Source organism: Algibacter aquimarinus, from assembly GCF_039543265.1.
In the GTDB taxonomy this organism is placed as follows: domain Bacteria; phylum Bacteroidota; class Bacteroidia; order Flavobacteriales; family Flavobacteriaceae; genus Algibacter_B; species Algibacter_B aquimarinus.
On the sequence record NZ_BAABJK010000004.1, the window covers coordinates 1 to 115,343 of the forward strand.

General features: G+C 31.7%; 113 protein-coding genes, 2 tRNA genes and 1 riboswitch (1 of these 116 running past the window's edge). Of the genes, 61 read left to right on the top strand and 54 right to left on the bottom strand.

Translation table 11 applies throughout. From position 1 onward, the window contains the following. The first annotated feature begins 78 nt into the window (after nucleotides 1-78). Together ABD939_RS02765 and ABD939_RS02770 are read left to right on the top strand one after the other, a co-directional pair. The gene (locus tag ABD939_RS02765) at nucleotides 79-435 is read left to right on the top strand and encodes a transposase (RefSeq protein WP_345164279.1); all 357 of its coding nucleotides are present in this window, start codon (nucleotides 79-81) and stop codon (nucleotides 433-435) included. After that, nucleotides 416-1,276: an IS3 family transposase gene (locus ABD939_RS02770; protein ID WP_345164281.1), complete on the top strand. Its 861-nt coding sequence runs from the start codon at nucleotides 416-418 to the stop codon at nucleotides 1,274-1,276. Before ABD939_RS02765 ends, ABD939_RS02770 begins: the two co-directional genes overlap by 20 nt. 42 nt (nucleotides 1,277-1,318) lie before the next feature. Here ABD939_RS02770 and rimO read toward each other — a convergent pair whose 3' ends face one another. Continuing rightward, a complete protein-coding gene (gene rimO / locus ABD939_RS02775) occupies nucleotides 1,319-2,623 on the bottom strand; it encodes a 30S ribosomal protein S12 methylthiotransferase RimO (protein ID WP_345164283.1) in 1,305 nt (434 codons plus the stop codon). Nucleotides 2,624-2,706: 83 nt separating this feature from the next. Between rimO and ABD939_RS02780 the strand changes: the two genes are divergently transcribed. After that, entirely contained in the window at nucleotides 2,707-3,780 is a 1,074-nt protein-coding gene (locus tag ABD939_RS02780; protein WP_345164286.1) for a serine hydrolase domain-containing protein, read from the top strand. A 53-nt stretch (nucleotides 3,781-3,833) separates the two neighbouring features. On the opposite strand, the gene ABD939_RS02785 is transcribed toward ABD939_RS02780, so the two are convergent. The 13 genes from ABD939_RS02785 to recR all read right to left on the bottom strand — a co-directional run bounded on the left by ABD939_RS02785 (nucleotide 3,834) and on the right by recR (nucleotide 16,903). Then, a complete protein-coding gene (locus ABD939_RS02785; protein ID WP_345164288.1) occupies nucleotides 3,834-7,082 on the bottom strand; it encodes a S41 family peptidase in 3,249 nt (1,082 codons plus the stop codon). Between the two features lie 16 nt (nucleotides 7,083-7,098). Next, on the bottom strand, nucleotides 7,099-8,736 hold the full coding sequence (locus tag ABD939_RS02790) for an amidase family protein (RefSeq protein ID WP_345164290.1): 1,638 nt from the start codon (nucleotides 8,734-8,736) through the stop codon (nucleotides 7,099-7,101). An 84-nt stretch (nucleotides 8,737-8,820) separates the two neighbouring features. Beyond that, nucleotides 8,821-9,795, bottom strand: coding sequence for a signal recognition particle-docking protein FtsY (gene ftsY / locus ABD939_RS02795; protein WP_345164292.1), 975 nt, complete (start codon nucleotides 9,793-9,795; stop codon nucleotides 8,821-8,823). 166 nt (nucleotides 9,796-9,961) lie between these two features. Then, nucleotides 9,962-10,114 carry a DUF4295 domain-containing protein gene (locus ABD939_RS02800; protein ID WP_345164294.1) on the bottom strand — a complete coding sequence of 51 codons (153 nt, stop codon included), beginning with the start codon at nucleotides 10,112-10,114 and terminating at the stop codon, nucleotides 9,962-9,964. Between the two features lie 12 nt (nucleotides 10,115-10,126). Continuing rightward, nucleotides 10,127-10,309 carry a 50S ribosomal protein L33 gene (rpmG, locus tag ABD939_RS02805; RefSeq protein ID WP_007648529.1) on the bottom strand — a complete coding sequence of 61 codons (183 nt, stop codon included), beginning with the start codon at nucleotides 10,307-10,309 and terminating at the stop codon, nucleotides 10,127-10,129. A 26-nt stretch (nucleotides 10,310-10,335) separates the two neighbouring features. Then, the gene (rpmB, locus tag ABD939_RS02810) at nucleotides 10,336-10,572 is read right to left on the bottom strand and encodes a 50S ribosomal protein L28 (protein WP_345164296.1); all 237 of its coding nucleotides are present in this window, start codon (nucleotides 10,570-10,572) and stop codon (nucleotides 10,336-10,338) included. 79 nt (nucleotides 10,573-10,651) lie between these two features. Beyond that, the gene (locus ABD939_RS02815) at nucleotides 10,652-11,905 is read right to left on the bottom strand and encodes a competence/damage-inducible protein A (protein ID WP_345164298.1); all 1,254 of its coding nucleotides are present in this window, start codon (nucleotides 11,903-11,905) and stop codon (nucleotides 10,652-10,654) included. After that, complete coding sequence (locus ABD939_RS02820) at nucleotides 11,905-12,246, bottom strand: Hpt domain-containing protein (protein ID WP_345164300.1); 342 nt, start codon at nucleotides 12,244-12,246, stop codon at nucleotides 11,905-11,907. Before ABD939_RS02820 ends, ABD939_RS02815 begins: the two co-directional genes overlap by 1 nt. Beyond that, nucleotides 12,247-12,858, bottom strand: coding sequence for a fumarylacetoacetate hydrolase family protein (locus ABD939_RS02825; protein WP_345164302.1), 612 nt, complete (start codon nucleotides 12,856-12,858; stop codon nucleotides 12,247-12,249). Nucleotides 12,859-12,900: 42 nt separating this feature from the next. After that, nucleotides 12,901-13,677 (bottom strand): 3'-5' exonuclease, encoded by a 777-nt coding sequence (locus tag ABD939_RS02830; protein ID WP_345164304.1) that lies wholly within the window; start codon nucleotides 13,675-13,677, stop codon nucleotides 12,901-12,903. A gap of 95 nt (nucleotides 13,678-13,772) precedes the next feature. Further along, entirely contained in the window at nucleotides 13,773-15,089 is a 1,317-nt protein-coding gene (locus ABD939_RS02835) for a dihydrolipoamide acetyltransferase family protein (protein WP_345164306.1), read from the bottom strand. Between the two features lie 86 nt (nucleotides 15,090-15,175). After that, entirely contained in the window at nucleotides 15,176-16,276 is a 1,101-nt protein-coding gene (locus ABD939_RS02840) for a glycosyltransferase family 2 protein (RefSeq protein ID WP_345164308.1), read from the bottom strand. A gap of 9 nt (nucleotides 16,277-16,285) precedes the next feature. After that, on the bottom strand, nucleotides 16,286-16,903 hold the full coding sequence (gene recR, locus ABD939_RS02845; protein WP_345164310.1) for a recombination mediator RecR: 618 nt from the start codon (nucleotides 16,901-16,903) through the stop codon (nucleotides 16,286-16,288). 130 nt (nucleotides 16,904-17,033) lie between these two features. Here recR and ABD939_RS02850 point away from each other — a divergent pair, with 130 nt between their 5' ends. Beyond that, a complete protein-coding gene (locus tag ABD939_RS02850) occupies nucleotides 17,034-18,488 on the top strand; it encodes a sodium:solute symporter (RefSeq protein WP_345164312.1) in 1,455 nt (484 codons plus the stop codon). Here ABD939_RS02850 and ABD939_RS02855 read toward each other — a convergent pair. Beyond that, nucleotides 18,465-18,827, bottom strand: a complete 363-nt coding sequence (locus ABD939_RS02855; protein ID WP_345164313.1) for a CoA-binding protein — start codon at nucleotides 18,825-18,827, stop codon at nucleotides 18,465-18,467. The two genes, ABD939_RS02850 and ABD939_RS02855, sit on opposite strands and share 24 nt — an antisense overlap. A gap of 101 nt (nucleotides 18,828-18,928) precedes the next feature. On the opposite strand from ABD939_RS02855, the gene ABD939_RS02860 reads away from it, so the two are divergent. Then, a complete protein-coding gene (locus ABD939_RS02860; protein WP_345164314.1) occupies nucleotides 18,929-21,406 on the top strand; it encodes a TonB-dependent receptor domain-containing protein in 2,478 nt (825 codons plus the stop codon). Between the two features lie 474 nt (nucleotides 21,407-21,880). On the opposite strand, the gene ABD939_RS02865 is transcribed toward ABD939_RS02860, so the two are convergent. Beyond that, the gene (locus tag ABD939_RS02865) at nucleotides 21,881-22,885 is read right to left on the bottom strand and encodes a 3-oxoacyl-ACP synthase III family protein (RefSeq protein WP_345164315.1); all 1,005 of its coding nucleotides are present in this window, start codon (nucleotides 22,883-22,885) and stop codon (nucleotides 21,881-21,883) included. Nucleotides 22,886-23,038: 153 nt separating this feature from the next. On the opposite strand from ABD939_RS02865, the gene ABD939_RS02870 reads away from it, so the two are divergent. Beyond that, nucleotides 23,039-25,480, top strand: coding sequence for a S9 family peptidase (locus tag ABD939_RS02870; RefSeq protein WP_345164317.1), 2,442 nt, complete (start codon nucleotides 23,039-23,041; stop codon nucleotides 25,478-25,480). A 140-nt stretch (nucleotides 25,481-25,620) separates the two neighbouring features. Beyond that, nucleotides 25,621-27,531, top strand: coding sequence for a molecular chaperone HtpG (gene htpG / locus ABD939_RS02875; RefSeq protein WP_345164319.1), 1,911 nt, complete (start codon nucleotides 25,621-25,623; stop codon nucleotides 27,529-27,531). 192 nt (nucleotides 27,532-27,723) lie between these two features. Here the strand turns inward: htpG and ABD939_RS02880 are convergent, their stop codons facing one another. Then, a complete protein-coding gene (locus tag ABD939_RS02880) occupies nucleotides 27,724-28,482 on the bottom strand; it encodes a DUF481 domain-containing protein (protein ID WP_345164321.1) in 759 nt (252 codons plus the stop codon). Nucleotides 28,483-28,523: 41 nt separating this feature from the next. Next, on the bottom strand, nucleotides 28,524-29,474 hold the full coding sequence (locus ABD939_RS02885) for a calcium/sodium antiporter (protein ID WP_345164323.1): 951 nt from the start codon (nucleotides 29,472-29,474) through the stop codon (nucleotides 28,524-28,526). A gap of 190 nt (nucleotides 29,475-29,664) precedes the next feature. Here ABD939_RS02885 and ABD939_RS02890 point away from each other — a divergent pair, with 190 nt between their 5' ends. The 3 genes from ABD939_RS02890 (at nucleotide 29,665) to ABD939_RS02900 (ending at nucleotide 32,765) form a co-directional block, all read left to right on the top strand. After that, entirely contained in the window at nucleotides 29,665-30,024 is a 360-nt protein-coding gene (locus ABD939_RS02890; RefSeq protein ID WP_345164325.1) for a BlaI/MecI/CopY family transcriptional regulator, read from the top strand. A 2-nt stretch (nucleotides 30,025-30,026) separates the two neighbouring features. Further along, nucleotides 30,027-32,099, top strand: coding sequence for a carboxypeptidase-like regulatory domain-containing protein (locus tag ABD939_RS02895; protein ID WP_345164327.1), 2,073 nt, complete (start codon nucleotides 30,027-30,029; stop codon nucleotides 32,097-32,099). Between the two features lie 513 nt (nucleotides 32,100-32,612). Continuing rightward, the gene (locus tag ABD939_RS02900; RefSeq protein ID WP_345164329.1) at nucleotides 32,613-32,765 is read left to right on the top strand and encodes an SsrA-binding protein; all 153 of its coding nucleotides are present in this window, start codon (nucleotides 32,613-32,615) and stop codon (nucleotides 32,763-32,765) included. A 46-nt stretch (nucleotides 32,766-32,811) separates the two neighbouring features. Here ABD939_RS02900 and ABD939_RS02905 read toward each other — a convergent pair. Next, nucleotides 32,812-32,885: transfer RNA gene (locus tag ABD939_RS02905), tRNA-Arg, on the bottom strand. An 84-nt stretch (nucleotides 32,886-32,969) separates the two neighbouring features. Between ABD939_RS02905 and ABD939_RS02910 the strand changes: the two genes are divergently transcribed. The 7 genes from ABD939_RS02910 (at nucleotide 32,970) to ABD939_RS02940 (ending at nucleotide 37,406) form a co-directional block, all read left to right on the top strand. After that, nucleotides 32,970-33,605, top strand: coding sequence for a Crp/Fnr family transcriptional regulator (locus ABD939_RS02910; protein WP_345164331.1), 636 nt, complete (start codon nucleotides 32,970-32,972; stop codon nucleotides 33,603-33,605). 61 nt (nucleotides 33,606-33,666) lie between these two features. Then, nucleotides 33,667-34,224, top strand: coding sequence for a YeeE/YedE family protein (locus ABD939_RS02915; RefSeq protein ID WP_345164333.1), 558 nt, complete (start codon nucleotides 33,667-33,669; stop codon nucleotides 34,222-34,224). A 4-nt stretch (nucleotides 34,225-34,228) separates the two neighbouring features. Next, nucleotides 34,229-34,642 (top strand): DUF6691 family protein, encoded by a 414-nt coding sequence (locus ABD939_RS02920; RefSeq protein WP_345164335.1) that lies wholly within the window; start codon nucleotides 34,229-34,231, stop codon nucleotides 34,640-34,642. Continuing rightward, nucleotides 34,643-35,434, top strand: a complete 792-nt coding sequence (locus ABD939_RS02925) for a sulfite exporter TauE/SafE family protein (protein WP_345164337.1) — start codon at nucleotides 34,643-34,645, stop codon at nucleotides 35,432-35,434. A 71-nt stretch (nucleotides 35,435-35,505) separates the two neighbouring features. After that, nucleotides 35,506-36,918 carry an MBL fold metallo-hydrolase gene (locus tag ABD939_RS02930; RefSeq protein ID WP_345164339.1) on the top strand — a complete coding sequence of 471 codons (1,413 nt, stop codon included), beginning with the start codon at nucleotides 35,506-35,508 and terminating at the stop codon, nucleotides 36,916-36,918. A gap of 22 nt (nucleotides 36,919-36,940) precedes the next feature. After that, nucleotides 36,941-37,159 carry a YgaP family membrane protein gene (locus ABD939_RS02935; RefSeq protein ID WP_345164342.1) on the top strand — a complete coding sequence of 73 codons (219 nt, stop codon included), beginning with the start codon at nucleotides 36,941-36,943 and terminating at the stop codon, nucleotides 37,157-37,159. Continuing rightward, nucleotides 37,143-37,406, top strand: a complete 264-nt coding sequence (locus tag ABD939_RS02940; RefSeq protein ID WP_345164344.1) for a heavy-metal-associated domain-containing protein — start codon at nucleotides 37,143-37,145, stop codon at nucleotides 37,404-37,406. The genes ABD939_RS02935 and ABD939_RS02940 overlap by 17 nt, the downstream gene beginning before the upstream one ends. Here the strand turns inward: ABD939_RS02940 and ABD939_RS02945 are convergent. From ABD939_RS02945 to ABD939_RS02975, 7 genes are all read right to left on the bottom strand, one after another. Further along, the gene (locus ABD939_RS02945) at nucleotides 37,403-37,678 is read right to left on the bottom strand and encodes an ATP-dependent Clp protease adaptor ClpS (RefSeq protein ID WP_345164346.1); all 276 of its coding nucleotides are present in this window, start codon (nucleotides 37,676-37,678) and stop codon (nucleotides 37,403-37,405) included. The genes ABD939_RS02940 and ABD939_RS02945 overlap by 4 nt on opposite strands. A 31-nt stretch (nucleotides 37,679-37,709) precedes the next feature. Next, nucleotides 37,710-38,543: a 50S ribosomal protein L11 methyltransferase gene (gene prmA, locus ABD939_RS02950; protein ID WP_345164348.1), complete on the bottom strand. Its 834-nt coding sequence runs from the start codon at nucleotides 38,541-38,543 to the stop codon at nucleotides 37,710-37,712. 69 nt (nucleotides 38,544-38,612) lie between these two features. Beyond that, nucleotides 38,613-39,362: a triose-phosphate isomerase gene (gene tpiA, locus ABD939_RS02955; RefSeq protein WP_345164350.1), complete on the bottom strand. Its 750-nt coding sequence runs from the start codon at nucleotides 39,360-39,362 to the stop codon at nucleotides 38,613-38,615. Between the two features lie 42 nt (nucleotides 39,363-39,404). Next, the gene (locus tag ABD939_RS02960; protein WP_345164352.1) at nucleotides 39,405-39,890 is read right to left on the bottom strand and encodes a TlpA family protein disulfide reductase; all 486 of its coding nucleotides are present in this window, start codon (nucleotides 39,888-39,890) and stop codon (nucleotides 39,405-39,407) included. A 6-nt stretch (nucleotides 39,891-39,896) separates the two neighbouring features. Beyond that, nucleotides 39,897-40,973: an ABC transporter permease gene (locus tag ABD939_RS02965; protein ID WP_345164354.1), complete on the bottom strand. Its 1,077-nt coding sequence runs from the start codon at nucleotides 40,971-40,973 to the stop codon at nucleotides 39,897-39,899. A gap of 21 nt (nucleotides 40,974-40,994) precedes the next feature. Beyond that, nucleotides 40,995-42,314 carry a BT_3928 family protein gene (locus ABD939_RS02970; RefSeq protein ID WP_345164356.1) on the bottom strand — a complete coding sequence of 440 codons (1,320 nt, stop codon included), beginning with the start codon at nucleotides 42,312-42,314 and terminating at the stop codon, nucleotides 40,995-40,997. A 1-nt stretch (nucleotide 42,315) separates the two neighbouring features. After that, nucleotides 42,316-42,852, bottom strand: a complete 537-nt coding sequence (locus ABD939_RS02975; protein ID WP_345167314.1) for a DUF1599 domain-containing protein — start codon at nucleotides 42,850-42,852, stop codon at nucleotides 42,316-42,318. A 105-nt stretch (nucleotides 42,853-42,957) separates the two neighbouring features. Here ABD939_RS02975 and folP point away from each other — a divergent pair, with 105 nt between their 5' ends. Genes folP through ABD939_RS03000 form a run of 5 tightly spaced genes read left to right on the top strand, consistent with a single transcriptional unit; the run spans nucleotide 42,958 to nucleotide 46,895 of the window. Next, nucleotides 42,958-43,782: a dihydropteroate synthase gene (gene folP / locus ABD939_RS02980; RefSeq protein ID WP_345164358.1), complete on the top strand. Its 825-nt coding sequence runs from the start codon at nucleotides 42,958-42,960 to the stop codon at nucleotides 43,780-43,782. 1 nt (nucleotide 43,783) lies between these two features. Continuing rightward, nucleotides 43,784-44,473, top strand: a complete 690-nt coding sequence (locus tag ABD939_RS02985; RefSeq protein WP_345164360.1) for a hypothetical protein — start codon at nucleotides 43,784-43,786, stop codon at nucleotides 44,471-44,473. Nucleotides 44,474-44,508: 35 nt separating this feature from the next. Next, a complete protein-coding gene (locus ABD939_RS02990) occupies nucleotides 44,509-45,294 on the top strand; it encodes a diadenylate cyclase (RefSeq protein ID WP_345164363.1) in 786 nt (261 codons plus the stop codon). After that, nucleotides 45,295-46,098 carry a DUF3667 domain-containing protein gene (locus ABD939_RS02995; protein ID WP_345164365.1) on the top strand — a complete coding sequence of 268 codons (804 nt, stop codon included), beginning with the start codon at nucleotides 45,295-45,297 and terminating at the stop codon, nucleotides 46,096-46,098. Then, on the top strand, nucleotides 46,095-46,895 hold the full coding sequence (locus tag ABD939_RS03000; RefSeq protein WP_345164366.1) for a DUF3667 domain-containing protein: 801 nt from the start codon (nucleotides 46,095-46,097) through the stop codon (nucleotides 46,893-46,895). The genes ABD939_RS02995 and ABD939_RS03000 overlap by 4 nt, the downstream gene beginning before the upstream one ends. Nucleotides 46,896-46,899: 4 nt before the next feature. Here the strand turns inward: ABD939_RS03000 and ABD939_RS03005 are convergent, their stop codons facing one another. Further along, entirely contained in the window at nucleotides 46,900-48,669 is a 1,770-nt protein-coding gene (locus ABD939_RS03005) for an ABC transporter ATP-binding protein (RefSeq protein WP_345164368.1), read from the bottom strand. Beyond that, nucleotides 48,662-49,411, bottom strand: a complete 750-nt coding sequence (gene truA / locus ABD939_RS03010; RefSeq protein WP_345164370.1) for a tRNA pseudouridine(38-40) synthase TruA — start codon at nucleotides 49,409-49,411, stop codon at nucleotides 48,662-48,664. Before truA ends, ABD939_RS03005 begins: the two co-directional genes overlap by 8 nt. A 90-nt stretch (nucleotides 49,412-49,501) precedes the next feature. On the opposite strand from truA, the gene ABD939_RS03015 reads away from it, so the two are divergent. Next, entirely contained in the window at nucleotides 49,502-49,999 is a 498-nt protein-coding gene (locus ABD939_RS03015; RefSeq protein ID WP_345164372.1) for a metallophosphoesterase family protein, read from the top strand. A gap of 58 nt (nucleotides 50,000-50,057) precedes the next feature. On the opposite strand, the gene ABD939_RS03020 is transcribed toward ABD939_RS03015, so the two are convergent. Next, nucleotides 50,058-50,468 (bottom strand): DUF4293 domain-containing protein, encoded by a 411-nt coding sequence (locus ABD939_RS03020; RefSeq protein WP_345164374.1) that lies wholly within the window; start codon nucleotides 50,466-50,468, stop codon nucleotides 50,058-50,060. Nucleotides 50,469-50,652: 184 nt separating this feature from the next. Here ABD939_RS03020 and rho point away from each other — a divergent pair, with 184 nt between their 5' ends. Continuing rightward, the gene (rho, locus tag ABD939_RS03025) at nucleotides 50,653-52,260 is read left to right on the top strand and encodes a transcription termination factor Rho (RefSeq protein WP_345164376.1); all 1,608 of its coding nucleotides are present in this window, start codon (nucleotides 50,653-50,655) and stop codon (nucleotides 52,258-52,260) included. A gap of 111 nt (nucleotides 52,261-52,371) precedes the next feature. Here rho and ABD939_RS03030 read toward each other — a convergent pair whose 3' ends face one another. From ABD939_RS03030 to proS, 4 genes are all read right to left on the bottom strand, one after another. Further along, entirely contained in the window at nucleotides 52,372-52,728 is a 357-nt protein-coding gene (locus tag ABD939_RS03030; protein WP_345164377.1) for a hypothetical protein, read from the bottom strand. A 130-nt stretch (nucleotides 52,729-52,858) separates the two neighbouring features. Further along, nucleotides 52,859-53,110, bottom strand: a complete 252-nt coding sequence (gene rpsT / locus ABD939_RS03035; RefSeq protein WP_345164379.1) for a 30S ribosomal protein S20 — start codon at nucleotides 53,108-53,110, stop codon at nucleotides 52,859-52,861. Nucleotides 53,111-53,136: 26 nt separating this feature from the next. Beyond that, nucleotides 53,137-53,208 (bottom strand) — tRNA-Glu (locus tag ABD939_RS03040). Between the two features lie 172 nt (nucleotides 53,209-53,380). Beyond that, nucleotides 53,381-54,859, bottom strand: a complete 1,479-nt coding sequence (gene proS / locus ABD939_RS03045) for a proline--tRNA ligase (protein WP_345164381.1) — start codon at nucleotides 54,857-54,859, stop codon at nucleotides 53,381-53,383. A 73-nt stretch (nucleotides 54,860-54,932) separates the two neighbouring features. Here proS and ABD939_RS03050 point away from each other — a divergent pair, with 73 nt between their 5' ends. From ABD939_RS03050 to ABD939_RS03080, 7 genes are all read left to right on the top strand, one after another. Then, nucleotides 54,933-56,210, top strand: a complete 1,278-nt coding sequence (locus tag ABD939_RS03050) for a hypothetical protein (RefSeq protein WP_345164383.1) — start codon at nucleotides 54,933-54,935, stop codon at nucleotides 56,208-56,210. Between the two features lie 30 nt (nucleotides 56,211-56,240). Further along, nucleotides 56,241-57,764, top strand: coding sequence for an OmpP1/FadL family transporter (locus ABD939_RS03055; protein WP_345164385.1), 1,524 nt, complete (start codon nucleotides 56,241-56,243; stop codon nucleotides 57,762-57,764). Nucleotides 57,765-57,942: 178 nt separating this feature from the next. Then, nucleotides 57,943-58,620, top strand: a complete 678-nt coding sequence (gene folE, locus ABD939_RS03060; RefSeq protein ID WP_345164387.1) for a GTP cyclohydrolase I FolE — start codon at nucleotides 57,943-57,945, stop codon at nucleotides 58,618-58,620. Between the two features lie 28 nt (nucleotides 58,621-58,648). Further along, nucleotides 58,649-60,130 carry a cysteine--tRNA ligase gene (gene cysS / locus ABD939_RS03065; RefSeq protein ID WP_345164389.1) on the top strand — a complete coding sequence of 494 codons (1,482 nt, stop codon included), beginning with the start codon at nucleotides 58,649-58,651 and terminating at the stop codon, nucleotides 60,128-60,130. Between the two features lie 34 nt (nucleotides 60,131-60,164). After that, on the top strand, nucleotides 60,165-60,386 hold the full coding sequence (gene yidD, locus ABD939_RS03070) for a membrane protein insertion efficiency factor YidD (RefSeq protein ID WP_345164392.1): 222 nt from the start codon (nucleotides 60,165-60,167) through the stop codon (nucleotides 60,384-60,386). A gap of 63 nt (nucleotides 60,387-60,449) precedes the next feature. Next, a complete protein-coding gene (locus ABD939_RS03075) occupies nucleotides 60,450-62,174 on the top strand; it encodes an amidohydrolase (protein ID WP_345164394.1) in 1,725 nt (574 codons plus the stop codon). A gap of 91 nt (nucleotides 62,175-62,265) precedes the next feature. After that, a complete protein-coding gene (locus tag ABD939_RS03080; RefSeq protein WP_345164396.1) occupies nucleotides 62,266-63,480 on the top strand; it encodes an acyltransferase family protein in 1,215 nt (404 codons plus the stop codon). Between the two features lie 50 nt (nucleotides 63,481-63,530). On the opposite strand, the gene ABD939_RS03085 is transcribed toward ABD939_RS03080, so the two are convergent. Continuing rightward, entirely contained in the window at nucleotides 63,531-64,991 is a 1,461-nt protein-coding gene (locus ABD939_RS03085; RefSeq protein ID WP_345164399.1) for an aminoacyl-histidine dipeptidase, read from the bottom strand. A gap of 74 nt (nucleotides 64,992-65,065) precedes the next feature. Between ABD939_RS03085 and ABD939_RS03090 the strand changes: the two genes are divergently transcribed. The 3 genes from ABD939_RS03090 to ABD939_RS03100 all read left to right on the top strand — a co-directional run bounded on the left by ABD939_RS03090 (nucleotide 65,066) and on the right by ABD939_RS03100 (nucleotide 70,536). Further along, a complete protein-coding gene (locus tag ABD939_RS03090; RefSeq protein ID WP_345164402.1) occupies nucleotides 65,066-66,127 on the top strand; it encodes a DUF3810 domain-containing protein in 1,062 nt (353 codons plus the stop codon). 95 nt (nucleotides 66,128-66,222) lie between these two features. Continuing rightward, a complete protein-coding gene (locus ABD939_RS03095) occupies nucleotides 66,223-69,210 on the top strand; it encodes an amidohydrolase family protein (protein WP_345164405.1) in 2,988 nt (995 codons plus the stop codon). Nucleotides 69,211-69,222: 12 nt separating this feature from the next. Beyond that, a complete protein-coding gene (locus tag ABD939_RS03100) occupies nucleotides 69,223-70,536 on the top strand; it encodes an amidohydrolase family protein (protein ID WP_345164407.1) in 1,314 nt (437 codons plus the stop codon). A 43-nt stretch (nucleotides 70,537-70,579) separates the two neighbouring features. Here ABD939_RS03100 and ABD939_RS03105 read toward each other — a convergent pair whose 3' ends face one another. Then, the gene (locus ABD939_RS03105) at nucleotides 70,580-71,371 is read right to left on the bottom strand and encodes a DUF6503 family protein (RefSeq protein WP_345164409.1); all 792 of its coding nucleotides are present in this window, start codon (nucleotides 71,369-71,371) and stop codon (nucleotides 70,580-70,582) included. Nucleotides 71,372-71,454: 83 nt separating this feature from the next. Between ABD939_RS03105 and ABD939_RS03110 the strand changes: the two genes are divergently transcribed. The 7 genes from ABD939_RS03110 (at nucleotide 71,455) to ABD939_RS03140 (ending at nucleotide 80,464) form a co-directional block, all read left to right on the top strand. Further along, on the top strand, nucleotides 71,455-72,249 hold the full coding sequence (locus ABD939_RS03110) for a TrmH family RNA methyltransferase (RefSeq protein ID WP_345164412.1): 795 nt from the start codon (nucleotides 71,455-71,457) through the stop codon (nucleotides 72,247-72,249). Nucleotides 72,250-72,254: 5 nt separating this feature from the next. Next, a complete protein-coding gene (locus tag ABD939_RS03115) occupies nucleotides 72,255-73,487 on the top strand; it encodes a M48 family metallopeptidase (protein ID WP_345164413.1) in 1,233 nt (410 codons plus the stop codon). A 363-nt stretch (nucleotides 73,488-73,850) separates the two neighbouring features. Beyond that, nucleotides 73,851-74,693, top strand: a complete 843-nt coding sequence (locus tag ABD939_RS03120; RefSeq protein WP_298550979.1) for a VOC family protein — start codon at nucleotides 73,851-73,853, stop codon at nucleotides 74,691-74,693. Beyond that, nucleotides 74,690-75,982 (top strand): alginate lyase family protein, encoded by a 1,293-nt coding sequence (locus ABD939_RS03125; protein ID WP_345164419.1) that lies wholly within the window; start codon nucleotides 74,690-74,692, stop codon nucleotides 75,980-75,982. Before ABD939_RS03120 ends, ABD939_RS03125 begins: the two co-directional genes overlap by 4 nt. Nucleotides 75,983-76,838: 856 nt before the next feature. Next, the gene (locus ABD939_RS03130; protein WP_345164421.1) at nucleotides 76,839-78,656 is read left to right on the top strand and encodes a DEAD/DEAH box helicase; all 1,818 of its coding nucleotides are present in this window, start codon (nucleotides 76,839-76,841) and stop codon (nucleotides 78,654-78,656) included. A gap of 104 nt (nucleotides 78,657-78,760) precedes the next feature. Beyond that, a complete protein-coding gene (locus ABD939_RS03135) occupies nucleotides 78,761-79,537 on the top strand; it encodes a carboxypeptidase-like regulatory domain-containing protein (protein WP_345164425.1) in 777 nt (258 codons plus the stop codon). A gap of 165 nt (nucleotides 79,538-79,702) precedes the next feature. After that, complete coding sequence (locus tag ABD939_RS03140; protein ID WP_345164427.1) at nucleotides 79,703-80,464, top strand: carboxypeptidase-like regulatory domain-containing protein; 762 nt, start codon at nucleotides 79,703-79,705, stop codon at nucleotides 80,462-80,464. A 21-nt stretch (nucleotides 80,465-80,485) separates the two neighbouring features. On the opposite strand, the gene ABD939_RS03145 is transcribed toward ABD939_RS03140, so the two are convergent. After that, complete coding sequence (locus tag ABD939_RS03145) at nucleotides 80,486-81,142, bottom strand: TrmH family RNA methyltransferase (protein ID WP_345164429.1); 657 nt, start codon at nucleotides 81,140-81,142, stop codon at nucleotides 80,486-80,488. A gap of 82 nt (nucleotides 81,143-81,224) precedes the next feature. On the opposite strand from ABD939_RS03145, the gene ABD939_RS03150 reads away from it, so the two are divergent. From ABD939_RS03150 to ABD939_RS03160, 3 genes are all read left to right on the top strand, one after another. Beyond that, entirely contained in the window at nucleotides 81,225-81,902 is a 678-nt protein-coding gene (locus tag ABD939_RS03150) for an SIR2 family NAD-dependent protein deacylase (protein ID WP_345164431.1), read from the top strand. 249 nt (nucleotides 81,903-82,151) lie between these two features. Beyond that, a complete protein-coding gene (locus ABD939_RS03155) occupies nucleotides 82,152-82,628 on the top strand; it encodes an Hsp20/alpha crystallin family protein (RefSeq protein ID WP_345164433.1) in 477 nt (158 codons plus the stop codon). A 112-nt stretch (nucleotides 82,629-82,740) separates the two neighbouring features. Further along, complete coding sequence (locus ABD939_RS03160) at nucleotides 82,741-83,220, top strand: hypothetical protein (protein WP_345164435.1); 480 nt, start codon at nucleotides 82,741-82,743, stop codon at nucleotides 83,218-83,220. A 19-nt stretch (nucleotides 83,221-83,239) separates the two neighbouring features. On the opposite strand, the gene ABD939_RS03165 is transcribed toward ABD939_RS03160, so the two are convergent. The 3 genes from ABD939_RS03165 to ABD939_RS03175 form a co-directional block, all read right to left on the bottom strand. Then, nucleotides 83,240-83,683: a GNAT family N-acetyltransferase gene (locus ABD939_RS03165; protein WP_345164438.1), complete on the bottom strand. Its 444-nt coding sequence runs from the start codon at nucleotides 83,681-83,683 to the stop codon at nucleotides 83,240-83,242. A 66-nt stretch (nucleotides 83,684-83,749) separates the two neighbouring features. Then, complete coding sequence (locus tag ABD939_RS03170) at nucleotides 83,750-84,991, bottom strand: glycosyltransferase family 4 protein (protein WP_345164440.1); 1,242 nt, start codon at nucleotides 84,989-84,991, stop codon at nucleotides 83,750-83,752. Nucleotides 84,992-85,001: 10 nt separating this feature from the next. Next, complete coding sequence (locus ABD939_RS03175) at nucleotides 85,002-85,475, bottom strand: heme-binding domain-containing protein (protein ID WP_345164443.1); 474 nt, start codon at nucleotides 85,473-85,475, stop codon at nucleotides 85,002-85,004. Nucleotides 85,476-85,534: 59 nt separating this feature from the next. Here ABD939_RS03175 and ABD939_RS03180 point away from each other — a divergent pair, with 59 nt between their 5' ends. The 3 genes from ABD939_RS03180 to ABD939_RS03190 all read left to right on the top strand — a co-directional run bounded on the left by ABD939_RS03180 (nucleotide 85,535) and on the right by ABD939_RS03190 (nucleotide 87,719). Beyond that, nucleotides 85,535-86,107, top strand: coding sequence for an adenylosuccinate lyase (locus tag ABD939_RS03180; protein ID WP_345164445.1), 573 nt, complete (start codon nucleotides 85,535-85,537; stop codon nucleotides 86,105-86,107). Between the two features lie 71 nt (nucleotides 86,108-86,178). Then, nucleotides 86,179-87,522 carry an adenylosuccinate lyase gene (gene purB / locus ABD939_RS03185; RefSeq protein ID WP_345164447.1) on the top strand — a complete coding sequence of 448 codons (1,344 nt, stop codon included), beginning with the start codon at nucleotides 86,179-86,181 and terminating at the stop codon, nucleotides 87,520-87,522. An 8-nt stretch (nucleotides 87,523-87,530) separates the two neighbouring features. Beyond that, entirely contained in the window at nucleotides 87,531-87,719 is a 189-nt protein-coding gene (locus ABD939_RS03190; RefSeq protein WP_345164449.1) for a hypothetical protein, read from the top strand. A gap of 63 nt (nucleotides 87,720-87,782) precedes the next feature. On the opposite strand, the gene ABD939_RS03195 is transcribed toward ABD939_RS03190, so the two are convergent. Genes ABD939_RS03195 through ABD939_RS03210 form a run of 4 tightly spaced genes read right to left on the bottom strand, consistent with a single transcriptional unit; the run spans nucleotide 87,783 to nucleotide 89,906 of the window. Then, on the bottom strand, nucleotides 87,783-88,325 hold the full coding sequence (locus tag ABD939_RS03195) for a DUF4252 domain-containing protein (RefSeq protein ID WP_345164451.1): 543 nt from the start codon (nucleotides 88,323-88,325) through the stop codon (nucleotides 87,783-87,785). A 16-nt stretch (nucleotides 88,326-88,341) separates the two neighbouring features. Continuing rightward, nucleotides 88,342-88,902, bottom strand: a complete 561-nt coding sequence (locus ABD939_RS03200) for a DUF4252 domain-containing protein (RefSeq protein WP_345164453.1) — start codon at nucleotides 88,900-88,902, stop codon at nucleotides 88,342-88,344. Nucleotides 88,903-88,933: 31 nt separating this feature from the next. Next, a complete protein-coding gene (locus tag ABD939_RS03205) occupies nucleotides 88,934-89,410 on the bottom strand; it encodes a hypothetical protein (RefSeq protein WP_345164455.1) in 477 nt (158 codons plus the stop codon). Further along, nucleotides 89,397-89,906: an RNA polymerase sigma factor gene (locus ABD939_RS03210; RefSeq protein ID WP_345164457.1), complete on the bottom strand. Its 510-nt coding sequence runs from the start codon at nucleotides 89,904-89,906 to the stop codon at nucleotides 89,397-89,399. The genes ABD939_RS03205 and ABD939_RS03210 overlap by 14 nt, the downstream gene beginning before the upstream one ends. Before the next feature lie 158 nt (nucleotides 89,907-90,064). Between ABD939_RS03210 and ABD939_RS03215 the strand changes: the two genes are divergently transcribed. Then, a complete protein-coding gene (locus tag ABD939_RS03215) occupies nucleotides 90,065-91,498 on the top strand; it encodes a S41 family peptidase (RefSeq protein ID WP_345164459.1) in 1,434 nt (477 codons plus the stop codon). Nucleotides 91,499-91,548: 50 nt separating this feature from the next. Here the strand turns inward: ABD939_RS03215 and ABD939_RS03220 are convergent, their stop codons facing one another. Next, entirely contained in the window at nucleotides 91,549-93,423 is a 1,875-nt protein-coding gene (locus ABD939_RS03220; RefSeq protein WP_345164462.1) for a TonB-dependent receptor plug domain-containing protein, read from the bottom strand. Nucleotides 93,424-93,491: 68 nt separating this feature from the next. Next, nucleotides 93,492-93,686: riboswitch (cobalamin riboswitch) on the bottom strand. Nucleotides 93,687-93,756: 70 nt separating this feature from the next. Here ABD939_RS03220 and ABD939_RS03225 point away from each other — a divergent pair. The 8 genes from ABD939_RS03225 to ABD939_RS03260 all read left to right on the top strand — a co-directional run bounded on the left by ABD939_RS03225 (nucleotide 93,757) and on the right by ABD939_RS03260 (nucleotide 101,093). Beyond that, on the top strand, nucleotides 93,757-94,899 hold the full coding sequence (locus tag ABD939_RS03225) for an ABC transporter substrate-binding protein (RefSeq protein WP_345164464.1): 1,143 nt from the start codon (nucleotides 93,757-93,759) through the stop codon (nucleotides 94,897-94,899). Then, nucleotides 94,900-95,931, top strand: coding sequence for a FecCD family ABC transporter permease (locus tag ABD939_RS03230; RefSeq protein ID WP_345164466.1), 1,032 nt, complete (start codon nucleotides 94,900-94,902; stop codon nucleotides 95,929-95,931). After that, nucleotides 95,931-96,725, top strand: a complete 795-nt coding sequence (locus ABD939_RS03235) for an ABC transporter ATP-binding protein (RefSeq protein WP_345164468.1) — start codon at nucleotides 95,931-95,933, stop codon at nucleotides 96,723-96,725. The genes ABD939_RS03230 and ABD939_RS03235 overlap by 1 nt, the downstream gene beginning before the upstream one ends. A gap of 95 nt (nucleotides 96,726-96,820) precedes the next feature. Continuing rightward, on the top strand, nucleotides 96,821-98,140 hold the full coding sequence (locus ABD939_RS03240; RefSeq protein WP_345164471.1) for a DNA recombination protein RmuC: 1,320 nt from the start codon (nucleotides 96,821-96,823) through the stop codon (nucleotides 98,138-98,140). A gap of 109 nt (nucleotides 98,141-98,249) precedes the next feature. Next, nucleotides 98,250-98,870 carry an HMG-box domain-containing protein gene (locus tag ABD939_RS03245; protein WP_345164473.1) on the top strand — a complete coding sequence of 207 codons (621 nt, stop codon included), beginning with the start codon at nucleotides 98,250-98,252 and terminating at the stop codon, nucleotides 98,868-98,870. Next, nucleotides 98,867-99,568 carry a DUF3307 domain-containing protein gene (locus tag ABD939_RS03250; RefSeq protein ID WP_345164475.1) on the top strand — a complete coding sequence of 234 codons (702 nt, stop codon included), beginning with the start codon at nucleotides 98,867-98,869 and terminating at the stop codon, nucleotides 99,566-99,568. Before ABD939_RS03245 ends, ABD939_RS03250 begins: the two co-directional genes overlap by 4 nt. A gap of 4 nt (nucleotides 99,569-99,572) precedes the next feature. Then, a complete protein-coding gene (locus tag ABD939_RS03255) occupies nucleotides 99,573-100,109 on the top strand; it encodes an acyl-CoA thioesterase (RefSeq protein ID WP_345164477.1) in 537 nt (178 codons plus the stop codon). 48 nt (nucleotides 100,110-100,157) lie between these two features. Continuing rightward, nucleotides 100,158-101,093, top strand: a complete 936-nt coding sequence (locus ABD939_RS03260) for a DNRLRE domain-containing protein (RefSeq protein WP_345164479.1) — start codon at nucleotides 100,158-100,160, stop codon at nucleotides 101,091-101,093. A gap of 60 nt (nucleotides 101,094-101,153) precedes the next feature. Here ABD939_RS03260 and carB read toward each other — a convergent pair whose 3' ends face one another. Further along, a complete protein-coding gene (carB, locus tag ABD939_RS03265) occupies nucleotides 101,154-104,009 on the bottom strand; it encodes a carbamoyl-phosphate synthase large subunit (RefSeq protein WP_345164481.1) in 2,856 nt (951 codons plus the stop codon). A gap of 113 nt (nucleotides 104,010-104,122) precedes the next feature. Further along, complete coding sequence (gene rpmH / locus ABD939_RS03270) at nucleotides 104,123-104,284, bottom strand: 50S ribosomal protein L34 (RefSeq protein WP_042244185.1); 162 nt, start codon at nucleotides 104,282-104,284, stop codon at nucleotides 104,123-104,125. A gap of 293 nt (nucleotides 104,285-104,577) precedes the next feature. Here rpmH and ABD939_RS03275 point away from each other — a divergent pair, with 293 nt between their 5' ends. Further along, nucleotides 104,578-105,156 carry a DUF2892 domain-containing protein gene (locus ABD939_RS03275; RefSeq protein WP_345164484.1) on the top strand — a complete coding sequence of 193 codons (579 nt, stop codon included), beginning with the start codon at nucleotides 104,578-104,580 and terminating at the stop codon, nucleotides 105,154-105,156. 17 nt (nucleotides 105,157-105,173) lie between these two features. On the opposite strand, the gene ABD939_RS03280 is transcribed toward ABD939_RS03275, so the two are convergent. Both ABD939_RS03280 and ABD939_RS03285 read right to left on the bottom strand, forming a co-directional pair. Continuing rightward, nucleotides 105,174-106,094 carry a lytic transglycosylase domain-containing protein gene (locus tag ABD939_RS03280; RefSeq protein WP_345164486.1) on the bottom strand — a complete coding sequence of 307 codons (921 nt, stop codon included), beginning with the start codon at nucleotides 106,092-106,094 and terminating at the stop codon, nucleotides 105,174-105,176. 51 nt (nucleotides 106,095-106,145) lie between these two features. Then, nucleotides 106,146-106,811, bottom strand: coding sequence for an alpha/beta hydrolase family protein (locus ABD939_RS03285; protein WP_345164489.1), 666 nt, complete (start codon nucleotides 106,809-106,811; stop codon nucleotides 106,146-106,148). Nucleotides 106,812-106,931: 120 nt separating this feature from the next. Here ABD939_RS03285 and ABD939_RS03290 point away from each other — a divergent pair, with 120 nt between their 5' ends. After that, nucleotides 106,932-107,228, top strand: a complete 297-nt coding sequence (locus ABD939_RS03290; RefSeq protein ID WP_345164491.1) for an N-acetyltransferase — start codon at nucleotides 106,932-106,934, stop codon at nucleotides 107,226-107,228. Nucleotides 107,229-107,294: 66 nt separating this feature from the next. On the opposite strand, the gene ABD939_RS03295 is transcribed toward ABD939_RS03290, so the two are convergent. Together ABD939_RS03295 and mtaB are read right to left on the bottom strand one after the other, a co-directional pair. Then, nucleotides 107,295-107,810, bottom strand: a complete 516-nt coding sequence (locus ABD939_RS03295) for a hypothetical protein (RefSeq protein WP_345164493.1) — start codon at nucleotides 107,808-107,810, stop codon at nucleotides 107,295-107,297. Nucleotides 107,811-107,918: 108 nt separating this feature from the next. After that, nucleotides 107,919-109,244 (bottom strand): tRNA (N(6)-L-threonylcarbamoyladenosine(37)-C(2))-methylthiotransferase MtaB, encoded by a 1,326-nt coding sequence (mtaB, locus tag ABD939_RS03300; RefSeq protein ID WP_345167317.1) that lies wholly within the window; start codon nucleotides 109,242-109,244, stop codon nucleotides 107,919-107,921. Nucleotides 109,245-109,334: 90 nt separating this feature from the next. Here mtaB and ABD939_RS03305 point away from each other — a divergent pair, with 90 nt between their 5' ends. After that, complete coding sequence (locus ABD939_RS03305) at nucleotides 109,335-110,954, top strand: ABC transporter substrate-binding protein (RefSeq protein ID WP_345164496.1); 1,620 nt, start codon at nucleotides 109,335-109,337, stop codon at nucleotides 110,952-110,954. Here ABD939_RS03305 and ABD939_RS03310 read toward each other — a convergent pair. The 4 genes from ABD939_RS03310 to ABD939_RS03325 all read right to left on the bottom strand — a co-directional run bounded on the left by ABD939_RS03310 (nucleotide 110,951) and on the right by ABD939_RS03325 (nucleotide 113,810). Then, on the bottom strand, nucleotides 110,951-111,283 hold the full coding sequence (locus ABD939_RS03310; RefSeq protein WP_345164498.1) for a hypothetical protein: 333 nt from the start codon (nucleotides 111,281-111,283) through the stop codon (nucleotides 110,951-110,953). The genes ABD939_RS03305 and ABD939_RS03310 overlap by 4 nt on opposite strands. A gap of 6 nt (nucleotides 111,284-111,289) precedes the next feature. Then, nucleotides 111,290-112,201, bottom strand: coding sequence for a TolB family protein (locus ABD939_RS03315; RefSeq protein WP_345164500.1), 912 nt, complete (start codon nucleotides 112,199-112,201; stop codon nucleotides 111,290-111,292). A 39-nt stretch (nucleotides 112,202-112,240) separates the two neighbouring features. Next, entirely contained in the window at nucleotides 112,241-113,416 is a 1,176-nt protein-coding gene (locus ABD939_RS03320) for a GlmU family protein (RefSeq protein WP_345164503.1), read from the bottom strand. A 142-nt stretch (nucleotides 113,417-113,558) separates the two neighbouring features. Continuing rightward, a complete protein-coding gene (locus ABD939_RS03325) occupies nucleotides 113,559-113,810 on the bottom strand; it encodes a type B 50S ribosomal protein L31 (protein WP_345164505.1) in 252 nt (83 codons plus the stop codon). 146 nt (nucleotides 113,811-113,956) lie between these two features. Between ABD939_RS03325 and ABD939_RS03330 the strand changes: the two genes are divergently transcribed. Further along, on the top strand, nucleotides 113,957-114,490 hold the full coding sequence (locus tag ABD939_RS03330; protein ID WP_345164508.1) for a DUF4199 domain-containing protein: 534 nt from the start codon (nucleotides 113,957-113,959) through the stop codon (nucleotides 114,488-114,490). Between the two features lie 46 nt (nucleotides 114,491-114,536). After that, nucleotides 114,537-115,343, top strand: partial view of a glycosyltransferase family 2 protein gene (locus ABD939_RS03335; protein ID WP_345164510.1) — the 5' portion only. The gene runs 144 nt beyond the window's last position; 807 of the gene's 951 nt are visible here — the first part of the coding sequence; the start codon lies at nucleotides 114,537-114,539; its stop codon lies off the right edge, out of view.

Consider the following 115,343-nt stretch of genomic DNA (forward strand, 5'->3'; position numbering starts at 1 on the left):
CCGCAACGAGCCATACACAAAACCGTTGTGCTTAATTTTGACCCGTCCTGAATAAAGGCTACATAATCTTAAACAATTATGTACAAAAATGACAAAGTAATTAGACGGTATTCAGAATCTTTTAAACTCAAAATTTTAGACGAACTTACCACCGGAAAACTAAACAAATATCAATTAGGTAAGGCCTATGGAATCAACTCCTCCACCATCAATGAATGGATCAAGAAGTATAACCGCAAAGACCTTATGAACACTAGAGTGACAGTGAAAACAAAAGACGAGATAACACGTATCAAACAGCTGCAAAAAGAGATTGAGCAACTAAAAAAACTGTTGCTCAAAAAGGATATGGACGCCCTTATTGATGAATCCTTTCTTGAGGTGGCCGCAGAACAACTGGGCTACAAATCAGTTCTTGAACTTAAAAAAAACTAGAGAAAAGTCTAAGGGATTTACTTCTCTTTCTGATATAACAGCCTGTTTCGGTCTTAAGCGTGATGCCTACTACAAATATAGACATAGAGCAAATCAACGTTTAGAGATTAAGAAAAAGGTTATTGCTATAGTCAAGAACAGACGTAAATCCCTGCCTAGAGAAGGCGTGAGAAAACTTTGTAAATCATTAGATAAAGAGTTTAAAAACACCAACATAAAAATAGGCAGGGACACCTTGTTCAACATTCTTAGAAAACACAATATGCTTACACTTAGAAAAAAATACAGCTCTAGAACTACAAACTCATTCCACAGGTTCTACAAGTACAAAAACATTATTAAAGACCTAAAAGTCAATAAACCAAATCAAGTATGGGTTAGCGATATTACCTACGTCAGAACGATAAAAGGGTTCTGCTATCTGGCCTTAATAACGGATATGTACAGTCGTAAAATTGTGGGTTATGATATTAGTGACAGCCTAGAACTGAAAGGTTGTGAGAGAGCTTTGAACAAGGCTTTGCACAAAGCTAAAAACACTGACGGCCTCATTCATCATTCTGACAGAGGAATACAGTATTGTAGCAATGCTTACACGCAAATTTTAAGGAGAAACAACATTGGGATCAGTATGACCGAGGACAACCACTGCTACGAAAACGCAATGGCTGAACGTGTAAATGGCATATTAAAGGACGAATTTTATCTCGACCAAACCTTTGATAGCCTACAACACGCTAAGCGTGCAGCAAAAAAAGCAATTAATCTATACAACGAAATAAGATTACATTTATCTTTAGACTATAAAACGCCGAATATGGTATATAAATTAACAGCGTAAATCAATTATTAACCTGTAGCCATATTTCAGGACAAGACAATCTTAATGAACAACTTTTCCATACAAATCAAAATCCTCAGCCTCAATAATATTTACCTTAGCAAATTCACCTGTTTTAAGATAAGTTTTTGTTGCATCAATAAGTACTTCATTATCTACATCTGGTGAATCAAATTCTGTACGTCCAATAAAATAATTACCTTCTTTTCTGTCTATAACCACATTAAACGCTTGCCCTATTTTTTGCTGATTCAATTCCCATGAAATCTGAGATTGTATCTCCATAATTTGATTTGCTCTTTCAATCTTTACCTCTTGTGGCACATCATCTTCTAAATTATAAGCATGCGTATTTTCTTCATGCGAATAGGTAAAACAACCCAAACGCTCAAAACGCATATCTTTAACCCATTGTTTTAATTCTTGGAAATTTTCTTCTGTTTCACCAGGGTAACCAACAATAAGAGTGGTTCTGATAGCCATTTTTGGAACTGTAGCCCTAAACGCTTTTATTAGTTTTGTGGTTTTCTCCTTTGTTGTACCACGACGCATGCTTTTCAATATATTATCTGAAATATGCTGTAAGGGAATATCTAAATAATTACAAATTTTTGGTTCACGATTCATAACATCCAACACATCCAAAGGAAATCCTGTAGGAAATGCATAATGCAAACGAATCCACTCTACACCTTCAACCTTTACTAGCACCTCAAGCAATTCTGCTAAGTTTCTCTTTTTATATAAATCTAGTCCGTAGTACGTTAAATCTTGTGCAATAAGAATCAATTCTTTAACCCCGTTTGCTGCTAGTTTTTCTGCCTCAATAACAATATCTTCAATAGGCGTACTTCTGTGCTTACCTCGCATTATTGGAATGGCACAGAACGAACACGGTCTGTCGCAACCTTCAGCAATTTTTAAATACGCATAATTTTTTGGTGTTGTTGTTAATCGTTCACCAATTAACTCATGCTTATAATCGGCTCCTAAAGCTTTTAATAATCCTGGCAATTCTGTAGTACCAAAATACTCATCTACATTAGGAATTTCTTTTACCAAATCTGGTTTATAGCGCTCACTTAAGCAGCCTGTTACAAAAACTTTATCAACATCACCTTCTTCTTTCTTCTGCACGTACTCTAAAATAGTATTAACACTTTCTTCTTTGGCATTATTTATAAAGCCGCAGGTGTTAATTACTACAATATTACCTTCCTCCTCGTGTGCAACATATTTACCACTAGCTTTTAATTGTCCCATTAGGACCTCGCTGTCGTAAACATTTTTGCTACAACCTAAAGTAACAACGTTAATCTTATTCTTTTTAAGCGTTTTTGTGCGCATATCTATTGTAAATCAGGGCGCAAAGATACAACTTAATTAAACCTTTTATATATTTGAATGTCCAAAATTAAAAACCTACTGTTATGAAATCTAGATTTTTCTATCTTTTTTTACTAATTACTATTTACACTAGTTGTTCATCAAGTGAGCCTGTTACTGAACCTGAGGAAATAACTATCGACATTTATTTTCCACCTGGAAACTCTGAAACTTGGGAAACAAAAACTATTTCTAGTTTAGGTTGGAATGAAAATGAACTACAACCTTTATTAGATTTTCTTGAAGAAAAAAATACCAAAAGTTTTATAATTCTAAATGAAGGAAAAATTGTAGTAGAAGCTTATATGAACGGACATGATGAAAGCAAACCATGGTATTGGGCAAGTGCTGGAAAAACGTTAACAACAACAGTTTCCGGAATTGCACAAGAAGAGGGCCTTATCAATTTAAACAATAAAGTGTCTGATTATATCGGAAATGGATGGACGAGCGCTCCTTTAGAAAAGGAAAATTTAATTACATGTATTAATTTACTATCCATGAATTCTGGTTTGGATGATAGTATTGGAGATAATGTTTCAAAAGAAAATCTTCAGTATGCTGCAGATGCAGGAACACGATGGGCGTATCATAATGTTTATGTTAAAATGCAAGATGTTATAGCCCAGGCTAGCAGTACAAACTGGAGTAATTATTTTAATACTAAATTAAAAGATAAAATAGGAATGAGTGGAGCTTGGATTCAAAACAATGATTTTAGTGTATATTGGAGTAACACTAGAAGCATGGCGCGTTTTGGGTTAATGATTTATGCTAAAGGTATGTGGAATGACAATCAAATTATTTCTGAAGCTTTTTTAAATGAAGCTACAAATACTTCACAAAATATTAATAAATCTTATGGGTATTTATGGTGGTTGAATGGAAAAGAAAGTTACCATCTGCCTGCCTCACAAGTTAAATTTCCTGGAAAACTAATTCCTAACGCACCAGATGATACATTTGCTGCTTTGGGTAAAAATGACCAAAAAATTTATGTTGTACCAAGTAAAAAAATAGTTGTTATACGCATGGGAGATTCTGCTAGTAATATAAATTTTGCACTTTCCTCTTTTGATAATGATTTATGGGAAAAACTAAACGCTGTAATAAAATAAAAAAAGCACCTAGCTATTTAAGCTTAGGTGCTTTTTTTTATTTAAGTAAAATATTACTTCTTAATATCTGAAAGTAATTCTTTTACAGCAGCTTGTATTTGCGGGTCTTTACCACCTAAAAACTCATTATATGGTAATTCTACCTTAATATCTGGATTTAGTTCTAAATTTTCAGTTGGTCTGCCTTCGGCACCAATAGTTGCTATCATCGGTATTCCAAAAACAATAGTTGGGTCTATTTGTCTTTCCCACCATACTGCTGTTCCTGTTCCTGGAACCGGCATTCCAACAAGTTTTCCAATGCCATTTTGTTTATACACATATGGAAAAATATGAGCATCGCTATAATTAGATTCACTCATTACAACAATACTAGGCTTTGTCCATCTAGTAAGAGATTCTCCACCTCTTAGCATATTACCTTGAGGTGCTAATTTTAAATATAAATTACCACTTAAAAAAGTATTTAAGTCATCATGAAGCCAGCCTCCACCGTTAAATCTAGTATCTACAACAAGAGCTTCCTTTTCAATATTTTTTCCCATAACGTTATCAAAAACTTCTCTAAAACTGCCATCATTCATTCCTCTTACATGAACATAACCTAATCTTCCACCACTTAAAGAATCGACTTTATGCTCCATTATTTTAACCCATCGTCTATACATTAACATAGCTTGATTTCGTTTTGATACTGGCTGAATTTTTTCTTCAAAAACAGTATTACCTTGTTTAATACTTAAAAGTATATTCTTTCCTGTTATATTATTTAAGTATTTATTCCAGTTGTCATTTGCGTTAATCTCTTGATTATTAATTTTTAAAATAACCGCTCCTTTTTTAATCTTACTACTAGCATTATCTAGTGGTCCTCCTGAAAGCACCTCACTTATTTTAATTCCATTTCCTGAATATTTTTCATCAAATAGAGCGCCCAAAGATGCTGTAACATCACCATTTTCTGCTCTATGTGAATATCTTCCTCCTGTGTGAGACGCATTCAACTCGCCCAGTAATTCGCTCAGTAAATTTTGGAAGTCGTAATTATTATTGATGTAAGGTAGAAATTTCGAATATTCGTCATAATACATTTCCCAATCGATACCATGAATATTGGGGTCATAAAATTTCTTTTTTACTTGGCGCCAAGCGTGTTCAAAAATATACTTACGCTCTCCTGAAGCATCTAGTAACATATCGCCATCAATTTTAACGTTAGTTATTTTTCCGCTATCGGTATCAACTTTAACAAGCCTTCCTCGATTACTTAAAAATAGTGTTTTATCGTCATCACTAATTTGAATACCACTTGGAGAGCCACCTAGTTTGGCTAAAATTTTAGTTTCTTTTGTTCTTGGTTCTGTAACCCAAACGTCATAACCTTTTTCAAATCTTGATAGATAATACAATTTACTAGCATCTTTATTAAGGGCATAACCAGCAATACTAGAGCTATTTATGGTAAGTTTTACTTTACGATAATCTAGATTATCTAAATTAATTTTTAAATCTTCATCCTTATCTTCTTTTTTATCTTTTTTATCTTTTTTAGATTTTTTGTCTTTCTTATCATCATCTTTTGAATCTTTCTTAGCTTCCTCTTCTCTCTCTTTATATAATTCGTATTCCTCTTTAGTTAAACTGTAAATATCGAAAGCTTTTTGATCAAAAAATACTGCGTAAATATCACTCTCACTACTTCCACTAGTGGCTAACGACTTTTCTCCATCACGAGAACTGGCGTAAACCATCATTTTTCCATCCATAGCCCAAGATGTACCATTTTCACCAAAACCGCTATTAACTGGATATATGAATTCTCCAGTTCCATCTGCTTTTAGCAATGCTGTATTACTTGTAAAGGCAAATCCTTTTTGATCAGATACGAAAAGCCATTTACTATCAGGACTCCACTCAAATCCCCAATCTCCATCTGCATAAGAATAGTTATGACCTTCTGGTAAAACTGTAACTTCTTTTTTGGTTGCTAAATCTAAAACCTTTAAAATATTTCTGTCTTTAATATATGCTACTTTTTTACCATCAGGCGAAAACTCAGATTGAAACTCTTCAGCATTTGTAGCTATTAAAGGTTCTACTTTCAACGTTGTACTTGCATAAAAATAAGTGTCATCAGAACGCTCCATTGTAGCTTTGTAAACATTCCAACTTCCATTATGCTCACCAGAAAATAATAGTGTTTTTCCGTCTGGAGACCAACTAACCATTCGCTCCTGTTCTGGGGTGTTTGTAACACGTTTAGTTCTAGAATCGTTAGTACCAGTTACAAAAACTTCTCCTCTGTTTACAAAAGCTATTTCTTTGCCATTTGGACTCACTTCAAATTCGCTTACATCACTTATATCAACATTTTTAATTGTTTCATAAGCTGAATCGTCACTAACTATTATATCTACTTTTTTAGGTTGTTCGCCTTCAGAAATCGAATAAACATCTCCTTTCCACGTAAAAGACATTTTGTTATTTTTTCCTATGCTTAAGTGCCTTACAGGAAAATCCTTAAATGATGTTAAGGCAATTTCATTATTAGAACTTAATGTTTTTTTGTAGATATTCTGAGTTCCATCTTTTTCATTCAGATAAAAAATAGCAGACCCATCATTGTTAAAAACAGGTTCTCTATCTTCTCCTTTAAAATCGGAAACTTTTGTGTAATTATTTTTATTTAAATCAAAAACCCAAATGTCTCTGGTTACAGAAGACACGTGGTGCTTTCTTAATGCATCTTCATACCCTTTTCTATCTTGAAACACAATTTTAGTTCCATCTTGATTATAATTTGCACTCTCAGCTCCTGCCGCAGATACTAAAATTGGTCTACCGCCTTCAACAGGAATTGTGTATAAATTTTGGAATAATCTAGGAGAAGGGAAACGAACACTAGATGCTGGTGCATCTCTATTGCTGCTTATTAAAACGTGTTTGTTATCTATGGTGAAATCGTTAGGGAAATCGTCAGCACTATTGAAAGTAAGCCTTATTGGCATACCTCCTTGAGCTGGAATTGTGTAAACGTCAAAATTACCATGTCTGTTACTGGAAAATGCAATTGTATTTCCATCATGACTCCAGACCGGATAACTGTCGTAAGCATCGCCAGTAGTTATCGCTGCTGCATTTCCCCCACTTGAACTTACGGAATATAAGTTACCATGATAACTGAATGCTATTTTAGATCCATCAGGAGAAATACTGGGATACAATATCCATTTAGCTTCGTTTTGACCATTAATACTTCCAAAATAGAAGCATAGTGCAATTACAATTAAAATTTTTTTCATTTTTTGATTGTTTGAATTAGTTATAATTTTTTGGTGATTTCCGTTTTTTGGATGTTTGCTCATAAGCATAAGCCCAACCTAATAATAGTTTTTCAGATAATGGTTTACCAATAAAGGTTAAACCTTCTGGCACACCTTCGTTTGTATATCCCATTGGAATTGTTAAAGCTGGATATTCAGCTACTGCTGCAAAACCAGCATGGTAGTTATTTATAGACAAAAACCCATCTAATTTATGAGCTTCCATAGGTATGTTAAAATAAGCTCTACCATTTGTTTTTAAAGTATTCTTTATTTTTAAAAACTCTTCTTCTGTAGCTATATCAGCTACAATACCATTAAATAATCTTTGTCCGTATGGCATTATTTTCAAAGAATCTTTTTTATTAAAATCAACGACATCTTCAACTGATTTAATTACTAAATCTTTATTTCCGTATTTAGAAAGATAAATTGGTAAATCTATTTTCATATCCAGATTAAGTAATCTCCTGAACTCTGGTAATTTCATCTCCTCTTCATCAATTTCAAAAATTATTGCGCCTTTTACTTTTAAATCTGCTATAGCTTTTACGTAAAGTGAATCTTCTAATAATCTTTTAAATGCACCAAAGCGTTTACCTTTTAAAGCATCTAAATTTAAATCAGAATACATATTACCGTTTAAATCCATTTCAATAGCTTTTGAATCTTTTTCATCATAACCTAACATAGCATCAAGCATTATGCTGTTATCAGTTACGTTTTTAGTCATTGGTCCTGGTGTATCTAATGTTGAAGAAATAGGCACAATTCCGCCTCTACTTAACAAGCCAATAGTTGGTTTTAAACCAACAATAGAATTTTTACTAGATGGTGATAAAATAGACCCTGACGTTTCACTACCAACGGCAGCAACAGAAAAGTTTGCAGCAACAGCAACACCGCTTCCTGAACTTGAACCTCCCGAATCAATAATACGCCTTCCATATGGGTTTAAAGTTTGTCCACCAATAGCGCTATAGCCACTTGGGCAATCACCACAGAAAAAATACGCCCATTCACTTAAGTTTGCTTTTCCTAAAATAAGTGCTCCTTTGTTTTTTAATCGCTCAACAATAAAGGCGTCATCTGTTTGATTATTTTTCAGTGCCACGGCTCCTGCTGTTGTTGGCATTCCGGAGGTATTAACATTATCTTTTAAAAGAATTGGCATTCCAAAAATAGGATGCTTTAACATTCTGTTTTTTAAATCAATATCCTTTTGTTTAGACTCCGATATCACATTAGGATTCAACGAAATCACTGAATTTAATGACAAAGAATTTTCTCTATCAAACTTTCTAATACGGTATAAATAAAACTTTGTGAGCATTTCATAAGACAAATCTCCATTTTTAATATGTTTTTGAAGACTAGGAATATCTTGCTCTAATATTAATGGCTTTAAATCGTTGTAAATGTCTTCTGTAAAACCTACTAAATCCTTATTTAAATTCTCCCAAATGGATGATTTAGTAATATATTTTGAATCTAAAACTTTAAACTCTCTAAAATCTTCTATAGAATCAGTAGCAATTTCAGGGGAATCATTTAAATTTTCAGTAGCGTTTTGTTGGGGATTTTTACAAGAAAAAAGAAAAGTAACAGAAAGGAAATAAATAAGGTTTTTCATAAATAGTATTTTTGATAAAAATACTAAATCATAATAGAAGAATATGTTACAAAAACGCTAAAGATTATAAGCTTTTTGGAAATTTTACTTAAAAAATGAATCTACAAACTCATATTTATTAAAAACCTGTAAATCTTCAATACCTTCTCCAACTCCAATATATTTAACAGGGATTTGAAACTGATCTGAAATACCAATAACCACACCACCTTTTGCTGTACCATCCAATTTAGTAACTGCTAACGAAGTAACTTCTGTTGCAGCTGTAAATTGCTTAGCTTGCTCAAATGCATTTTGCCCAGTAGAACCATCCAAAACCAGTAAAACATCATGCGGAGCATCACCAACCACTTTCTGCATTACGCGTTTTACTTTGGTAAGCTCATTCATTAAGTTTATTTTATTGTGCAATCTTCCTGCTGTATCTATAATAATTACATCAGCATCTTGATTAACTCCAGACTCTAAAGCATCAAACGCTACCGATGCGGGATCGCTTCCCATATCTTGTCTTACCATAGGTACATCTACTCTATCTGCCCAAACTTGAAGTTGATCTATTGCAGCTGCTCTAAAAGTATCGGCAGCACCAAGAACAACTTTAAGTCCTTTCTTTTTAAACTGATATGCTAACTTTCCTATAGTTGTGGTTTTACCAACACCATTTACACCAACTACCATTAATACATAAGGTGTTTTGTTTCCGTTTTCTTGTTTAGGTAATTCTGGAATTGTGTATTCAGTTTCTTCTCCAGAATTGGTTTCACTTAATAAACCAGCAATTTCTTCTCTTAGAATTTGGTTGAGTTCATCAGTTCCCAAGTATTTATCTTTTGAAACACGTTCTTCAATACGCTCAATAACTTTAAGAGTGGTATTCACACCTACATCACTGGTAACTAAAACTTCTTCAAGGTTATCTAAAACCTCATCATCAACCTTAGATTTACCTGCTACAGCTTTACTTAGTTTACCAAAAAAACTGGATTTAGATTTTTCCAATCCTTTATCTAAAGTTTCCTTTTTTTCTGAAGAAAATATTTTTTTAAAAAAACTCATTTTTTACTTTGTCTTGTTTATTGTTGAGTATAAATACTCAAATCACTAATGTCAATTATCTTACCAGAAATATTTACTGTAAAAGTGTCAGTAAAACAATCAAATATAAAATAAAAAAAGCCGCTTTCAGTAGAAAGCAGCTTATAATATTTTAGAACGAAACCTTTTATTTTTTATTTAAAAAGTCGTTTACTTGATCTGGACTCATAATAGATTCAACAAACATGTAAGCTCCAGTTTTTGGAGACTTAACCATTTTTATTGCTTTTGTTAATCTTTTAGATCCTGTTTGTAATGATGCTACTGATTTCTTTGCCATGACCTATATACCTTATTTAATTTCTTTATGAACTGTCATACGCTTTAGAATAGGATTAAATTTTTTAATCTCCATTCTATCTGGCGTATTCTTTTTGTTTTTTGTTGTAATATATCTTGAAGTTCCTGGTTGTCCAGACTCTTTGTGCTCTGTACACTCTAAGATTACTTGTATTCTGTTACCTTTCTTTGCCATGTCTTATACTTTATTAAATACAGCTATTATTTTAAAAATCCTTTAGATTTTGCTTCCTTAATTGCTGCAGTTATTCCTATTTTGTTAATAGTTTTTAAAGCAGATGTAGAAACTTTTAAAGTAATCCAGTTGTCTTCTTCTGGAATGTAAAAACGTTTCTTAACTAAATTCGCATGAAATTTGCGTTTAGTTTTGTTCATCGCATGAGACACGTTGTTTCCAACCATTGCCTTTTTCCCTGTAAGTTCACAAACTCTTGACATTCTATATAACTTTAAATTCTTTGTTGCTTAAAATCGAGGTGCAAATATACAAATTCTTTATATTATGCCAACCTAATTTTTATCTATTTTTAAAAATTTCTTTTAGGAGCATTTCTAAGGCTTTGTTAACGGCCTTATTTATCACTTTTAGTCGTGAATTTCCGAAGTTAAATTCTTGAGAATAAACTTCTTTTTTTGTAGCAATAGCGATAAATACTGTACCTACTTCAGCTTCAGAATCGCCTTTAGTAGGTCCTGCATTTCCTGTAGTTGCAATAGCATAATCAGACAGATGTAATTCTTGAACATTTTTAGCCATGGCTTCAGCAACTTGGGCACTTACAACAGAATGTGTTTCAATAATAGTTTTTGAAACTTTTAAAATATTAATTTTTGATTCCGTAGCGTAGGTTACTATACCTCCTTTAAAAAAAGCCGATGCGCCTGAATGTGAGGTAAAACGTTCTGCAACAGCACCTCCTGTACAACTTTCTGCAATAGCCAAAGTATTACCTAGTTTAGTAAGTTGTTTTGCAATTACAACTTCTACAGAACCATCTTCATCTTCCAAACCAGCATATTCATCTTTAATCAGAGGGATAACTTTATCAATTTGTTCCTGTACATCTATCTTTAACTGAGCCTCATCATAACCTTTCGTAGATAGCCGTAAACGCATTTTTCCTAAATTAGGTAAATAAGCAAGCTTTATGTGTTTTGGCAAAGCATCTTCCCAAGATTCGATTCTTTCAGCCAAAGCACTTTCACCAAGACCATATACTAACATCGTTTTATGAAGGATAAACGGACAGTTGTATTTATCTTTTAGTTTTGGAATTACTTGATAATCAATTAAAGCTTTCATTTCGTATGGTACCCCAGGAAGTGAAATAAACACTTTATTTTCTTTTTCAATCCACATACCAGGTGCAGTACCTAGCCTATTCATAAGTGGTTTAGACTTTGATGGAATTAATGCTTGATCTCTATTAACCTGAAGCATCTGCGTTCTTACATGTTGCTTCCAAATAGATTCAATGTTTTCTAGAACTGCTTCATTTTTTTCTAGTGTATCATTAAAATACTCTGCAATCGTTTTTTTAGTAATATCATCTTTAGTAGGCCCCAAACCACCTGTACATATAATAATATCTACACGATTTTCAGCATCTTCTAAAGCTTGAAGGATATGTTGTTTATCATCTTGAATAGATGTAATTTGATAAACGGAAACACCAATTTTGTTAAGCTGTTTTGCTATAAAGGCAGAGTTGGTATCTACAACTTGACCAATAAGAAGTTCGTCACCGATGGTGATAATTTCTGCTAACATTACAAATTAAAATCTGATTTTATCTCAGCGGTAGCTAAATTTACTGCCGAAATAACAATATCAAGTTTATCAGAAATATCTACATCTGTTTGCGTAAACTTTCCCCAATCTTGCACTTCAATTAAAACGTCAAGAACGCCTAACTCAAATAAATCTACTGTAGGTTTCATTTTATGAGCAGCCTGATAAGCTTCATGATAATCGGTTTCTGCAACTGCTTTTTTTAATCGCTCTGCATCAGCTGGTACTTCTTCTAAAAAAGCCTCAGCTAAGGTTGCGATAAAATCTTCATCGTTATCAGCCAATTCGCGTACTCTAAATAATTTGTAATGTTGTTCCATTTATTTAACTGTTATTGAAAACATGTCTTTGTCTTCTATAAATCCTTTTAGTTTATCGTTAGCAATTACTTTGCCAACTCCTGCTGGCGTACCTGTAAATATAATATCTCCTATCTTTAAAGTAAAATATTTCGATACATATTCTATAATTTCATCAATTTTCCAAAGCATATGGCTTGTATTGCCTTTTTGCACAATTTCTTCGTTCTTTTTTAAGGAAAATTCAATATTGTCTATATTATCAAACTCCTTTTTGTCAATCCATTTACCAATAACAGCTGCTCCATCAAACGCTTTTGCCTTTTCCCATGGGAGTCCTTTAGCTTTTAATTTACTTTGTAAATCTCTTGCGGTGAAGTCTATTCCTAAACCAATTTCCTTGTAATATTTATGTGCAAATTTTTTATCTATATGCTTCCCAACACGATTAATTTTTATCAAAATTTCAACCTCGTAATGCACATCATCTGAAAAATCTGGGATAAAAAAAGGTTGCTTTTTTAGAAGAATCGCCGTGTCTGGTTTTATAAATATAACAGGATCATCAGGCTTCTCATTTTGTAATTCTTCAATATGTTTTGTGTAATTTCTGCCTATACAAATAAGTTTCATAACCGAGCTGAATTGGATTTTAATATTATCAATTTTAGATTTTTAACCTAACTTATTATTAAAACTTCTTAATTTAATTGCTGTCAAAATCTTTTTAGTGTACAACGGGAAATCAGCATTTAATAACCAACCAAAGTAACCTGGTTCTTTCTCTAAAACCTCTGTTACAAGTTTTCCTTTGTGTTTACCAAACGAAAAACATTCATCTCCATTTTTATTGTAAGATATAAAACCTGCAAAGTCTGCAAACTTCTTTCGGGAACTAAATTCGGCTAAAAATTTTGTATTGTTTTCAAGTTCATCATACCTGCTAACTTGAGCTTTTAAAACCTCGTAAGTTGCATTAGTATCTGCCTCTGCACTATGAGCGCCTTCCAAATTCTTATTGCAATAAAACTTATAAGCAGCACTTAATGTACGTTGTTCCATTTTATGAAAAATAGTTTGCACATCTACAGATAATCTATTTTTCATATCAAAATCTATATCTGCTCTCAACATCTCTTCTGCAAGTAACGGGATATCAAATCTATTAGAATTAAAACCACCTAAGTCTGAATCCTTAATCATGTTATAAATATCCTTAGCTAATACTTTGAATGTGGGTTCATTTGCAACTTTCTCGTTAGAAATTCCGTGAATCTCTATAACTTCTTTTGGTATTTCCATTTCAGGGTTTACCAACCAAGTTTTGCTTTCTTGGGTACCGTTAGGAAAAACTTTTAGTATTGATATCTCTACAATACGGTCGTGAGTTATATTTATTCCTGTTGTTTCTAAATCGAAAAAACAAATAGGTTTTGTTAAGTTTAATTGCATTAAATTTTTGTTAGTTTTAAACTGATATCTGACAAAAATAAAAAAACCCAACCGTTTTATAGGTTAGGTTTAACTATTGTTTTCGTTTTGATTTTTTATATTTCTCTATTCACATCCCAAGCCTCAAGATAATCTGTTACTGCTTTAACAAATTGTCCGCCCAGAGCTCCATTTACAACTCTGTGGTCGTATGAATGCGATAAGAACATCTTATATCGAATACCTATAAAATCGCCATCTGGCGTTTCAATTACAGCTGGAACTTTTCTAATAGCACCAAGCGCTAAAATACCAACTTGTGGCTGATTGATTATTGGGGTTCCCATAATGCTTCCAAAAGTTCCTACGTTAGTTACGGTGTAAGTACCTCCTTGAGTATCGTCTGGTTTTAACTTCCCATTTCTAGCTCTATTTGCCAAATCGTTTACCTGCTTCGTCATACCAACTAAATTAAGTTGATCGGCATTTTTTATAACAGGAACTATCAAATTCCCATCTGGTAAAGCCGCAGCCATACCTAAATTAATATTTTTCTTTTTTATAATGGTATCTCCCTGTAATGAAATATTCATCATCGGATAATCGCGTAATGCTTTGGCTATAGCTTCCATAAAAATGGGAGTAAACGTTAAGTTTTCACCTTCTCGCTTCATAAAAGCATCTTTTACTTTCTTTCTCCAATTCCAAATATTAGTGACATCTGCTTCAATAAAACTTTGCACATGTGCAGACGTTTGAACAGATTCAACCATATGATGTGCAATAATTTTGCCCATCCTAGTCATTTCTATAATTTCATCTTCACCACTAGAAATTACTGGTGCTTTTTCAGGTTTAACAACCTCCGTAGGTTTAGCTGTAACTTGTGGTGTTTCAACCTTAGTTCGAGCTTCGTTTGGCGTATTATCTTTACTTTGAATATAGTCTAAAATATCATTTTTAGTAACACGCCCATCTTTACCAGTTCCCTTTAGAGCATCTAATTCATCTTGCGATATACCTTCTTGTTTGGCTATATTTTTAACCAATGGTGAATAAAATCGATTCCCAGATGACACTACTGGAGCAATAGTTTCCTTAGCAATGGTAATGGTATTTTCCACTTCTTCCACAGCGGGAGATTCTACTTGTGTAGATTCGTTTTCAATTTCACTTGAAACTTCTTCCCCACCTTCTGTCTCTATAACTGCGATTACTTCTCCTACTTGTACAACATCGTCTACATTAAAAAACTTCTCTACTAAAACACCGTCTACTTCACTAGGCACTTCACTATCAACTTTATCAGTTGCAATTTCTAAAACTGCTTCATCTAACTCAATGGTATCTCCAACTTCTTTTAACCAAGAGGTAATTGTTGCCTCTGCAACACTTTCTCCCATTTTTGGTAATTTAAGCTCAAACTTTGCCATATTAATAATGTAATAATGGTTTTTTAATTTTAAAATGCAAAATTAATTAAAAATCATCAATTTTTTTAAATTATATGTAAAAACTATTAATCGAAATTAATAATTCCTCCTCGTGTAATTGCATAATCACTTCCGATTACAAATTTAGAGTTTTTAGGTAATATTTTAAAGGTAACAGATTTATCTTTCTTTTTATTTTCCATAGCTGCTATAATGGCCTTGTAGTTTAATACGTTGGCATCAAAAATAACCTCACTATCTTTTTCTTGAAAATCTTGGTATACTTTTAAATACAATGGTTTTTTTAAAACTGATTTCAATTTAGAATTGATTTTATCTGAAACAAATATGTAATGGCTAATATTTTTAGGTTTTACAGTTGGTTTTGCTCTAATTAAATGAACTGTACGAATACCTAACCAAACCATAATATCGAAGAAAATATTTTTCTTAAAATGCTTCTTATAAAATATTTGCATAGCACCGTAAAAGCGTCGTGCGTAATTTTTATCCTTCAAAGTACTTTCTCCTTTAAAATGTATAATGGTTGTATCTGCAAAATAATAATTAACATACCCATTTTTTAATGCTTTAAACGAAATATCGATGTCTTCTCCGTACATGAAATAATCTTCATCAAAGCCTTTAATTTCATTATAAACATTTCGTTTTAAAAACATAAAAGCACCAACCAAAACATCTACTTCACCTGTTTCATTTTCATTTAAATGGTTTGCATAATAATCGTTCGTGTTTCCTAATATTTTTTTAAGTGATGCTTTTATATAAGGTATATTTCTCTTGCTTTCTGGTAAAAAATCACCCTTACCATCTATTAGTTTACAACCAACAATTCCTAATTTCTCTTTATTCTCAACGAAATTTAAAATATTATGAAATGTATCTTCAGCAAGAACCGTATCTGGATTTAAAATACACAAATACTCTCCTTTTGCCTCAGCTACTCCTATGTTATTTCCTTTTGAAAAGCCTAAATTCTCTTTGTTTTCTATCAGCTTTATTTCTGGAAACAACTCCTTAACCATTTTACAACTATCGTCTTCAGAATTATTATCTACAACAATAATTTCTGATTTTATTTCAGACGTAGCAGCTATTACACTTTTTAAACAGAGCTCTAAAAAGTAGCGCACATTATAGTTTAATATAACTATGGAGAGTTTCAAATTAATATCTTATAATTTCAAGGAAGATTCAAAAGGAATTCGATTAACAATACTTCTTCCCAAAGTAATTTCATCAGCATATTCAAGCTCATCACCAACCGAAATACCTCTTGCAATTGTTGATGTATAAACCTTATAATCTTGAATTTGTTTATAAATGTAAAAGTTAGTGGTATCGCCTTCCATTGTAGAACTTAGTGCAAAAATTAGCTCTTTCACTTTTCCTTCTTTTACTTTTGTAACCAGCGATTCTATATTTAAATCGTGCGGACCAATACCATCCATAGGCGATATTTTTCCTCCTAAAACATGATACAAACCTTTAAATGAACTCGTGTTTTCTATGGCCATAACATCTCTTATATCCTCAACCACACAAATTAACTCTGAATTTCTATTTAAACTCGAGCAAATTTCACATAAATCTACATCGCTTATATTATGGCACGATTTACAGAATTTAACATCGTTTCGCATCACTTTTAAAGCTTCAGATAAAGCTAATGTTTGCTCCTTAGGTTGCCGTAACATGTGTAAAACCAAACGCAATGCTGTTCGCTTACCAATTCCTGGCAATTGAGACATTTCATTAACAGCCCGCTCTAAAAGTTTAGATGAGAATTCCATAGTTTGCGAATTTACAATTTATTATGAAAACTGATTTTATAAATATGATTCTAACTAGGAATATTTTAAGCATATTTAGTTTACTTAAATTTACTTAATATTGTGAGTAATTACTAATTTCAGAAGTTTCATGTCGCCATCTACTATACTGTTACTAATTGCTGCTTATTTTGTTGTTTTAATTTTGATATCTTACTTTACCGGAAAAGAAGATTCAAATGAAGCTTTTTTTAAAGCTAACAAGTCTGCACCATGGTATTTAGTGGCTTTTGGAATGATTGGAGCATCGCTTTCTGGTGTAACTTTTATATCAGTACCAGGAATGATTGGCGGACAACAATTTGCTTACATGCAAGGTGTATTTGGCTTTTTTGTGGGATATTTATTTATTCTTTTTATACTTCTTCCTATTTATTACAAACTCAACGTTACTTCAATTTACCAATATTTAGAACAACGTTTTGGAGTTGTAAGCTACAAAACAGGTGCTTTTTTCTTTTTACTTTCAAGAGTTACTGGGGCTTCATTTAGACTTTTTCTGGTAGCATTGGCAATGCAATATATTGTTTTTGAAGAGATTGGTATTCCTTTTTGGGCTACAGTAATTATATCAATTCTTCTAATTTGGATTTATACAAACAGAGGTGGTATTAAAACTATTATTTGGACAGATACATTACAAACACTTGCTATGTTAATTTCGGTTGGTGTTGCTATTTATTTAATAAATCAGAAATTAGATTGGAGTTACATGGAGTTTTTAAACTCTCCAGAATTCTCAGCAAAAGGCAAAATTTTCTTTTTTGATGATCCAAACTCAGCAACGTATTTCTGGAAATATTTTATAGGCGGTATTTTTATAGCTATTGCTATGACAGGTTTAGACCAAGATATGATGCAAAAAAATCTAACTTGTAAAACTCCAAAAGAAGCTAAGAAAAACATGTTTACAATGGCAACTCTAATAATATTTGTAAACTTTTTCTTTTTATCCCTTGGTGCATTACTATTTATTTATGCAGATAAATTTGGATTACAAATACCTACTGTTGACGGCAGGACTAGAACCGATTTACTGTTTCCAGAAATTGCCATGAACCAAAACCTCGGAACAGCGCTTGGGGTTACTTTTATAATAGGATTAATAGCTGCAGCTTACTCTAGTGCAGATAGTGCTTTAACGTCGCTAACCACTTCTTTTTCAGTTGATTTTTTAAATATTGAAAAACTTCCAAAAGAGCAACAAAAACCACTTCGAAAAAAGGTGCATATTGGCGTTTCTATTTTACTAATTATAGTTGTAATTATTTTTAATAATCTTGAAGGAAACGTAGTTAGTAACCTCTTTAAATTTGCAACATTTACTTATGGCCCTTTATTAGGTTTATTTGCTTTCGGTATTTTAACTAAGCACCAAATTAAAGATAAATACGTATGGATTATTGGATTAATTTCAATAATTATAACCTTCGGAATAACATCATTACCAGAGAATATTATTGGTAGTTATAAGTTTCATTGGGAAATTTTACCACTTAACGGTTTAATTACTTTCCTTGGCTTAATACTGATTCGTAGAAAGTAAAACTAAAGTACAAGCGGCTTCAAAACCTATGTTATTTTCTTTTAAAATTTTGTAAAATTCAGAGTTTTCGGTTCCTGGATTAAAAATTACGCGCTTTGGGTTTAAAGAAACTACATAATCATAATAAGCCTCTTGTCTTTTTGGGTTTAAATACAATGTAACAGTATCAATATCTTTATAAGGCAACAAATCTGTATCTATTTCTACACCAGAAACAATTCCCTTTTTTAAACCAAAAGCTACTACATCATGTTTGTTAGCAACTAATCGTTGGATGACATAATTGGAATATCTGTTAGGCTTTAAAGAAGCTCCGAGAACTAAAGTTTTTTTGTTCATATGTTAAAAAAAAGTTAATACTAAAAAATATAGTAACATAAAATAAGACTAGTCGTCTAAAATGTACATCAATAAATCAATCAAAAAACGAATCAAATCAAATGAAAAGGCTACTCTTTTTGTGCTTTATTTTATTATCAATTTCTGTAAAAGCACACACAACAGACCCCGAAACCATCGCAGACAAAACTGGTACAATATCAGGTAAAGTATTAGACGCAAATTTAAAACAACCCTTACCGTATGTTAATGTACTTATTATTAATGACAAAGGAGAAACAATAACTGGAGGTATTACACTTGATGATGGCTCTTTTGAAATTGAAAAAGTATCTGAAGGCAAAATTACTGTAAGCGTTCAATACATTGGATATAAAACAATTAAGAAAAACATCACTATAGGTAAAGGAAATTACAAGGTTAGTTTAGGCAATATTTATCTAGAAGAAGATTTAGAAAGCTTAGATGAAGTTACGGTAATTGCTGAAGTATCAACCATTCAACAAAAAGTAGACAGAAAAGTTATTAATGTTGGAAAAGATTTAGCAGCGTTAGGTACTGCTTCTGAATTAATGACGGCAGTTCCATCGGTTTCTGTTGATTCTCAAACTGGAGATATTAGCTTACGCGGAAATCAAAATGTTCGTGTTATGCTTGATGGTAAATTTACTAACATTCCAACGGCTCAATTACTAAGACAAATTCCTTCCACTTCAATTAAACAAATTGAACTAATAACCAATCCTTCAGCAAAATACAATCCTGAAGGCATGAGTGGCATTATAAATATTGTACTTCATAAAAACACTTTAGTTGGTTTTAACGGTAATTTTAATACTGGTTTAAGATATCAGAAAGAAGCGAAATTCAACAGCTCACTCGATATGAACTACAGAAACGGAAAGTTTAACCTTTACGGAAGTTACGGTAATAATATTTCTAAAAACGTGAATAATGGAAGGTTATCGCAAATAGAAAACAACTCATTTCAGACCGTAAATTTACTAGATAATAACAAAACTCACTTATATAAAGTTGGGATTGATTTTTACTTAAATGATAAAAACACAATTTCTGTATTTACAAACCAAAATACTTTTGATGGGAAAACTTTAAATAATTCTGATTTTATTTTTAATGATAACATGCTTAATAATCAATTTCAAACAACAAATTTATTAAGCGAAAATAGTTCTGCTCAATATAATTTTGATTATAAATTAGATTTTGAGAAAGAAGGCCATAACATAGAGTTAGAAATTGACCATAATATTTTTGATAATTCTATTGACACAGATAATATTTTAAATGGAAATAATACAAGACCAAGCTTTTTAGAACTAACTGAGACTGATAGAAATAGAACTACGGTAAATCTTGATTATGTTAACCCTTTATCGGATAAAGCTAAACTAGAAATCGGATTACAAGCACGACTTTTTGAGAACCAAATTACATACGAATCTGATGGACGTGTAAGAAACCAAAATGGCGATTACATACCAACACTAACTGATTTTGATTATGAAAGAAATATTTACTCAGCATATATTTCTTATGGTAAAAAATTAGACAAATGGACATATCAACTTGGTTTAAGAGCTGAAAGCGTTAATGTTGATGCTATTGCTGATGAAACAGATTTATCAACAAATTTAGAAACTGTAATTCCTTTTGAAAATGATTATTTTCAATTATACCCATCAGCGTTTTTCACATACAGCCCTTCTGAAAAAAACTCATATCAATTAAGTTACAGTAGAAGAGTTGATAGACCCGGAATTGGCCAAGTAAACCCAATACCAGAATGGAATACACCGCTTATATCAAATTTTGGTAATCAAGAACTGGAACCACAATTCACAAATTCTGTTGAAGTTAATTATACCAGAAATCTCAAAAAGGGAAGCATTACTGGTGGCGTTTTTTACAGAATTATTGAAGATGAAATAAACAGAGCTGTATTTATAGACAGGTCTGATTTAAACTCCAACAGAGTTATTTTAACTTATGACAATTTTAGTAATACAAATGCATACGGATTTGAACTATCCAGTAATTACCGTCCAACAAAGTGGTGGAGTTTTAATGCAAGTTTCGATTTATACTCACAAACTCAAAAAGGCATAGCAGAACGTATAGACCCTACACTTGCTAATCCTACAGAAAATGATATTATATCTGAGACTGTACAAGTTGATAACCTAATTTGGAATTTTAGAGTATTTAATAACTTTAAAGCTAGCAAAAAACTCACATTTACAGCATTTGCCATGTACCGTGGTAAAAACACAGGGCTAAATTTTGAAATGGATCCTATGTATTTCGTAAATCTTGGAGTTAGATACTCTTTCTTAGAAAATAATAAAGCAACGTTTAGTTTGAATTTTAATGATGTTTTTGATACTCAAAAAATTCAAATTGTCAGTGAGAGACCTTATTTACAAACAGCAGAATTCATTCCGGAATTTAGAACAGTTTCGGCAAATTTATCATATAGATTTGGTGATGGAAAATACCGAGCTAAATCAAGAAAACGCCGTGATAATAATATAAAACAAAATAGTGGTGGATTATAAAAAACTTTAATAGCCTGCTTAATAGTTGATGGTTAGTGTTACAGTTAGGTTATTAAATAAAACCTCCAAAACAAATGTTTTGGAGGTTTGTTTTTTTATGAAAATCAAAAAAAAAGTAAAAAAAATATTTTTTTATACAATAAATACAAATATTGTACGTTAAACCTATATACTATCAAACCACACGAAAGATAATTATTTAGAGTTAGTCGTCTTATACAAATTAAAATTCGCAAAAAATGATATGTATAACATAATAAAACTCGAATGTAAATTTCGAGTTTTGTTTTTCAAGATTGTTAAAAACAAGTTAAATATTGCAAGTCATGCAATTTAATGGCTTTTTTTACGTCTTATAAAATAAGATTCTTCATATTAATAAAATAGTGTTAGTTGAAGTTGATTAATAGCTAGAAAAACCCGAAACTTTACAGTTTCGGGTTTTTTATTTTTTACATAAAATATATTAAAAACTTACCATTTTATTATTGCACTTGCCCAAGTAAAACCACTTCCAAATGCAGCCAAAACTACATTATCGCCTTCATTTATTTTACCTTCTTCCCAAGCTTCAGTTAAAGCTATTATTACAGATGCAGCTGTGGTATTACCATACTTCATAATATTATTGAAAACTTGATTGTCACTCAACCCAAATTTCTTCTGGATAAATTGTGCAATTCTTAAATTAGCTTGGTGCGGAATAAGCATATCAATATCTTCTTTTTTTAAACCATTCTTCATCAACCCTTCCATAATTACCTCACTAAAACGCACTACAGCATTTTTGAATACAAATTGACCATCCATATATGGGAAATAAGATAAATCTTCTTCCTCTGATTCTAGAATTTCGGGCACCCAATGTGCAATGCTAGGAGACTCAACAATCAATTTATCGGCATATTTTCCTTCACTATGCAAGTGTGTAGATAAAATACCTTTTGTATTATCCTCTTCTCTTGACAAAACACATGCTCCTGCCCCATCACCAAAAATAACGGTTACACCTCTACCTCGTGTAGTTTTGTCTAATCCGTTGCTATGGTATTCAGCACCAATTACAAGAATATTTTTATACATACCGGTTTTTATAAACTGATCTGCGACAGAGATAGCATAAACAAAACCAGAACACTGGTTTCGCACATCTAGAGCTCCAATGGTTGGCATATCAAGCATATCTTGAATTTGAACGCCGCAACCTGGAAAATAAAAATCTGGACTCAACGTAGCAAAAACAATAAAATCAATATCGTCTTTAGTTAAACCAGCTCGTTCTATGGCAATTCTAGCAGCTTTTGCACCCATAACGGCTGATGTATCGTCGGTGCCTTCCTTAATCCATCTACGTTCTTTTATACCTGTACGCTCCTGTATCCAAGCATCGTTAGTATCCATAATTTTAGATAAATCATCATTAGTTACCACATTTTCTGGAACATATTTACCTAAACCTGTTATTTTTGAATTATACATCTTCCTATTTTAACTAACCAAATTACGAAATTAAAGTTTTATAAAAAACTCTTCTTAATAAATTACATTTTTAGCTTATTTAACTTACTATTAATAATCTTTTTAAATGATTTGCTTTAAATTTGATTTTGACTAACAATAAATTATTCCGAAATGAAAAAACACGTCTTTATTTATTTTCTATTATCTGGTTTATTTGGTTTTGCACAACAAAATTTAACATACCAAACTCCACCAGATGAAATTCTTGAACTTGCCGATGTAGAGTTGGCTCCAGGTGTACAAATTGATTCTAAAGGTGAGTACATGGTACTTATTTCTAGAAATCAATATAAATCGATTGCAGAACTATCTGAAACAGAACTGCGTTTAGCAGGGCTTAGAATTAATCCTGTTACAAATATTGGTAGCCGTACAACGTTTTACACAAATTTAAAAGTTAAAAAAACTTCAGATAAAGATGCTAAACAAGTTACTGGTTTACCAGAAAACCCAAGGCTTTCAGGATTTAGCTGGTCTCCAGATGAATCAATGATTGCTTGTTTAAACACTACGGATAAAGGTGTAGAAGTTTGGGTTTTAAACGTAAAAGAAGGCCGTGTAAAAAAAATAACTGATGCCAATGTTAATGCTAATATGAGAAGTACCATTAACTGGTTTAAGGATAATAAAAATTTACTTGTAAAAACTTTATCTAAAGATAAAAAACCACTTATTGATACTAATCTATCAGTACCAACAGGTCCTACTGTATCAGTAAGTGATGGCTCTAAAGCACAAAACAGAACCTACCAAGATTTATTAAAAACACCAGATGACGAATTTAATTTTGAACAATTAGCACTTTCAGAACTTAAAAAAGTATCTATTAACGGTGATGTAGAAAATTTTCTTCCAGCAGATATGTACAGAGGTGTTAGTCTATCTCCAGATGGCAACTATGTAATGGTTACTAAAATTAAACGTCCTTTTTCTTATTTAGTAACATTCAATCGCTTTCCATATGAAAGCAGCATTTATGATTTAAATGGAAAACTAATCAAAAAAGTAAACGATGTACCTTTAGATGAAGTTAGGCCAAAGGGCTTTATGGCAACTAGAAAAGGTAAGAGGAACATGTCTTGGAGGGCTGATAAACCTTCTACTTTAGTTTGGACTGAGGCTTTAGACGAAGGAGACCCTGCTAATGAAGTTGAAAATAGAGACGCTGTTTATCAACTAGAAGCACCTTTTAACAAAAAGGGTGAATTGTTGCTAAAAACTAAACAACGCTTTGCTGGTATTATGTGGGGAGATGATAATACAGCCGTTGCTTACGACAGATGGTGGAATACAAGAAATACAAAAACGTATCTTTTTAATCCTTCAAATAATAAAAAATCTCCTAAAATAATATCAGATAGAAATTATCAAGATGTTTACAGTGATCCGGGGAGATTTGTTAGTAGCAAAAATGAGTTTGGACGTTATATATTAGAAACCAACGGTGATAAACTTTACCTTATGGGCGCAGGGTATACCAAAGAAGGTCAATTCCCTTTTGTAGACGAATACAATATTAAAACAGGTAATACAAAACGTTTATATCAATCTGAATACACAAATAAACTTGAAAGTTTGAGTTCTGCCATAAATATGAAAAAGGGTGAAATACTGGTAAGAATTGAATCTCAAACAGAATATCCAAATTATTACATAAGAAACATAAACAAAAAAGACGATTTAAAGGCTATTACATCTTTTGAAAATCCTTTTAAAAGTATAGAGAAAATTGACAAACGTGTTATCAGCTACAAACGTGATGATGGTTTAGATTTAGAAGGTACACTGTATTTACCATTAAATTATAAAGAAGGTGAAAAATATCCGATGATTTTGTGGGCATATCCAAGAGAATACAAAGATAAATCTAGTGCATCTCAAAGTACAACAAACCCAAATGAGTTTGTTTATCCTTACTGGGGTTCACCTATTTATTGGGTTACAAGAGGTTATGTCGTTTTAGATGATGCTGCTTTCCCTATTGTTGGAGAAGGTACAGAAGAACCAAATGACACTTTTAGATCACAATTAGTAGGCAACGGTAAAGCAGCAATTGATGCTGTTGATGCATTAGGCTATATTGATAGAACTAAAGTAGCTGTTGGTGGACATAGTTATGGTGCTTTCATGACAGCTAACTTACTATCACACTCTAATTTATTTGCTGCTGGTATTGCAAGAAGTGGTGCTTATAATAGAACACTAACGCCATTTGGTTTCCAAAGTGAAGAGCGCAGCTATTGGGAAGCTCCAGAAATTTATTATAACATGTCACCATTTATGCATGCTGACAAAATGAAAACACCTCTTTTATTAATACATGGTGTTGCCGACAATAACTCTGGTACTTACCCTTTACAAAGCGAGCGTTATTTTAATGCTCTAAAAGGTTTAGGTGCACCTGTAAGATTAGTAATGTTACCTAAAGAAAGTCATGGCTACAGAGCTAAAGAATCTATAATGCACATGCTTTGGGAACAAGACCAATGGTTAGAAAAGAACCTAAAAAACAAACAAGAAATTAAAACTCCTGAGAAAACTCTTAAGGATTAAATTTTTGCAAAAAATATTTCAAAAGGGCATTAATTAAAATTAGTGCCCTTTTTTAATGTCAGTTTGTCACAAAATATGACTTGGCATTTTTGTTGCCTAACTGTTAAGCGTAACAAAACAATAATAAAACATTATATATTATGACAAAAGGAAACATTAATGTATCGGTAGAAAACATCTTCCCCCTCATTAAAAAATTCTTGTATAGCGACCACGAAATCTTTTTACGTGAGCTAATTAGTAATGCCACAGATGCTACTTTAAAACTAAAACACCTTACCAACGTTGGTGATGCTAAGGTAGAATATGGTAATCCACAAATAGAAATTAAAATAGATAAAGAAGGGAAGAAACTTCACATTACAGATCAAGGTTTGGGTATGACAGCCGATGAGGTTGAGAAGTACATCAACCAAGTCGCTTTTTCTGGAGCTGAAGAATTTTTAGACAAATACAAAGATTCTGCAAAAGATTCTGGTATTATAGGTCATTTTGGTCTTGGTTTCTATTCGGCATTTATGGTAGCTGAAAAAGTAGAAATTATTACAAAGTCTTATAAAGATGAGCCTGCTGCTCATTGGACTTGTGATGGTTCTCCAGAGTTTACTTTAGAGGCTTCAGATAAAACAGAAAGAGGTACAGAAATTATTCTTCACATCGCCGAGGATTCAACTGAATTTCTTGAAGAATCTCGTATTCGTGAGTTACTAAATAAATACAATAAGTTTATGCCTATTCCAATTAAATTTGGAACTAAGGAAGTAAACGACCCAACGCACGAACCTAAAACAACTAAAGATAAAGACGGTAAGGAAACGACTGAACCACATAGACAAATTACTGTTGATGATATTATTAACAACCCTAATCCAGCTTGGACAAAACAACCAGCAGATTTAAAAGATGAAGATTATAGTGGTTTTTACAGAGAGTTGTACCCAATGCAATTTGAAGAACCATTATTCAACATACATTTAAATGTAGATTATCCGTTTAATTTAACAGGTATTTTATACTTCCCTAAAATGTCTAACGACATGCAAATTCAGAAGGATAAAATTCAATTGTATCAAAATCAAGTATTTGTAACAGATAACGTTGAAGGCATTGTTCCAGAATTCCTTACAATGCTTCGTGGTGTTATTGATTCTCCAGATATTCCTTTAAACGTATCTCGTTCTTATTTACAAGCCGATGGTGCTGTTAAAAAGATTTCGTCTTACATTACCAGAAAAGTTGCCGATAAATTAAAGTCGTTATTTAACAATAGCCGTGAAGATTTTGAAGCAAAATGGAACGATATTAAAATCGTAATTGAATACGGTATGCTTTCTGAAGAAAAATTCTTTGAAAAAGCTGATGCTTTCGCATTGTATCCAACAGTTGATGGTAAATACTTTACATATGAAGAGCTTTACAATAAAATTAAAGCAAATCAAACAGATAAAGACGATAAATTAGTTATCCTTTATGCTTCAGATAAAGATGCGCAACACAGTTACATTGAAACTGCCAAAGCGAAAGGATATGAGGTTTTATTATTAGATTCTCCAATTGTTTCTCATTTAATCCAAAAGTTAGAGACTTCAAAAGAGAACATTTCTTTTGCTAGAGTTGATGGTGATCACATTAACAATTTAATTAAGAAAGATGAAAACACCATTTCTAAATTAGATGAAGATCAAAAGAAAGCTTTGGATGAGTTACTTAAGGAAGTAATTCCTTCTGATAAATTTATGGTACAGCTCGAAGCCATGGATAGTACAGAATCACCATTTACAATAACACAACCAGAATTTATGCGCCGTATGAAAGAAATGCAGCAAACCGGCGGCGGTGGTATGTTTGGTATGGGTGGTATGCCAGAAATGTACAACTTAGTTGTGAATACAAACTCTGAATTGGTAGGTGAAATTCTTGGAACAAAAACTAAAAAGAAACAAGAGCGCCTTATTAATCAAAGCTTAGATTTGGCACGTTTATCGCAAGGTCTACTGAAAGGTGAAGAACTTACGAACTTTATTAAGCGTAGTTACGACATGATAAAATAAGTTGATACGCTGAAACTATTCGGCACCCTATTATATATCAAACCACTTTGTGAAAACAAGGTGGTTTTTTTGTTTAAATGAAAACTTGAAGTGTTAAAGTTCATTATTCTAGACTAACCTAAAACCCTAAAAAAATAACTATGATTATTACACTATTTAAACTAGTTAGATAGAAAACATAATTTATTTCAGTTAATAACTTTTCAGGGTAAAACCAAATGTTAAAAATCTATCTTCCTGTTTTTGATCTTCAATAACAATACCCTCGAAAGTATGACGATAGTTTATTTTAAAATTCAAGAATTTCAATAAAGGAAGCTCTATACCAACATCTGCTTGCCATCTAAAATTATTACCTCGCTCTAAAGAAGGCTGAAAATAACTTTCATGGCTAAGAATTATTTTATTTTTAAACAAATGATATTTACCATTTATCCATGCAGTGGCACGAAATGTATTAATAGATTCGCTACCGTCATACTCAGAAAAATTAAAATTTGTTTCTGTAAAATCTGTTTGTTCATACTCACTCGAAAGAGAAAGTTTTAACCAATTCTTTTTTTTGCTTAAAACTTGAAAAGTAACTCCTGCACCAAACAGAGATCGCAAATCTATTTCTCTCCTAAAATTAGTACTAACAAAACCCAATACAAATGGATATACTTTTCTATCAGGATTAAGGTATAAGAAGTTTAAACTCAATATATCTTCATCAGCCTTTTCTTTTCCAAAAGCTTGATATACATAAGAGTTTTGATTTTTAAAAACCCAATTCTTCCAAGGCTTAAAACCTAATTCTGTTTTTGCTCGAAAAATCAAGGTCTCTACATTTCCGCCTTGGTAAAACCCAGTTAAAGAAAGACTAGCTTTTACATTAAGCGAATCGCTTTCATTAATTTGAGCTGAAATAAAAATAGGGAAAATAAAAAAACAAAATAGTATCTTTTTCATTACACTTTCTTTGTTAAATTAACATACTTTTTTAGCTACAATTAAAACTTTCCTCTTGTAAAAACTAAAAACATAAAAACACTATATGCTAGTACTAAAAAGAAGCCTTTAAATCGACTTATTTGTAATCTTTTTGGCAAAAAAACTAAAGGTATTAACACAGCAGAAAAACCTAACATCCAAAAAATATCACTGGTTAAAATTTGAGATGCCGTAACTGGAATTGGTTTTATCATTGCTGTTAAACCCAAAACAGACCCTATATTAAAGATATTTGAGCCAATTAAATTTCCTAAAGAAATAGCTTTTTCTTGCTTTGCTGCTGCAATAACAGATGCTGCTAGTTCTGGCACACTAGTACCAATTGCAATTAAAGACACACCTATTACAGCTTCGCTAACACCAATTGAAACAGCAATATCTTTTGCACCATCAACCAACCATTCGCTTCCAAAATAAAGCGCTGTAGCACCTATTAGCAACCATAAAAAGATTTTAAAGTTTGATACTATGGCTAAGGCATCATCAACCTCCTCAATAACAATATCTTTTTTAGCGTTTCTTATTAATGCAATTAAAAAAACAATAAGTCCTAGAAACAAAAGTGCACCTTCAATTAAAGTTAATACGTTATCATTTTTAAGGAAATAAAATAACGCTATGGAAAACAACATCATAACAGGCCAATTAACCTTGTAAAAAGATTTGTCTACTGCTATCGTACCAACTAATGCTGTAATACCCAAAACTAAACCTATATTGGCAATATTAGAACCTACTACGTTATTTATAGCAATATCTGGAGAACCCGACAATGCAGCTTGCAAACTTACTAATAGTTCTGGCGCAGAGGTAGCGAATGATACTACCGTCATACCAATAACCATTTTAGATATGTTGAATTTAAAAGAAAGCGCTACAGATGAGCGTACTAAAAACTCACCTCCTATTACCAACAATGTAAAACCAAGTAAAACCCAAAGGATACCCATAAACTATTTTTTTGCGAAGATAAATTAAAGTTAAAAGTTTTTCAACGTTTTTAGATAAAAGCTATATGTGATTTATTGAAGCTAAAACTTAAAATTTAGTTAAATAACTACTATTTTAGTTGTATAACTATAAAAATAGTTATAAGTTTGATTTGTAATTTAATCATTGTTACATTCTAAAATAACTCAAATGGAAAAATTGACTAATAAAGAGGAAGAGATAATGCACATTTTATGGAAGCTAGAAAAGGCTTTTGTTAAAGATGTACTTGCTGAAATAAAAAACGATAAACCACATTACAATACGTTATCTACCATTATTAGAAATTTGGAAGATAAAGGATATGTAGCCTATAATGCTTATGGAAAAACGCATCAGTATTTTCCAATAATAACTAAAGAAGAGTATAGAAAAGGATTTATGAATACAGCCATAAACAATTATTTTAATAATTCTTACAAGAATATGGTATCCTTTTTTGCCAAGGAAGAAAAAATTAGCGTTGATGAGCTAAAAGAAATTATAGACTTAATTGAAAAAAATAACTAGCCATGGAATATTTATTTAAAGTAAGTTTTGTAGTTGTCATCTTTTATTTTAGTTACAAACTCTTTTTACAACGTGACACCTTTTTTGAGCAGAATAGATGGTTTCTATTAGTAGGGTTGATTACTGCATTTATAGTACCATCAATAGTTATTCCCAATTATATTGAATACGTACCTATTGAGTTACCTGTTGAAGAATATAATTATGTTGCTGTAACTAATGAAAAAACACCATTTAATATTTCAGATTATTTACCATTTATTTATGGAATTGGTGTTTTATGTTTTTTAGTTAGATTTTTTATCCAGTTAACCTCTTTAGGATCTGTAATTTATAAAAATAAGCGTGAAAAACATGGAAATTACACCTATGTTAAAACCTCGCAAAATATAGCGCCATTTTCATTTTTTAATTGGATAGTTTATAACCCTAATGATTTTAATAGTATAGAATTAAATCAGATCATAACTCACGAGAAAATTCATGTTCAAGATTACCACTCAGTAGATATTTTAATAACTCAACTTTCTTGTATTCTACTTTGGTTTAATCCTTTCATATGGTTTTATAATAAAGATTTGAAACAAAACTTAGAATTTATAGCAGACCATAAAGCACAAAATAAAATAAGCTGTAAAAAAACTTATCAAACAACATTGCTTAAAACAAGTTTACCATCTCATCAAATGGTATTAAGCACTAATTTTTATAATTCATTAATCAAAAAACGAATCGTTATGTTACACAAATCAAAATCAAAAAAAATAAATTTAATAAAGTATACTGTCGTAATTCCGCTAGTAGCTTTATTTTTAATGAGTTTCAATGTTAAAGATATTTATATTGAAAAGGAAGTCCCTAAACCATTTAAAATAGAAGATCGTTTTAATAAAAATAACTTAGACCTTTTATTAGAAGAAAATGAGCCAGAATTATTACTTGAAGAAAACAAAGTAGTTTCTAAAACTAATAAAACAACACCAATAGAAATAAAAGAAACAAACGATAAAAAAATAAATTCAGCAGTAATTCAAGAAAAAACTGAAGTTACATTAAACAAGAACACCACTGATGCCAGTTTAGATAAAATTAAAGCCTCTCTAAAAGAAAAAGGTATTGACGCTAAATTTAAAAATATAAAACGAAACAGTAACGGAGAAATTACAGCTATTAAAATAAATGTAAGCTCAAAAAAAGCAAATGCTAATTACAATGTAAGCTCAGACAATGCTATTAAACCAATTATTATTTTAATAAATGATAACAACATTAGTATTGGTAATAAATCAACAAATAACAATGTTAAAGAGTTTATCATAACAGGTAAAGTTTCAGATAATGAAGGAGAATATTTACCAGGAACTACAATAACTATTAAAAATACAAATAAAGGAGCCATTACAGATTTTGATGGTAATTATAAAATTAAAACCAAAGAAGGTGATGTACTAACTTTTAGTTATGTTGGTTTCGATTCTAAAGCAATTGAAGTAAAAGCTGAAGAAGACATTAACGTTATTCTCAATGAGCGAGAAGGTAAAGGTGGAAAATATAAAGCTGTAATAACCAGAGCTACAACTGGTGATAGTAGTAAAGTAGTAATTAAAACTGATAATGGAAAAGAGCCTATTTACGTTATTAATGGTAAGGTTTTATCAAAAGAAGAGATGGAAGAAATTCATCCTGATTTAATAAAATCAGTAACTGTACTTAAAGGCGAAAAAGCAACATCTATTTATGGCACTGAAGGAGAAAATGGAGTTGTTATAATTGAAAAGAAAAACGATAACAAAATAACTATTGGTCTAAATAATGATGATAGCGATGATGAGGAAATAATTGTTATAACAGAAGAAGAAGGTGATTCTAATAGATTTATTATGAGAAGTTCTGGCTCTAATAATAAAACAAAACCTTTATTTATAATAGATGGTAAAGAAAGTAAAGATGATATTGAAGATTTAGACCCAAATAATATCGAAAAAATCAATGTAATTAAAGGAAAAAAGGCTACAGAAAAATATGGTGATAAAGGTAAAAATGGTGTCATAGAAATAATTACCAAGAAAAAATAAATACAATATTCCACTAAAAACTAACATTTTTTAGACACCTTTTTTAGGTGTCTTTTTTTTTGGTTTTTACTTTCAATGAAAGATGAAAGTACAATAAAACACGTATTTATAAAGAAAAACGCCCTTGGTTTCAAAAAAAACTATAAAAAACAGCCTTCAATTATATCAAATTAAAACAAAAGTTAACTTAAATGTTTCAAAAAGAAACATTTTTAAAGAAAGTCACTCAAATATTGAAATCAATTCAATTTTTTTAGTTATAAATCAGTATTCAATTTCATCGATTTTTATCAAAACGCTTGGATAGAAGATTCCAAAAAATATATATTGGAAACTCAATCATTAAACAAAGTCTAATTACTAACTTTTAAAACCTGAAAATTATGATCACACTTGCACAACTTATTGTCGATTTAGCCATTCTTATTTTATCGACTATTTAAACTCCAAAAAAAATGTAAAACTTAGTCTAGAATAAGTTTTACTATTTTTACTTCAAAGAAGGTTTTTAAAATGAAAAAGCAAGTATTCAAATTTTTAGCAAAAGTTAATAAAATACTACTCCCAAGTTATTCTAAACAACAATTAGATTTAGCAAAAGCAAACAAGCTACAAATGGTTATTATTGGCTGGAGGTGGTTTGTAACAAAAAATGCTTTAAATTAGAGTAATAAAAAAGCCTTCAATTTCTTGAAAGCTTTAATATATTTAGTGACCATGGCAGGATTCAAACCTGCAACCTCTTGAGCCGTAATCAAGTGCGCTATTCAGTTGCGCCACATGGCCTTTTTTCGTGGGTGCAAATATACATTTTTTATTAAAACTCCACCAAACAATTTCTTTCAATTTTTTAAATCATTACTTTTGAATATGGCTTCTACCCTAGTACAAAAAAAATTCAAAAATATCTTAGATGATACTCTCATTAAAGAAATTGAAAATATTGGTAAAATAGCTTCATTTCAAAAAGATGATATAATAATAGATATTAATCAACCTTTAAAGCATATCCCTCTATTGTTAGTTGGAAACATTAAAATTCTACGTGAAGATTTAGATGGTAATGAGCTACTCATATACTTTTTAGAGGCAGGAGAAACCTGTACCATGTCCCTGACGTGCTGTATGGGTACTACTAAAAGTAAAATTAGAGCTGTTGCCGAGAAAGATTCTACTCTTATTATGATACCAGTTGATAAAATGCAAAAATGGTTTCATGAAAATACAAGCTGGAGAAATTTTATTCTTGAAAGTTATCAAACCCGTTTTGATGAAATGCTTGACGCCATAGACAATATCGCATTTATGAAAATGGATGAACGTTTATATAAATACCTTATAAACAAAACCAAATTACACGATTCTAATATTATATTAGTAAAGCACCAAGATATAGCTGAAGATTTACATACGTCTCGTGTAGTAATTTCAAGAATTTTGAAGCAACTAGAAAATGAGAACAAAATAAAACTCAGTAGAAATAAAATTCAAGTTCTAGAATTATAAGTAACATTTATTACAATAGTTTAATAACATTCATTTTAAATTCGCACAAAAATTCACAATTATGGAATCTATTCTAAATCCTTGGCCTTGGTATGTATCAGGCCCATTAATAGCTTTAGTTATGGCTCTGCTGCTTTACTTTGGGAAAACGTTTGGTATGTCATCAAACCTTCGCACCATGTGCTCGATTGCTGGAGCAGGTAAATTTGCAGATTTTTTCAATTTTAAATGGAAGGATCAACTTTGGAATTTAACCGTAGTTCTGGGTACTATAATTGGTGGATTTATTGCTGTGCAATTTCTTTCAAACGATTCTGGTACAGATTTAAACTCAACAACAGTTACTGAGCTACAAAATATGGGATTCCACAACCCCGGAAAAACACTAGTTCCAAACGAAATGTTTAGCCTAGATATATTAGCATCTCCAAAAGCTTTAATTCTTTTAGTAGTTGGCGGTTTACTTGTTGGTTTTGGAACACGATATGCAGGTGGATGTACATCTGGTCATGCTATTACAGGTTTGAGTAGTTTACAAAAACCATCACTTATAGCAGTTATTGGTTTTTTTATTGGAGGTTTAATTATGGCTAATCTTATTTTACCATTAATTTTTTAATAATATGAAAGTTTTAAAATTTTTATTAGTAGGTATATTTTTTGGAATTATTTTAGTGAAATCTGAAGCTGTTTCTTGGTATCGCATTTATGAAATGTTCCGTTTTCAATCCTTCCATATGTATGGTATTATTGGCACTGCAATTGCTTCTGGTATTGTCTTTCTTCAACTTTCAAAAAAAGGCGTAATAAAGAGTATAAAAGGTGCAGATATATTTGTTCCTAAAAAAGAAAAAGGATTAATAAGATACATTGTTGGAGGAACTATTTTTGGTTTAGGTTGGGCACTAGTTGGAGCTTGTCCAGGCCCAATGTATATACTTTTAGGGACTGGAGTTTGGAGCATGCTTATTGTAATTGCTGCGGCCATTTTAGGAACATTTATCTACGGACTTTTAAAAGACAAACTTCCACACTAAATGGATACAAATCAACTTTTAGGATATATAGGTGCATTAATAGTAGGCTTAGTATTAGGGCTTATTGGTGGTGGAGGCTCTATACTTACTGTACCCCTTCTAGTTTATCTTTTAGGTTATAACCCTGTTGTAGCTACAGCTTATTCGCTTTTTGTAGTGGGCACCTCATCTATGGTTGGTACGTATCAAAAACATAAAAAAGGTTTAGTAGATTTTAAAACAGGTTTAGCTTTTTCATTCCCTTCGTTTGTAGCAGTATATTTATCCAGAAGATATTTGGTTCCTGGAATTCCAGAAACTCTATTTTCAGTTGGTAATTACTCCTTAACAAAGGGCATGGGCATCATGATATTCTTTGCAATCATTATGCTTTTAGCTTCCATTTCGATGATAAGAAAAGGAAAAGAGAAAGAAGTAGCATCAAAACCTCAACCATATTATAAAACGTTTATTCAAGGTTTAATTATTGGAACAATTACAGGAATTATTGGTGCAGGTGGTGGCTTTTTATATGTTCCGGCACTTGTGCTTTGGGCAAATATACCTATGAAAAAAGCTGTAGGAACCTCCCTGATTATTGTTACTATAAATTCACTAATTGGATTTATGGGCGATGTTCAAACCTTAGATATTGAATGGGGATTTTTATTATTGTTTACTCTAATTTCAATTATAGGAATTATATTAGGTGTATTTCTTTCAAAATTCATTAGCGGTCCCAAATTAAAAAAGAGTTTTGGTTATTTTGTGTTATTAATGGCTGTTTACATTATATATAAAGAGTTAAATTAGTATTAATGTGATATTAGTTACAAATCAAATTAACAAGGTTTTGTAATTTTGAATCACTAGAAAAATAAGTTATGAAAATAGAACAAATATATACAGGATGTTTAGCTCAAGGAGCTTATTATATAGAATCTGATGGAGAAGTTGCCATTATTGATCCGTTACGCGAAACACAGCAATATGTAGATAAAGCAAACAAAGAAAATGCTAAAATTAAATATATTTTTGAAACGCATTTTCATGCAGATTTTGTTTCTGGTCATGTAGACTTAGCAAAAAAAACTGGTGCAAAAATAGTTTTTGGACCAGGAGCTGAAACCGAGTACGATATTCATGCGGCAAAAGATAATGAAGAGTTTAAGCTAGGTAATATAACCATAAAGGTACTACATACACCAGGGCATACTCTAGAATCTTCTACTTATCTATTAATTGATGAAAACGGAAAAGAGCATGCTATTTTCTCCGGAGACACATTATTTCTTGGAGATGTTGGAAGGCCTGATTTAGCCATTAAATCTGATTTAACAAAAGAAGACTTAGCAGCTATGCTATACGATTCGCTAAGAAACAAGATTATGACTTTACCAGACGATGTTATAGTTTATCCAGCTCATGGCGCTGGTTCAGCTTGTGGTAAAAATCTAAGCAAGGAAACCATTGGTATTTTAGGTGAGCAGAAAAAAACAAATTATGCACTTAGAGAGAATATGACCAAAGATGAATTTGTAAAAGAAGTATTGGATGGTATTGCACCACCACCACAATATTTTGCAAAAAATGCTATGATGAATAAAGTGGGTTATGATAATTTTGAAACTGTGTTAAAAAAAGGTGACAGACCTTTAAATCCAGACGTTTTTGAAGCTACAGCTAATAATGAAGATGCTTTAGTTTTAGATGTTAGAACACAAAAAGAATTTGTTGAAGGCCATATACCCAACTCTATTTTTATTGGTATAAATGGTGGGTTTGCTCCTTGGGTTGGCGCTTTAATTACCGATTTAAAACAACCTATTTTACTTGTTACTCCTGAAGGTCGCGAAAAAGAAACTGTAACACGTTTATCACGTGTTGGTTATGATAATACACTTGGGTATTTGGAAGGCGGAATAACCGCTTGGGAAAATGCAGGAAAAGACATTGAAACAATTACCTCGCTCTCTGTTAATGAATTTTATAAAGACTTCAAAAGTAAAAATATAAATATTCTAGACGTCAGAAAAGATGGTGAATATGCATCTGAGCATTTACAAGGTGATAATGTGCAACATTTTGCTTTAGATTATATTAATGATAATATGAATGCTATTGATAAAAATAAAACCTATTACGTGCATTGTGCTGGTGGTTATCGCTCTGTAATAGCTGCCTCTATTTTAAAAGCACGTGGTTTTAATAATCTAATAGATATTGCTGGTGGTTTTGGTGCCATTAAAGCAACAGATTTACCAATTACAGATTTTGTGTGTCCAACAACTTTATAAACAATAATTAAAACTATATATTATGAAAAAAAACATGGGAACTTTAGACAAAGGCATTAGAATAACTGTTGCTATTGCAATAGCTTTATTGTACTATTTTAATGTTATTTCTGGTACATTAGCATATGTATTAATGGGAATAGCTATAATTTTTCTTATAACAAGTTTTATTAATTTTTGCCCTTTATACACCGTTTTAGGAATTAATTCGTGTAAAATAAAAAATGCAAACAAGTCTTAAAATTCAAAATTTAAAATGTTATGGTTGTGCAAATACCATCATAAAAAAATTATCTGATATTAAAAACCTAAGTGAATTGGAAGTTAGTAATGATACAGTTGCATTTCATTACGAAAACGAAAATACACTAGTAGAAGTAGAAGAACTACTAAATAGTATAGGGTATCCTATTGAAGGTGATAAAAATACATTAACCGCAAAAGTAAAATCTTTTGTGAGTTGCGCTATTGGAAGACTAAATAATTAGATAATTTCAGCGCTTAATCCTGCTTCTAAAAGCATAGAGCAGCGTGGTTTTAAATCATCATACAAACCAGTTTTTACAGTACATTTTCCTTTGTAGTGAACTAGAATAGCACATTGCTCTGCTTGTTCTGATGTATGATCACAGGCATGTATTAGCGTTTCAATAACGTGATCAAAAGTATTAACATCGTCATTATGTAATACAATTTCATTTTGAGTAACCACTGCTTCTTTTAGCAATAATTCTTCTGAACTTTTTTCTTTTGAACTCATAGCGTTATAATCTTGGGGATTAATTACAGTACTAATTTAAAAATTTTAACGATACCCAATTGTTTCTTTCCAATTTTTCTTCAAATTTTAACAAATGTTTTTCACATTCGGCTTTAATCATTGGCACATCATCATTATAAAATCCGCTTAAAAATAATTTACCATTTTTATTTAAACAAGAGATATAAATTTCCATGTCTTGCATCAAAATATTTCGATTTATATTAGCAATAATGATATCATATTTACCCTTTAAAATTGATGCATCGCCTTCTATAACCGTTATACTTTTACAGTTGTTACGTTCTACATTTTCTATACTATTTAAATAACACCAGTTATCATAATCTACAGCATCAATAGTACTAGCTCCCTTTTGCTCTGCTAATATGGCTAAAACCCCTGTACCACAACCCATATCTAAAACTGATTTACCTTCAAAATCATTTTTTAATATATGTTGTATCATCATATGTGTAGTTTCATGATGCCCTGTTCCAAAACTCATTTTAGGTTCGATAATGATATCGTATTCTGTATCTAACTTTTCATGAAAAGGTGCTCGAACTGCACAAACATCATCAACTACTATAGGATTGAAATTCTTCTCCCATTCTGCGTTCCAATTGGTTTGCTCTATTTCTTCAAAAGCGAAACTAATTTCAAATTCATCTGAAGTTAAAATTTGGATTTCTTCTAAAACATCCTCTCGCCACTCTTCCTTTTGTATATATGCCGTAACTCCTTCTTCTGTTTCTACAAAACTTTCAAAACCTGCGTAACCCAATTCTGCAATGAGAATCTCAACTGCTGGTTGAAGTGGTTTAGCCTTGAAATAATAACCGATGTAAATTAAGTTTGACATGTCTAGTATATATAAAAAGGCCTGTTAGCTTTTAAAATTAACAGGCCCAATATTAGTTACTTTACTATTCTAAAATGCATTTACTATAGCAAAGAAATCTTCGGCATTAAGTGCTGCTCCTCCAATTAATCCTCCATCTACATCCGGCTTAGAGAAAATTTCAACTGCATTAGCTGGCTTAACACTACCACCATAAAGTATTGAAACTTCATCTGCAACATTATTACCATATTTATCTGCTAATGTTTTTCTAATAAATGCATGCATATCTTGCGCCTGTTCTGGACTTGCTGTTTCACCAGTACCTATGGCCCAAACAGGTTCGTAAGCCAATACAATATTTTTAAATGCTTCAGCTTCTAAATGAAATAATGCGTTTTTAATTTGATTACCTACAATAGTTTCTTCATTACCGGCTTTTCTATCTGCTAATTCTTCTCCAAAACAGAAAATAACACGTATATCGTTTGCTAGAGCAGCATCTACTTTTTTTGCTAATAATTCATCAGTCTCATTAAAATATTCCCGACGCTCGCTATGCCCTAAAATAACTGTATTAACACCAACGCTTTTTAACATACTAGCACTTATTTCTCCTGTGTAAGCACCTTTTTCAGCAAAATGCATATTCTGAGCAACAACCTCAATATCAGTAGTTCTTAGAGCTTCGTAAGCATGGTATAAATTAGTAAATGTTGGTGCAACCATAACCTCGGCACTTGTTGTTTTTGTTTGTTTTTTTAAGTCGGTTAACAATGATTCTGTTTGAGCCAAATCATTATTCATCTTCCAGTTTCCTGCTACTATATTTTTTCTCATTTTAATTCTACCCTTTTACAACTTAGGGATTTTTTAAATTATTTATAAATTTTCTTTTATTCGTTTATCATCAGCTTTTGTGGCTTCAAATAATTTTATTGTTCCTGTTTTATCTACAACCATATAACGCGGTATCCAGTCTAAATCAACAAAATTTCCAAAAGCACCATTCCATCCAGATTTCATAAAATAATGTTGTCCGTCAATTTTATATTTTTTTACACCATTTTTCCATGCCTTTTCTGTTCTATCTAAAGACAAAAATATGTATGTAACGTCTGTATATTCGTTTTGTAACGCTTTAAGTTTGGGCAAACCTTCAATACAATCACCACACCAACTAGCCCATATATCAATTACTAAATCTTGATTTTTATGATTTTCTAAAATATCTTTAAAAACTATCGAATCTCCATCTAAAGTTATAAACACATCATTTAAAACTTCCTCCGAAAATTGTGTTGGAGTTTCTGTATTACAGCTTAAAAAACTGATTAACAAAACGAATAAATATTGTATTTTCTTCATAATAAACTATTCGAGTTTAACTTTAGGATCTAACCAAACATAAATTATATCTACAAAAATATTGATTATTATAAACAATACCGCGATAATTAGCACTGAACCCATAATTACTGGTAAATCTAATGTATTTAGTGCATTTACAATTTCTTTTCCTAAACCATTCCATCCAAAAATATACTCCACAAACACTGCTCCGGCTAACATAGAAGCAAACCAACCAGAAATTGCTGTAACAACAGGATTTAAAGCATTTTTAATTGCATGCTTTTTTATAATTTGAAATTCACTTAAACCTTTTGCTCTGGCTGTTCTTATATAATCTTGATTAAAAACTTCAAGTAATGAATTTCTCATGAGTTGAATTACTACTGCAAGTGGACGGATTCCTAAAACCACAGCTGGTAATATTAAATTTTTCCATTTAATATGCATTGATTCGCCAAAATCATCAAGTTCAAAAAGGCTACCCGTCATTTCTAAATTGGTGTATTTATGCAATACATATCCAAAAAACCATGCAAACAATATGGCGCTGAAAAAAGAAGGAATACTCATTCCGAAAGTACTAAAGATTTGAATTGCTTTATCTAGCCATTTATCTTTGTACAATGCTGATATAATACCGAGAAGAATGCCTAAAATAATAGCAATAGTAATTGCAGAAACAGCTAAAACAAATGTATTAGGAAGTGTTTCTTTTAAAACTTCACTAACTTTTTTCCCTTGTTTTGTAAAAGATTCTCTTAAGTAGGAATACTTTAAAACGGTAGTTGTATTACCTATCGAAAAAAGTTTTACTGCTGTATATTTTTCTTCATCTAAAAAAGTATAATCGTTTAGGTTTTTAGAGTGAAATGAAACTGGCGACAAATCATTTAAGTAATATAAAAACTGGGTACTAGTGGATTTATCAAATCCATATTTCTTTTTTACTAAAGCCAATTGTTCACTATTCTCGTTTTGTCCTAACATCATTTGTGCAGGGTCTCCAGGAAGTACATTAAATAAAAAGAAAATAACGGTAACTACCCCGAACAGGGTAAGTATGGCGTAGGTGATTTTATTTAGTAAGTAACTTATCAAATAGCTTGTTTGTTGATGTGCTTAGTTGTTTTTGCCAGACTTTAAAACAACATCAATAATTCCTGTATAGGAAGTATTGTGTTGATCGCTTAGTTCTTTCAGTGCAATGGAATTCTTGATAACATTAACACTATCTATTTTATTTTTATCTAGAGATTCAACTTCTTCTTCTGTTGAAGGTTGCCCATCAATGAAATACGCAATTAGTTCTGGTGCTTTTACAGGTTCAGATTTACGCTCTACTTTCGGCAATTTTAAATCATCAATATCATTCCAATGTACTTTTTGCTTTACGGTACCTTCATCAAGTTCTATAATTCCTGGGTTAGAGCGCACAACGGTTTTAAGAGCTTTTTCATCACATAAATACCAATCGAAATCAATTTCATATGCTTCGTTAATGCGTTGTTTTGACTCTTCACCCGATGCTGTTAAACCAATAATTTTATAATTGTTTTTCCTGGCTACATCCTGTAATGCTTTCAACTTTAAAGCTCCATCGCGTTCAATACTTTCCAAACTATAAGACACTACAACTATGAGATTTTGTTCACTTAAAAATTTATCTGTAAAATCTTCATCTTCACTTTCAATAGAAAAATCATAAATAGGTGGTTCGTAACCTTCCTTAATAACTTTGGTATCTACGCTCACAAAATCACCTTCAACCGATGGATATGCGCCATCTGTAGTAATTACTTTTTCTTCGCCATTTACAGTAAACTTCCATGAATATTCTACAACAGGTTTAGGAGCATCTTCAGGAACAGTCATCCCTTCTTTAATATTTGCACCTATTTTATAAGCTCTAAAATCTTTGGCTGGCAAATGCATCAATACATGGTATCCAAACCATAAACTAAATATAAAGCTTAAAAGTGCTACTACAGTAGTTGTTAATTTACTAAAAAGTGGTTTGATATGCTTAACACCAAAAAACAAAATAAGAATAAAAAACAACAACAAAATATCTTTAGTAAAGCTTTCCCAAGGTGTTAACTTTAAAGCATCACCAAAACATCCACAGTCTTTTACTTTATCAAAATATGCAGAGTAAAATGTTAAAAATGTAAAAAATACAATCATTAGAAGTAGGCTCCAAACGGTAAATTTAGGCTTGTAACCAATAAGTAAAAACACCCCCAAAACAACCTCGAAAACCACAACCAAAACAGAAATCATTAAAGCATAAGGCTCTAAAAAAGGAATATTTAAAACATCCTGACTAAAATATTCTTGCAGTTTATATGAAAACCCTAGTGGGTCGTTTAGTTTTATTAAACCTGAAATGATGAATAAAACACCAACGAATATTCTGCTTATTGAAACTAGTACTTTCATATTAATTGTTTAAATGAATCATTGCAAAAACGGCATAGTTAATCATGTCTTGGTAGTTTGCGTCAATACCTTCACTAACCAATGTTTTTCCTTTATTATCTTCAATTTGTTTAACTCGTAATAACTTTTGCAAAATTAAATCTGTTAAACTACTTACTCGCATATCACGCCATGCTTCACCATAGTCATGGTTTTTATCCTCCATAAGTTGTTTCGTAATTGCAACATGCTTTTCATACAATTCTTTAGCTTCTTCAGTATTCATATCTGGCTGTTCAACAACACCTTTTTCCAATTGAATAAGCGCCATAACGCAATAATTTATAATACCAATAAATTCGCTTTCTTGTCCTTCATCAACTTTTTGCACCTCGTTTTGTTGCAAACCTCTAATACGTTGTGCTTTTATAAAAATTTGGTCGGTTAAAGATGGTAATCTCAATATTCTCCATGCACTTCCGTAATCGCTCATTTTCTTTGTGAATAAACTTTTACAGGCATCTATTACGGCATCATATTGTTTTGAAGTATCTTGCATGAATAAAAATGAATTTTCCGTAAATTTCGCATAAATAATTAAAACCTTCAAGGTTTCTGGTTTAAAGTTTTAAACCATATACCAACACCTTACAAAACTGTATAAATGACAATTAATTGCAAAGGCAAACTTATTGATTTATCGTCGCCAAAAGTTATGGGTATCTTAAACGTTACTCCAGATTCGTTTTACGATGGTGGCGTTTATAAAAATGATTCTGAAATTCTTAATCAGGTCGAAAACATGCTGAATGAAGGCGCTACTTTCATTGATGTTGGTGCATATAGTTCAAGACCAAATGCAAATCATGTTAGTGAAGATGAAGAACTAAAGCGTATTTTGCCAATAGTGAATAGTTTATTAAAATCTTTTCCAGATATTTTGCTTTCAATTGATACTTTTAGAAGTGAAGTTGCTAAACAATGTATTGAAGCTGGGGCTTGCATGATTAATGATATTTCTGCAGGAAAACTAGATAATAATATGTTGCAAACTATTGCAAATTTACAAGTGCCTTATATTATGATGCACATGCGCGGAACACCGCAAACCATGCAAAAGCAAACAAGCTACGATAATTTAGTTAAAGACATTTTATTCTATTTTTCTGAAAGAATAGCAACTGCTAAAACCTTGGGTATTATTGATATAGTTATTGACCCAGGTTTTGGTTTTGCAAAAACCTTAGAACAAAATTATGAGTTGTTAAACAAACTCGAGTTATTTAAAATGATTGAGAAACCCCTACTAGCAGGTATTTCCAGAAAATCTATGATTTACAAAAAACTCGGAACATCTGCTAATGAAGCTTTAAATGGTACATCGGTTTTGAATACCGTGGCTCTACAGAAAGGGGCTTCAATTTTGCGAGTTCATGATGTTAATGAAGCTATGGAATGTATTAAATTAGTTGAATCATTAAATGTTTAAAATGAAATACTTTTTATTAATAATAAGTTTCTTTTTACTTTCTTGCGGAAACAAAAAAGTACTTCAACTACCAGAAATAAGCACCTCTGAAATTACAGAAATCAATGATGTTTCTCACGCATATTTATTTTATGACGAAACAAAAGAAGACAGTTTAGAACTTAATAGAAAAAACCTTATCAGCACAACAAATTGGCTTGTTAATGTTGACAAACGCCTAACTTTAAAGCAAGCTATTCCTCATATTAAATACTTACAGGATAAAAAAGATAATTCTAGTCATAAAAACAAAAATGCTAAAAACTATTTTACTTGTAATGATGTTAGCAGAAAAAACCTAGGGTTTGTTGAGTTTACTGATGTGAATTATTCTTTTGAACAGAAAAAAATTGGTTCTATAAACTCTCGAAAGAGTAATGTCTCATTATTTATTAGATACCAAAGCAAGGACTCCATTACTATATTTACTGATGCCATAAAATGTATAGTTATTATAGCTCAAACAAATTGTGAAAATATTTTAAATGATTTAAAAAAAGCATTTCCTGAATCATCGAACAAAGAAATCGAACTTAACTTAAAGATTAATCCAAATATAACTTTTCAAGAATATATTTCATTTAAATCAACTTTAATCGATAGTGATTTAAATTATATTCATTTATCAAATAATGAATTAATTTTTAATTAACCCTTTTTTACTAAATTTACAAAAACCCACCGCCTTTGGAAATATTTAAAGACCTTTTAAAATTTACAGTTGTAGATGTTATAGATGTTATTTTAGTCGCACTTCTACTCTATTATGTTTACAAACTGGTTAAAGGTACTGTTGCAATCAATATATTTATAGGAATCATTATTATTTATTTGGTCTGGAAACTTACCGAATTCTTAAACATGGAACTCTTAACGGGTATTTTTGGTGGTTTTATGAAGGTTGGAATCATAGCATTAATTGTCGTATTTCAGCCAGAAATAAGAAAGTTTTTGCTTATGGTTGGCTCAACAAATTTTAATAGACGACGGAAATTTTTACAGCAATTCAAATTCCTCAAAACAGAGACAAGTGATGAAACTAACGTTGATGCTATAGTTTCGGCATGTACCAAAATGGGGATGTCTAAAACAGGAGCACTCATAGTTTTTGAGCGAAATAACAATCTAGATTTTTTATTATCATCTGGTGATGAAATGAATATAAAAGTTACACAACCTATTATAGAAAGTATCTTCTTTAAAAACAGTCCGTTACACGATGGCGCAATTATAGTTAGCAATAACATTGTAAAAGCAACTCGAGTTGTATTGCCTGTAAATAACGAAAAAAATATTCCACAACGTTTTGGGTTACGACATAGAGCTGCTATTGGAGTTACAGAAAAAACCGATGCATTAGCACTAGCCGTTAGTGAAGAAACAGGACATATTTCCTATTTTAAAGACGGAGAATTTGTAGTTTATGATGATACAGCAGAACTCAACAATATGGTTAAAAAAGATTTAGCATAAGTGAATTGTAAAAACTGTGATACTTCTTTAATTGAAAAACAGAATTTCTGTTTTGAATGTGGCGCAAAAGTGATTAGAAACAGACTCACTTTAAAAAATATTGCACACGATATTAATGAACAGTTTTTTAATATCGATAATCGGTTTTTAAAAACCTTCATTCATTTATTTAAAAATCCAGAATCTGTTATAAATGGCTTTATTTCTGGTACTAGAAAGAAGTACATTAATGTTATTCAATATTTCGCTATCTCTTTAACACTTGTTGGGATTCAAATTTTTTTAATGAATACCTTTTTTAAAGATGCCATAGAAATTGATGATATAATTGGTGACGGGTTTAAAAATCTACAAAACCAAAAAGACAACCCATTTTCTCCATCAAATTTTGATTATGCTCAAATCAATAATTATCAAAGTGTTTTTTATGTTTTATCTGTTCCGTTTTCGGCCATATCTTCATGGTTAGCTTACAAAATTATAGGTGAAAAACGCTTTAATTTTACAGAGCATATAGTTATAAATCTTTATTATTCAGCCCAAATTGTTATCATATCATCTATACTTACCATCTTGTTTTTATGCCTTGGTATTAATTATGTAACTATTACCTATTTGATAACTATAATTACTTTTATCTATTTCTTTTATGTTTTAAAACGTGTTTTTAATTTTACTTTTTTAAATGCACTAGCTGGTTTTTTATTAATATTAGTTATTCTTGGAATAATCTTTTTAATAGCAGTCGTTCTGGGTATAATCATTGGAGTAGTTATTGTCTTAATGCAAAAAAATGTGATATGAATTGTAAAAATTGTGAAAGAGAGTTAGCAACAGATAGTGATTACTGTAATGGATGTGGTGGGAAAGTCATAAGAAACAGATTAACAATTAGAAACCTTTTTGAACACCTCAGTGAAACCTTTTTTAATTATGACAACAAACTACTTAGAACATTTATTGATCTATTTAAAAAACCAGAAGTTGTTATTGATGGATATGTTAAAGGTGTAAGAAAACGTTATGTAAACCCGATTAGTTTTTTTGGAGTAATATTAACCGTAAACGGGTTAAACATATTCATAATAACAAAATTTTACAAGAGATATTTAGATGCTTCTAACCTGCTGGGTGATAAAAATGTTGCTAATAATGAAGCATCAAGAAAAATCATGGAACTAACTTCGGATTTTTCGTTAGAGTATGCCTCCTTACTGTTTTCGTTTTTAATTCCTCTTGCTGCTTTATTAAGTTGGATTACATTTTACAATAAAAAATATAATTATACAGAGCATGTCATTTTATATTTATACAGCATGTCTGTTTACTCAATATTATCAGTCATTTTTGGCTTAAGTACATTAGCTATTGCTCCTGAAAAATATTTGTTTTTTAGTTCAGTAATGTACCTTTTTCTTTTTCTTTATCATTGCTATATATTAACCCGATTATTTAAACTCAATTTTGGGCAACTCGCACTTAAAATTTTTCTTTTTTTAGTCTTATTTTTCTTTACTTACATAGGTGTTTCTATCTTATCAATTGTTTTACTTTTAATAACTGGAACTATTGACTTACAAGATTTTATGCCTAATAGTTAAAAAATTAAACAATTGTTTCTTCCTGTAAAAACTGAACCTCGTACAAGTTTTTATAATATCCATTTTCTTTTTTAAGTAATTCATCGTGAGTGCCTTGTTCTACAATTTTACCAGCATCCATTACAATAATTTTATCTGCTTTTTTTACTGTTGCCAAACGATGAGCGATTACAATTGAGGTTCTTCCTTTTGTTATTTTATCAGTTGCATTTTGAATGAGTTGTTCAGAATATGAATCAACTGATGATGTGGCTTCATCTAAAACTAAAATACTTGGATTAGTTACGTAAGCTCTTAAAAATGAAATTAACTGACGTTGACCAGATGATAACATAACGCCGCGCTCTTTTACATTATAATTATAACCATTTGGCAAACTCATTATAAAATCATGAATTCCTATATCCTTTGCAGCTTGAAAAACGTCTTCTTCAGTTATCTCTGGGTTATTTAATGTGATGTTATTTAAAATAGTATCAGCAAACAAGAACACATCTTGCAATACCACAGCAATTTGTGTTCGCAATGAAGGCAAAGTAACATCCTTTATATTAATACCATCAACCAAAATAGCGCCATCATTAATTTCATAAAAACGATTCAACAAATTAATAATTGTTGACTTTCCAGCTCCAGTTGCCCCAACAATTGCAACTGTATCTCCTGCGTTAACTTTAAAAGAGACCCCTTTTAAAACAACTTCATCTTCAACATAACTAAAATGAATATTATCAAATTGAATATTGCCTTTAAAATGGTCCGCTACGTGCGTTCCCGTATCATCAATCTGTGATGTGGTGTCTATAACTTTAAATACCCTAGTTGCTGCCACCATACCCATTTGAAGAGTATTAAATTTATCAGCTATTTGACGTAATGGTCTAAACAACATGGGTATAAACATAATGAAAGCAATTAAATCTCCTTGTGAAACAATACCGTCTAACACTACACTTAAACCTCCATACCATGCTACTAAACCAATACTAACAGAAGAAACCAAATCTGCTAAAGGAAAGAAAATTGAGTTATACCAAACTGTTTTAACCCATCCCTTTTTATGTCGCTCGTTTATTTCCTTAAACTTTTTATATTCTAAATCTTCTCGTGTAAAAAGCTGTAAAATCTTCATGCCCGTTATACGCTCTTGTACAAAAGAATTTAAATTAGATACTTCATTTCTAACTTCTTCAAAAGCCCTTTTCATGTACTTTTGAAAAATTCGTGTAGCATATAACAGTATTGGAAGCATTACAAAAACGATTAAACTTAATCGCCAGTTTATATAAACCATAACCCCAAAAACAACAATCATGGTTAGTAAATCTCTAAAAATCATGAATAAGCCTTGACCAAAAATATCTGCTATCCGTTCCATATCGGTAACAGATCTTGTAATTAATACACCCACAGATGAATTATCATAATATTTCATTTTAAACCTAAGCAAATGGTTAAAGAGTTTTACACGAACATCCATAACCAAATTTTGCCCTAACCATGCAGCGTAATAAATAAATAGTAATTGAAATATGGTTTGTAATACTAAAACACCTAACATTAAAAGAATGTAAAACAGAAAGCCCTTTGATGCTCTTGCTGCAATACTGTCATCAATTGCATATTTTGTTATATATGGCGTTGCGGCACTAAAAACAGCCAATAAAACAACAAGCAAAAGCAAGCCGAAAAACACACCTTTGTAAGGTTTAATGTATTCAAAAAGTCTTTTGAATAAAACAAAATCAAATATGTTTTCCTTTTTTTTAGTCATTTATTTTAATATGCTTTGGGTATTCTATTTTTGTTAAATATAAAGCATGTGCAGGTACAGAAAATCCTGCTTCACTTCTATTTTTAGATTCTATTATATCATGTAAATCGTTCAAATTCATTTTACCTAAACCAATATTTACCATAGTACCAACTATGGCTCTTACCATATTTCGCAAAAAACGATCCGCTTTAATGGTAAACTGAAGTTCGTTATTTTCTAAAGTCCAATTTGCCTCCATAATAGTGCAATTATACGTTTTTACATCTGTATTGGTTTTAGAAAAACATTGAAAATCTTTATAGCTAAATAAAATTTTTGATGCGCTATTCATCTTTTCAACATTCAAATCTTGCTTAACATAATATGTTTCATTAAATGAAAAGACATCCTTTTTTAAGGATATTCTGTATAAATATGTTCTACTTAAAGCATCAAAACGAGCATGTACTTCATCTTTTACTCTAAATATATTATGAATTGCAATGTCTTTTGGGAGAAACGAATTTAGTTTAAAAACCAAATCTGTTACATTAATAATGCTTTCAAAATCAAAATGAGCGAACATTTGTTTAGCATGAACACCGGTATCGGTTCGTCCCGCACCCATTGTAGAAATAGGCTCTTTTAATAAAGTTGATAACGCTTTTTCTAAAACCTCTTGCACAGTGATAGCATCTGGCTGATTTTGCCAACCATGATAGCCTTTACCTTGATACGAAAGTTCTATAAAATATCGCAATTTCTTTTTATACTTTTGTTGAAACAACAAATATAGAGAGATTTGAGTTCCCTGAGAAGCCACTAATCTTAATTAAATATTTTTTTTCTAATGACTAAAATTCTACTTCTTTCAGATACTCATAGCTATATTAACGAAGACATTTTAAAGTATGTAAAACAAGCTGATGAAGTTTGGCATGCAGGCGATATTGGTGATTTGAAAGTTACAGATGCTATAAAAGCATTAAAACCACTTCGAGCAGTTTATGGTAATATTGATGATGCTAAAATTCGTATGGAATTCCCAGAGCATAATCGTTTCTTGTGCGAAAGTGTAGATGTTTGGATAACCCATATCGGGGGTTACCCTCCAAAGTATAATCTTAGAGTTAGTGAAGCTATTAAGCAAAACCCTCCAAAGCTTTTCATTTGTGGGCATTCACATATTTTAAAGGTAATGCCAGATAAAAAACTTAATTTATTACACATGAATCCAGGTGCAGCTGGAAAACATGGATTTCATAAAATACGTACTATGCTTCGTTTTACAATTGATGGTAAAAAAATAGATAATTTGGAGGTTATAGAATTTGAAAAGCGTAGATAAAAAAACCCAAAGTTTTCACCTTGGGTTTTACGCACTAATACTACTAAGATATTAGGTTTTATCGTAATCGATCTACAGATTTTACAAGATCTTCATCCTTTTTGATGGCCTTATTAGCTAATGCCAATAACACGATAGAAACAATAGGTAGAAGCATCCCAATACCTTTCTCAGAAACCGCCGTTTCTCCAGATACATTTAGAGATTGATATACAAAAAACGCTAGTAAAAAAAAATTTAATATGATGTTAAGGCGCCCCAGCATAAATTGAGACTTCCTGTTTTTGTAACGAAATATTGATATAATTGATAATAATGCTGATACTAAAAAAGCTGAAAAAATATAAATATTATCAGCAGCAAATACTTTAATATCGTCTGACGTTACCCATAATTCAAACACATAAATTAGTCCCACAGAAGTTGCAGCAGCTAACAAGAGGTATATAGTTTGTATTCGTTGTAACATATTTATTTAAAAATCTAGACCGCAAAAATAATAGAATTAATGCTAAAAATTAAAATAAAGTTGTATAATTGCATTAATATTTCTCAATAACCGCAATAACAGGTTGTTAATTCTTCAGAATAAAAATCATTTTTTTCAGAATAACTCAAGTTTATACTCAAAATAAAATATTCAATAAACATCAATGTTTGAAATTTCACAATTAAAAGAAAAGAAACTCGCTGATTTACAGGAGATTGCTAAAAAACTGAACGTCCCAAAGTACCGTTCTTTAAAAAAATTAGATCTAGTTTATAAAATACTAGACATGCAGGCAGCGGACCCTAAAGTTGTTACCGCAGTTGCCGAACCAGAAAATCCTGCAGAAAAGCAACAAACAAGAAAACCAAGACAACGCGTTCAGAAACCTACAACAAACAATAATGCGGATAAGCCAACTACTGTTGACAGTAAACCTACTGAAAGTGAAGATAAAAAGAGTACTCCTGTAAAGCAGAATACTGAAGAAGTAAAAAAGGAGCATAAGCCTAATCCGAGGCCACAAAACGACAGAAAAAACGATAATCAAAAACCTCAACATAAAAATCATCAACATAAAAACCAACATAAAAACCAGAAAAATGGTAATAACGGAAATAAAGACAGTCGTAACCGTTATCGTGAGCCAGATTTTGAATTTGATGCCATTATAGAAAGTGAAGGTGTCTTAGATATCATGCAAGATGGTTATGGTTTTTTAAGGTCGTCTGACTATAATTATTTATCGTCACCTGATGATATTTATGTTTCGCAATCGCAAATTAGATTATTCGGTTTAAAAACTGGAGATACAGTATTAGGACATGTTCGTCCTCCTAAAGAAGGTGAAAAATACTTTCCACTAATTAAGGTTAGTAAAATTAATGGACAAAGTCCAAATGTTGTTAGAGACCGTGTGTCTTTTGAGCATTTAACACCTTTATTCCCGCAAGAAAAGTTCAATTTAGCTGAAAAGCAAAGTACTATTTCTACGCGTATTATGGATTTGTTTTCTCCAATTGGAAAAGGACAACGTGGTATGATTGTATCCCAACCAAAAACGGGAAAAACTATGCTATTAAAGGACGTAGCAAATGCCATAGCAGCAAATCATCCTGAGGTTTATCAAATGATTTTATTAATTGATGAACGTCCAGAAGAAGTAACGGATATGCAACGTAATGTCCGTGGCGAAGTTATTGCTTCAACTTTTGATAAGGAAGCACATGAGCACGTAAAAATTGCAAATATTGTTCTTGAAAAAGCAAAACGCTTAGTAGAATGTGGTCATGATGTAGTTATTTTACTAGATTCTATTACTCGTTTAGCTAGAGCTTATAATACTGTGCAACCTGCATCTGGTAAAATATTAAGTGGTGGTGTAGATGCTAATGCATTACACAAACCAAAACGTTTCTTTGGTGCCGCTCGTAATATAGAAAATGGTGGTTCATTAACCATTATTGCCACTGCACTTACTGAAACTGGTTCTAAAATGGACGAAGTTATTTTCGAAGAATTTAAAGGTACTGGTAATATGGAACTTCAATTGGATAGAAAAATATCTAACCGTAGAATATTCCCAGCTATCGATTTAACATCTTCAAGTACGCGTCGTGATGATATATTACTAGACGATAACACCATACAACGTATGTGGGTAATGCGTAAATATCTTGCTGATATGAATCCTGTTGAAGCTATGGAATTTATTAACGACCGTTTCAAACAAACTAGAAACAACGAAGAATTTTTAATTTCAATGAATGGATAAAATTTCCATTCCCGTGTAGACGGAATACTAAATAACTAACTCAAACTAAAAAAGCCTCAGTCATTAATTTTGTCCTGAGGCTTTTATTTTTTATTTACTTAAAACTCTTTTCTAAAAACTATTTAAAAGATCTCTATACTCTTTTAAATCTGCAATATTAGATTTGTTATTAAGATTCCTAATTAAGGAAATTAAATATTTAAGACTTTCAACAGGAGAGCTTTCTGCATTATTAAAATCACCTTCTTCTATAGGCTCATCATCTAAAATAGGTATTAAAAATGAATCATTTGCTTCTATATGTTCATAAGTAAGCCTAAGTACTTTAACAACTAAAGGGATTTCAGCTTCAAGAGCATATGTTCTTAGTTCCTTAATATCAGTAATTAATACATCTGTATTTATACCGTTCTTATCTAAATCTTTAAGAATCTTATCTATTAATTTTATAGCTTTTTTATTTTCCAAAAGGGTAATATTAAATGGTTAAGTGATAATTGCAAATTTAAATTTTTAAACTTTAATCTTATTAAAAAAAATCAAAAAAAAAGCCTCTCATTTCTGAGAAGCTTTCAATATCTTAAACTTTAAAATAGTATTAAAGTGCAGCAATATGTTGCGACAAACCTGATTTAAGGTTTGCTGCTTTGTTTGCATGAATAACATTTTTCTTTGCTAATTTATCTAACATAGAAACTACAGTAGGAAACATTTTCTCTGCTTCTTTCTTATCAGTCAACTCACGCAACTTTTTTATAGCATTACGTGTTGTTTTATGCTGATACTTGTTAGTTAAGCGTTTAGCCTCGTTACTTCTAATTCTTTTTAATGCTGACTTATGATTTGCCATTTTGTTTTTTCTTAATTTTTTAATTGTAGCCCGTAGGGGAATCGAACCCCTCTTACCAGGATGAAAACCTGGCGTCCTAGCCGATAGACGAACGGGCCATTAGTTTTTTGAGTGTGCAAATATAAATATTAAATCTATACTTACAATAATCTTTCAAATAACGTACAATGTTTCCATTGCGGATGCAAAAATACAACTATTTTTAAATGTTGCAAGAGGTAAATAATCTTTTTTTAAAAAAAATTATTTTAGCCTCATTTTCAGTCTATTCTAATAGGCTTTTGCAAATAATACTCTGCGTTTTGAAGGCTTTCCTGAATATACACAAACACCATCCTCTTCTTTACCTTCCAAAGGAATACATCTAATTGTGGCTTTTGTTAATTCTTTAATCTTGTCTTCAGTTTCATTAGTACCATCCCAATGTGCTGAAATAAAACCTGTTTTGGTTTCTAATACCGTTTTAAATTCATCAAACGTATTTACTTCAGTAGTATGCTCACTTCTAAAATCTAGAGCCTTTTTAAATAAACTTGTTTGAATTTCTTCTAACAAATCCTCTACAACAACACTAACTCTATCTAAAATCACCGTTTGCTTACTTAAGGTATCTCTTCTAGCAACTTCAACAGTTTCATTTTCTAAATCTTTCGGCCCTATAGCTATTCGTAATGGAACACCCTGTAACTCATGTTGCGCAAATTTTGCACCTGGTCTTAGCGTATCACGTTTATCAAATTTAACAGAAATATTTCTATCTCTTAAATCTCCAATAATATCCTCAGCTACCTTACTAATGGCCTCAAATTGCTCATCATTTTTATAAATTGGCACAATAACCACTTGATATGGTGCTAAATTAGGAGGTAACACCAAACCTTGATCGTCACTATGCGTCATAATCAAAGCTCCCATCAATCGTGTAGACACGCCCCAAGAAGTTGCCCAAACATAATCTTGCTTCCCTTCTTTATTAGCAAACTTAACATCAAAAGCTTTAGCAAAATTTTGTCCTAAAAAGTGAGAGGTTCCTGCCTGTAGTGCTTTCCCGTCTTGCATTAAAGCTTCAATGCAATAAGTCTCATCTGCACCTGCGAAACGTTCGCTTTCTGTTTTAAGTCCTTGTATTACTGGAATAGCCATAAATTTTTCTACAAAAGTGGCATAAACGTTATTCATTAATTTAGCTTCATCCAGTGCTTCTTGTTTTGTTGCGTGTGCTGTATGACCTTCTTGCCATAAAAACTCAGCAGTTCTTAAAAACAAACGGGTGCGCATCTCCCAGCGTACCACATTAGCCCATTGATTAATTAATAATGGTAAATCTCTATACGATTGAATCCAGCCTCTGTATGTGTTCCATATAATAGCTTCACTAGTAGGTCTTACAACCAGCTCCTCCTCTAGCTTAGCTTCAGGGTCTACTCGAAGCTTCCCTTTTTTATCTGGATCATTTTGCAATCTGTAATGCGTTACAACAGCACATTCTTTTGCAAAACCCTCTGCATTTTTTTCTTCAGCTTCAAATAAACTTTTAGGAACAAAAAGAGGAAAATATGCATTTTGATGTCCTGTTTCCTTGAACATTCTGTCCAACTCTGCCTGCATTTTTTCCCAAATAGCATATCCATAAGGCTTAATTACCATACATCCTCTAACTGCTGAATTCTCTGCTAAATCTGCTTTTACAACCAATTCGTTATACCATTTTGAATAATCTTCTGCTCTACTGGTAAGTTTTTTGCTCATATATATCTTTTGGCACAAATATTGTGACTATGTTAAATAAAAAAATAGTTCAGCAAAACTAACTATTTTTGTTATGTTCAACAATAAAATTGAAAGAGATATGAAATTATACAACTACTTAGTACAGAAAATGCCATATTTAGCAGCAGTTGCTCTATTTATTGGTTTAACATCATGTGGTTCATATCAATACGTAGGTGTTGACAACGATGGAATTTATGGAGAACCAGAAGTAATTGTTAATCCACAACAACGTGAAGAAGCTATTGTTGAAATACCAAATACAGCAAATAGTGATTATTATCAAAACTATTTTACAAATAAAGCCCTTGAATATGAAGGTATGATATCTAATAACAGTGAAATTTTTACTGATATTGATTCATATGAAAGCAATAATTTTACTGAAAACGACTCCTTGTATGTAGATAATACTTACCAAGGTTTTGCTGGATGGGGACAAGACAGTAATAACGTAACCATCAATTATATTGATAATGGTTGGAACAATTGGGGCTGGAATGGTGGTTTTGGCTGGGGTTGGAACAACTGGGGTTGGAATAATTGGGGATGGAATAGATGGAACAATTGGGGATGGAACCGCTGGAATAACTGGGGCTGGAATGGTGGCTTTGGTTGGGGTTGGAACAATTGGGGCTGGAACGGTGGTTTCGGTTGGGGTTGGAACAACTGGGGTTGGAATAATGGCTGGAGAAATGGTGGTTTCTATGGTAGAAATGCATCTTTTAGCGCTAGTAGAAGAGGTAATTATGCAGCTTTAAACGGTAGAAGAAGTAATAGAGATTTTAGTAGTAGAGCAACAAGTATAAACAGGAGAAGCAGTGTCTCGAGAACTTCTTCTAGAAGCACAGATAGAGTTTCTAAATACAACACAACAAGAAGACGTAGTAACACATCAATAGCGAATAACAACAATTCACGCTCAAGAATTAATAGTAATACTGGTGTTAGAAGAGGTACAGATAATAATACGTCTAGAGCAACAAGAAACTATAACCCTAGAATAAATAATTCGAATAGTACGATGCGCAGAAGCCAGTCTGTAAGAACACCTTCATCTAATTCAACTAGTAGGTCTTCATCATCTACCATAAGAAGGAATTCTAGCTCAAGATATAGTCCTTCAGGTACAAGTAGAACAAGTCGAAGCTCTAACTTTAACAGATCTTCATCTTCTTCAAGAAGCTCTGGATATAGCCCAAGTAGAAGTTCATCTAGTTCAAGATCAAGCGGTTCTTCAGCCCGTTCTTCAAGCAGTAGTAGAAGTTCTGGCGGTGGTAGAAGTTCTGGTGGTGGTGGTGGTGGCAGAAGATCTGGAGGTCGTAGATAATTCATTTCAAAATAAACTAAATTTTAACATATGAAAAAGTTCAAATTACTATTCATAGGCGTACTTTCTATGTCCACAATATATGCTCAAAATATAACGGACGCCTTACGCTACTCACAAAGTGAGATTCAAGGAACTGCTCGTTTTAGAGCTTTAAGCGGCGCCTTTGGAGCTTTGGGTGGAGATATGAGTGCTGTTAGTGCAAATCCTGCTGGCTCTGCAATTTTTAGTCAAAGTCATGCTTCGTTTTCGCTATCAAACATAGATACAGAGAACAATACACAATATTTTGATGGTTTTGGTACCACTAATGAATCTAATTTTGATATTAATCAAGGTGGAGCTGTATTTGTTTTTGCAAGTAATAATAGTTCACCTTGGAGGAAATTTACAGTTGGTATAGCCTACGAAAAAACTAATAGTTTTGACGATAACTGGTTTGCTTTTGGAAGAAATACCGATAACGACCCTAATTTTAATAATTCTGTAGCAAGTTACTTTTTTGATTTTGCAAACGGTAAAAGACTTGATGAAATTTCTACTTTACCAAATGAAACTTTAAGTGAAGCATATCAAGATATTGGTAGTGCTTTTGGTTTTGGACATCAACAAGCATTTTTAGGTTTTGAATCTTTTATTCTAGATCCAGATGCTGACAATGATGCTAACGTTGATTATTTCTCAAATATTTCTCCTGGTAGTTTTGACCATGATTATACTTACGTATCATCTGGATATAACGGTAAAGTAACCCTTAATTTAGCTACCCAATATGAAGATAATCTGTATTTAGGTCTTAATATAAATTCTCATTTTATAGATTTTCAGCGTTCCACTTTATTATTTGAAGACAATACTAATTTAGGATCTACAGTAACTAGTGTTGAGTTTGAAAACAATTTATCAACCACAGGTAGTGGTTTCTCATTTCAATTAGGAGGTATTTTAAAATTAACAAAAGAATTTAGAGTAGGTTTAACCTATGACTCTCCAACTTGGTATACTATTGATGAAGAAACAAGTCAATATTTAGCTACTGATGGAGATAATGGATTTGCCGAAATAAATCCAGATGTTGTAAACATTTATCCTAGCTACAAACTTACAACTCCCGCTAAAATAACAGGTAGTTTAGCCTATGTTTTTGCAAAGCAGGGTTTAATTAGTTTTGACTATTCTATAAAAGATTACAGTGCTGCAAGATTGAGACCAGAAGGCGATTTTGTATCTGTAAACGAAAATATTAGTAATAATTTAACCAATGCAGCTACTTACAGACTTGGTGGCGAATATAAAGTAAAGCAATTTAGTTTTAGAGGTGGTTATCGCTTTGAAGAAAGCCCTTATGAAAACGGATTTACAATTGGCGATTTAACAGGGTACTCTTTAGGTCTTGGTTACAATTTTGGAAATACTAGAATAGATCTTACTTATGATGCATCAGAACAATCTTTTGTAAATGAATTTTATAATTTAGAATTTGACAATGCACCAGCTGCAAATTTAGATCGAAAAAACTCAAATATTACTTTATCACTAAGTTTCAATATTTAATAAAGTATTCATTTAAAAACTTAATAAAGCTTGGACATCATAAGTTCAAGCTTTTTGTTTTTTTATGTAATTTACAACCCAAAACAAAGACTAATCTTTCCATATAATTGTTTGTTAAGATAAAACATAACAAAACTGTTTTGCTTATCTTTGCAGCCTAAAACCCTTATTTTTACTTATGAAATTTGGAAATAATTTAGAAGAATTTGAATCTTTAGGAGACGACCATATTAGCACGTCTTCGAATACACCCATGCGTAATGATGCTTTTAAACTCTCTAATGAAGAGAAAATAGACATCATAAAAGACGATGTACGCCATATTATGGAGACCCTAGGTTTAGACTTAACTGATGACAGTTTAAATGGAACACCAAACCGCGTAGCCAAAATGTTTGTAAACGAAATATTTGGTGGCTTAAACCCAGATAAAAAACCTAGTGCATCTACTTTTGATAACAAATATAAATATGGCGAAATGCTTGTTGAAAAAAACATTACCGTGTATTCAACTTGCGAACACCATTTATTACCTATAGTTGGTAAAGCACATATTGCGTACATCTCTAACGGAACGGTAGTAGGCTTATCAAAAATGAATCGAATAGTCGATTATTTTGCTAAACGTCCTCAAGTTCAAGAACGTCTTACTATCCAAGTTGTAAAAGAGCTTCAAGAGGTTTTAAATACTCAAGATGTTGCGTGTGTAATTGACGCAAAACACCTGTGTGTAAACTCAAGAGGTATTAGAGATATTGAGAGCAGCACGGTAACCTCAGAATTTGGCGGAAAATTTAAAGACAAAGCCGTAAGACGTGAGTTTTTAGATTACATAAAGTTAGACACGAAGTTTTAAGCTAATTTTCAACAACCAATTAGTCAGAATGCAATTATTCCAAAATCAGCAAATCAAAATATATAATTCTCTTTCTGGAAAAAAAGAAATTTTAAAACCTATAAACGAAGGACATATAGGAATGTATGTTTGTGGTCCTACTGTTTACAGTAATGTACATTTAGGTAATGTAAGAACCTTTATGTCTTTTGATATGGTTTTCAGATACTTAAAACATTTAGGCTATAAAGTAAGATATGTTAGGAATATAACCGATGCTGGTCATTTAGAAAATGATGCTGATACAGGTGAAGATAAAATTACCAAAAAAGCGCGTTTAGAACAAATAGAACCAATGGAAGTAGTTCAGCGCTACACTGTTGATTTTCACAATATTTTAAATACACTAAATTTTTTACCACCTAGCATAGAACCTACAGCTACTGGGCACATTATTGAGCAAATTGAATTGATTAGCAAAATAATTGATAATGGATTTGCTTACGAGGTGAATGGATCCGTTTATTTTGACGTACATAAGTTTAACGAAACGAATGAGTACGGAAAATTAAGTAAACGTAAACTTGAAGATTTAATACATAACACAAGAACGTTAGACGGACAAAGTGACAAAAAGAATCCTCAAGATTTTGCGCTTTGGAAAAAAGCAGAACCACAACACATTATGCGTTGGCCTTCACCTTGGAGTGATGGTTTCCCAGGTTGGCACTTAGAATGTACAGCTATGAGCACAAAATATTTGGGCGAACAGTTTGATATACATGGTGGTGGTATGGATTTAAAGTTTCCGCATCACGAATGCGAAATTGCACAAAATGAAGCTGCAAAAGGTATAAGTCCAGTTAATTATTGGATGCATGCTAATATGCTGGAGTTAAACGGACAACGTATGTCCAAAACCACAGGAAACACTGTTAATCCAGATGAATTATTATCTGGAAAAAACAAATTTTTCAGTAAAGCGTATAACCCTAGTGTAATAAGGTTCTTTAATGCGCAATCCTCTTATCGAAGTGTTTTAGATTTAACCGATGATGGTTTATTAGCAAGCGAAAAAGGCTTTTATAGATTGATGGATGCCGTTAACCTTTTAGAGAATTTAAGCCCTTCTGATAAATCGACTATTGATATTAAAGCATGGAAACAAAAGTGTTATGATGCTATGAATGACGATTTTAACTCCCCTATTTTAATTGCGCATTTATTTGAAGCAGCTAAATACATTAATCTAGTTAAAGAAGGATCTGAAACCTTATCTCAAGAAGACTTAAATATATTTACTGAGACCATTAACAACTTTGTTTATGATGTTTTGGGTTTAAAAAACACTTCTAAAAACGATTCAGGAACAGATAAACTTTCAGGAGCTGTAGATGTTTTAATAAAACTAAGGCAAGAAGCAAGAGCTAATAAAGACTTTGCTTTATCTGATAAAATTCGTGATGAATTAGCAGCAGTTGGCATTCAACTTAAAGATGGAAAAGAAGGAACAACTTTTTCAGTAAATTAATAAGTTTATCTGTTTTAAGTTTTAGAATTATAAAATGAAGAAAATTCTAATATTTCCTTTTCTTTTTTTAATCAAATTATATCAAACTTTGATATCGCCTTTAACTCCTGCTACTTGCAGATACAACCCAACCTGTTCACATTACAGTAAAGAAGCATTACAAAAGCATGGGTTGTTAAAAGGTGGATGGCTGGCAATAAAACGTATTTTTAGTTGTCATCCATGGGGTGGTTCAGGATACGACCCCGTTCCTTAAAAAATATCATACTCCTTAATTTTAATAATTATTGTATTTTAAAGGTCTAATTAAATTAACCTTATGAAATTACGATTACCTTTTCTATGTATTGCAGCAATTATGCTCATTATTTCTGCATGCTCTAGCCCACAAAAAGAATTTGCAACTATGTTAATTTATGGTGGCACTATTTACACCGTAGATGATAATGACGCTACTGTTGAGGCTGTAGCTGTTAAAAACAATAGTATAATTTTTACTGGAAGTCTTGATGAAGCAGAAAAATTTAAAAATGATGACACCCAACTTATAGATTTAAAAGGAAAAACCATGACACCCGGTTTAATTGAAGGTCATGGTCATTTTATGGGATTAGGGTATAATGAACTAAATCTAGATTTAATTAATACAAAGAGTTACCAAGAAATTATAGATGCTGTTGCAAAACGAGTTGAAACTGCTAAACCAGGAGAATGGATTTTAGGTAGAGGCTGGCACCAAAGTAAATGGGATTCTTTACCTACAGAAATGATAAAAGGTTTTCAAACACACAATAGACTTAGTGAAGTGTCACCAAACAACCCCGTATATTTAAGTCATGCAAGTGGACATGCTGGTTTTGCTAATGCCAAAGCTATGGAAATTGCAGGCTTACAAGTATTAGCAAAAGAGGGTATTAAAAAATATGAGATAGAAGGTGGCGAAACTATTGTTGATGATTTTGGTAGGCCAACAGGAGTTTTTAATGAACGTGCTCAAACTTTAATTACTAGACATATTCCAGAAAAAACACCCGAAACAGATATACAAGCTTTTGATTTGGCGGTTAAGGCATGTCAAAAAAATGGTATCACAAGTTTTCATGATGCGGGTATCCCTAAAGAAACCATAACGCTTTATGAAAAAATGAAATTAGAAGGCAAAATGAATACCCGTATTTATGCTATGCTAACAGGCTGGGATAAAGAGTTGCTAAACAACTGGTACGAGAAAGGCGTATCTATAGACCCAGATCATCTTTTTACAATTAGATCTGTAAAGCTAAACTGCGACGGGGCATTAGGATCTCGTGGTGCATGGTTACTAGAACCTTATTCAGACAGACCTAATCATTTCGGACATGAGACATTACCTATGGAGTTTGTAAAAGAAACTGCTTTAAATGGCCTAAAACATGGCTTCCAAGTATGTGCGCATGCCATTGGAGATCGAGCTAACAGAGAAATTCTTGATAGATACGAACTCGCTTTTAAAGAAATACCTGAAGCAATAACAGACCACAGATATAGAATAGAACATGCACAACATTTACATCCTGAAGATATTCCGCGTTTTGCAGAATTAAAAGTAATACCTGCAATGCAAGCTGTTCATATGTCTTCAGATAGACCTTGGGCTATAGAGCGTTTAGGTGAAAAGCGTATTAAAGAAGGTGCTTACATGTGGCAAGATTTATTACAAAGTGGCGTTCCTATTGTAAATGGAACAGACGTTCCTGTAGAGCCTATAAACCCCATAGCTAGTTTTTATGCCAGTGTAAGTAGAAAAACACTAAAAGGCACCCCTGAAGGTGGCTACGAACCTGAACAAAAAATGACACGAGAACAAGCCTTAAAATCATACACCTTAGATGCTGCTTATGGTGCTTTTGAAGAAGACATTAAAGGTTCTATTACTATTGGTAAATTAGCAGATTTTACGATATACAATCAAGATTTAATGACTGTTGAAGAAAATAAAATTTTAGATACTAAAGTGGTTATGACGGTTTTTGATGGTGAAATTGTGTATACCAAAGAAGATTAAAATAAAACTGCACTTTAAAATAGTTATAAAGATATTACTTATAAAAAAAGGTATCATATTCTGAATATAAAGAAAATTCAAACTAAACCATATGCAAACCCAACCAAGTAAAACTGAAAGAATTCACTCTTTAGATTCCTTGCGTGCTATAATGATGTTATTAGGTCTTGTAATACACTCTGCCATTACTTATGGTGTTATTGATTATGGTAATGCATGGAGTTTAAAAGACCCTGAAACGGTTAGCCTCTCAAATGATTTTATAGTAAGTTTTATCCATGCGTTTAGAATGCAAATATTTTTTGTAGTTGCTGGTTTTTTTGGAGCCTTGTTATTTTATGAAAGACAACCATTAAAAATGGTGAAAAATAGAACATCAAGAATTGTTTTTCCATTTATAGTATTTGTTATAATACTTTGGCCAACAATTGTTTTTGGTTTTGAATACACAAAATCTATTTTCAATGGTAATGCTAATGCTTATTCAGAAACTATTTCAATCTTTTCAAACTTAGGCATACTAATTCCTCAAACAACATTTCATTTATGGTTTTTATATTATCTAACCATAATTACCTTTATATCAGTGATTTTAGGTTTAATATTTAATAAATTACCAACTCTATCAGGCTATATTTCTAGTGTTTTTAGTTGGATTATTCAAAAAACCATCTTACGTATTATAGTCTTTGCTAGTATAACAGCTTTATGTTATTTTTTAATGGGAACGGCACAGGTTGAAACATCGGTTTCATTTAAACCAGATATAAATACTTTTACTTATTACTTCCTTTTTTATATCACTGGATGGGTACTATTTAAATCCAAAAATCACTTAGATAGCTTTATGAAATATGACTGGGTTTTTACAATTTTAGGAATAATATTGTTTTCAGTCTCTTTTTTCATGTATAGCGCTTTAAATTATGAATTAACCATAACTATAAAATCTATAATGGTATGGCTCTTTATTTTTGGAATTACAGGTTTGTTTATTAGATATGGTAGTAATCATTCGTTAAAAATGCGCTATATATCAGATTCATCCTATTGGGTTTATTTGGTTCATTTATCTTTAACTGCAATTATTCCCAGCTTTATCGTTGATTGGCCAATACCAGCTACTTTAAAATTCTTGTTTGTACTAATAACTACAGGTATTATATGTTTTGTAAGCTATCACTATTTAGTTAGGGGTACATTTATTGGAAAATTTTTGAATGGTAGAAAATATTCAAGAAAACTATCAGATATTAAGAAAGCAGAGGAACTGTCTAAAATAAAACCTATTACTAAAACTATATAAACGAATTTGTTCATACAATTTTTTTGGAAAGTTATTTTATTGGTACTAAATTAATTCTCAGGAATAGCCTTTAAAATCTCTAAAACAAAGGTCCAATATTTTTGAACCGATGAAATTTGAGCACGCTCATCAGGTGAATGAGCTCCTTTTATATTTGGTCCAAAACTAATCATGTCCATATCTGGATAATTTTGCCCTAGAATGCCACATTCTAGCCCTGCATGACATGCTGCTACATGTGGTTCTTCTCCATTTAATTTTTCATACAATGGTTTCATTACTTTTAAAATAGCCGAATCCATATTTGGAGTCCAACCTGGGTAATCGCCAGAAAATTCAACTTCGCAACCTGTTAACTCAAAAGTAGCTCTTAATGTATTGGCCAAATCCATTTTAGAACTTTCTACAGATGAGCGTGTTAAACATCCTATTTTAATGCTACCATCTTTAATAATTACTCTGGCTATATTATTTGAGGTTTCAACCAACTCAGGAATATCCGCACTCATTCTATAAACACCATTTAAAGCTGCGTATAAAGCTCTAGTTACCCCTTCTTGTACACCTAAATCCATAATGTTTTTGGGTGTTTCGGTTTTAGAAATATTAATTTCTAAATCTGGCTCCATGGTTTTTAATTCTTTTTTAATAGTATTAGTTATTTGCTTCATTTCTGATAAAAAAGCGTCTTCATGAATAGCATCTATCGCAACAATAGCATTGCTTTCTCTTGGTATGGCATTACGTAAACTTCCACCATCTATTTCGGATATACGCAACCCAAAATTCTCAAAACCATCAAAAAGTACTCGATTCATTATTTTATTGGCGTTCCCTAAACCTTCATGAATTTGCATTCCTGAATGCCCGCCTTGTAAACCTTTTACTGAAATGCTATAACCTATTTTAAATTCAGGAGTTTCTTCTTCTTCATAAGTTCTTGTTGCATTAACATCTATTCCGCCAGCACACCCTACTCCTATTTCGTCATCTTCTTCAGTATCTAAATTCAATAAAATTCCTCCGGAAAGCAAACCGCCTTTTAATCCCATAGCACCAGTCATTCCGGTTTCTTCATCAATGGTAAACAAAGCCTCTATAGCTGGATGTTCTATCTCTGTACTTTCTAAAACTGCCATAATAGTTGCTACACCTAAACCATTGTCTGCACCAAGTGTAGTGCCTTTTGCCTTTACCCAATCGCCTTCAATATACATTTCTATACCTTGAGTATCAAAGTCAAAAACAGTATCTCCGTTTTTTTGATGAACCATATCTAAATGCGACTGCATTACAACGGTTGTTCTATTTTCCATTCCTGCAGTTGCTGGTTTTTTAATGATAACGTTACCAACTTCATCTTCAATGGTTTCTAAACCTAATTTTGTGCCAAAATTTTTCATAAAAGCAATAACACGTTCTTCCTTTTTTGACGGACGTGGTACTGCGTTTAAATCTACAAATTTGTTCCAAATAGCTTGTGGTTGTAGTTGTCTTATATCTGAGCTCATTATTTTGAAAATATGTTAAAACAAAGATACATTTTAGTTTATTGGATTAATAAACATTTAACTATTTTTGATTCATGTTGAAGAACAAAAAAACTATACTTGCATTATTATTAATTCCGCAGTATTTTTTAGTAAAATTACTTTCAAACTTTCCTGAGTTTGTTGAGCAATATTATAGTAATGGATTTTATCAATTCATATCGAAACTCTTCAGATATACCTTAGGTTGGCTCTCTTTTTCGTTTGGTGATTTAGTTTATGCTTTTAGCATAATTTATATAATAAGATGGTTTATTAAAAACCTTAAACGTATAAGAAAAGATACCAAAAACTGGTTTATAGATGTAGCTGCTACAATATCGCTCATTTATTTTACATTTCATTTATTTTGGGGTTTAAACTACTACCGTTTACCATTGCACAAAAATTTGAATTTGGAGGCTAATTATACCACTGAACAACTCGTTAAGGTTACTAAACAACTTATTGAAAAGTCTAATGAAATTCATTTACAATTAGTAAAGAGTGATACCCTAAAAGTTGATGTTCCCTATACTAAAAGTGAAATTTTGAAATTAGCCCCAATCGGATACAAAAATTTACAAGAGCTATTTCCTCATTTAAAATATCATCCAAAAAGCATCAAAAAATCTTTATTTAGCTACCCTTTAACTTACATGGGTTTTAGCGGATATTTAAACCCATTAACAAATGAAGCTCAGGTTGATGCTTTAATTCCTAAGTATAAATTCCCAACAACGGCATCACATGAAATTGCTCATCAATTAGGATATGCCGCAGAAAATGAAGCTAATTTTATAGGATGTTTAGCCGCTATAAATCATACCGATATCTACTTTAAATATACAGGTTACACGTTTGGACTGCGCTATTGTTTAAATGAAGTTTACCGACGAGATGAAAAAATTTATGAAGATTTAATAACTAACCTAAACAAAGGTGTTTTAAAAAATTACGAGGAAGTTAGAAAATTTTGGGAAGTTCATCAAAACCCTGCTGAACCCTTCTTCAAACTGTTTTACAGTAACTTTTTAAAAGCTAATAAACAAAATAAGGGCATGGAAAGTTACAGTTATGTGGTAGCTTTAATTACTAACTACTTTGGCAAAGAATAAATTATCTTAAACAAACGTTAAAACCTTCTTAATTAAGCGTTAATTTTAGATATATCCTTATTTTTAAAAGAAAAACTGACTAACCCCTTTTATTTATGATTAAAAACTTCATAGGAGCAATAGGCTTCTTATGCTGTTCATGTTTATTCGGACAAGAATATTTTCCAAAAAATGACGGCGTAAAAACGACAAACACCAATTACACAGCATTTACAAATGCAAAAATTCATGTTTCACCAAGTCAAACCATTGATAGTGGAACTTTATTAATTAAAGATGGTAAGGTAATTTCATCGGGAACTAACATTTCTATTCCAAAAAACACGACTGTAATTAACCTTGATGGAAAAAGTATTTATCCGTCATTTATTGATATCTACACAGATTTTGGAGTTGAAAAACCAAAACGAGGTGGTAATGGTCCCTCATATGGAGCCAGTAGAAGTGGTTTTTATTGGAATGATCATGTAATGCCAGAACAAGATGTTATGGCTACTTTTAATTACAATGCTAAAACAGCTTCAGAAATGCATAAGCTTGGTTTTGGAGTTGTTAACACACACATGCCTGATGGTATTGTAAGAGGAACTGGTGCACTTATAGCTCTAAATAACGATGCAGATAATTCTATGCGTGTTATAGATGGCGAAACTACACAACACTTGTCTTTTAATAAAAGTGTAACATCGCGTCAAAGATATCCTTCATCTATTATGGGAAGTATGGCATTATTACGCCAAATGTACAATGATGCAAAATGGTACGCAGCTGGAAATATAAATACTAAAGATTTATCATTAGAAGCCTTAAATAACAACAAAAGCTTACCTCAGATTTTTGAGGCTGGTAGTAGAGCTAATTTAATGCGTGCCGATAAAGTTGGAGATGCTTTTAATATTCAATATACAATTGTTGGCGGTGGAGACGAATACGAACGTATTGATGAAGTAAAAGCAACAAATGCAACCATTATACTGCCTATTAATTTTCAATTGGCATATGATGTTGAAAACCCGTTTCTGGCATCAACCATGTCTTTAAGTGATATGCGTGCTTGGAATCAAGAACCTCATAACCCAAGACTGTTAGATGAAAATGGAATTCAATTTGCTTTAACAACTCATGGTTTAAAGTCTAAAAAATCTTTTAAATCAAATTTAATGAAAGCCATTGAAAGCGGATTGTCCAAACAAAAAGCTTTAGAGGCACTAACCACAATTCCAGCCAATTTATTAGGTAAATCAAATATTTTAGGCACTTTAAAATCTGGTAGCTACGCTAATTTTTTAATTACTTCTGGAGATATTTTTGATAAAGAAACTAAACTTTACGAAAATTGGGTACAAGGTCACCCTCATGTTTTAGAACAAATGAACACTAAAAATATTGATGGCGACTACAATTTTAAATTGGCAGGTAACGATTACAAACTATCAATTTCCGGAAGCACAACTAAACCGAAAGCAAAACTTGAAAGTGGTGACAAAGGTTTAGGTACTAAAATGAATTATTTGGACGATTGGGTTCACTTAACATTTAAAACAGCAGATAGCACCAAAAAAGAATTTATAAGAGTTGTTGCAAATTCAGCTACTGGAAATAGCTTAAGTGGTAAAGCGATTATGCCAACTGGTAGTGAATTCTCATTTTTTGCAAGTAAAACAGCAAAAGAAGAAGTAAAAAGTAAAGATAAAAAAGAAAAGGATTCTGAGTCTAAGGATACTTATATGAGTCCTATTACCTATCCGAACTTAGCTTATGGATTTACTGAAAAACCTAAATCTGAAGTTCTACTGTTCAAAAATGCAACAGTTTGGACTAACGAAAGTGATGGTGTTTTAGAAAACACTGATGTGCTTATTAAAGATGGAAAGATCTCCAAAATTGGAAAAGATTTATCAGATAGAAATGCCAAAGTTATAGATGCTACAGGTAAACATGTTACGGCAGGAATTATAGATGAGCATTCACACATTGCAGCAGCCTCAATCAATGAAGGTGGACAAAATTCCTCAGCTGAAGTAACCATTGAAGATGTTATTGATGATGAAGATATTGATATTTATAGAAATCTTGCGGGTGGTGTTACATCAATCCAAATTCTACATGGTTCTGCAAACCCTATTGGAGGTCGCTCAGCAATCATTAAGTTAAAATGGGGAGAATCTGCTGATAATTTGGTTTATAACAATTCACCAAAATTCATCAAGTTTGCTTTAGGTGAAAACGTAAAACAATCGCGCTCAAGTAGAAATGAGCGTTTCCCTCAATCTCGTATGGGTGTAGAGCAGGTTTTTATGGATTATTTCTCTAGAGCACAAGCCTATGATAAAGCTAAGAAAAGTGGTAAACCTTATCGTAAAGATGCTGAAATGGAAGTACTAGCAGAAATATTAAATAAAGAACGCTTTATTTCTTGTCACTCTTACGTACAAAGTGAAATAAATATGCTCATGAAAGTTGCTGATAAATTCAACTTTAATATTAACACTTTCACTCACATTCTTGAGGGATACAAAGTAGCTGATAAAATGAAAGATCATGGAGTAGGCGGCTCAACGTTTAGCGATTGGTGGGCTTACAAGTATGAAGTTAATGATGCTATACCTTACAATGCAGCCATTATGCACAATGCTGGTGTTTTAGTTGCTATTAACAGTGATGATGCGGAGATGTCTAGAAGACTCAATCAAGAAGCTGCTAAATCAGTTAAATATGGTGGCATTAGCGAAGAAGAAGCCTTAAAATTTGTAACTCTCAATCCTGCCAAACTTTTACATTTAGATGACCGTGTTGGTAGTATAAAAGTTGGAAAAGATGCAGATGTTGTACTATGGTCAGACCATCCACTTTCAATTTATGCTAAAGCTGAAAAAACGATTATTGAAGGTGTTACTTATTTTGATATAGAAAAAGACAAACAAATGCGTGAAGCTGTTAAGAAAGAAAAAAGTGAATTAATTAATTTGATGCTTCAAGACAAAAACAAAGGTTTAAAAACGCAACCTATAAAAAAGAAAGTAAAAGAATTGATGCATTGCGACACAATGGATAATCAAGAATCAATACATAACCACAATTAATACTATTTAAAAATGAAAAGATTAAATAAAATAAACATTGTATTATTTTTGTTGTGTATTACATTAAGTTTCGGACAACAAACACCTGCACCAAATCAAATAAAAGATATAGCAATTGTTGGAGCTACGGCTCACATTGGAAATGGAGATGTTATAGAAAATAGCATTGTTATTTTTGGTAATGGTAAAATAAAAAATGTGTTAGATAATAGCAAGCCTAATGCTATTACCATGCAAACCATGGATATTATAGATGCTAAAGGCAAACATATTTATCCAGGTTTTATAGTTTCTAACGGAACCTTAGGCTTGGTAGAAGTTGATGCCGTTAAGGCCTCTAATGACCTATCTGAAATGGGAACTTACAATCCACACATTAGAAGTATTATAGCTTATAATGCTGAATCTAAAGTTGTAGAATCTATGCGTCCTAACGGTGTGCTTTTAGGGCAAGTTGTACCAAGAGGCGGTCGTATTACAGGAACATCTTCAGTAGTGCAATACGATGCTTGGAACTGGGAAGATGCCGCTATTAAAATGGATAATGGTATTCATGTAAACTGGCCAAGTAGTTTTAGCAGAGGTCGTTGGTGGCTTGGTGAAGATCCTGGTTTAAAACCTAATAAAGACTACTCAAAACAAGTAAAAGAATTAGCCGATTATTTTAATGAATCTAAAAGTTATAATAAAGGTAGCATGAGTGAACGCCATTTACCTTTTGAAGCCTTAGCAGGTTTATTTAACGGCTCTAAACATCTATATATTAATGCAGATGATGAAAAAGGAATAACAGATGCTGTAAATTTTGCAAAATCTCAAGGGGTATCTAAAATTACTATTGTTGGTGGATATCAAGCTGGTAATGTTGCAAATTTCTTAAAACAGAATAATGTATCAGTAATGCTTAGACGTGTTCATACCAGACCTGAATTAGAAGATGATGATTATGATTACACTTTTAAACAAGCAAAAAAACTTGTTGATGCTGGTATTCTAGTCTCTTTAGAACCTAGCGGACAAATGGAAAGAATGAATTCTCGTAATCTTCCATTTTATGCTGGTACAACTGTAGCCTATGGATTAACAAAAGAACAAGCTTTGCAGTTAATTACTCAAAATGCGGCAAAAATAATGGGTATTGATGATATGTATGGCACATTAGAAGTTGGTAAAAGTGCTACACTTTTTATTAGTGATGGTGATGCTTTAGATATGCGAACAAATATAGTATCAAAGGCGTATATTGATGGTAGGGATTTAAGTTTAGAAACTCACCAAACCAAACTTTGGAAACGGTATTCTGAAAAATATAAAACTAGTAATTAAAAAAGCGGGCCAATTGGCCCGCTTTTTTTCTATTCATTTATTATTATTCAATAGCTTTAGCTGCTTCTGGCATTGTAAACATTGAACCATCTGGTGCAGTTTCCGAAAGAATTACATTTGTAAATTCTACAGTATTACGTTTTTCAGTTGGTAAATTATTTTCATATTTATACCAATCTATGCTTTTAGGAACAACCAAACCATTTACCGTTTGCCAATTATTATATCTTATAAAATGAAAATCTTTGCTCTTTTCATCCTTGCCAAAAGTAACAGTATATCCTAACCATTCCATTTGTCCTGTTTCCTCATCATAATAAATTATATACTGGTCATCAGGTGAAGTCCCTACTCCAGCCTCGTAAGAAATAAGAATTCCAGGATAGTTTTTCCCCTCAAAATTAAGTGGTTCTGCAGCTTCATATATAATTCCATCATCGGCAACTATAAAAGGCATAGCGTAAAAATACATCATCAAACCTCGGTAAAACTTAGCTCTACTCCCATCGTTTTTATTATCCGCTTTTTCCTTAATCCAAATCGAGCTACCATCATAACCTTGCATATGCGTTGGCATATCTATAAGCTCTGCTCTAGTTTTTAAATCTACCGTAGTTACTTCTTTACCATTAGGCTTTTCCATAGTAAAAGACAAAGTCTTCATCGCATTCCATTTCTCTAAACCTCCGTGAGCATCAAAGACTTTTGAAATATTTTCTGGATAGATGCTTGTTGTTACATCTAAACTTTCTTCAGAATAATCTACTGTTGGTGTTGTTTTGTTTTTACAAGCAAATATTGAAATTGCTATAGCAAAAAGAATAATTCTTTTCATTGATATAATTATTTTGGTTTTAGTCTTTGACGAAGTTAGTAGAATATAATTACATAAAAACAATTACTTTTGTTAAACTCATTATGAAAGCAATAACTAGCCCTCAAAATAACTATATAAAACAACTTGTTCAGTTAAAAGACAAGTCGCGTGAGCGAAAAAAAACTGGTACTTTTTTAATTGAAGGTATTCGAGAAGTCTCCTTGGCTATAAAAGGTGGTTATAAATTAAAAACCGTTTTATTTTATCCTGAATTGTATTCTGAAGTGCAGCTAAACGAATTAACAAATCAACAAACAGATTGTATAGAAATTTCAAAAGAAGTTTATCAAAAATTAGCTTACAGAGATACTACTGAAGGCGTTTTGGCAGTTGCAAAATCAAAGACAAATAGTTTAGGTGATTTGGTTTTTAAAAATGAAAATCCATTAATTCTAGTTGCTGAAGCTCCAGAAAAACCTGGTAATATTGGTGCTATTTTAAGAACAGCTGACGCTGCTAATGTGGATGCAGTAATTATTGCAAATCCAAAAACAGATTTGTATAATCCCAACATAATTCGCTCCAGTGTGGGTTGCTTATTTACCAATCAAATTGCAACAGGAACAACTTCTGAAATTATAGAATTCTTGAAAGAAAAAAATATTAATATTTATTCTGCAATTTTACAGGAATCGGTTGATTATCATACTCAAGATTTTACCAAATCTACTGCAATTATAGTGGGTACAGAAGCAGTCGGTTTAAGTAACGAATGGCGAAAAAATACAACAAAAAACATAATTATTCCAATGCAAGGTGAAATAGATTCTTTGAATGTATCGGTTGCTGCAGGAATTCTTATTTTTGAGGCTAAAAGGCAACGAAATTTTAAATAAAGCTAATGACTGCAACTACCCTATTTTACATCATCATCGCCATTATTGTTATTAATTTTATAGTTGATAAAGTACTTGACGCGTTAAATGCAAAACATTTTAATGATGCACTTCCTGAAGAATTACAAGATGTTTATGATGATGCTGAATACAAAAAATCGCAGAACTATAAGGCTACGAATTATAAATTTGGATTGTTAACCTCAACATTTTCAATTCTTTTAACTTTAGGGTTTTTATGGTTTGATGGTTTTGAGTTTGTAGATAACATAGCTCGAAATTATAGTGAAAACCCGATTGTTGTAGCACTCATTTTCTTTGGAATTATTATGATTGGTAGTGATATTTTAACCACACCATTTTCCTACTACAGCACCTTTGTTATTGAAGAAAAATTTGGGTTTAATAAAACCACAGTAAAAACTTTCTTTTTAGATAAAATTAAAGGTTGGCTCATGATGGCTATTGTTGGCGGTGGTATTCTGGCGTTGATTATTTGGTTTTATCAAGCTACAGGGAAACACTTTTGGTTATATGCTTGGGCTCTAGTGGCTATTTTTACGTTGTTTATGAATATGTTTTATTCCAAGCTTATTGTGCCGCTTTTTAATAAACAAACACCTTTAGAAGAGGGCACCTTGCGCGATAAAATTTCGACATACGCAGAAACGGTTGGATTTAAATTAGATAAGATTTTTGTTATTGATGGCTCTAAACGAAGCACCAAAGCCAATGCCTATTTTTCTGGGTTTGGTAGTGAAAAACGCGTAACGCTTTATGACACTCTAATTAACGATTTAGAAGATGAAGAGATTGTTGCTGTTCTGGCACACGAAGTTGGACATTACAAGAAAAAACACATTATTTTTAATTTGTTTGCTTCTATTTTATTGACGGGTTTGACGCTTTATATTTTATCGTTGTTTATTTCGAATCCGATGTTATCTCAGGCTTTGGGTGTTGAAACTCCTAGTTTTCATATTGGGCTAATTGCTTTTGGGCTACTCTACTCGCCTATTTCTGAAATTACTGGGTTGATTATGAATGTATTTTCTAGGAAGTTTGAATACCAAGCGGATGATTATGCTAAAAACACGTATAAGAGCGAACCACTTATTACATCACTAAAAAAACTTTCTAAAAATAGTTTAAGTAATTTAACGCCACATCCTGCTTATGTATTTATGCATTATTCGCATCCTACGCTTTTGCAACGGATTGGGAATTTGAGGAAATAAGATCATTGCGAGGCACGATATAATCTCAGAAAATTTTATATCAACAAGTTGTAAAATGATTTTGATTTACTTTATTTGTTTAAAAGATTTCGGCTTGCTTCATTTAACGTTGAGGTTAAAGTATCTTCTACTGAACTTATTTTAGTATTAAAAGGACACAAATCTACGGGCCATTGCTTGCAATTACAGCTTCGAACAACACAATTTATTACAAGTAATTTCTTTTCTCATTTTTGAATCATAACTACATATCTAATAATATTTAGTATCTTAACTTAATTATTGAAATTTTCAAATCCAATGCAAATCGCAAAATATATGAAGAGAGCAATCCTTTTAATTCTAATACTATCTTGTCTATCAATGGGAACAAAAGCTGAAAAAGCACTCCCCATCTTAGGAATAGCCCATGTGGCGTTTCAAGTATCAAGTTTAGAGCAATCGCGTGCATTCTATACGGCTTTTTATGGATTTGAATTTGCATTTGCTGCGTATGAAGATCAAGAGGCTTGGTATTTAAAAATAAACGACGACCAGTTTGTGAAGTTAGTCTCAAAACCCGAGGGGACAGATGACAACCGGTTAGTTGAAATCGCATTTCAAGTTTCAGATATCGAGACTACTATTGCTATGCTCAAAGACAGAGGGCTCAACCCAACGCCTGTAGAAAAAAATTCCGATGGTACCTTAGCGAGTGTTCTAGTAGATCCAGACGGACATAACCTTAAGTTTGTTGAATACACATCTAATTCCAAGCAAACACTAGCTAAAGGCAAGCATTTAGGGTCTAGGCGAGTTTCCGATCGTTTGCTGCATGTAGGTATCACTATTACTGATGAAAAGGCTGCAAACACATTGTATCGAGATGCTTTAGGTTTTAAAGAGATTTGGCGCGGATCGCGTAAAGATGGTGGTCCAGATGCTTGGGTGAATATGCAGTTACCGGGAGATAGCGGTGACTACGTTGAGTACATTCTTATAAACGATATAAAACTGAGTAGAAGGCAAATGGGCACAATGCATCATATGTGCCTTTTAACTGATGATATTCAAAAAGCGCATCGCGATATGTTATTTAATGCCTTACCTGATCTTGAACGTTACGAACCCTTGGTTGCCCGTAACAACCGCTGGGTGTGCAATGTGCACGATCTCGATGGTACGCGTTGTGAACTAATGGAATCAAAAGAAGCTGTAACTAAATGATAAATAAGATAATACCAATTCGTTTCTCTCTGCTGAAAATTCTATTTTTAGTGATGAGTCCATTTGTTCTCTCGCAAGCTGGTTTTGCACAAGACGAGTCAGCCACGGTTTTAGCTGTGAAAGAGCATCCTCATTTCTTTGGTGCAAGACGCGGAGCCTTACCAATTGTGAAACAAGACATTGCGCGAGGTGACACCTCACTTATGCCAGCCTATAACGCTCTAATTATCACAGCCAATAAAGCCTTAGCGACTGAACCTCCAACGGTAACTGATAAAAAACGGCATCCTGTTAGCGGAAATCTGAATGACTATTACACTCAGGCGCCTTACCTCTGGCCCGATCCTTCAAAGCCAGACGGTTTACCATACCTACCAAAGGACGGTATCATCAATCCGGAATCTCGAAACCCCGATTTTGCGGACTATTCACGCGGTCAAGAAATTGGCCACTTAGTCGAATCGCTTGCCCTCGCATATTACCTCACGGGTAAAGAATCGTACGCTGCACATGCAGCTAGATGCCTTCGTGTTTGGTTTATCGATTCTACTACGCGGATGAACCCACACCTTAAGTATGCACAAGCTGTACCTGGTAGAAACCAAGGACGTTATATTGGAATGATTGAAGCAGGTGGCGTAGTACAAGCAGTGGATGCTGCTGGTCTTTTAGATGGATCTAAACATTGGAGCAAAAACGACCGAGCAGCACTAGATATTTGGATAACGAACTTTCTGGATTGGTTTATAAATAGCGAGTATGGTAAAGAAGAAATTCAGATGCGACAGAACCATGGCACTATGTTCGATGTAAGAGTCGTGCGCTTAGCGCTAGCTTTGGGTAAATACGAACTAGCACGCGAAAGGCTAGAATTGGTAAAAGAGAACCGTATTGCTCGCCAAATAGAACCTGATGGTGCCCAACCCATGGAGCTGCGACGCACCAAGTCTTTTAACTACTCCGAAATGAATTTAACGGGGCTTACTGAACTAGCGACACTTGGAGAGTGGGTTGGAGTAAATTTGTGGTCCTACGAGACAGCAGATGGCCGGAGCATAAGGCGAGCGCTGGAGTTCCTTAGACCTTATGTTGAAGAAGTACCCGAAGGTTCTCCGCCTAGGGTTTGGCACTACAAACAGGTTGTTCCGTTTCTGCCAGAAATTCTCGCTCCAGCATTTCGTATGGCTAGCATTGGATATCAAGATGAGGCATACGAAGCTATTGCTTCTCAGTTCTCTGATTTCAGAGCATCAAGCTTCCAGCTAACACATCCGAAAGGCTCGTTTTAAGAAATTTAAGTAGCCCATTCTGCTTATGTATTTATGCATTATTCGCATCCTACACTTTTGGAACGGATTGGGAATCTGAGGAAATAACGTTTTTTTAAGGCACACCCAGTTCCGAGTACTTTTCGGGAAAGCAATCTCAAGAATTATCTCCTGCAAAGGCGCTAAATCGTAAAGCTAATACTTGTATTTTGTAAAAATTTTCATCTACCTTCGTTTAACGTCGGATATAAAACATTAAAACGTTGTCATATCCGCATAAGTTAAACGAAACTTCAAAATTACACAAAAAAGCATAAACAGATTAGCACAGTCGTACCTCCTTGGCAATGACGTTGGCAGATACTTGCGTTAGGGATAGCAGCGGCATCCTTTTTTTTAAAACACCCAAAAATTTTATTTAGAATTAGGTTTAGGCAGATTGCCACGTCGAAAACTCCTCGCAATGACGTTAAAAAAGATATAGCGAAAAGCCCGACCCTTGTGGTAACGCCCAAATAATTATAAGAAACCAACTAATTTTAAAAAGATTCCCTCCTTCGAGGGAATGACGATTATTTATCTATCTTTGCGCCTTGAAACTCAAAATGAGTTTACTCCTCAGGGTGAGGATGTGTTACTGGAAGTTTAAGGTTAATACCTTATTAATTTTGAAATAGTGCGTATAGAAATTGTATTATTTTTTGTTTGTTTGAGGCAAAAAATAAAAGCATAGCATCGCTCCGGTTCTCTTTTTTAACGAAGAACAGGCGAAAAAGAAACAATTTATTAGTGCTATTTTGAAGTTAAAAAGGTATCTGTATGTCGATGCGCTTCTTTATGTAACACCACATAACAATATCGCATACATTAAACAATAATGAGCACATTCCAAGATTTAGGTCTTAATGACGACCTATTACAAGCCATTACAGATTTAGGATTTGAAAAACCTAGTGAAGTACAAGAAAAAGCAATCCCAATTTTATTAGAATCTGAAACCGATTTAGTGGCTCTGGCCCAAACCGGAACGGGTAAAACCGCCGCATTTGGTTTCCCGATGTTAGAGAAAATTGATGTAGCTAGTAGAACCACGCAGGGTTTAATTTTATCGCCTACCAGAGAGCTTTGTTTACAGATTACCAACGAGATGAAATTGTATGGTAAATATTGTAAAGGGCTTAATGTGGTAGCGGTTTACGGTGGATCTAGTATTACAGACCAAGCGCGTGAGATTAAACGTGGTGCACAAATAATTGTGGCAACTCCAGGCCGTATGAAAGATATGATTAACAGACGTTTAGTTGATATTTCTAAAATACAGTATTCGGTTTTAGATGAGGCTGATGAGATGTTAAACATGGGCTTTAAAGAGGATATTACCGATATTTTATCGCACACACCTAACGATAAAAATACGTGGTTATTTTCTGCAACTATGCCTCGAGAGGTGGCTACTATTGCTAAAAAATTCATGTATAACCCCCAGGAAATTACTGTTGGAAATAAAAACGAAAGTACAAGCAATGTATCGCATGAGTACTATTTAGTAAATGCTAGAGACCGCTACCAAGCCTTGAAACGTTTAAGTGATGCAAACCCTGATATTTTTTCGGTTATTTTTTGTAGAACAAAACGCGACACTCAAAAAGTTGCTGAAAACTTAATTGAAGATGGTTATAGTGCAGGCGCATTACATGGCGATTTAAGCCAAAACCAACGCGATTTGGTAATGAAATCGTTTAGAAACCAACAAATACAAATGCTTGTAGCTACCGATGTTGCTGCACGTGGTATTGATGTAGACGATATTACACACGTAATAAACTACCAATTACCAGATGAAATTGAAACCTACACTCATCGTTCTGGCAGAACTGGGCGTGCTGGAAAAACTGGAGTTTCAATGGTTATTGTATCAAAAAGTGAAGTACGTAAAATCAAGAGTATAGAGCGTATTATAAAAAAACAATTTGAGAAAAAAGATATTCCTGATGGTGCAGATATTTGCGAGGTGCAATTAATGTCGCTTGCCAATAAAATTCACAACACAGAAATAAATCATGAAATTGACAAGCATTTAGCTAACATAAATGAATTATTTGCCGATACAGACAAGGATGAATTAATTAAAAAATTCTTCTCTGTAGAGTTTACACGTTTCTATAATTACTACCAAAAATCCAAAGATTTAAATATCGCTGAAGGTTCTTTTGATAGTAGCGAAGGGAGAAGCAGAGGTGGAAAATCTACACGCTACTTTATAAACGTAGGTGGAAAAGATGGTTTTGATTGGATGAAGTTAAAAGACTTCTTGAAAGAGCAATTAGACCTTGGTAGAGATGATGTCTTTAAAGTGGAAACTAAAGACAGCTTCTCGTTTTTTAATACAGAAAACGAACTTAAAGAGAAAGTATTAGCCCATTTTACCGACTTTAAACACGAAGGACGTTTTGTAAATGTTGAAGTTTCAGAAAACCGTGGTGGAGGACGACGTGGAGATAGACGCGGCGGCGGTGGAAGACGTGATGGTGGAAAAAGACGTGACGACAGACAAGGCGGAGGAAGACGCGATGATAGAAAAGGTGCTTCTTCTGGGAACCGAAGTGAAAGACGAAGAAGCGAAGGTAATTCTAAACCTAGACGCTCCAATTCAAGTGATTTTGGTAATTCTAGACCTAGACGTTCAAGAAGATAGACTTAAACTATTTTGTTAATATTTAGTCAAAATAAAAAACATAATAGAATTACTAAAGTTTTCTTTAGTACTTTTATAGAAAAATAAGCGTTGTTTAAAAGAGAATGAAGAATAGCATACTCCTTTTTATATTTTTACTTAGCTCTACTTTTTGTTTAGCACAAGAAGAAGATAGAGTAATTGGGGTTGTCGTTAATTCATCAAACGGAGAGCCTTTAGAGAGCGTTAATATTGTTAACCTTAATCAAGTTATAGGTACAACTACCAATAAAAAAGGTGAGTTTGAAATTTATGCAAAAGCAAATGATACGCTTCACTTTTCATATTTAGGGTTTAAATCACTAAAAGTTAGGGTTACTAATGATTGGTTAAAATTTGGAAGTTCTAAAATTGAATTAACCGAATTGGCATTAGCTCTGGAAGAAGTTGTTGTAAACCAACTAAAACTTACTGGATATTTAGAAGTTGACATAAAACAAGTACCAATAATAAATAACAATTACCGTTATAGTATTTCTGGTTTGCAAAATGCAGGCTATGAGGCTGGAGCACCAGGAACAGTAAGTAAAATTATAGGTTCTATTTTTAATCCTGCCGACTTTTTACATCGTATGTTTGGAAAAAAGCCAAACGAATTACGTAAGCTTAAAAAGATGAAAGAAGATGATGAAATTAGGAATCTTTTATCTGGTCGATTTGATAGAGAAATGCTAACCGTTTTACTTCAAGTGGATCGAGTAGATTTAGATGAAATTGTGAGTCAGTGCAACTATTCAAAAGGTTTTATACAAACTGCAAACGATTTACAAATACTTGACGCTATTAGCGAATGCTATGAAGAGTATAAAGTATTAAGTCGAGGTAGAAGCAGAAAAATTTAAAAAAACATCAAGTATATACTTTAAAAAAAGAGGCTGTTTAGCCTCTTTTTTTATTGAATAAAAAGTTAATTGTTTATTAAAGCAGCTGTTAAAATCTCCTAAAGCCAAACGCAAATATTTTAAAATACCTTTAATTTGATTGTAATGTAATTGCTTGACTAAAACATGCACAGACTTATATTTGTTTCACTATTTTTTCCTTCTATAATATTGTCTCAAAATATTTCAGGTAAAGTTTATGACGCTGAGACCAACATAAAAGGAGCAAAAATCAATAATAAAACTAAAAACATTTTTACTTATACCGATGAAACGGGAAATTTTAATATTCCCGCTTCTATAAATGATTCCCTGGTATTTACTTCTCTATTTCATGAAGAAAAAACAATAGAAGTTTCTAGTAAAGATTTTGAAATCACCATCGTAATAGAATTAAAAAAGATAATTAACGACCTAGATGAAGTTCTTTTAACAAAAACATTAGAAAATAAAGAATTTAGTGAAGAAAAGTATACCCAAAACTTAGCATTACAAATACAAAACGACATAAAAAATCGACCTTATTTGTATGGAGCAACACCAAATTATGGTTTGGACTTCGTCCAGATTTTCTCTGGTATTGCTAAACTTTTTAAAAAGAAAAAAAAGAAAAATATTGCAACAAAAACCATTACATATAAGTCTTTAGATTCTTTATTCTCAAAACATAAATTATTTAATAAAAAATTATTAGTTAATGATTTAGAAATACCCGAAATTAATATTCCATTGTTTTTTGAATATTGCGAGGTTCAAAATATAGATGATAAACTACTGCTAGATAAAAATGAGTTTTTACTCTTAGATAGAGTAATTAATTACAGTAAAGATTTTTTAGTTATCCTAAACACATATAAAAAAAATAACGGCAACTTATTAAAGGATTAAATACACTTTTTTTTGTGTTAGCTATTTATTATTGTAATAGCGGTTTACAATATCATCATAACTCTTTATAGTTTTCTTAATCCAATCAAAGCGTTTTTCTTGCTTTTCAATTTCAGTAAGTTGCCAATCAATATCTGTTTGTTTTAATTTAGTGGTTACATGTTGTAAAATAATGGCGGCAGAAACAGAAATATTTAAACTCTCGGTAAAGCCTACCATTGGTATTTTTAAATAGCAATCGGCAGCATCTAAAACTTCTTTTGAGAGCCCTTCAGTTTCTCGCCCAAAGAAAAAGCAAGATTTTTTAGTAACATCAAATTCATGTAAAAGTGTATCGTTAGTATGTGGTGTGGTAGCAACAATTTGGTAACCTTTCTCTTTTAAATCATTAATACAATCATGTACAGTTTTGTACCTATTTAAATCTACCCATTTTTGAGACCCCATAGCAATTTCTCTATCTATACGCTTAGAGTTTTGCTCTTCAACAATATTTACTTCTTGTATCCCAAAAACATCACAGCTTCGTATAACAGCACTTGTATTGTGCAATTGATAAACATCTTCTGTGGCTACTGTAAAATGTTTTGTACGTTGAGATAATACGTTCTCAAAACGTTGTTTTCTATGTTCTGTAAGATAAGTTTCAAGGTGTTCAAGAAGCTTTAGGTCGGTCATAATAATGCTAAAAATCTAATTTAATAAAAATGAGTGGATTCCTGCCTTTACTGGAATGACAAATAATGTCTATTTTTATAGTATGAAACACATTGTAGTACTTACTGGAGCTGGTATGAGTGCCGAAAGTGGCATTAAAACATTTAGAGATGCTAATGGTTTATGGGAAGGTCATGATGTTATGGAAGTGGCTACTCCTGAGGGATTTAAAGCAAACCCAGAATTGGTTTTAGATTTTTATAACCAAAGACGACGTCAGCTTTTTGAAGTTAAGCCTAATAAAGCACATGTAGATTTAGCCAAATTAGAAGACGCTTTTAAAGTAAGTATTGTTACACAAAATGTAGATGATTTGCATGAACGTGCAGGAAGCAATAATGTAATTCATTTGCATGGTGAATTGTTAAAAGTTAGAAGCACGTATAATGATAATGATATAAAACATTGGGAAACCGATCTGGTTTTAGGTGATACATGTGAAAAAGGATATCAACTCCGTCCGCATATTGTTTGGTTTGGTGAAGATGTGCCCATGATTGAAAAAGCAGTTACAATTTGTGAAACTGCCGATATTTTAATAATAATTGGTACTTCTATGCAAGTTTATCCAGCAGCTAGTTTGATGCATTATGTACCACAAAACACCCCTACTTATTTTATAGATCCCAAACCTAGTATTGACAGTAAAGCTAGTTTAACTGTTATTGTCGAACCTGCTACGGTTGGAGTTAGCAAAGTTGTTGAGATGTTATATAAATGATTGCTTGAGTAACTAGATTTAAGTTTTGAATAAGAGAGTGAACGTCAGGTAATTAAAATGTCAATTTGACATTTATTTGACAAAAAAAATGATAACAACTCTGAATATTTGACATTTTCACTCCTAAATTTCACAAACACAAATAGAAAAATACAGCTTCACCTCTTTTGGTATTTTATTTGCTACTTAATAAATGAAATCATTAAGGTTTCAAATTTGAAATAATGTTTAATTTAAAATTTTGTAATTATGAGCAATTTAGTAAATGTTCCTAAAAACGGAAGTTTAGCAAACACGAATTCAAATGCAAGCTTCCCGAGTTGGTCTAACTGGATAGATGAAATGTTTAATAGAGACCTTCCTTCCGTATTCACCTCAAATTTTAATACTGGAATTACTTTACCAAAAGTAAATATTAAAGAGACAGCTGATGCCTTTATAGTTGAAATGGCAGTACCGGGTCTTAAAAAATCAGACTTTCATATTGACTTAGATAATCAAACTTTATCTATCTCAACTGAGACCAAAAATGAAAACGAGCATAGTGACGAAAATTACACTCGTAGAGAGTTTGGATATTCTTCGTTTAAAAGAACCTTTAGCTTACCAGAAACTGTAGATGAAGACAAAATAAAGGCAAGTTATAATGAAGGTATTTTAAATATTCACTTACCTAAAAAAGAAGAGGCTAAACAAAAGCCTGCAAGAACAATTAAAATTTCATAACTAGATTTCATTTTATAGTTAAGTTTTGAGGATGAGGCTAATATTTGGCCTCATCCTAAATAATAGTACTTATTGTTTTGTCAAAATATGTATAATTCTAAATTTAAAAAAAATGAAAAAGTATATTCTATTATTTATGACAGTTTTTTTAAGTGTTAGTTGTAATGGTCAAAAAAATGAAATAAAAAAAACAGAAACAAAAGAAAATATAGTTGAAAAACCTAAAGGCAACTGGGAAGTAAATAAAGAATTTGATGAAAATGGAAATTTAATCAGATATGATAGTATTTATTCTTGGTCTTCTTCTAATAAGTTGAATCATCTTTCGTCTATAGAAAGAGATAGTTTGATGCAAACTTTAAAGTCAAGATTTTTTACAAACTTTTCAAGTTTTAAGAACCAAGGATTTGAAGATATGTTTTCTGAAGATTCTCTTTTTAGTAAACGATTTTTTAATGATGATTTTTTTGGAAGTGATTTTGGAAAAGACTTTATGAATATTGATAAAATAGAACAACAAATGATTGACAGACAGAAGAAATTTTTAGAAAAATATCATTCTGAATTTATCAAACCTGAAGACGAAAATTAAGTTATTTTCGTCTTTCTTATTATAAATCTTTTGCTAAACAAATACTATCTGGTATATCTTTTAGTTTACCATAATTCTCAATAAAAAAATAACCATTCCTTTGATAAAGTTTACTTGCTTCAGGTTGATTTGAACCCATAAAAAGTAAGCATTTTGATTTTTCTAATTCTCTAGACCAGTTTTCTAATTCTAATAAAATCTTTTCTCCAGCTCTTTGACCTCTTGCTTCTGGAGATACATACATTCTTTTAATCTCCATAGAATTATCATGGTATTCAGAAATGGCTCCACAACCAATAGCTTCGCCTTTTTTGAATACTAAAACAACATAATTTAAGTTAGTAGCATCATTAAACTGAGATAAAGGATGATTTTCACCGTCTCTCTTAGCAAGATCTAAATTTAATAGTTCTATAAGTTTTATAAACTCCGGGTTTTGAAAATTTGTTCTAATTATTTTCATATAATTCGGCGAGAGCTAAATGATATCCAAAGATTTGACATTTTAATTATATTACTAAATCAAGTGCTATGAATTGTTTTTATGCTTCTCCTCTATCCATTTACTCATAAACTTAGTGCTTTGTAATTGATGATGTTGAAGCATTCGACCAGTAAAATTATTTAGTCTGTTTTTACTGAGTTCTTGAATTGTTAATTCTATATGTTTTAGCAGTACCTTTTGAAAATTTGTTTTATCAAAACGCTTATTGATTACCTCGTAACCTTTACTTTGTATTTGTTTCCATAGGTTTTTATTTTCGTACAATTCAATAGCCTTTTTAGCAAATAATTCTGGATCATCATCAATAAAACCACTAGCATCCATATCTCCAAACATACCTTCTGATGCTATTGAAGTCATAACACAAGGTGTTCCGTTTTGCATAGCATCAACCAATTTACCTTTTAAACCTGCTCCAAATCTTAAAGGTGCTAAACACACTCTAGCGTTTTGCATTACATCATTTACGTTTTCAGCAAAGCCTCTAATTAAAAAACCTTGTTTTTCATTGTGCAACTGATTAATTTTTTGTGTTGCATAAGCACCAAAAATATGTAGCTCTGCTTTTGGTAATTGTTTTCTAATTAACGGCCAAATAGTTTCCTTTAAATATAAAACCGCATTATAATTAGGTTCATGAAAAAAATTACCAATAGTTATAAAATGATTTCTATATTCAAAATCTGGAAGTAAGCTTTTCTTATTCTCTGAAATCGGCTCAAGCATAAAAGGCAAATACAATAAAAGTGATTCATCTATTTTAAAATCGTTTTTTAGAATTTCCATTTCAACTTCAGAAATAATTAAACTTAAATCGCTTCTATAAATACTCGCTATTTCTCGTTTTGCGGTTTCATTAAATAAATACGTTTTATCAAAAGATTTACCGTCTTTAAAGGCTTGTTGTCTGCCTCTTCTTAAGCAATGTAAATCTTCAGTATCTAAAAAACGTAATGCATTTGGACAATGCTCTGCAACGCGCCAGCCAAATTGTTCTTCGGTCATAAAACGATCGAAGATTACAATTTCAGGATTTAATACCTTAACAAAATCATCAAAAGTAGAACTATTTAATGCTATGTTTTTTTGAGAAACACCTATAGTTTCTAGATTAAAAGCATTATTGGTTTTAGCACAAGCTGAAGCAAAAGTAATTTGATAATTGTGTCTTTTAAAAGCTTCAATTAATTGCATCATTCTACTACCAGCAGCAGAACTTTTTGGCTCTGGCCAAACAAAACCAATAATTAATACATGCTTATGCATTTGTTTTTTACTACTCTGGTTTTGGCTCTAAACCATACTTTAGTCGAACCATTTTAGCCCAATCTACAACTGCTTTTATTTGATCATCAGTAAGTTTTGCCTCAGAGTGTGTCCATGTATAAGAATTTAAAGGCATTTCTTTCTCTTCAACCATTTCAATAAGTTCTTCAAATTTATGGTCTTTTCGTTTTATTGAGTTCCCTTCCCATTTTGATACGTTAAAATGCTTTTTTCCATGCTTTATATGGTCAGCTAACCAATAATTTACTGGTGTAATATTATTGTACCAAGGATATCTGGTAAAATCGCTATGGCAATCATAACAGGTTTCTTTTAAAATAAGTTTTACGTCTTCAGGCGGATTGGTTTCTGCTATAAAGGCATCAATTGAAGCTAAATCACCGTCATTTTTTTCAGGTCCGAAAAACTGGGCAATTATAAATACAACTAATAATAACAATAGTATCTTTTTTATTATTTTCATGTTTAGAAATTTACGTTTTTAAATAGTATTTTAGAAGCTTAAAAGTAGTAAAATATAAAATGACTTCAGAACAATTATATAAAGAAATTAGTAACATAAGCGCTTTACGAGAAAACCGGTTGCGATATGCGAATATGGTGTTAAACGACATGACTTTATTTCCTAAACTTATTGATATTCTTTTTATGGTTGATGATAAAGTATCGTGCAGAGCAGCTTGGGTTTTTGAATTTGTTTGTACCAAATATATTTATGCTATTATTCCTTATTTAGACCATTTTACTACTCATTTAAAAAGCATACATTTAGATTCTGCCGTTAGACCCGTTGCTAAAGTTTGCGAACTTATTGCCACTACCTATTATTCGAAAACACCAAATACTCTCCAAAAAGCACTTTCTCCGAGTCATAGAGAATTAATTGTAGAAGCTTGTTTTGATTGGATGATAAGCGACCAAAAGGTGGCTCCAAAAGCTTACTCGATGCAAACCCTTTTTTTACTTGGAAAAGATAACGGTTGGATACATGATGAACTCGCACTAATTCTAGAACAAGACTTCCAGAAACAAAGTGCAGGATTTAAAGCAAGAGCTAAGCGAATATTACATAAAATAAAGAAAAACAAGAAATAACTTATTGTTCTACAATTCGTTCTTCTAACTTTCTTTTCTATCTTTGCAACTTCTAAAAAAAGAACACAAAAATGTCATTATCTCCACTAAATGCTATCTCTCCAATTGACGGAAGATATAGAAGTAAAGTAAACGAATTAGCACCCTATTTTTCTGAAGAAGCACTTATTAAATACCGTGTTTTGGTAGAAATAGAATATTTTATTGCACTATGTGAAATTCCATTACCTCAATTATCAGATATTGACAATGCTATTTTTGATGATTTAAAAGCCATTTATAAAGATTTTTCATCTGAAGATGCTTTAGCTATTAAAAAAATAGAGCGTGTTACTAACCACGATGTTAAAGCTGTTGAGTATTTTATAAAAGAAGAATTTGACAAACTTAATTTAACTAAATATAAAGAGTTTATTCACTTTGGATTAACGTCGCAAGATATAAACAATACTGCCATTCCTTTAAGTATTAAAGAAGCAATGAACAATGTTTATGTTCCAGAATATTTTAAGGTTTTAGAAAAATTAAAAAACCTATCAAAAGATTGGGCACAAATTTCAATGCTAGCTCGTACACATGGGCAACCTGCTTCTCCTACTCGACTTGGCAAAGAAATTGAAGTTTTTGTAGTACGTTTAGAAGAACAATTTAATTTATTAAATGATATACCAAGCGCTGCAAAATTTGGCGGTGCAACGGGTAATTTTAATGCACATCATGTGGCTTATCCAAGTATTGACTGGAAAGCTTTTGGAAGTCAATTTGTTCAAGAAAAACTAGGTTTACAACACTCTTTTCCAACAACTCAAATAGAACATTACGACCATATGGCTGCATTGTTTGATACTTTAAAACGTATTAACACCATTGTTATTGATTTAGATCGTGACATTTGGACGTATGTTTCTATGGATTATTTTAAACAAAAAATTAAAGCTGGTGAAGTTGGAAGTTCTGCAATGCCACACAAAGTAAATCCTATTGATTTTGAAAATTCTGAAGGAAATTTAGGTATTGCAAATGCTATTTTAGAACACCTTTCAGCTAAACTACCTATTTCAAGATTACAACGAGATTTAACAGATAGCACAGTTTTACGTAACGTTGGTGTTCCGTTTGGGCATACTTTAATTGGCTTTAAATCTACTTTAAAAGGTTTAGACAAGCTTTTGCTAAATGAAGCTAAATTTGCAGCAGATTTAGAAAATAACTGGGCTGTTGTTGCAGAAGCTATTCAAACCATTTTACGTCGTGAGGCATACCCAAATCCTTATGAAGCTTTAAAAGGTTTAACACGAACTAACGAAAAAATAAATCAAACTTCAATTTCTAATTTTATTGATACTTTAGAAGTGGCTGACACAATAAAAGAAGAATTAAAACGTATTACACCTAGCAACTATACAGGTATTTAATTTTTAATATGTTAAACGATAAACAATCGCTTTCTCTTTGTGGCTTAATGACCTTTGGTCTTTTTGCTGGCGGTTTGCTTGATATTTTAGATAACTTTATACTTCTTACTATTCTAACGCTTATCTTCCTCACTATTATTATTAATCTTTTTATCAATAGAAAGAAACCAGATACAGAGGAAGAAAAGGATAAATAAAACTACAGTAAATAAAAAAGGTTTACCTAATCGGTAAACCTTTTTTAACATATAACTATAAATTTACTTAAAGAAATTCATAATATCTTGAATTTGATTTTCATCAACATTAGCAGTTTGCATAGCACTTACTAATGTTACCATTTTATCAGGACTCATATCGTTTCCTAATATACGAACAACAGCAAAACCCATATCTTTAGAGCTTCCAAAAAGTATAACTTCATCAGCCTCATCATCATCACCTATATACTTCACAGAAATTTTATTGCCTTTATCGCTAAATTCCATTAAGTCTTTATACTTACTATCACTTAAAATAGCCTTTACAGTTTCTATTTCTGCTTTAAATTCCTCAGCGCTATTTTCATCAGCTTTGTATCCTAAAAAATTTAATTTACTAACAGAATTATAAGCTTCTTTTTGTTCTTCAGAAAAAGCAGACTTATCTATTTCTATCATTGATAACGGAATATCTTGCGAAATAAAGTTTTTAGTTTCCTGATTATCTACAAAATAACGTTGTAAACTTGCTCCACTACTACAACTTACCGTAATTAATACTATAAGTGATAAAGCTACTATATGGTTGATTGTTCGTTTCATGATTATAGATGAATTATTATTTCTTTTTATCTAAATGCTCTCCTCCTGGAATATTCATTTGAGACGTTAATTTAGATATTTCGTTTAAATCTATATCTCCTGTAAGTGATACTAGAACAGTTTCTATTTTACGCTCTTTTCCATTAATTTCAATTTTCTCATTCATAACATTACCAACACCATTTACGAAAATTAAAAGTTCTTTTACATGGTCTGCATCTTTACCTTCTTTTACATAAAACTTTACTTCGGTACCATCATCTTTTACTTCCATTAATTCTTCCAAAGAACTAGAACGAGACTTTACCCATTTTGTTAGATCTGAAGATATTTCAGCCTTATCGGTAATTATGGTTTTAAAACTCGTTATACTTTTAACCATATCCATGTATGCTTTTGCTTCAGCATCATCTATATCGATGCCCATTTTTGCTATCATTTGAAACATTTTTGGCTTGATGGAGACAAAAGTTACATCAGAATTATCACTATACTTTTCAAAAACATCTTTTTGAGCCATACCTGTTAGTGGCATTAACATTATTGCCATTACGAATACTAATAATCTATTTTTCATTTTACTTGTTTTTAAGGGTTGCATTATTTAATTACTTTGTTTTAAAAATTATACTTGTTGTGTTTTCAATTTCATTTAGGTAACCTAGTGCCGACGTTCCTTTATTTACTTCGTTTAAGTAACTTACGGTAGACGTACCTTTGTTAAAATGACTTGAAATCATTTCCATAGATTTCGAAAAATCGTTGAAAGCTAATTGTGGGTCTTCATATGTGCCTAATTCATTGGCACCTATTGAAGTTCCAAAATAAAAACCTAACATAAGAACAGCTACGGCTGCGACAGAAATCCATTTGTAATTAAAAGTTCGTTTAGTTTTTAATGGAACGTCTTTAGTAAATTGTTCTTGTTGGTTTACCAAAAAATAGTCAAACATGGGTTTATACATTTCTAAATGTGGTGCAACTGTGTCATTTTTAAAATAGTTTTTTAACACTTGCTCTTCTTTAAGCGATGTTTCTCCGTTATCGTACTTCTCTAGTAATTTTTCTATATTATTTAATACCATAATTATGTGTATTAGTTAATTTTTCTCTTATTGTTTTTCTTGCCCTTGATAAGTTTACGCGTACCGCTGTATTGTTCATATTCAGCATTTTTGCAATCTCATCAAAATCATATTCTTCTATATCTCTTAGTTGAATTATCATTTTTTGTTGCTCTGGTAAATCTTCAATTATTTTAGATACCCAGTTTACACTATCATTTAATTCAACTTGTTTTTGTAACGGTGTTCCTTTTTCTTCATAATTACTATGTACAATTTTTAAATTTTGTGCTTGTTTCGATTTTAACTTATCAAAACAAAAATTCTTTGTCATTGTCATAGAAAACGCCTCTATATTTTTATACTCTTGTATCTTCGTTTTATTATTCCACAGCTTTAATAATACCTCTTGCGTAGCATCTTCAGCTTCTTCAGTAGATACCAGTAATCGTTTTGCTAAACGAAACACTTTATCTTTAAAAGGCATTACAATATTTAAAAACTCCGTTTGAGTCATTTTTGGTTGGCTTTGGTTTAAAATAGCTTTATTTATGCTGTTTGATATTACGACGACCCTATATCAATTTTGTTACACAGAAAACTAATTTATTTTTTATTGTACAATATTGTAAGTAAATTTAGGGTTTAATAGACTACTTATAAAAAAGAATTGCAATGCGAAAATTAAAAGCCCTATTACTAATACTTATAGTTTCTGTTTCTACTATAGGTTGTTTTAATGATAATGATGATGATACTGTTTCTGCAAACGAAATAAACGATTTTGTATGGAAAGGTATGAACTTGTTTTACTTGTATAAAGAGAATATTCCTAATCTTGCTAATGACAGATTTACCAACAATTCAGATTATGCAGACTATTTAAATAGTTTTTCTTCACCTGAAAACTTATTTGAAAGTTTAATTTACGAAAGAGAAACTGTTGATAGATTTAGTTGGATTGTTGATGATTTTTTTGAATTAGAACAGCAATTTCAGGGCATTACAGGTACAAATGGAATAGAATTCGGCTTTTTTACAAGCCCAAATAGCCCTAATGAAGGCGTTGGTATTATTAGATTGGTGTTACCAGATAGTCCTGCAGATAATGCTAATTTAAAACGAGGCGATATTTTTTATGCCATTGATGGACAAGTGCTTACCAACAACAATATAAATACTTTATTAAACCAAGAAACATACACTCTAAACCTTGGTTTTTATAACGACAAAGGTACCATAGAAACAGCCGACGATACTATAGACCCACTAAATGAAAATGTTACACTAACTAAAGTTTTATATACTGAAAACCCAATTTTTGAAACACAAATTATAAATGTAGGTGGCGAAAATGTAGGTTATTTAATGTATAATGCTTTTACTTCTGGTTCTGAAAACGAGTTAAATACAGTTTTTGATAATTTTAAATCAAATAACATTCAGCATCTAGTTTTAGATTTACGTTATAACCCTGGAGGAAGTGTAGCTACTGAAACCTATTTAGCCAGCATGATTACTGGCCAGTTTACAGGTGAAGTTTTTACTAAACTTGTTTATAATGAAAACTTCCAATCTCAAAATGCTGATTTTACTTTTCAAAATGAATTAGACAATGGAAATGCTTTAAATAGTTTAGGCCTTGACAAATTATATGTACTAACTACTAGTAGAAGTGCATCAGCCAGTGAAGGGCTGATTAATGGGTTAAATCCTTATATAAATGTTATACAAATAGGTATAAATACGACTGGGAAAACACAAGCTTCTAGAACGCTTTATGATTCCTCTGATTTTCAAAGACAAGGTGCAAACCCAAGTCATACCTATGCTATGCAACCTCTAATTGCAAATGGTTTAAACAAAAATGACGTTGCAGTTCCTGGTACTGGATTACCGCCATCTATTGGGTTTGAATATAATGAAAGACCACTTAATTATGGTGTTTTAGGTGATGTTACTGAACCCATGTTAGCCATAGCTTTAGCAGATATTGAAAACTCAACTAGTAAAATTTTCGAAATTAAATCTAAACCTAGATTACAGTTTAAGTTATTAAAAGACAGTAATGATTTCAATCCTCATGAAGGAGGCATGATTATTGACTAAGAATTAAAAAAAGCTCTGAATTTCAATTTTAAATTCAGAGCTTTTTTTATCTATAACATAATATTCAATCCTAGACTTATATTTCTACCTCTTGTAGTATATCCCAAAATCTCAAAATAATCCTCATTAAAGAGATTAGTAATATTAGTAAAAAGTTTCACTTTATTCTTTATGATTTTATGACTTAAATATAAATCAATTAAAGAAAAAGAATCTAAATCTATATTCTCAAAGGTAGAAAAATCAATATCACCTCTACTACCCACAAATTGGTAATTTAAAGATGCGAAGGTATTTTTAGAAATACTATAACCCAAACTTGCATTTGCTTTGTGCTTAGGTACACGTAAACGAACACCATCTTTTACTTCAGTGAAAGAATAATTTGCACTAAAATTCAAATTTTTAACTAAACTAAGTTCAGCTTCAAACTCAAAACCTTGTACTGTAGCATCTGTAGTAGCATTTTCGTAAGTAGAACCAAATATAATGGTATGCTCTTCTTTTCTATTAAAGAAAACGCCATTTAATCGTAATCCCTTTTTAGTATTAAATTCTAGACCAGCTTCTATAGTTGTGTTCTCCTCTGGTTTTAAATCAGGATTTGGACCAAAAAAACCAAACAACTGAGATAAATTTGGTGCAATAAACGACGTGGCATAAGACCCAAACACTTTAGCATAACCTTCATTTACATTAATTTTGTAAGAAGGGTTTAAACTATAAACTAAATGTGAACCGTATTCACTATGGTTATTGTAACGCGCACCAGCATTCAAATTCAATCCAAAATCTGAAACATAAACAACATTTAAATAAGGGTCTGCGGTGGTATAACTTTCTTCTTCTGCAAATAAACTTTTATAATCGCCGTAATTTAAGCCTACTATAGTATAAAACTTATCATTAAAAGTATATTTATTAAAGGCATCTAAAACAAAACTTTCAGCCTCATTTACAGTAGAGAATGCAGAAATAGTTTCTCTATCTATTTTAGAAAAAGCTGCATTTACTTGAAAACTTCCATTTTTGTAGTCAAATTTTGGCGACAATCCAAAACGTGTTTGTTCTGAAATATATTCATCATTGGTATCAGCAATTGTAAAAGATGGTGGTGGAAACCCATCAATATCTGTTTTAAATTTATCGTAACTTCCAAAAGCTGTAATGTTTATATTTTCACTTATTTCATAACCAATTTTTAAATTCGTATTAAACCTTGAAAAAGGATCTATTTCGGGGTTATCTGATTTTGCTGCTGATATACCATCAACATAACGATTACCAAAACTTGCCAAATATGTTACTTTATTTGCAGTACCATTTACCGACACATTATTTGTAAAACTAGAGCCATTGTAATTTAAATCGTCTTGGGTTTGGTTTGTACCTACAACAGATAAAAAACTTCCTGAAATAGTGTCTTTTGAAACCTTTTTAGTTGTAATATTAATTACAGCGGTAGCTGCAGCATTACCATAAAGTGTACTAGCTGCCCCCTTAATTATTTCAATAGACTCAATGGTGTTTAAATCCAATAATCTCAAATCAAAATCATTAGCAACTATTGATGGGTCATTTACTTGAATACCATCAATAAGAACCAATACTTGTCGGTTATTTCCACCCCTAACAAAATATCCTAAATTTTGTCCTTCAACACTTCTACTTCCATTAATTTCAATACCACTTTTAGTGTTAATTAATTCTGAAATGGTTCTTCCTTGGTTTCGTTCAATTTCTTCTTTAGAAATTTTAATAACCGTTTTACCAGAATTTTCACGTTTTAATTTAAATCGTGAATCTGAAATTACAACTTCATCAAGTTGTTCTAATTTTGTTGAATCTGCAACCTGTTCCTGCGCAAATCCAAATGCAAACATACCTAAGCATAGTATGCCTAATGCTTTTGTTTTTTTGTTCATTTTAAATGATTAATTACTCGAGAATCGCATGGATTATCATACGCAAACTTTTATCCCGAAAGTTTAACTTATTTGTTTTGAAAATGGCAGGTCTCCTGACTTGCGTCTTCATGTTGGTCTTCCCAAAGATTACTCTTAAGTGACATTGAAGTTTAACATGAAGCTTTGTAGCTTACAGTTGCGGGAACAGTTCTAGAATTACACTAGATTCCCTTTTAATCCATCCACGTGAAGTGAATAAAACCAAATTTCGGTGCAAATGTAAACATTCTGTTGAATGATTATCTTAAAACTTTAAATAATCTTACTTTTGAAAGAATTAAAAATTTAAAATTGAGATTAGCTTTTTTGTATCTGGTATTAATTTTCTTTACTTCATGTAAAAATGAGGTATCTAATCAATCTGAAGAAGTTATTGACAAGAATTTTGCACACATAAAATATGCAAAAGGCTTCTCAATTAAAGATTATAAAACCTATAAATTCTTAGAAATAAAAAACCCGTGGCCCAAAGCAGAGAAGAGCTACCGGTATGTTTTAATAGATAAAGAAAATGCTATAAAATCTACTTTTAGCAAAAATGAGTTTGATGGAATTATAATTAAACCCATTAAAAAAATAGTTGTTACTTCCACAACGCATATTCCAGCTTTAGAGCTTTTAAATACTGAAGAAACCTTGGTTGGATTTCCAGGAACAGATTATGTATCCTCTAAAAAAACTAGACATCGTATAGAAAATGATTTAATAAGAGAACTAGGAAAAAATGATGGTATTAACACTGAGGTTTTACTAGAATTAAATCCTAATTTAGTTGTAGGGTTTGGTATTGATGGTAATAATCGTTCTTTAGAGATTATAAAAAAATCTGGAATTCCAGTAATTTTTAATGGAGATTGGGTTGAAAGTTCTCCTTTAGCAAAAGCAGAATGGATTAAGTTTTTTGGTGTTCTTTTTAACAAAGAAAAAGAAGCTGACTCTATTTTTAATACGATTGAAAAAAATTATTTAGAAGCCAAACAACTTGCCCAAAATATAAAAAATAAACCTACTGTTTTAAGTGGTGCCATGCATAACGATGTTTGGTATTTACCTAATGGCAGTAGTACAGAAGCACAATTTTTAAAAGACGCTAATGTTAGTTATTTATGGCAAGACAGCAAAGGAATTGGTAGTTTACAATTAAATTTCGAGTCGGTTTTTGTAAAAGCAAAAGATGCCGATATTTGGCTAAGTCCTTCAAATTATAATAGTTTGGAAAGCTTAAAAAACGGAAACTCGCAACATGCAATGTTTAAAGCTTTTCAAAATAAAAATGTATATTCATTTAACAATACCAACGGAGAAAGTGGTGGTGTTTTATACTATGAATTAGGAATGACTAGACCAGATTTAGTTTTACAAGATATTATTAAAGTTTGTCATCCAGAGTTACTAAAAAATTACTCAACTCACTTTTTTAAGCCTTTAAAATAATTGGATAAAAAAAATACATATACCAAACCTTTTCTGGTATTAAGCTTAATACTAGTTATTTGTTTCTTTACCAATATTAGTTTGGGTTCTGTTTACATTCCTTTAAAAGGCGTTTTTAATAGTTTAATTGGTACTGCAACCGAGCAAGAAACTTGGCAACACATTATTCAGAATTACAGATTACCAAAGGCCATTACAGCTATTATTGTTGGTTCTGGATTGGGTATTTCAGGCTTGCTAATGCAAACCTTATTTAGAAACCCGCTAGCAGGTCCTTTTGTACTAGGCATTAGTTCAGGAGCTAGTTTAGGTGTAGCCATTGTTATATTAGGTTCTGGTATTTTTGGTGGTATATTTGCTTCTCTTTTTATCTCAAAATGGGGTATTGTTTTAGCTGCTAGTTTAGGTAGTTTTTTAGTTTTATTATCTGTTTTAATGGTATCTATAAAAGTAAGAGATACTATGGCCATTTTAATTATCGGACTCATGTTTGCAAGCATTACAGCTGCATTAGTAAGCGTGCTTTCTTATTTTGGATCAGCACAACAATTACAACAATATATCTTTTGGGGCTTTGGGAGTTTAGGAAATTTATCATGGGACGAAATTTTTATATTCTTTTTAATTTTTACAGTTGGTATAGTAATAAGTATTACTTCCATTAAATCATTAAACACTTTACTTTTAGGTGAAAATTACGCTAAAAGTTTAGGTTTAAATATTAAAAAAAGTAGGCTTACCATAATTATTGCAACTAGTTTGTTAGCTGGAACTATCACCGCTTTTGCAGGCCCCATTGCGTTTATTGGCTTAGCCATACCGCATTTAACCAGACAAGTTTTTAACACTTCAAATCATAAAATACTTTTGCCTGCAGTATTTTTATTTGGCGCTATCATTATGCTTGTTTGTGATAGTATTGCACAATTACCAAACAGTGATTTCACTTTACCTATAAATGCTATAACATCGTTAGTTGGAGCTCCTGTTGTAATTTGGTTATTGGTTAGAAAACGAAAAATGATTTTTTAATGGCAAGTAATATCAAAAATATCATTTTGAAAACTACAGAACTTTCTATTGGATATTCCTCTAGAAAAGAGAAAAACATAGTAGCTTCAAATATTAATATTCAACTAGAAAAGGGAAAGTTAATTGGGTTAATAGGGGCAAATGGTATTGGAAAATCAACACTTTTAAGAACGCTAACCAATGTTCAAAACCCTTTAAATGGAAGTATTGAAATTAACCAAAAAAACATTATTGAATATAGTGCAGTAGACTTAGCAAAAGTGTTGAGTTTGGTTTTAACCGAACAAATTGCATCTAAAAATTTATCTGTTTTTGAATTGACGGCATTAGGCAGACAGCCTTATACAAATTGGGTTGGTAATTTGTCTGGTAATGATATTGAAATAGTTAATAAGGCTTTAAAGCAAACTAATTTATTGGATTTAAAACATAAAAAATGTTTTGAATTAAGCGATGGGCAATTACAAAAAGTAATGATTGCCCGTGCCTTAGCCCAAGATACCGATTTAATTATTCTTGATGAACCAACTACCCATCTAGATATGTATCATAAAGCCTATATTTTAAAACTACTTCAGAAATTAGCCAAAGAAACAAATAAAACTATTTTGTTTTCTTCACACGAAATTGATCTAACCATTCAACTTTGCGATACTTTAATAGTGATGACAGATAATGAAGTAGTTTCCGATGCCCCATGTAATTTAATTACCAAAGGCACTTTTGGAAGTTTATTCCCAAATGATTTGATTGCTTTTAATGAAAAAACAGGGAGTTTTAGAGTCAAGAAATAGTTTCCAGAATTAGTTCAATTTATACTTAAAAACTTGGTGTATCATGCCTCTAACTTCAAACTAAAAATTTATCTTTGGTTATATTTCAATTCCAAATGAACGACAGTATTATTCTCATATTATCCATTTTAATTGCTGCAGCTATTGGTGGTTACTTAGGCATCCTTTTTACAAAACTTAAAAACAAAAGTGAACAAAGCACTCTTGAAGAACGCCAAAACCAACTGCAATTAACCATTGAAGAATTAAAGCAAAATCTTAGTAAAATAGAAAAAGAACGTGAAGATATTCGTCGTGAAAAAGAATTTTTAAACACAGAATTAGCTAGAAAAAATTCTGAATATGAAAATCTTCAAGAACAAAACTTAAAGCGAGATGCAGAGCTTGAAAAACGTCAAGAACAATTGCGTAAAGATTTTGAATTACTTGCCAATAAAATTTTAGAAGAAAAGTCGAATAAATTTACAGAGCAGAATAAAGAGAATATCAAAAATATTTTAAATCCGCTTCAAGAAAAAATTCAAGGATTTGAGAAAAAGGTTGAGGCATCTCAAAAAGAAAGCATCAGTATGCATTCCGCATTAAAAGAGCAATTATTAGGTTTAAAAGACCTCAACCAACAAATGACAAAAGAAGCTACCAATTTAACTAGAGCACTAAAAGGTGATAGTAAAATGCAAGGGAATTGGGGAGAATTGGTATTAGAACGTGTTCTAGAAAAATCTGGTTTAGAAAAAGATAGAGAATATTTTGTACAACAAAGCTTTACTCGAGATGATAACTCTCGAGTTATGCCAGATGTTGTTTTACATTTACCCGATGGAAAAAAGATGATTATAGATTCCAAGGTTTCTTTAACAGATTATGAACGTCTAGTAAATGCTGATGATGACGATAAAATACAATTTTTGAAAGCTCATGTTAATTCCATAAAAAAACATGTAGTCCAACTTTCTGAAAAAAATTATCAAGATTTGTACGATATTGAATCACCAGATTTTGTTCTCATGTTCATTCCTATTGAACCTGCTTTTGCTATTGTTGTAAATGAAGATAACATGATTTACAACAAAGCTTTTGAAAAGAATATTGTTATTGTAACACCTTCTACCCTTTTAGCGACGCTTCGAACTATTGACACCATGTGGAATAACGAAAAGCAACAAAGAAATGCTATTGAAATTGCTCGACAAGCTGGTGCACTTTATGATAAATTTGAAGGTTTGGTTAGCGATTTAACAGGTGTTGGTAAAAAGATTGATGCTGCTAAAAGTGATTATTCTTCAGCAATGAATAAACTAGTGGATGGCAGAGGAAACCTCATTACAAGTGTTGAAAAGCTCAAGAAAATGGGTGCTAAAGCTAAAAAATCGTTACCTGAGGCCATTATAAAACGTGCAGAAGAGGACGAATAAAATCTTTATTTTTTAAAACCATTATTTGAAATATCATATAAAAACGCGATATATTTGTTTATCATTTAAAAACGTGATATATTTGTTTATCACTTAAAAACGTGATATTATGATTACAAGTGTTATTACAGGTGATGTAATTAAATCTAGGAGTCAAGTAAACCCAGATATTTGGATTAAAACTTTAAAAAAGACATTATCAAATATAAGTTCTGATGAAAAATATTGGGATATATATAGAGGTGATAGTTTTCAAATAGAAATAAGAAATTGGTATCAAAGCTTTATCTGTGCAGTTTACATCAAAGCATGTATAAAATCAATTCATGGGTTAGATGTTAGACTGGCTATCGGTATTGGCAATAAAACCTATGATGGAGAAAATGTAACTGAGTCCAATGGAGAGGCTTTTATATTTTCTGGGGAGACAATAGAATCTTTAAAGAAAGAAAAACAAAACCTCCGAATTAAAACAAATCATTTTGAGCTTGATCAAGAGTTAAATTTATATTTTAAATTAGCTTTAGTATTCATGGATAATTGGACTAAAAATTCAGCAGAAATTGTAAAACTTAGCATCGAAAACCCTAATGCATTACAAAGTGATTTAGGTAAGATGATCGGTATAAATCAAAATGCGATAAGTACTAGACAAAAACGGGCGCACCTAGAAGAAATTGAAGAATTGGATTTAATGTATCGAGAAAAAATATCAAAACACTATTTATGATTTTAATAAAATTATTTCTAGCACATATAATAGGAGATTTTTTTCTTCAACCTACTAAATGGGTTAAAGAAAATGAAAAGAAAAAACTAAAATCACCCAAACTATATATTCATGTTTTAATACATGTTCTAATTACAACTATACTTTTATGGGATTTATCACTGTGGCCAGTAATTTTAATCATAGGAGTTTCTCACTTTATAATTGATGCGTTAAAACTTTCATTTCAAAAGAAAAAAACAAAGCGTTTACTCTTTTTCATAGACCAATTACTTCATATTCTTGTAATTATTGGGTGTTACTACGGGTTTTCAAAATATGCTTCTATTACTAGGATAAATATATCTGAAAACATACTTCTCTTAATTACCTGTTTATTGTTTTTAACCATTCCCGTATCTATAATTATGAAAACCATTTTTTTGAAGTGGAATATTTCAGAACTCACTAAAAATAATGAATCACTAAAGGATGCAGGGAAATATATTGGTATTTTAGAGCGTATTTTAGTGTTTATTTTTATAATATTAAACCACTGGGAAGCTGTTGGTTTTCTAATTACCGCCAAGTCTGTTTTCAGGTTTGGAGACTTAAAAGAGTCAAAAGACAGGCAGCTGACAGAATATATTTTAATAGGCACTTTAATCAGTTTTGGAATTGCAATAATTACCGGTATTTTATATACCGTATTAACATAAAAACATGTTTAAACACCCAAAAGAATCTCAAGTATCGATTACAGAACTCATGCTACCATCGCACTCTAACTTTAGTGGAAAAATTCACGGTGGCCATATTTTAAACTTAATGGATCAAATTGCGTTTGCTTGCGCTTCTAAGCACTCACAACACTATTGTGTTACAGCTTCGGTAAACCGTGTAGACTTTTTAAACCCAATCGAAGTTGGCGAATTAGTTACACTCAAAGCTTCAGTAAATTATACAGGAAGAACATCAATGGTTATTGGGCTACGCGTAGAATCAGAAAACATACAAACAGGAAAAACCAAACATTGTAACTCGTCATATTTTACAATGGTTGCTAAAGATGAAAATGGAAAAAATGCAACAGTACCCGGAATTATATTAGACACAAAACAGGCTGTTAGACGTTTTTCTAGAAGTATAGTTAGACAAGAACAAGCCAGAAAAAGGTCGTCTCGCTTTAAAACTTCAGAATTTAAAATTGAAGAGTATTTAGAAATTATTAAAACTCAAAATGCGAAATTAGAATTATAACCCAGAAAATTTGAAAGTTCTATTTCAACAGAAACCAAGTAAATACCTATGAAAAAAAAATTACTGTTTCTTTTAATAATGTTTTCTTTATCTACTTCAATGAAGGTAAACGCACAAACTGTAGATACCTTTACTCCAAATAAATATAACACCTTATACGAATCAACAAGTAATATTAGTAATGGGAGTGGTTCGTTTTTATTTGCTGGTAGAACTGCGCCTATGGATAATAAATTGAGACGTGGATTATTACAATTTGATTTGTCTAGCATCCCAACAAATGCAACGGTAACTGAGGCTAAACTAACACTTTTTATGTCAAGATCTATTGCAGGTTCAACTAATGTTACTCTTCATAAAACTCTAGTTGATTGGGGACAAGGAACCTCGGACGCCGGTGGTCAAGAAGGAGCTGGAACTACATCAACAATGAATGACGCTAGTTGGAATTGTAGTTTTAGTATGAATGGTTCTACCTGTATAACATCTTGGACTTCAACTGGAGGCGATTTTAATACTTCAGCAAGCGCAACTACATCTGTATCTGGAATAGGAAGTTACGAATGGTCTTCAACCAATATGATTTCTGATGTGCAAGATTGGATAAGTAACACATCAAATAATTTTGGTTGGTTTTTATTAGCTCAAGAAAGTAATGGAACTACTGCAAAAAGATTTGATGCTTCAGGTACTAACGCTCCTATTTTAGAGGTTACATATTCAATGCCGTTAAGTATTGATGAATTTTCTTTAAATAATTTTTATGTAAAACCAAATCCTGTGAAATCAGTCTTTGAACTTAATTTACCAGATTCAATTAAAGAAGTAAATGTTAGTATTTATAATATTCTTGGAGAAGAAATTTACAAATCAAATTATAGCTTAAACTCTAAAATTGACAGCTCTAATTGGACATCTGGTATATATTTAATAAGAGTAAATACTGATGGAAATGTAAAAACTAAACGCTTTTTAAAACTTTAATATTTAACAATAGCTAATTAAAATAAAAAAAGCCGCTTTCTGCGGCTTTTTTTATTTTAATTATTTACTCAAATACATTTTTCGTCTTGAGTATAAGTCATAAAACTCATCGTCTTTTAAACTATCAATAAAAAGAATACTTTCTCCTGTACTCTTCATTTCTGGTCCTAAACGCTTATCAACATTAGGGAATTTATTAAAAGAGAATACGGGTTGTTTAATCGCATAACCATCTAATTTTGGATTAAAATCAAAATCAGTTACCTTCTTCTCTCCTAACATCACTTTAGTTGCATAATTAACGTAAGGCTCTTTATATGCTTTTGCAATAAATGGTACCGTTCTAGATGCTCTTGGATTCGCTTCTATAATGTAAACCGTATCATCTTTTATTGCAAACTGAATATTAATTAAACCTACAGTATTTAAAGCTCTTGCAATAGTGTGTGTATGGTCTATAATTTGTTGCATTACCAAATCCCCCAAATTGAAAGCTGGTAGCGTTGCATTAGAGTCTCCAGAGTGTACACCACATGGTTCTATATGTTCCATAATACCAATTATGTAAACATTTCCATCAGCATCACAAATAGCATCAGCTTCTGCCTCAATAGCTCCATCTAAATAGTGGTCTAATAAAAGTTTATTATTAGGCATTCTTCTTAATAAATCGACTACATGCTCAATTAAGTCTTCTTTATTAATAACAATTTTCATGCCCTGACCTCCTAAAACATATGATGGTCTGACCAAAATAGGGAAATCTAATTGTTCAGCTAAAGCTAAAGCTTCATCAGCATTTTCTGCAATTCCGAATTCAGGATAAGGAATGTTATTTTCTTTTAGTAGTCTAGAAAAACTACCTCTATCTTCAGCTAAATCTAAAGATTCAAAACTAGTACCAATAATTTTAATTCCATATTTAGTAAGCTTCTCAGCTAACTTTAAAGCCGTTTGTCCACCTAACTGAACGATAACACCTTCTGGTTTTTCATGACGAATAATATCATATATATGCTCCCAGAAAACTGGCTCGAAATATAATTTATCAGCTGTATCAAAATCTGTAGAAACAGTCTCAGGATTACAGTTTATCATAATGGTTTCATAACCACATTCTGCAGCTGCAAGCACCCCATGAACGCAGCAGTAATCGAACTCAATTCCTTGGCCAATTCTATTTGGTCCAGAACCTAAAACAACTATTTTCTTTTTATCGCTTACAACACTTTCGTTATGAACATACTTTTCTCCATCAGCAGTTTCAACCATATTTTCAAAAGTTGAATAGTAATATGGTGTTTTAGCTGTAAATTCTGCCGCACAAGTATCTACTAATTTATAAACACGCTGAATATTAAATTCATCTCTTTTATTATATACCTGACTTTCTAAGCAACTTAGCATATGAGCAATCTGACGATCTCCATATCCTTTTTGTTTTGCTTCAAGCAGTAAGTCTCTATCTATAGTATCTATAGTAAAAGTTGAGATTTCCTTCTGTAATTGAAATAACTCTTCATATTGTTTTAAATACCACATATCTATTTTTGTGATATCGTAAATTTGGCTTAACGGAATTCCAATTTCAATGGCATCATAAATGGCAAATACACGATCCCAACTTGCGTGAGTTAATTTTTCTATGATTTGATTGTAATCTTTATAACCTTTTCCGTCTGCCCCTAAACCATTTCTTTTAATTTCTAAAGATTGGGTTGCTTTATGTAAAGCTTCTTGAAAAGAACGCCCAATCCCCATAACTTCTCCAACGGCTTTCATTTGTAGCCCTAAAGTTCTATCTGATCCTTCAAACTTATCAAAATTCCATCGTGGTATTTTAACAATAACATAATCTAAGGTTGGCTCGAATAATGCTGAAGTAGATTTAGTAATTTGATTATCTAATTCATCCAAAGTATAACCAATAGCTAATTTTGTTGCAATTTTAGCAATTGGATAACCTGTTGCTTTACTTGCTAATGCAGATGAACGCGATACTCGTGGATTAATTTCAATGGCAATAATATCTTCTTTTTCATCCGGACTTACGGCAAATTGAACATTACAACCACCTTCAAAATCACCAATACTGCGCATCATTTTAATGGCCATGTCACGCATTTTTTGATACGTTCTATCGCTTAATGTCATTGCTGGAGCTACTGTAATAGAATCTCCAGTATGAATTCCCATTGGATCCATATTTTCAATAGAACAGATAATTACAACGTTATCATTTTTATCTCGAAGTAATTCCAATTCGTATTCTTTCCAACCCATCATAGCTTTATCAATCATCACTTCGTGAATTGGAGAAACTTCTAATCCGTGGCGCAACAATTTATCAAAATCCTTTTCTTCATAAACAATTGCCGCTCCTGCACCACCTAAAGTAAATGACGAACGAATACATAAAGGAAAACCAAACTCTTGGGCAATTTCTTTTCCTTGTAAAAATGATGTTGCCGTAGCTTGTGGCGCCATCCCAACATCAATTTTGCCCATTAATTCTCTAAACTGCTCTCTATCTTCTGTAATATTAATAGCATTAATATCAACACCTATTAATTCAACCCCAAAATCTTCCCAAATACCTTTTTCATCAGCCTCAATACATAAATTTAATGCTGTTTGCCCTCCCATTGTTGGTAAGACCGCATCAATTTGAGGGTGCTCTTTTAAAATTTTAATTATCGATTTTGTATTCAAGGGCAACAAATAAACATGATCAGCCATAGAAGGGTCTGTCATAATTGTTGCTGGATTAGAATTAATAAGAATTGTTTCGATTCCATCTTCACTAAGCGACCTTAGAGATTGAGAGCCTGAATAATCAAATTCGCATGCTTGTCCTATAACAATAGGTCCGGAGCCAATAATTAGTATCGATTTTAGTTTTGGATTTTTTGGCATTTTTTATTAGTTATATGTTGTAATTTAATATGTAGCAAAAATAGTAATCAGTAGATATAAAAAAAGGCGTTACACTTAAGTAACACCTTTTAATTATCAACAATTGTTAATCATTATTTCTTATGTCTAGTTTCAGATGAAACAGATAATCTTTTTCTTCCTTTAGCTCTTCTACGCGCTAATACCTTTCTACCGTTAGCAGAAGCCATTCTTTCTCTGAAACCGTGCTTGTTTCTTCTCTTTCTTTTAGAAGGCTGAAATGTTCTTTTACTCATTATCTTATATCTTTAAAACTGAATTGTAATTCTTGAAAAATATGGCTTGTTAAAACCGAGGGCAAATATACGAAGCCTTTATTAGTTTGCAAATCATTTTTTAAAAAAAATTAGAAATATTTTTTAAAGTTTAAAACCCTAGGTTATACCTTATTTTATTTAGGTTAAGGACTTATTTTGTTAAATACCCATGCACAGATTTTGATAAAAATTTAGTTTCTTTGCAGTCTAAAAACTAAAAAGTAGTTTGTTTTACATACAAATTCACTTTTCTCTATTCGAAAATTTATAATATGTATAATAAAATAATAAAACTCATTATTGCTATAGGAATTATTGCTTTTGCTGTTTATCAGTTTACAGAAGGCTATATAGGTAATGGTATAGCACTTATATTTTTGTCTTTAGTTTTTATATTTCTTTATTTTAAAAATGAATTTATTCTCTTGGCTTTTTTAAGATTACGCAAACAAGATTTTGAGGGAGCAAAAAAATGGTTAAATAAAATAAAGAATCCAGAATCTGCTCTAGTAACCAAACAACAAGGTTATTATAATTATTTACATGGTATTATGGTATCGCAAGATAATATGAACGAAGCTGAAAAATACTTTAAGAAAGCTATTTCACTTGGGTTATCAATGGATCATGATTTAGCTATGGCTAAGTTAAATTTAGCTGGTATTGCTTTTTCGAAACGAAGAAAACAAGAAGCTCAAAAATTATTGACTGAAGCTACTAAATTAGATAAACAAGGCATGCTTACCGACCAAATTAAAATGATGAAGCAGAACATGAAGCAAGCTGTTGGTCCTAATCAACATTATGGTGCTGGCGGTTCTGTTAGGTCGCAAAAAAGGCGTGGTAGATAACCGAAAAAAGTAATTATTTATTGGTAATAACCGTCTTTAGGAATATCTATTTGATATAACTTTTTAGATTTATTATTAAGGTGCGGCTCTCTCAACCAAGGATTGTGCAGTTTAAGTATTTTATAATTTATTCCAAATTTTTCCGCAAAAGAAGTAAAGTCAGTTACTGCAGTATCAACCTCAACTTTATAAGTTGGTACATTACTGTATAAATCCTTTTCTCTAAAGTTAAAACCGTATTTAGCAGGGTTTGATAATATTTCTTTAAGTGCTATAATTCTGAATAAGTAGCGTCCGGTTTCTTCACCTAAAAGTAAATCATAATAATCTGATACACCTTGTTCTCTTAAACGTCGAGAAACTCCTGCATTTCCAGCATTATAGGCTGCAGCAGCTAACGTCCAAGACCCTAATTGTTCTTTAGATTTTAAAAGGTATTTACAAGCAACTTCTGTAGCTTTTTCTAGATGATAACGCTCATCAACATTATCATTTACTTCTAAACCATTTTCTCTACCGGTAGCTTTCATAATTTGCCAAACACCTCTGGCTCCTGCTGGAGAAACCGCATTTGTTAATCCACTTTCTATAACTGCTAGATATTTAAAATCGTCAGGAATATTATTCTTTTCTAAAATTGGCTCTATAATTGGAAAATATTTTTTTGCCCTTTTAAACATCAATAAACCGTTAGATTGCCAATAGGTATTAACTAGTAATTCTCTATCCATACGTTCAAGAATATCAGGATTTTCAAGAGGAACAAGCTCACCAGCAAAGTTTAAATCGTCTGGAACTTGAAGTGCATAAACGTTATAATCGTTTATAAGTTTGGTTTCAAAATTTTCATCTGTTGGGGCATCTTGTAGGGCAAAAATAAATAGGGTGCATAAACTTAATAATCCTACAAACGCCAGTGCTTTCTGTACTGTCTTCATCTATAAAAAGTTTTGTTTAAAGTTATAAAAAAATAATTGAATTGAATTATTTTAATCATTCAAAATAATATTTGGCAAATTTGAGTTAAACCACTTGTATTTATTAATAATCATTATGTGCGTTCCTCCCTCTATTCTTATACAGTCTGAAATGTATTTAATAGAAAAAACTGCATCTTTATCTCCATGAATATGAACGATATCTGATTTGTAGTTTTCTTGACTCCAACATACCATATTTTTGATAGCCCAACTTAAATATTTACTATCGTTAACAGATAGATATTTTTTATATAATTCTAAACGTTTACTGGCTTTAGTGCCATAAGCATATTTTGCTAAAACATCAATATTACTAGCTAGTTGTGTAGGAACTAATTTATAAGCTTTAGTAATTTTAGCTAATAGCATATGCCTTGGTAACTCATTTACAGATTTAACACTAGATACTATAATTAACTTTCTAACACTTATATACTTACTAATCTCTTGCACCAAAACACCTCCAAAAGAGACCCCAAGTAATACGATATTTTCATGTTTTATATACTGAGTCATTCGTAATGCATAGTCTTCAATAGACTCATTATCCAGTGGGATTATCCATTCTAAATAATGAATTTTAAATTGTTTTTCTGGCAATTTAATGTGTTCAAATATTTTTGGACTAGCTGCCATACCTGGCATTAAATAAACATGTATTATCTCTTGACTCATAAGGTATTAACCTGTTTTTCCTTTAGTATGCTGATTATTTTTTGTACTTTTGCAAAACAAAGTTAGATAAATAGTACTCACTATTTAAAATTCCTAAGAAATTAAATAAAAAAACATACCATGGTTGAAGCTGCAGAATTAATTGATAATGATTTTTTACGTCAATTTGAACTTAAAATTGATGATAATCTTGCTAAAATTGAATACTCTTTACAAGAGCGAAAGATTTTTTTAACCAAATTAATTATTCCTGAAGACATCAAAGACGATAATTTTAGAAAAGAATTTTTAGCGGCAGTTTTTGAACAAATTCAAGGTAGAAACCTTAGCGTTGTTCCAACAAGTCCTGAAATTGCAAAATTTGTAAGAAGCAATAGAAAATACAAACGTATGCTTCCTGTAGGGGTTAGAATATAGTTTGTGCTTAGATACAAAACAAAAAAATCCGAAACTGAAATGTTTCGGATTTTTTTGTTTCGTAATTTATTGTTTAGTGTAAACCAATGTTAAATCTCTAGTTTCTATAACTTCAGTAACATCTTCATTGTATATTTCAATAGTATCCATAAACACAATCGTTATTTGATTGCCATCAATAGAAGCAATAGTTTCTCCAAATACAATGTTATTTCCATCAAAGGTATATGACGTTGCTAAACTTACAACACCATCAGTATCACAGCTAATATTAAAACTGTATTCTGAGTTTATACTATTTGATTGAGCAATTTCAATATCTGGTTTAAAAGTAGTATTCAGCGAAACAACACTATTTGCTTCGAATACTAAAGTCTCTTCTTTAGTACAATTTATTTCATTTAAAAGATTAGTACTAATTATACCGTCGTTATTAAAATCGAATCCATTGACAACATTCCAAGCAGTTAATTCCCAAACACCAACAATGCTTGAATTATTTGGGTTTTCAATGTCTTCAGAGGAACAGCTAGTAAATGCTAATATACATAGTGTTAATAGAATAAAAAGTAATTTTTTCATATTGGGGCATGATTAATTACTTGTAAAAGTATGTTCGTGATTGTTGCCTACACAAAAAAAAGGCTGAACGACTTAAATTATTGGTTTATTAGTTGAAATACAATCATATTAGCTTGATAAAACTTCTAAAAAGTCAAATCTTACTAAGCCATCATCGTCTATATTAGTGAGTTCAACTTGATGTAAAGTATTAACCAATTCAGGATTCCATGGTGATTTTACTTTAACATAATTTTCAGTAAAGCCATGAATGTAACCACCCTTATTTTCACTTTCAAATAATACTGTACGTGTTGTTCCTATCTGGTTTTCGTAAAAAGCACGACGCTTTTTAACTGATAAGCCTCTTAACATTTTACTGCGTTTGCTTCTCACATTGTTTGGAACTACGCCATCCATTTCTGCAGCCTCAGTATTATCACGTTCTGAGTAAGTAAACACGTGTAAATATGAAATATCTAAATCAATTAAAAAATTATAAGTTTCTAGGAAATGCTCATCTGTTTCTCCCGGAAAACCAACAATAACGTCTACACCAATACAAGCGTGTGGCATTACTTCTTTAATTTTTGAAACTCTATCTATATATAATTCACGCATGTATCTGCGTTTCATTTTTTTGAGAATCTCGTTACTTCCAGATTGTAATGGAATATGGAAATGAGGCACAAAAGCTCTAGATTTTGAAACCAAATCGATAGTTTCATTCTTAAGCAGGTTAGGCTCAATTGATGAAATTCGTAAACGCTCAATTCCTTCAACTTTATCAAGCTCGGTAACTAAGTCTAAAAATGTATGTTCGTGTTTTTTATTTCCAAATTCCCCTTTACCATAATCTCCAATATTAACGCCAGTAAGAACAATCTCTTTTATATTTTGTTCAGAAATTTTTCTGGCATTATGTAATACATTCGCCATAGTATCGCTACGTGAAATACCTCTTGCTAAAGGAATTGTACAATAGGTACATTTATAATCGCAACCGTCTTGAACTTTTAAAAAGGCTCTGGTTCTATCGCCTATGGAGTAACTACCTACATAAAAATCAGCATCTTCTATTTCGCATGAATGTACTTCTCCAAAGTCGTTTTTAGAAAGGTCATTTATATAATCTGTAATTTTAAATTTTTCTGTAGCGCCTAAAACCAAATCTACACCATTAACATCTGCCAGTTCTTGTGGTTTTAATTGCGCATAGCAACCAACAGCAGCAACAAAAGCATGTGGATTTGCTTTTTGGGCTTGCTTTACAATGGTTTTAAAACGTTTATCAGCATTTTCGGTAACCGAACACGTATTTATAACATAAATATCTGCCTTCTCTGAAAAATCTACACGACTAAAACCTTCATTGCTAAAGTCTCTTGCAATAGTAGATGTCTCTGAAAAATTCAGTTTGCAACCCAAAGTATAAAATGCTACTTTTTTACTCATATATTGATTTGCGATTTCCTCGAACATGGAAATCTCATTATATTTACCTAATTCAATTAAAAGACTGCAAATCTACAACTAATTAGTTATATGGTAAAACCTAATCTATCACAAATAATTAACTATTTATCAATTAGTTGCAGTATTTTATTAGCAGTTTCATGTAGCGGAAATAAAAACAAAAATAGAGACCATCTTGTTTTTCGTTATAACGAATATGCTAATATTAATACTTTAGACCCTGCTTTTTCAAGAACACTTCAAGATAATTCAGTCTGCAATCAATTATTCAACGGCTTAGTTCAATTAGATGACGAATTAAACATTTTACCGTGTATTGCTAAAAATTGGAATGTTTCTGGTGATGGTCTATTTTACAATTTTGTATTGCGTAATGACATCTATTTTCATAAACATGAATTATTCGGAAAAGACTCCACAAGAACTGTAATTGCGAAAGATTTTGAATACAGTTTAAACAGACTACGAGACAAAAAAATTGCGGCACCCGGTAGTTGGGTACTAAATAAAGTAAAAGACTTTAAAGCCTTAAACGATACCATTTTTCAAATAGAATTAAAACAACCATTTCCTGCTTTTATTGGTTTATTAACTATGAAGTATTGTTCTGTGGTTCCCAAAGAAATTGTTGAATTTTACGGCACTGAATTTAGGAGTAACCCCATTGGCACTGGCCCTTTTAAATTTAAACGTTGGGAAGAGAATATAAAAATGGTTTTTAGGAAAAATGAGAATTATTTTGAATATGACAAAAACGGAAAACAATTACCCTATTTGGAGGCTGTATCATTAACTTTTTTACCCGATAAACAAAGTGAATTTCTGCAATTTATTCAGGGTAATTTAGATTTTTTAAATAGTCTGGATGCTTCTTATAAAGATGAATTATTAACCGCTGATGGTAGACTTAGAGAAACCTATACCAAAGATGTAGATATGATACGTGGTCCGTATTTAAACACTGAATATCTAGGTTTTTATTTAGATTCTAAAACACCAGAAATACAATCTAAACATATCAGAAAAGCTATTAATTATGGTTTTGATAGAAAGAAAATGATGATCTATTTACGAAATGGTATTGGTAATCCTGCTGATGGTGGGTTTATACCTATCGGTCTTCCTGGATATTATAAATCTAACGGGTTTACCTATCAACCAAAAAAGGCAAAAGCATTGGTTGAGCAATTTAAAACTGAAAGTGGTATTTCTAACCCAGAAATTACATTAACAACAACTAGTAATTATTTAAGCTTTTGCGAGTTTATTCAGCGAGAACTTGAAAAAACCGGACTAACTATTAATGTTGATGTTATGCCAGAAGCCACCTTAAGATCTGCACGTTCTAATGGAAAAGTAGATATGTTTAGAAGCTCTTGGATTGCTGATTACCTAGATGCGGAAAACTATTTATCCATTTTTTACAGTAAAAATTTTGCACCAGATGGTTCAAATTATTTTCATTTTAAAAATAGCGTAGTTGATAGCTTATACAACAAAGCATTTACTATTACAGATATTGAAAAACGTAAATATCTATACAAAACCATAGACTCTCTGGCCATGGATAACGCTATAATGGTACCTTTATATTACGACGAAGTAATTCGTTTTACAAGAAAAGGCGTAAAGGGATTAGGCATAAATCCTATTAATATGTTGGATTTAAGATTTGTAAAAAAAGACTAATTCTTTTTATCAATATTACCTATATCTTTAATTTCATCTTTAGCAATTGGTATTGTTTTTTGCCATTGTCTCTTGATAAGAAGATAAATTATCACAGAAAATAATATTCCAAATGGCAAAACCATTAGACTTAGAGTGAAAGTGTTTTCCCAATCCAAATTTAATTCGAATAATTCGCTTGCTACACCTAAAATAAATCCACCTACAGCTGTACCAACATAATACACTGCAATTCCTAAAATACCATATAACCATCTGTGTTTATAATAGTCTTGAGCAAGCTCATAGTAGTATTTTCCTATAAATAAAATGAGTATTATTCCTAACATATTCTTTTAATTTTTCTTGAAATAATAGATGTCGTCATCACCTTTTCCCTTATCTCGTTTTGATGATAAGTAACCCGAATTACTCTTAATTATTAAAGAGAAGTCATCTTTATTACTATTAATGGGTTTTGGCATTTTTACTGCCTTTTCAAAATCGCCATTTTCGTTTATTATACTTTTGTAAATATCGAACCCTCCAAAACCATTTGGTCTATTTGATGCAAAATACAAAACATTATCTTCTGAAATAAAGGGAAACATTTCTCGGCCATAAGAATTCACTCTACTTCCCAAATTCTTGGGCTTACTAAATTTACCATTTTCTAAAATAGTTACACTAAAAATATCTGAACCTCCTTTAGTTGTTTCTTTTCCACCTCTAATATTTGCAGTAAAATATAGTGTTTTTTCATCTTTACTAAAAGCAGGATGCGCATAGGAAAACTTAGGATTACAAAATGGTAATACTTCAAAATTAGTCCATCCAACACCTTTCATATATTCACCAACAGAAATATGAAAATTGGTTTCTTTAAATATTCCTTCTGGTTTATTTTTATAAGTATAAGTTGTAGTTATATAAAGCTGTTTACCATCTGACGATTTTACTGCTGATGTAATTTGAGGGATATTTTGCTTAGAATCTATAACCACATGTTTTACATTCTCTATTTGTCCTGTGTTTGACAAACTTCCTTCATAAATAGTTAAGATAGGATTTCCTAATGAGCGCTTAAACCTCCCTTTTTTATCAAGTAGATACGATGTAAAAAGTACTTTTGTATCATTTTCAATAAACATTAAGCCAAAATGTGGGTATTCTGTGTTTATTTTTAAATTGGAAATTGAATAACTTTCTTTTTGTGCACTTACAAACAACACCATTATAAAAACTAAAAAAAACAACAAACCCCTCATAACTAAACTCTTGACAGAAGTTAAAGTTAATAAAAGTTTTTAGTTCCGTCTGTATTTCTTGGTTTCTTCAAAAACGTGCTCTAGAATATCTTCATATTGTTTTGAAAATTCAATCTTACGTCTAGACATAACTACTTTTGAAACTTCAAATGCTTTTTTGGTTAAATAGGTTGTAAAACCACTACTTCCGCCCCAACTAAAACTTGGTACAAAATTTCTTGGAAATCCGCTTCCAAAAATATTTGCACTTACACCAACAACCGTACCTGTATTAAACATGGTATTAATACCGCACTTGCTATGGTCTCCCATCATGAGACCACAAAATTGTAATCCTGTTTTAGCAAAACCTTCAGTTTGATAATCCCAAAGTCTTACCTCGGCGTAGTTATTTTTTAAATTAGAATTATTACTATCAGCGCCTAAATTACACCATTCACCCAATACAGAATTACCTAAAAAGCCATCATGACCTTTGTTAGAATATCCAAAAACAACCGAATTATTTACCTCTCCTCCTACTTTACTATGAGGCCCAACAGTTGTTGGTCCGTAAATTTTAGCGCCCATTTTAATAGTTGCGCCTTCACACAAAGCTAAAGCTCCACGAATGATTGAGCCTTCCATAATCTCAGCATTTTTACCGATATAAATTGGTCCGTTGGAAGCGTTAAGAGTTGTGAATTCGAGCTTCGCTCCCTCTTCAATAAAAATATTTTCTGCGGCTATTATATTATTACTTGATGGAATAGGTTGCGATTCTCTATCTTTTGTAATCAAATTAAAATCCTCTTGAATAGCTTGTCCATTTTTTGAAAAAATATCCCAGGTATTTTCAATTTTTAAACTATCATGATTAAATTCTATTATTTCAAAAGTATCAAAATCAATATCATCTTGTGATTCTTTTGTAAAAAATGCAATAATATCATCTCCTTTAAAGATAGCTTGGTTTTCTTTTAAGTTTTGTATTATTTCTGTTAATTCTAAGCTTGGAAAAAAAGAAGCGTTTATCATCACATTTTCTTCCATTTCAACCATCGGGTATTTAACAGAAAGATAATCTTCAGTTACAGTTGTGGTGGTGGTCTTTAAAACAAATTCCCATTTTTCACGAATGGTTAAAATGCCAACTCTTATATCTGCAACCGGTCTTGTGTATGTAAAAGGCAATAAATTGTTTCGAAACGGACCGTCAAAAAGAATATAATTCATGTGGAATCTGGATATTAGAAGCTCAAAGTTTTACCAACTTTACAACTATTGAACTAAAGTTTAAACAAAAATAGATGAATTGATTATAATAAAAAAGCCTTTCAATATTGAAAGGCTTTTAGTGTATGATGTAACGCTGAAATTATTTTTTAAATTTTGCGTATTTGTTTTTAAATTTATCAATACGACCAGCCGTATCTACTAATTTAGATTTACCAGTATAGTAAGGATGTGATGTTCTTGAAATTTCCATTTTTACTAAAGGATATTCAACACCATCAACTTCAAGAGTTTCGTTAGTATCTGCAGTAGATTTTGTTAAAAAAACGTCATCGTTAGACATATCTTTAAACGCTACAATTCTATAATTTTCTGGGTGTATACCTTTTCTCATCACTAAATACTTTTATTCGTTTCAATTTTGGAAGTGCAAATTTAAGTATTTTTTATAAATAAGCAATATTTTTTATAATTTTTATTTAACCAAACAAATGTATTGATTTGGTATATTTGAATCCATAATTAACATCAAAAAAACACATGGAAAAATCTTTGAAATTTATTGCTAAAGATTTTGGTTTATACTTAGGCGGAACCTTAACGATAATAATGATTTTGGCTTATGCTTTTAATCTAAATCTGTTTGTGAATTTCTGGTATGGTATTTCTATCTATTTAATTACTATAGCTTTTGGAATAATTGCTGTAATAAAAACGAAAGTTAATTTTGATGGCATCTTATCTTTTAAAAATGCTTTTACTTCATATTTTATTACCATTTCAATAGGGCTATCTCTCAGTTCTCTTGCTAGTTATATTTTATTTAATTTTATAGATACTAATGCGGCTGATGCTCTAAAAGAAAAAAGTATCGAGAAAATGATTGAAGTTTTTAAAACCATGAAAAAGCCCGATGAAGAAATTCAATCGTCAATTAAAATGGCTGAATCAGGTAATTTATATTCCATTTCAAATGTCTTTAAAGGTTTAATTTTTAATTATTTAGTTCCTTTAAGTATTGTAGGTTTATTAGTTGCAGCAGCAATGCAAAAAAATAAGCCAGACACCAAATAAATTCAGTATTTTTGAAACTGTATTTTAATAAATCAAACTTTCATAAATGAATATATCAGTAGTTATTCCACTACTTAATGAGCAAGATTCTTTGATAGAGTTACATGAATGGATTGCCAAGGTGATGTATACCAAAAAATACTCTTACGAAGTAATTTTTATTGATGATGGAAGTACAGATAATTCATGGAAAACCATTACCCAGTTATCTGAAAAAGATAAAAATGTAAAAGGCATTCGTTTTTTAAGAAATTTTGGAAAGTCGCAAGCATTGCATGCTGGTTTTGAAAAAGCAGAAGGAGACGTGGTAATTACTATGGATGCTGATTTACAAGATAACCCAGACGAAATACCTGAGCTTTATAATATGATTAAAAACGATGGTTTTGATTTGGTTTCTGGTTGGAAAAAAAAGCGATACGATTCTGTAATAACTAAAAATCTACCTTCAAAAGTTTTCAATTGGGCAGCTCGAAAAACATCGGGAGTTAAACTACACGATTTTAATTGTGGTTTAAAAGCTTACCATACCGATGTAGTAAAAAACATTGATGTTAATGGTGAAATGCATCGTTATATTCCACTACTATCAAAAAACGCTGGGTTTTCTAATATTGGCGAAAAAGTAGTAAAACATCAAGCTCGAAAGTACGGTGAAACTAAATTTGGTATGAATCGATTTGTACATGGTTTTTTAGACCTCATCACCATTTGGTTCTTATCGCGCTTTGGCAAAAGACCCATGCATTTATTTGGTGCTTTAGGGGTTATTATGTTTACAATAGGTCTTGGGTTTTCTGTGTATTTGGGAATTGACAAACTATTTTTAAATCCTGAGGGCAGATTAATTACA

Excerpts from the sequence above, each read along its gene's own strand:
- ABD939_RS02830 (WP_345164304.1), bottom strand. The coding sequence starts at position 13,677 with ATGCAATTAAACTTAACAAAACCTATTTGTTTTTTCGATTTAGAAACA.
- ABD939_RS03110 (WP_345164412.1), top strand. The coding sequence starts at position 71,455 with ATGAAAGCAATAACTAGCCCTCAAAATAACTATATAAAACAACTTGTT.
- ABD939_RS03085 (WP_345164399.1), bottom strand. The coding sequence starts at position 64,991 with ATGAGCTCAGATATAAGACAACTACAACCACAAGCTATTTGGAACAAA.
- ABD939_RS03210 (WP_345164457.1), bottom strand. The coding sequence starts at position 89,906 with ATGACTCAAACGGAGTTTTTAAATATTGTAATGCCTTTTAAAGATAAA.
- ABD939_RS02945 (WP_345164346.1), bottom strand. The coding sequence starts at position 37,678 with ATGAGTTCAAAAGAAAAAAGTTCAGAAGAATTATTGCTAAAAGAAGCA.
- ABD939_RS03290 (WP_345164491.1), top strand. The coding sequence starts at position 106,932 with ATGGTTGAAGCTGCAGAATTAATTGATAATGATTTTTTACGTCAATTT.
- ABD939_RS03305 (WP_345164496.1), top strand. The coding sequence starts at position 109,335 with ATGGTAAAACCTAATCTATCACAAATAATTAACTATTTATCAATTAGT.
- ABD939_RS03050 (WP_345164383.1), top strand. The coding sequence starts at position 54,933 with ATGTTCAACAATAAAATTGAAAGAGATATGAAATTATACAACTACTTA.
- ABD939_RS03170 (WP_345164440.1), bottom strand. The coding sequence starts at position 84,991 with ATGCATAAGCATGTATTAATTATTGGTTTTGTTTGGCCAGAGCCAAAA.
- ABD939_RS03150 (WP_345164431.1), top strand. The coding sequence starts at position 81,225 with ATGAAACACATTGTAGTACTTACTGGAGCTGGTATGAGTGCCGAAAGT.
- ABD939_RS03120 (WP_298550979.1), top strand. The coding sequence starts at position 73,851 with ATGGGAACAAAAGCTGAAAAAGCACTCCCCATCTTAGGAATAGCCCAT.
- rpsT (WP_345164379.1), bottom strand. The coding sequence starts at position 53,110 with ATGGCAAATCATAAGTCAGCATTAAAAAGAATTAGAAGTAACGAGGCT.
- ABD939_RS03145 (WP_345164429.1), bottom strand. The coding sequence starts at position 81,142 with ATGACCGACCTAAAGCTTCTTGAACACCTTGAAACTTATCTTACAGAA.
- ABD939_RS03125 (WP_345164419.1), top strand. The coding sequence starts at position 74,690 with ATGATAAATAAGATAATACCAATTCGTTTCTCTCTGCTGAAAATTCTA.
- ABD939_RS03160 (WP_345164435.1), top strand. The coding sequence starts at position 82,741 with ATGAAAAAGTATATTCTATTATTTATGACAGTTTTTTTAAGTGTTAGT.
- ABD939_RS02915 (WP_345164333.1), top strand. The coding sequence starts at position 33,667 with ATGGAATCTATTCTAAATCCTTGGCCTTGGTATGTATCAGGCCCATTA.
- ABD939_RS03260 (WP_345164479.1), top strand. The coding sequence starts at position 100,158 with ATGAAAAAAAAATTACTGTTTCTTTTAATAATGTTTTCTTTATCTACT.
- carB (WP_345164481.1), bottom strand. The coding sequence starts at position 104,009 with ATGCCAAAAAATCCAAAACTAAAATCGATACTAATTATTGGCTCCGGA.
- ABD939_RS03095 (WP_345164405.1), top strand. The coding sequence starts at position 66,223 with ATGATTAAAAACTTCATAGGAGCAATAGGCTTCTTATGCTGTTCATGT.
- ABD939_RS03280 (WP_345164486.1), bottom strand. The coding sequence starts at position 106,094 with ATGAAGACAGTACAGAAAGCACTGGCGTTTGTAGGATTATTAAGTTTA.
- ABD939_RS03330 (WP_345164508.1), top strand. The coding sequence starts at position 113,957 with ATGGAAAAATCTTTGAAATTTATTGCTAAAGATTTTGGTTTATACTTA.
- ABD939_RS03285 (WP_345164489.1), bottom strand. The coding sequence starts at position 106,811 with ATGAGTCAAGAGATAATACATGTTTATTTAATGCCAGGTATGGCAGCT.
- tpiA (WP_345164350.1), bottom strand. The coding sequence starts at position 39,362 with ATGAGAAAAAATATAGTAGCAGGAAACTGGAAGATGAATAATGATTTG.
- ABD939_RS03275 (WP_345164484.1), top strand. The coding sequence starts at position 104,578 with ATGTATAATAAAATAATAAAACTCATTATTGCTATAGGAATTATTGCT.
- ABD939_RS02900 (WP_345164329.1), top strand. The coding sequence starts at position 32,613 with ATGAAAAAGCAAGTATTCAAATTTTTAGCAAAAGTTAATAAAATACTA.
- ABD939_RS03015 (WP_345164372.1), top strand. The coding sequence starts at position 49,502 with ATGACTAAAATTCTACTTCTTTCAGATACTCATAGCTATATTAACGAA.
- purB (WP_345164447.1), top strand. The coding sequence starts at position 86,179 with ATGTCATTATCTCCACTAAATGCTATCTCTCCAATTGACGGAAGATAT.
- ABD939_RS02765 (WP_345164279.1), top strand. The coding sequence starts at position 79 with ATGTACAAAAATGACAAAGTAATTAGACGGTATTCAGAATCTTTTAAA.
- ABD939_RS02790 (WP_345164290.1), bottom strand. The coding sequence starts at position 8,736 with ATGAAAAACCTTATTTATTTCCTTTCTGTTACTTTTCTTTTTTCTTGT.
- ABD939_RS03205 (WP_345164455.1), bottom strand. The coding sequence starts at position 89,410 with ATGGTATTAAATAATATAGAAAAATTACTAGAGAAGTACGATAACGGA.
- ABD939_RS02940 (WP_345164344.1), top strand. The coding sequence starts at position 37,143 with ATGCAAACAAGTCTTAAAATTCAAAATTTAAAATGTTATGGTTGTGCA.
- ABD939_RS02835 (WP_345164306.1), bottom strand. The coding sequence starts at position 15,089 with ATGGCAAAGTTTGAGCTTAAATTACCAAAAATGGGAGAAAGTGTTGCA.
- ABD939_RS03055 (WP_345164385.1), top strand. The coding sequence starts at position 56,241 with ATGAAAAAGTTCAAATTACTATTCATAGGCGTACTTTCTATGTCCACA.
- ABD939_RS03155 (WP_345164433.1), top strand. The coding sequence starts at position 82,152 with ATGAGCAATTTAGTAAATGTTCCTAAAAACGGAAGTTTAGCAAACACG.
- recR (WP_345164310.1), bottom strand. The coding sequence starts at position 16,903 with ATGGAATTCTCATCTAAACTTTTAGAGCGGGCTGTTAATGAAATGTCT.
- yidD (WP_345164392.1), top strand. The coding sequence starts at position 60,165 with ATGAAGAAAATTCTAATATTTCCTTTTCTTTTTTTAATCAAATTATAT.
- ABD939_RS03005 (WP_345164368.1), bottom strand. The coding sequence starts at position 48,669 with ATGACTAAAAAAAAGGAAAACATATTTGATTTTGTTTTATTCAAAAGA.
- ABD939_RS02850 (WP_345164312.1), top strand. The coding sequence starts at position 17,034 with ATGTCGCCATCTACTATACTGTTACTAATTGCTGCTTATTTTGTTGTT.
- ABD939_RS02960 (WP_345164352.1), bottom strand. The coding sequence starts at position 39,890 with ATGAAGAAAATACAATATTTATTCGTTTTGTTAATCAGTTTTTTAAGC.
- ABD939_RS03020 (WP_345164374.1), bottom strand. The coding sequence starts at position 50,468 with ATGTTACAACGAATACAAACTATATACCTCTTGTTAGCTGCTGCAACT.
- ABD939_RS03240 (WP_345164471.1), top strand. The coding sequence starts at position 96,821 with ATGAACGACAGTATTATTCTCATATTATCCATTTTAATTGCTGCAGCT.
- ABD939_RS03130 (WP_345164421.1), top strand. The coding sequence starts at position 76,839 with ATGAGCACATTCCAAGATTTAGGTCTTAATGACGACCTATTACAAGCC.
- ABD939_RS03235 (WP_345164468.1), top strand. The coding sequence starts at position 95,931 with ATGGCAAGTAATATCAAAAATATCATTTTGAAAACTACAGAACTTTCT.
- ABD939_RS03315 (WP_345164500.1), bottom strand. The coding sequence starts at position 112,201 with ATGAGGGGTTTGTTGTTTTTTTTAGTTTTTATAATGGTGTTGTTTGTA.
- ABD939_RS03245 (WP_345164473.1), top strand. The coding sequence starts at position 98,250 with ATGATTACAAGTGTTATTACAGGTGATGTAATTAAATCTAGGAGTCAA.
- ftsY (WP_345164292.1), bottom strand. The coding sequence starts at position 9,795 with ATGAGTTTTTTTAAAAAAATATTTTCTTCAGAAAAAAAGGAAACTTTA.
- rimO (WP_345164283.1), bottom strand. The coding sequence starts at position 2,623 with ATGCGCACAAAAACGCTTAAAAAGAATAAGATTAACGTTGTTACTTTA.
- ABD939_RS02975 (WP_345167314.1), bottom strand. The coding sequence starts at position 42,852 with ATGCAAGATACTTCAAAACAATATGATGCCGTAATAGATGCCTGTAAA.
- ABD939_RS02825 (WP_345164302.1), bottom strand. The coding sequence starts at position 12,858 with ATGAAACTTATTTGTATAGGCAGAAATTACACAAAACATATTGAAGAA.
- ABD939_RS02820 (WP_345164300.1), bottom strand. The coding sequence starts at position 12,246 with ATGGAACAACATTACAAATTATTTAGAGTACGCGAATTGGCTGATAAC.
- ABD939_RS03195 (WP_345164451.1), bottom strand. The coding sequence starts at position 88,325 with ATGAAACGAACAATCAACCATATAGTAGCTTTATCACTTATAGTATTA.
- ABD939_RS02870 (WP_345164317.1), top strand. The coding sequence starts at position 23,039 with ATGAAAAAACACGTCTTTATTTATTTTCTATTATCTGGTTTATTTGGT.
- rho (WP_345164376.1), top strand. The coding sequence starts at position 50,653 with ATGTTTGAAATTTCACAATTAAAAGAAAAGAAACTCGCTGATTTACAG.
- ABD939_RS02985 (WP_345164360.1), top strand. The coding sequence starts at position 43,784 with ATGAAATACTTTTTATTAATAATAAGTTTCTTTTTACTTTCTTGCGGA.
- ABD939_RS03295 (WP_345164493.1), bottom strand. The coding sequence starts at position 107,810 with ATGAAAAAATTACTTTTTATTCTATTAACACTATGTATATTAGCATTT.
- ABD939_RS02925 (WP_345164337.1), top strand. The coding sequence starts at position 34,643 with ATGGATACAAATCAACTTTTAGGATATATAGGTGCATTAATAGTAGGC.
- mtaB (WP_345167317.1), bottom strand. The coding sequence starts at position 109,244 with ATGAGTAAAAAAGTAGCATTTTATACTTTGGGTTGCAAACTGAATTTT.
- ABD939_RS02970 (WP_345164356.1), bottom strand. The coding sequence starts at position 42,314 with ATGAAAGTACTAGTTTCAATAAGCAGAATATTCGTTGGTGTTTTATTC.
- ABD939_RS02935 (WP_345164342.1), top strand. The coding sequence starts at position 36,941 with ATGAAAAAAAACATGGGAACTTTAGACAAAGGCATTAGAATAACTGTT.
- ABD939_RS02860 (WP_345164314.1), top strand. The coding sequence starts at position 18,929 with ATGAAAAGGCTACTCTTTTTGTGCTTTATTTTATTATCAATTTCTGTA.
- ABD939_RS03250 (WP_345164475.1), top strand. The coding sequence starts at position 98,867 with ATGATTTTAATAAAATTATTTCTAGCACATATAATAGGAGATTTTTTT.
- ABD939_RS03115 (WP_345164413.1), top strand. The coding sequence starts at position 72,255 with ATGACTGCAACTACCCTATTTTACATCATCATCGCCATTATTGTTATT.
- ABD939_RS03180 (WP_345164445.1), top strand. The coding sequence starts at position 85,535 with ATGACTTCAGAACAATTATATAAAGAAATTAGTAACATAAGCGCTTTA.
- ABD939_RS02895 (WP_345164327.1), top strand. The coding sequence starts at position 30,027 with ATGGAATATTTATTTAAAGTAAGTTTTGTAGTTGTCATCTTTTATTTT.
- ABD939_RS03200 (WP_345164453.1), bottom strand. The coding sequence starts at position 88,902 with ATGAAAAATAGATTATTAGTATTCGTAATGGCAATAATGTTAATGCCA.
- ABD939_RS03080 (WP_345164396.1), top strand. The coding sequence starts at position 62,266 with ATGCAAACCCAACCAAGTAAAACTGAAAGAATTCACTCTTTAGATTCC.
- ABD939_RS03090 (WP_345164402.1), top strand. The coding sequence starts at position 65,066 with ATGTTGAAGAACAAAAAAACTATACTTGCATTATTATTAATTCCGCAG.
- ABD939_RS02885 (WP_345164323.1), bottom strand. The coding sequence starts at position 29,474 with ATGGGTATCCTTTGGGTTTTACTTGGTTTTACATTGTTGGTAATAGGA.
- ABD939_RS03190 (WP_345164449.1), top strand. The coding sequence starts at position 87,531 with ATGTTAAACGATAAACAATCGCTTTCTCTTTGTGGCTTAATGACCTTT.
- ABD939_RS02785 (WP_345164288.1), bottom strand. The coding sequence starts at position 7,082 with ATGAAAAAAATTTTAATTGTAATTGCACTATGCTTCTATTTTGGAAGT.
- ABD939_RS02815 (WP_345164298.1), bottom strand. The coding sequence starts at position 11,905 with ATGTTAGCAGAAATTATCACCATCGGTGACGAACTTCTTATTGGTCAA.
- ABD939_RS02890 (WP_345164325.1), top strand. The coding sequence starts at position 29,665 with ATGGAAAAATTGACTAATAAAGAGGAAGAGATAATGCACATTTTATGG.
- proS (WP_345164381.1), bottom strand. The coding sequence starts at position 54,859 with ATGAGCAAAAAACTTACCAGTAGAGCAGAAGATTATTCAAAATGGTAT.
- ABD939_RS02880 (WP_345164321.1), bottom strand. The coding sequence starts at position 28,482 with ATGAAAAAGATACTATTTTGTTTTTTTATTTTCCCTATTTTTATTTCA.
- ABD939_RS02930 (WP_345164339.1), top strand. The coding sequence starts at position 35,506 with ATGAAAATAGAACAAATATATACAGGATGTTTAGCTCAAGGAGCTTAT.
- ABD939_RS03100 (WP_345164407.1), top strand. The coding sequence starts at position 69,223 with ATGAAAAGATTAAATAAAATAAACATTGTATTATTTTTGTTGTGTATT.
- cysS (WP_345164389.1), top strand. The coding sequence starts at position 58,649 with ATGCAATTATTCCAAAATCAGCAAATCAAAATATATAATTCTCTTTCT.
- ABD939_RS03255 (WP_345164477.1), top strand. The coding sequence starts at position 99,573 with ATGTTTAAACACCCAAAAGAATCTCAAGTATCGATTACAGAACTCATG.
- ABD939_RS02855 (WP_345164313.1), bottom strand. The coding sequence starts at position 18,827 with ATGAACAAAAAAACTTTAGTTCTCGGAGCTTCTTTAAAGCCTAACAGA.
- rpmH (WP_042244185.1), bottom strand. The coding sequence starts at position 104,284 with ATGAGTAAAAGAACATTTCAGCCTTCTAAAAGAAAGAGAAGAAACAAG.
- ABD939_RS03310 (WP_345164498.1), bottom strand. The coding sequence starts at position 111,283 with ATGTTAGGAATAATACTCATTTTATTTATAGGAAAATACTACTATGAG.
- ABD939_RS03215 (WP_345164459.1), top strand. The coding sequence starts at position 90,065 with ATGCGAAAATTAAAAGCCCTATTACTAATACTTATAGTTTCTGTTTCT.
- rpmG (WP_007648529.1), bottom strand. The coding sequence starts at position 10,309 with ATGGCAAAGAAAGGTAACAGAATACAAGTAATCTTAGAGTGTACAGAG.
- ABD939_RS03000 (WP_345164366.1), top strand. The coding sequence starts at position 46,095 with ATGAATTGTAAAAATTGTGAAAGAGAGTTAGCAACAGATAGTGATTAC.
- folE (WP_345164387.1), top strand. The coding sequence starts at position 57,943 with ATGAAATTTGGAAATAATTTAGAAGAATTTGAATCTTTAGGAGACGAC.
- folP (WP_345164358.1), top strand. The coding sequence starts at position 42,958 with ATGACAATTAATTGCAAAGGCAAACTTATTGATTTATCGTCGCCAAAA.
- ABD939_RS02910 (WP_345164331.1), top strand. The coding sequence starts at position 32,970 with ATGGCTTCTACCCTAGTACAAAAAAAATTCAAAAATATCTTAGATGAT.
- ABD939_RS03165 (WP_345164438.1), bottom strand. The coding sequence starts at position 83,683 with ATGAAAATAATTAGAACAAATTTTCAAAACCCGGAGTTTATAAAACTT.
- ABD939_RS03135 (WP_345164425.1), top strand. The coding sequence starts at position 78,761 with ATGAAGAATAGCATACTCCTTTTTATATTTTTACTTAGCTCTACTTTT.
- ABD939_RS03075 (WP_345164394.1), top strand. The coding sequence starts at position 60,450 with ATGAAATTACGATTACCTTTTCTATGTATTGCAGCAATTATGCTCATT.
- ABD939_RS03325 (WP_345164505.1), bottom strand. The coding sequence starts at position 113,810 with ATGAGAAAAGGTATACACCCAGAAAATTATAGAATTGTAGCGTTTAAA.
- ABD939_RS03105 (WP_345164409.1), bottom strand. The coding sequence starts at position 71,371 with ATGAAAAGAATTATTCTTTTTGCTATAGCAATTTCAATATTTGCTTGT.
- ABD939_RS02780 (WP_345164286.1), top strand. The coding sequence starts at position 2,707 with ATGAAATCTAGATTTTTCTATCTTTTTTTACTAATTACTATTTACACT.
- ABD939_RS02800 (WP_345164294.1), bottom strand. The coding sequence starts at position 10,114 with ATGGCAAAGAAATCAGTAGCATCATTACAAACAGGATCTAAAAGATTA.
- rpmB (WP_345164296.1), bottom strand. The coding sequence starts at position 10,572 with ATGTCAAGAGTTTGTGAACTTACAGGGAAAAAGGCAATGGTTGGAAAC.
- ABD939_RS02920 (WP_345164335.1), top strand. The coding sequence starts at position 34,229 with ATGAAAGTTTTAAAATTTTTATTAGTAGGTATATTTTTTGGAATTATT.
- ABD939_RS03320 (WP_345164503.1), bottom strand. The coding sequence starts at position 113,416 with ATGAATTATATTCTTTTTGACGGTCCGTTTCGAAACAATTTATTGCCT.
- htpG (WP_345164319.1), top strand. The coding sequence starts at position 25,621 with ATGACAAAAGGAAACATTAATGTATCGGTAGAAAACATCTTCCCCCTC.
- ABD939_RS03140 (WP_345164427.1), top strand. The coding sequence starts at position 79,703 with ATGCACAGACTTATATTTGTTTCACTATTTTTTCCTTCTATAATATTG.
- ABD939_RS03220 (WP_345164462.1), bottom strand. The coding sequence starts at position 93,423 with ATGAACAAAAAAACAAAAGCATTAGGCATACTATGCTTAGGTATGTTT.
- ABD939_RS03175 (WP_345164443.1), bottom strand. The coding sequence starts at position 85,475 with ATGAAAATAATAAAAAAGATACTATTGTTATTATTAGTTGTATTTATA.
- ABD939_RS02865 (WP_345164315.1), bottom strand. The coding sequence starts at position 22,885 with ATGTATAATTCAAAAATAACAGGTTTAGGTAAATATGTTCCAGAAAAT.
- prmA (WP_345164348.1), bottom strand. The coding sequence starts at position 38,543 with ATGTCAAACTTAATTTACATCGGTTATTATTTCAAGGCTAAACCACTT.